This is a genomic window from Methylomonas sp. Kb3 (assembly GCF_002834115.1).
Lineage (GTDB): Bacteria > Pseudomonadota > Gammaproteobacteria > Methylococcales > Methylomonadaceae > Methylomonas > Methylomonas defluvii.
Window position 1 is genome coordinate 230,685 of sequence record NZ_PIZT01000010.1, and the last position, 115,343, is coordinate 346,027.

General features: G+C 52.6%; 107 protein-coding genes, 1 tRNA gene and 1 pseudogene (2 of these 109 cut by a window edge). 70 read left to right on the top strand and 39 right to left on the bottom strand.

Features of this window, described 5'->3' with window-relative positions; all coding sequences use genetic code 11:
- The 3 genes in view from rlmD to truA are tightly spaced (at most 12 nt apart) and all read left to right on the top strand, a layout consistent with a single transcriptional unit that may run on beyond the window.
- A protein-coding gene (gene rlmD, locus CWO84_RS08320) for a 23S rRNA (uracil(1939)-C(5))-methyltransferase RlmD (protein WP_033156279.1) crosses the window boundary here: on the top strand, window positions 1-635 show its 3' end. It extends 688 nt beyond the left edge of the window; the window shows 635 of its 1,323 coding nt (coding positions 689-1,323); the start codon falls outside the window, past its left edge; it ends in the stop codon at window positions 633-635.
- Complete coding sequence (locus CWO84_RS08325) at window positions 632-1,153, top strand: L,D-transpeptidase (protein WP_051669876.1); 522 nt, start codon at window positions 632-634, stop codon at window positions 1,151-1,153. The genes rlmD and CWO84_RS08325 overlap by 4 nt, the downstream gene beginning before the upstream one ends.
- A 12-nt stretch (window positions 1,154-1,165) precedes the next feature.
- Window positions 1,166-1,969 (top strand): tRNA pseudouridine(38-40) synthase TruA, encoded by an 804-nt coding sequence (gene truA / locus CWO84_RS08330; protein ID WP_033156278.1) that lies wholly within the window; start codon window positions 1,166-1,168, stop codon window positions 1,967-1,969.
- 31 nt (window positions 1,970-2,000) lie between these two features.
- Here truA and CWO84_RS08335 read toward each other — a convergent pair whose 3' ends face one another.
- Window positions 2,001-3,320: an AMP-binding protein gene (locus tag CWO84_RS08335; RefSeq protein WP_033156277.1), complete on the bottom strand. Its 1,320-nt coding sequence runs from the start codon at window positions 3,318-3,320 to the stop codon at window positions 2,001-2,003.
- A 235-nt stretch (window positions 3,321-3,555) separates the two neighbouring features.
- Here CWO84_RS08335 and CWO84_RS08340 point away from each other — a divergent pair, with 235 nt between their 5' ends.
- From CWO84_RS08340 to CWO84_RS08400, 13 genes are all read left to right on the top strand, one after another.
- Window positions 3,556-4,782, top strand: coding sequence for an NAD(P)/FAD-dependent oxidoreductase (locus tag CWO84_RS08340; protein WP_033156276.1), 1,227 nt, complete (start codon window positions 3,556-3,558; stop codon window positions 4,780-4,782).
- 10 nt (window positions 4,783-4,792) lie between these two features.
- A complete protein-coding gene (locus tag CWO84_RS08345; protein ID WP_101052292.1) occupies window positions 4,793-5,962 on the top strand; it encodes a beta-ketoacyl-ACP synthase in 1,170 nt (389 codons plus the stop codon).
- On the top strand, window positions 5,934-6,425 hold the full coding sequence (locus tag CWO84_RS08350; RefSeq protein WP_225893097.1) for a 3-hydroxylacyl-ACP dehydratase: 492 nt from the start codon (window positions 5,934-5,936) through the stop codon (window positions 6,423-6,425). The genes CWO84_RS08345 and CWO84_RS08350 overlap by 29 nt, the downstream gene beginning before the upstream one ends.
- Window positions 6,422-7,150, top strand: a complete 729-nt coding sequence (gene fabG / locus CWO84_RS08355; protein WP_033156274.1) for a 3-oxoacyl-ACP reductase FabG — start codon at window positions 6,422-6,424, stop codon at window positions 7,148-7,150. The genes CWO84_RS08350 and fabG overlap by 4 nt, the downstream gene beginning before the upstream one ends.
- Window positions 7,144-8,379, top strand: coding sequence for a beta-ketoacyl-ACP synthase (locus CWO84_RS08360; RefSeq protein ID WP_033156273.1), 1,236 nt, complete (start codon window positions 7,144-7,146; stop codon window positions 8,377-8,379). The genes fabG and CWO84_RS08360 overlap by 7 nt, the downstream gene beginning before the upstream one ends.
- A gap of 1 nt (window position 8,380) precedes the next feature.
- Window positions 8,381-9,169 (top strand): beta-ketoacyl synthase chain length factor, encoded by a 789-nt coding sequence (locus CWO84_RS08365; RefSeq protein WP_051669872.1) that lies wholly within the window; start codon window positions 8,381-8,383, stop codon window positions 9,167-9,169.
- A gap of 172 nt (window positions 9,170-9,341) precedes the next feature.
- Window positions 9,342-9,590, top strand: a complete 249-nt coding sequence (locus CWO84_RS08370; protein WP_101052293.1) for an acyl carrier protein — start codon at window positions 9,342-9,344, stop codon at window positions 9,588-9,590.
- A gap of 6 nt (window positions 9,591-9,596) precedes the next feature.
- Window positions 9,597-10,244 carry a hypothetical protein gene (locus CWO84_RS08375; RefSeq protein ID WP_101052294.1) on the top strand — a complete coding sequence of 216 codons (648 nt, stop codon included), beginning with the start codon at window positions 9,597-9,599 and terminating at the stop codon, window positions 10,242-10,244.
- A gap of 2 nt (window positions 10,245-10,246) precedes the next feature.
- Window positions 10,247-10,624 (top strand): AMP-dependent synthetase, encoded by a 378-nt coding sequence (locus CWO84_RS08380; RefSeq protein ID WP_101052295.1) that lies wholly within the window; start codon window positions 10,247-10,249, stop codon window positions 10,622-10,624.
- Window positions 10,608-11,351 (top strand): glycosyltransferase family 2 protein, encoded by a 744-nt coding sequence (locus CWO84_RS08385; RefSeq protein ID WP_101052296.1) that lies wholly within the window; start codon window positions 10,608-10,610, stop codon window positions 11,349-11,351. Before CWO84_RS08380 ends, CWO84_RS08385 begins: the two co-directional genes overlap by 17 nt.
- Window positions 11,348-12,316: a lipid A biosynthesis acyltransferase gene (locus tag CWO84_RS08390; RefSeq protein WP_101052297.1), complete on the top strand. Its 969-nt coding sequence runs from the start codon at window positions 11,348-11,350 to the stop codon at window positions 12,314-12,316. Before CWO84_RS08385 ends, CWO84_RS08390 begins: the two co-directional genes overlap by 4 nt.
- Window position 12,317: 1 nt before the next feature.
- Entirely contained in the window at window positions 12,318-12,734 is a 417-nt protein-coding gene (locus CWO84_RS08395) for an acyl-CoA thioesterase (RefSeq protein WP_101052298.1), read from the top strand.
- Window positions 12,735-12,881: 147 nt separating this feature from the next.
- Window positions 12,882-13,448: a hypothetical protein gene (locus tag CWO84_RS08400; protein ID WP_101052299.1), complete on the top strand. Its 567-nt coding sequence runs from the start codon at window positions 12,882-12,884 to the stop codon at window positions 13,446-13,448.
- Window positions 13,449-13,513: 65 nt separating this feature from the next.
- Here the strand turns inward: CWO84_RS08400 and CWO84_RS08405 are convergent, their stop codons facing one another.
- Genes CWO84_RS08405 through CWO84_RS08415 form a run of 3 tightly spaced genes read right to left on the bottom strand, consistent with a single transcriptional unit; the run spans window position 13,514 to window position 15,883 of the window.
- Window positions 13,514-13,891 (bottom strand): rhodanese-like domain-containing protein, encoded by a 378-nt coding sequence (locus CWO84_RS08405; RefSeq protein ID WP_101052300.1) that lies wholly within the window; start codon window positions 13,889-13,891, stop codon window positions 13,514-13,516.
- Window positions 13,892-13,943: 52 nt separating this feature from the next.
- Window positions 13,944-14,768, bottom strand: coding sequence for a polysaccharide deacetylase family protein (locus tag CWO84_RS08410; protein ID WP_240618001.1), 825 nt, complete (start codon window positions 14,766-14,768; stop codon window positions 13,944-13,946).
- Complete coding sequence (locus tag CWO84_RS08415; RefSeq protein WP_101052302.1) at window positions 14,765-15,883, bottom strand: acyl-CoA dehydrogenase family protein; 1,119 nt, start codon at window positions 15,881-15,883, stop codon at window positions 14,765-14,767. Before CWO84_RS08415 ends, CWO84_RS08410 begins: the two co-directional genes overlap by 4 nt.
- Window positions 15,884-16,112: 229 nt before the next feature.
- Here CWO84_RS08415 and CWO84_RS08420 point away from each other — a divergent pair, with 229 nt between their 5' ends.
- Window positions 16,113-16,856 carry a YkgJ family cysteine cluster protein gene (locus CWO84_RS08420; protein WP_101052303.1) on the top strand — a complete coding sequence of 248 codons (744 nt, stop codon included), beginning with the start codon at window positions 16,113-16,115 and terminating at the stop codon, window positions 16,854-16,856.
- A 110-nt stretch (window positions 16,857-16,966) separates the two neighbouring features.
- Here the strand turns inward: CWO84_RS08420 and CWO84_RS08425 are convergent, their stop codons facing one another.
- From CWO84_RS08425 to CWO84_RS08455, 7 genes are all read right to left on the bottom strand, one after another.
- A complete protein-coding gene (locus tag CWO84_RS08425) occupies window positions 16,967-17,401 on the bottom strand; it encodes a GNAT family N-acetyltransferase (RefSeq protein ID WP_101052304.1) in 435 nt (144 codons plus the stop codon).
- Window positions 17,402-17,491: 90 nt separating this feature from the next.
- Entirely contained in the window at window positions 17,492-18,022 is a 531-nt protein-coding gene (locus tag CWO84_RS08430) for a transposase (protein WP_101052305.1), read from the bottom strand.
- Window positions 18,023-18,095: 73 nt separating this feature from the next.
- Window positions 18,096-18,689, bottom strand: coding sequence for a hypothetical protein (locus CWO84_RS08435; RefSeq protein WP_101052306.1), 594 nt, complete (start codon window positions 18,687-18,689; stop codon window positions 18,096-18,098).
- 85 nt (window positions 18,690-18,774) lie between these two features.
- The gene (locus tag CWO84_RS08440) at window positions 18,775-20,208 is read right to left on the bottom strand and encodes an AMP-binding protein (protein ID WP_101052307.1); all 1,434 of its coding nucleotides are present in this window, start codon (window positions 20,206-20,208) and stop codon (window positions 18,775-18,777) included.
- Between the two features lie 81 nt (window positions 20,209-20,289).
- Entirely contained in the window at window positions 20,290-21,576 is a 1,287-nt protein-coding gene (locus CWO84_RS08445) for a hypothetical protein (RefSeq protein ID WP_101052308.1), read from the bottom strand.
- On the bottom strand, window positions 21,573-21,815 hold the full coding sequence (locus CWO84_RS08450) for an acyl carrier protein (protein ID WP_101052309.1): 243 nt from the start codon (window positions 21,813-21,815) through the stop codon (window positions 21,573-21,575). Before CWO84_RS08450 ends, CWO84_RS08445 begins: the two co-directional genes overlap by 4 nt.
- 56 nt (window positions 21,816-21,871) lie before the next feature.
- On the bottom strand, window positions 21,872-22,378 hold the full coding sequence (locus CWO84_RS08455; RefSeq protein ID WP_240618002.1) for a methyltransferase: 507 nt from the start codon (window positions 22,376-22,378) through the stop codon (window positions 21,872-21,874).
- A gap of 142 nt (window positions 22,379-22,520) precedes the next feature.
- Here CWO84_RS08455 and CWO84_RS08460 point away from each other — a divergent pair, with 142 nt between their 5' ends.
- The 12 genes from CWO84_RS08460 (at window position 22,521) to CWO84_RS08515 (ending at window position 34,738) form a co-directional block, all read left to right on the top strand.
- Complete coding sequence (locus CWO84_RS08460; protein WP_101052310.1) at window positions 22,521-22,784, top strand: phosphopantetheine-binding protein; 264 nt, start codon at window positions 22,521-22,523, stop codon at window positions 22,782-22,784.
- A 2-nt stretch (window positions 22,785-22,786) separates the two neighbouring features.
- Window positions 22,787-23,398: a hypothetical protein gene (locus CWO84_RS08465; protein ID WP_101052311.1), complete on the top strand. Its 612-nt coding sequence runs from the start codon at window positions 22,787-22,789 to the stop codon at window positions 23,396-23,398.
- The gene (locus tag CWO84_RS08470) at window positions 23,395-24,027 is read left to right on the top strand and encodes an outer membrane lipoprotein carrier protein LolA (RefSeq protein WP_240618003.1); all 633 of its coding nucleotides are present in this window, start codon (window positions 23,395-23,397) and stop codon (window positions 24,025-24,027) included. Before CWO84_RS08465 ends, CWO84_RS08470 begins: the two co-directional genes overlap by 4 nt.
- 3 nt (window positions 24,028-24,030) lie before the next feature.
- Window positions 24,031-26,361: a hypothetical protein gene (locus tag CWO84_RS08475; protein ID WP_101052312.1), complete on the top strand. Its 2,331-nt coding sequence runs from the start codon at window positions 24,031-24,033 to the stop codon at window positions 26,359-26,361.
- Window positions 26,361-27,563, top strand: coding sequence for a beta-ketoacyl-ACP synthase (locus CWO84_RS08480; protein WP_101052313.1), 1,203 nt, complete (start codon window positions 26,361-26,363; stop codon window positions 27,561-27,563). The genes CWO84_RS08475 and CWO84_RS08480 overlap by 1 nt, the downstream gene beginning before the upstream one ends.
- Window positions 27,563-28,348 (top strand): beta-ketoacyl synthase chain length factor, encoded by a 786-nt coding sequence (locus CWO84_RS08485; RefSeq protein WP_101052314.1) that lies wholly within the window; start codon window positions 27,563-27,565, stop codon window positions 28,346-28,348. The genes CWO84_RS08480 and CWO84_RS08485 overlap by 1 nt, the downstream gene beginning before the upstream one ends.
- A 46-nt stretch (window positions 28,349-28,394) precedes the next feature.
- Window positions 28,395-28,805 (top strand): outer membrane protein assembly factor BamE, encoded by a 411-nt coding sequence (gene bamE, locus CWO84_RS08490; protein ID WP_101052315.1) that lies wholly within the window; start codon window positions 28,395-28,397, stop codon window positions 28,803-28,805.
- A gap of 17 nt (window positions 28,806-28,822) precedes the next feature.
- On the top strand, window positions 28,823-30,028 hold the full coding sequence (locus CWO84_RS08495; protein WP_101052316.1) for an NAD(P)/FAD-dependent oxidoreductase: 1,206 nt from the start codon (window positions 28,823-28,825) through the stop codon (window positions 30,026-30,028).
- A gap of 218 nt (window positions 30,029-30,246) precedes the next feature.
- A complete protein-coding gene (locus CWO84_RS08500; RefSeq protein ID WP_101052317.1) occupies window positions 30,247-31,092 on the top strand; it encodes a S26 family signal peptidase in 846 nt (281 codons plus the stop codon).
- 91 nt (window positions 31,093-31,183) lie between these two features.
- Window positions 31,184-32,101 carry a MoxR family ATPase gene (locus CWO84_RS08505; protein ID WP_240618004.1) on the top strand — a complete coding sequence of 306 codons (918 nt, stop codon included), beginning with the start codon at window positions 31,184-31,186 and terminating at the stop codon, window positions 32,099-32,101.
- 13 nt (window positions 32,102-32,114) lie between these two features.
- Window positions 32,115-33,371, top strand: coding sequence for a DUF58 domain-containing protein (locus CWO84_RS08510; protein WP_101052319.1), 1,257 nt, complete (start codon window positions 32,115-32,117; stop codon window positions 33,369-33,371).
- Window positions 33,368-34,738, top strand: coding sequence for a DUF4129 domain-containing protein (locus CWO84_RS08515; RefSeq protein ID WP_101052320.1), 1,371 nt, complete (start codon window positions 33,368-33,370; stop codon window positions 34,736-34,738). The genes CWO84_RS08510 and CWO84_RS08515 overlap by 4 nt, the downstream gene beginning before the upstream one ends.
- Here CWO84_RS08515 and CWO84_RS08520 read toward each other — a convergent pair.
- A pseudogene (locus CWO84_RS08520) lies at window positions 34,735-37,128 on the bottom strand (phosphoketolase family protein). The gene CWO84_RS08515 and the pseudogene CWO84_RS08520 overlap by 4 nt on opposite strands.
- Before the next feature lie 331 nt (window positions 37,129-37,459).
- On the opposite strand from CWO84_RS08520, the gene CWO84_RS08525 reads away from it, so the two are divergent.
- Genes CWO84_RS08525 through CWO84_RS08535 form a run of 3 tightly spaced genes read left to right on the top strand, consistent with a single transcriptional unit; the run spans window position 37,460 to window position 40,223 of the window.
- Window positions 37,460-37,693: a FeoA family protein gene (locus tag CWO84_RS08525; RefSeq protein ID WP_033156249.1), complete on the top strand. Its 234-nt coding sequence runs from the start codon at window positions 37,460-37,462 to the stop codon at window positions 37,691-37,693.
- Window positions 37,690-40,005: a Fe(2+) transporter permease subunit FeoB gene (feoB, locus tag CWO84_RS08530; RefSeq protein WP_101052321.1), complete on the top strand. Its 2,316-nt coding sequence runs from the start codon at window positions 37,690-37,692 to the stop codon at window positions 40,003-40,005. The genes CWO84_RS08525 and feoB overlap by 4 nt, the downstream gene beginning before the upstream one ends.
- Entirely contained in the window at window positions 40,002-40,223 is a 222-nt protein-coding gene (locus tag CWO84_RS08535) for a FeoC-like transcriptional regulator (protein ID WP_033156247.1), read from the top strand. The genes feoB and CWO84_RS08535 overlap by 4 nt, the downstream gene beginning before the upstream one ends.
- 45 nt (window positions 40,224-40,268) lie before the next feature.
- Here CWO84_RS08535 and CWO84_RS08540 read toward each other — a convergent pair whose 3' ends face one another.
- The 3 genes from CWO84_RS08540 to CWO84_RS08550 all read right to left on the bottom strand — a co-directional run bounded on the left by CWO84_RS08540 (window position 40,269) and on the right by CWO84_RS08550 (window position 42,246).
- Window positions 40,269-40,559 carry a hypothetical protein gene (locus tag CWO84_RS08540; RefSeq protein WP_101052361.1) on the bottom strand — a complete coding sequence of 97 codons (291 nt, stop codon included), beginning with the start codon at window positions 40,557-40,559 and terminating at the stop codon, window positions 40,269-40,271.
- Between the two features lie 71 nt (window positions 40,560-40,630).
- A complete protein-coding gene (locus tag CWO84_RS08545; RefSeq protein ID WP_101052322.1) occupies window positions 40,631-41,584 on the bottom strand; it encodes a beta-propeller fold lactonase family protein in 954 nt (317 codons plus the stop codon).
- A 68-nt stretch (window positions 41,585-41,652) separates the two neighbouring features.
- Window positions 41,653-42,246, bottom strand: coding sequence for an SRPBCC family protein (locus tag CWO84_RS08550; RefSeq protein WP_033156245.1), 594 nt, complete (start codon window positions 42,244-42,246; stop codon window positions 41,653-41,655).
- A 127-nt stretch (window positions 42,247-42,373) separates the two neighbouring features.
- Here CWO84_RS08550 and sbcB point away from each other — a divergent pair, with 127 nt between their 5' ends.
- The 3 genes from sbcB (at window position 42,374) to CWO84_RS08565 (ending at window position 45,303) form a co-directional block, all read left to right on the top strand.
- Window positions 42,374-43,792, top strand: a complete 1,419-nt coding sequence (sbcB, locus tag CWO84_RS08555; RefSeq protein WP_101052323.1) for an exodeoxyribonuclease I — start codon at window positions 42,374-42,376, stop codon at window positions 43,790-43,792.
- A gap of 125 nt (window positions 43,793-43,917) precedes the next feature.
- Window positions 43,918-45,099 (top strand): pyridoxal phosphate-dependent aminotransferase, encoded by a 1,182-nt coding sequence (locus CWO84_RS08560; RefSeq protein WP_101052324.1) that lies wholly within the window; start codon window positions 43,918-43,920, stop codon window positions 45,097-45,099.
- Between the two features lie 117 nt (window positions 45,100-45,216).
- A tRNA-Leu gene (locus CWO84_RS08565) sits at window positions 45,217-45,303 on the top strand.
- 419 nt (window positions 45,304-45,722) lie between these two features.
- Here the strand turns inward: CWO84_RS08565 and CWO84_RS08575 are convergent.
- A complete protein-coding gene (locus CWO84_RS08575) occupies window positions 45,723-46,985 on the bottom strand; it encodes a type II toxin-antitoxin system HipA family toxin (RefSeq protein ID WP_033156242.1) in 1,263 nt (420 codons plus the stop codon).
- Window positions 46,982-47,215: a helix-turn-helix transcriptional regulator gene (locus CWO84_RS08580; protein WP_033156241.1), complete on the bottom strand. Its 234-nt coding sequence runs from the start codon at window positions 47,213-47,215 to the stop codon at window positions 46,982-46,984. The genes CWO84_RS08575 and CWO84_RS08580 overlap by 4 nt, the downstream gene beginning before the upstream one ends.
- Before the next feature lie 241 nt (window positions 47,216-47,456).
- Between CWO84_RS08580 and CWO84_RS24605 the strand changes: the two genes are divergently transcribed.
- A complete protein-coding gene (locus CWO84_RS24605) occupies window positions 47,457-48,008 on the top strand; it encodes a hypothetical protein (protein ID WP_033156240.1) in 552 nt (183 codons plus the stop codon).
- Between the two features lie 234 nt (window positions 48,009-48,242).
- On the opposite strand, the gene CWO84_RS24345 is transcribed toward CWO84_RS24605, so the two are convergent.
- The gene (locus CWO84_RS24345; RefSeq protein WP_165385953.1) at window positions 48,243-48,416 is read right to left on the bottom strand and encodes a hypothetical protein; all 174 of its coding nucleotides are present in this window, start codon (window positions 48,414-48,416) and stop codon (window positions 48,243-48,245) included.
- Window positions 48,417-48,724: 308 nt separating this feature from the next.
- Here CWO84_RS24345 and CWO84_RS08595 point away from each other — a divergent pair, with 308 nt between their 5' ends.
- The 5 genes from CWO84_RS08595 to CWO84_RS08615 all read left to right on the top strand — a co-directional run bounded on the left by CWO84_RS08595 (window position 48,725) and on the right by CWO84_RS08615 (window position 55,016).
- Window positions 48,725-51,661 (top strand): UvrD-helicase domain-containing protein, encoded by a 2,937-nt coding sequence (locus CWO84_RS08595; RefSeq protein ID WP_101052326.1) that lies wholly within the window; start codon window positions 48,725-48,727, stop codon window positions 51,659-51,661.
- A 55-nt stretch (window positions 51,662-51,716) separates the two neighbouring features.
- On the top strand, window positions 51,717-52,592 hold the full coding sequence (locus tag CWO84_RS08600; protein WP_101052327.1) for a glycerol kinase: 876 nt from the start codon (window positions 51,717-51,719) through the stop codon (window positions 52,590-52,592).
- Window positions 52,593-53,276: 684 nt separating this feature from the next.
- On the top strand, window positions 53,277-54,032 hold the full coding sequence (locus tag CWO84_RS08605) for a hypothetical protein (RefSeq protein ID WP_129871391.1): 756 nt from the start codon (window positions 53,277-53,279) through the stop codon (window positions 54,030-54,032).
- Entirely contained in the window at window positions 54,032-54,544 is a 513-nt protein-coding gene (locus CWO84_RS08610) for a hypothetical protein (protein WP_033156236.1), read from the top strand. Before CWO84_RS08605 ends, CWO84_RS08610 begins: the two co-directional genes overlap by 1 nt.
- Before the next feature lie 25 nt (window positions 54,545-54,569).
- A complete protein-coding gene (locus CWO84_RS08615) occupies window positions 54,570-55,016 on the top strand; it encodes a hypothetical protein (protein ID WP_033156235.1) in 447 nt (148 codons plus the stop codon).
- Window positions 55,017-55,316: 300 nt separating this feature from the next.
- Here CWO84_RS08615 and CWO84_RS08620 read toward each other — a convergent pair whose 3' ends face one another.
- Window positions 55,317-55,685 (bottom strand): type II toxin-antitoxin system VapC family toxin, encoded by a 369-nt coding sequence (locus CWO84_RS08620; RefSeq protein WP_033156234.1) that lies wholly within the window; start codon window positions 55,683-55,685, stop codon window positions 55,317-55,319.
- A complete protein-coding gene (locus CWO84_RS08625; RefSeq protein ID WP_033156233.1) occupies window positions 55,682-55,891 on the bottom strand; it encodes a type II toxin-antitoxin system VapB family antitoxin in 210 nt (69 codons plus the stop codon). The genes CWO84_RS08620 and CWO84_RS08625 overlap by 4 nt, the downstream gene beginning before the upstream one ends.
- Window positions 55,892-56,360: 469 nt before the next feature.
- Here CWO84_RS08625 and dbpA point away from each other — a divergent pair, with 469 nt between their 5' ends.
- The 5 genes from dbpA (at window position 56,361) to CWO84_RS08650 (ending at window position 61,273) form a co-directional block, all read left to right on the top strand.
- Complete coding sequence (dbpA, locus tag CWO84_RS08630; RefSeq protein ID WP_101052362.1) at window positions 56,361-57,749, top strand: ATP-dependent RNA helicase DbpA; 1,389 nt, start codon at window positions 56,361-56,363, stop codon at window positions 57,747-57,749.
- Between the two features lie 214 nt (window positions 57,750-57,963).
- Window positions 57,964-59,100 (top strand): acyltransferase, encoded by a 1,137-nt coding sequence (locus CWO84_RS08635; protein WP_165786290.1) that lies wholly within the window; start codon window positions 57,964-57,966, stop codon window positions 59,098-59,100.
- A gap of 36 nt (window positions 59,101-59,136) precedes the next feature.
- Window positions 59,137-59,994, top strand: coding sequence for a penicillin-insensitive murein endopeptidase (gene mepA, locus CWO84_RS08640; protein WP_033156230.1), 858 nt, complete (start codon window positions 59,137-59,139; stop codon window positions 59,992-59,994).
- A gap of 69 nt (window positions 59,995-60,063) precedes the next feature.
- Window positions 60,064-60,486 (top strand): HIT domain-containing protein, encoded by a 423-nt coding sequence (locus CWO84_RS08645; RefSeq protein ID WP_033156229.1) that lies wholly within the window; start codon window positions 60,064-60,066, stop codon window positions 60,484-60,486.
- Window positions 60,487-60,898: 412 nt separating this feature from the next.
- Window positions 60,899-61,273, top strand: coding sequence for a hypothetical protein (locus tag CWO84_RS08650; protein WP_225893101.1), 375 nt, complete (start codon window positions 60,899-60,901; stop codon window positions 61,271-61,273).
- 110 nt (window positions 61,274-61,383) lie between these two features.
- Here the strand turns inward: CWO84_RS08650 and acnB are convergent, their stop codons facing one another.
- Genes acnB through CWO84_RS08665 form a run of 3 tightly spaced genes read right to left on the bottom strand, consistent with a single transcriptional unit; the run spans window position 61,384 to window position 65,608 of the window.
- On the bottom strand, window positions 61,384-63,942 hold the full coding sequence (gene acnB, locus CWO84_RS08655) for a bifunctional aconitate hydratase 2/2-methylisocitrate dehydratase (RefSeq protein WP_101052329.1): 2,559 nt from the start codon (window positions 63,940-63,942) through the stop codon (window positions 61,384-61,386).
- Between the two features lie 18 nt (window positions 63,943-63,960).
- Entirely contained in the window at window positions 63,961-64,575 is a 615-nt protein-coding gene (locus tag CWO84_RS08660) for a Uma2 family endonuclease (protein ID WP_101052330.1), read from the bottom strand.
- Between the two features lie 22 nt (window positions 64,576-64,597).
- Window positions 64,598-65,608 (bottom strand): isocitrate/isopropylmalate family dehydrogenase, encoded by a 1,011-nt coding sequence (locus CWO84_RS08665; RefSeq protein WP_101052331.1) that lies wholly within the window; start codon window positions 65,606-65,608, stop codon window positions 64,598-64,600.
- Window positions 65,609-65,931: 323 nt separating this feature from the next.
- On the opposite strand from CWO84_RS08665, the gene CWO84_RS08670 reads away from it, so the two are divergent.
- From CWO84_RS08670 to CWO84_RS08680, 3 genes are all read left to right on the top strand, one after another.
- Entirely contained in the window at window positions 65,932-66,846 is a 915-nt protein-coding gene (locus CWO84_RS08670) for an ABC transporter ATP-binding protein (RefSeq protein ID WP_101052332.1), read from the top strand.
- The gene (locus tag CWO84_RS08675; RefSeq protein WP_101052333.1) at window positions 66,843-68,138 is read left to right on the top strand and encodes an ABC transporter permease; all 1,296 of its coding nucleotides are present in this window, start codon (window positions 66,843-66,845) and stop codon (window positions 68,136-68,138) included. The genes CWO84_RS08670 and CWO84_RS08675 overlap by 4 nt, the downstream gene beginning before the upstream one ends.
- Before the next feature lie 141 nt (window positions 68,139-68,279).
- Window positions 68,280-70,139: a hybrid sensor histidine kinase/response regulator gene (locus CWO84_RS08680; RefSeq protein WP_101052334.1), complete on the top strand. Its 1,860-nt coding sequence runs from the start codon at window positions 68,280-68,282 to the stop codon at window positions 70,137-70,139.
- 130 nt (window positions 70,140-70,269) lie between these two features.
- Here the strand turns inward: CWO84_RS08680 and CWO84_RS08685 are convergent, their stop codons facing one another.
- Window positions 70,270-70,944 (bottom strand): response regulator transcription factor, encoded by a 675-nt coding sequence (locus CWO84_RS08685; protein ID WP_033156222.1) that lies wholly within the window; start codon window positions 70,942-70,944, stop codon window positions 70,270-70,272.
- A 147-nt stretch (window positions 70,945-71,091) separates the two neighbouring features.
- Here CWO84_RS08685 and CWO84_RS08690 point away from each other — a divergent pair, with 147 nt between their 5' ends.
- The 4 genes from CWO84_RS08690 to CWO84_RS08705 all read left to right on the top strand — a co-directional run bounded on the left by CWO84_RS08690 (window position 71,092) and on the right by CWO84_RS08705 (window position 75,882).
- On the top strand, window positions 71,092-72,378 hold the full coding sequence (locus CWO84_RS08690; protein ID WP_033156221.1) for a hypothetical protein: 1,287 nt from the start codon (window positions 71,092-71,094) through the stop codon (window positions 72,376-72,378).
- Window positions 72,379-72,744: 366 nt separating this feature from the next.
- Window positions 72,745-73,629 carry a hypothetical protein gene (locus CWO84_RS08695; RefSeq protein WP_033156220.1) on the top strand — a complete coding sequence of 295 codons (885 nt, stop codon included), beginning with the start codon at window positions 72,745-72,747 and terminating at the stop codon, window positions 73,627-73,629.
- Window positions 73,630-73,631: 2 nt separating this feature from the next.
- Entirely contained in the window at window positions 73,632-75,077 is a 1,446-nt protein-coding gene (locus tag CWO84_RS08700) for an alkaline phosphatase D family protein (RefSeq protein ID WP_033156219.1), read from the top strand.
- Window positions 75,078-75,129: 52 nt separating this feature from the next.
- Complete coding sequence (locus CWO84_RS08705; protein ID WP_033156218.1) at window positions 75,130-75,882, top strand: hypothetical protein; 753 nt, start codon at window positions 75,130-75,132, stop codon at window positions 75,880-75,882.
- Between the two features lie 50 nt (window positions 75,883-75,932).
- Here the strand turns inward: CWO84_RS08705 and ftsH are convergent, their stop codons facing one another.
- Window positions 75,933-77,864, bottom strand: coding sequence for an ATP-dependent zinc metalloprotease FtsH (gene ftsH, locus CWO84_RS08710; protein ID WP_033156217.1), 1,932 nt, complete (start codon window positions 77,862-77,864; stop codon window positions 75,933-75,935).
- Window positions 77,865-78,328: 464 nt separating this feature from the next.
- Here ftsH and CWO84_RS08715 point away from each other — a divergent pair, with 464 nt between their 5' ends.
- From CWO84_RS08715 to CWO84_RS24350, 7 genes are all read left to right on the top strand, one after another.
- Window positions 78,329-79,030 (top strand): hypothetical protein, encoded by a 702-nt coding sequence (locus tag CWO84_RS08715; RefSeq protein ID WP_033156216.1) that lies wholly within the window; start codon window positions 78,329-78,331, stop codon window positions 79,028-79,030.
- A gap of 146 nt (window positions 79,031-79,176) precedes the next feature.
- Window positions 79,177-80,523 (top strand): hypothetical protein, encoded by a 1,347-nt coding sequence (locus CWO84_RS08720; protein WP_033156215.1) that lies wholly within the window; start codon window positions 79,177-79,179, stop codon window positions 80,521-80,523.
- Window positions 80,520-81,188: a hypothetical protein gene (locus CWO84_RS08725; protein ID WP_033156214.1), complete on the top strand. Its 669-nt coding sequence runs from the start codon at window positions 80,520-80,522 to the stop codon at window positions 81,186-81,188. The genes CWO84_RS08720 and CWO84_RS08725 overlap by 4 nt, the downstream gene beginning before the upstream one ends.
- 24 nt (window positions 81,189-81,212) lie before the next feature.
- A complete protein-coding gene (locus CWO84_RS08730) occupies window positions 81,213-82,151 on the top strand; it encodes a peptidoglycan-binding protein (protein WP_084153255.1) in 939 nt (312 codons plus the stop codon).
- A 281-nt stretch (window positions 82,152-82,432) separates the two neighbouring features.
- On the top strand, window positions 82,433-86,110 hold the full coding sequence (locus CWO84_RS08735) for a PAS domain S-box protein (RefSeq protein WP_051669856.1): 3,678 nt from the start codon (window positions 82,433-82,435) through the stop codon (window positions 86,108-86,110).
- A gap of 3 nt (window positions 86,111-86,113) precedes the next feature.
- The gene (locus CWO84_RS08740; RefSeq protein ID WP_033156213.1) at window positions 86,114-87,094 is read left to right on the top strand and encodes an HD domain-containing phosphohydrolase; all 981 of its coding nucleotides are present in this window, start codon (window positions 86,114-86,116) and stop codon (window positions 87,092-87,094) included.
- 207 nt (window positions 87,095-87,301) lie between these two features.
- Window positions 87,302-87,478, top strand: coding sequence for a hypothetical protein (locus tag CWO84_RS24350; protein WP_165385954.1), 177 nt, complete (start codon window positions 87,302-87,304; stop codon window positions 87,476-87,478).
- Window positions 87,479-87,805: 327 nt separating this feature from the next.
- Here the strand turns inward: CWO84_RS24350 and CWO84_RS08745 are convergent, their stop codons facing one another.
- Entirely contained in the window at window positions 87,806-88,348 is a 543-nt protein-coding gene (locus tag CWO84_RS08745; RefSeq protein WP_033156212.1) for a hypothetical protein, read from the bottom strand.
- A gap of 621 nt (window positions 88,349-88,969) precedes the next feature.
- Here CWO84_RS08745 and CWO84_RS08750 point away from each other — a divergent pair.
- From CWO84_RS08750 to CWO84_RS08780, 8 genes are all read left to right on the top strand, one after another.
- Window positions 88,970-90,364 (top strand): CmpA/NrtA family ABC transporter substrate-binding protein, encoded by a 1,395-nt coding sequence (locus CWO84_RS08750; RefSeq protein WP_033156211.1) that lies wholly within the window; start codon window positions 88,970-88,972, stop codon window positions 90,362-90,364.
- Between the two features lie 91 nt (window positions 90,365-90,455).
- The gene (locus tag CWO84_RS08755; RefSeq protein WP_033156210.1) at window positions 90,456-91,469 is read left to right on the top strand and encodes an ABC transporter permease; all 1,014 of its coding nucleotides are present in this window, start codon (window positions 90,456-90,458) and stop codon (window positions 91,467-91,469) included.
- Between the two features lie 46 nt (window positions 91,470-91,515).
- Complete coding sequence (locus CWO84_RS08760; RefSeq protein ID WP_084153264.1) at window positions 91,516-93,240, top strand: nitrate ABC transporter ATP-binding protein; 1,725 nt, start codon at window positions 91,516-91,518, stop codon at window positions 93,238-93,240.
- 31 nt (window positions 93,241-93,271) lie between these two features.
- The gene (locus tag CWO84_RS08765) at window positions 93,272-94,564 is read left to right on the top strand and encodes an alginate export family protein (RefSeq protein WP_101052335.1); all 1,293 of its coding nucleotides are present in this window, start codon (window positions 93,272-93,274) and stop codon (window positions 94,562-94,564) included.
- 77 nt (window positions 94,565-94,641) lie between these two features.
- Window positions 94,642-95,565 (top strand): FAD-dependent oxidoreductase, encoded by a 924-nt coding sequence (locus tag CWO84_RS08770; RefSeq protein ID WP_240618005.1) that lies wholly within the window; start codon window positions 94,642-94,644, stop codon window positions 95,563-95,565.
- A 37-nt stretch (window positions 95,566-95,602) separates the two neighbouring features.
- Window positions 95,603-95,866, top strand: coding sequence for a hypothetical protein (locus CWO84_RS24895; protein ID WP_240618006.1), 264 nt, complete (start codon window positions 95,603-95,605; stop codon window positions 95,864-95,866).
- A 12-nt stretch (window positions 95,867-95,878) separates the two neighbouring features.
- Window positions 95,879-98,557 carry a nitrate reductase gene (locus tag CWO84_RS08775; RefSeq protein ID WP_101052336.1) on the top strand — a complete coding sequence of 893 codons (2,679 nt, stop codon included), beginning with the start codon at window positions 95,879-95,881 and terminating at the stop codon, window positions 98,555-98,557.
- A 19-nt stretch (window positions 98,558-98,576) separates the two neighbouring features.
- Window positions 98,577-99,749: an EAL domain-containing protein gene (locus CWO84_RS08780; protein ID WP_101052337.1), complete on the top strand. Its 1,173-nt coding sequence runs from the start codon at window positions 98,577-98,579 to the stop codon at window positions 99,747-99,749.
- A gap of 1 nt (window position 99,750) precedes the next feature.
- On the opposite strand, the gene CWO84_RS08785 is transcribed toward CWO84_RS08780, so the two are convergent.
- From CWO84_RS08785 to CWO84_RS08840, 11 genes are all read right to left on the bottom strand, one after another.
- On the bottom strand, window positions 99,751-100,683 hold the full coding sequence (locus CWO84_RS08785; RefSeq protein WP_101052338.1) for a vWA domain-containing protein: 933 nt from the start codon (window positions 100,681-100,683) through the stop codon (window positions 99,751-99,753).
- A gap of 36 nt (window positions 100,684-100,719) precedes the next feature.
- Window positions 100,720-101,283: an MxaK protein gene (locus CWO84_RS08790; RefSeq protein ID WP_101052339.1), complete on the bottom strand. Its 564-nt coding sequence runs from the start codon at window positions 101,281-101,283 to the stop codon at window positions 100,720-100,722.
- Window positions 101,280-102,263: a vWA domain-containing protein gene (locus CWO84_RS08795; RefSeq protein WP_101052340.1), complete on the bottom strand. Its 984-nt coding sequence runs from the start codon at window positions 102,261-102,263 to the stop codon at window positions 101,280-101,282. The genes CWO84_RS08790 and CWO84_RS08795 overlap by 4 nt, the downstream gene beginning before the upstream one ends.
- Entirely contained in the window at window positions 102,260-103,177 is a 918-nt protein-coding gene (locus tag CWO84_RS08800; protein ID WP_101052341.1) for a nonribosomal peptide synthetase MxaA, read from the bottom strand. The genes CWO84_RS08795 and CWO84_RS08800 overlap by 4 nt, the downstream gene beginning before the upstream one ends.
- Window positions 103,174-104,028: an MxaS protein gene (locus CWO84_RS08805; protein ID WP_165786291.1), complete on the bottom strand. Its 855-nt coding sequence runs from the start codon at window positions 104,026-104,028 to the stop codon at window positions 103,174-103,176. The genes CWO84_RS08800 and CWO84_RS08805 overlap by 4 nt, the downstream gene beginning before the upstream one ends.
- Window positions 104,029-104,044: 16 nt before the next feature.
- Window positions 104,045-104,671 carry an MxaP protein gene (locus CWO84_RS08810; protein ID WP_101052343.1) on the bottom strand — a complete coding sequence of 209 codons (627 nt, stop codon included), beginning with the start codon at window positions 104,669-104,671 and terminating at the stop codon, window positions 104,045-104,047.
- A gap of 5 nt (window positions 104,672-104,676) precedes the next feature.
- Window positions 104,677-105,696 (bottom strand): MoxR family ATPase, encoded by a 1,020-nt coding sequence (locus CWO84_RS08815; RefSeq protein ID WP_101052364.1) that lies wholly within the window; start codon window positions 105,694-105,696, stop codon window positions 104,677-104,679.
- 371 nt (window positions 105,697-106,067) lie between these two features.
- Window positions 106,068-106,349 carry a methanol dehydrogenase [cytochrome c] subunit gene (locus CWO84_RS08825; protein ID WP_101052345.1) on the bottom strand — a complete coding sequence of 94 codons (282 nt, stop codon included), beginning with the start codon at window positions 106,347-106,349 and terminating at the stop codon, window positions 106,068-106,070.
- Between the two features lie 129 nt (window positions 106,350-106,478).
- Window positions 106,479-106,955 (bottom strand): cytochrome c(L), periplasmic, encoded by a 477-nt coding sequence (gene moxG, locus CWO84_RS08830; RefSeq protein ID WP_101052346.1) that lies wholly within the window; start codon window positions 106,953-106,955, stop codon window positions 106,479-106,481.
- Window positions 106,956-106,969: 14 nt separating this feature from the next.
- On the bottom strand, window positions 106,970-107,812 hold the full coding sequence (gene moxJ, locus CWO84_RS08835; protein WP_101052347.1) for a methanol oxidation system protein MoxJ: 843 nt from the start codon (window positions 107,810-107,812) through the stop codon (window positions 106,970-106,972).
- Window positions 107,813-107,958: 146 nt separating this feature from the next.
- Entirely contained in the window at window positions 107,959-109,767 is a 1,809-nt protein-coding gene (locus tag CWO84_RS08840; RefSeq protein ID WP_033156197.1) for a methanol/ethanol family PQQ-dependent dehydrogenase, read from the bottom strand.
- A gap of 506 nt (window positions 109,768-110,273) precedes the next feature.
- Between CWO84_RS08840 and CWO84_RS08845 the strand changes: the two genes are divergently transcribed.
- Both CWO84_RS08845 and CWO84_RS08850 read left to right on the top strand, forming a co-directional pair.
- Entirely contained in the window at window positions 110,274-110,945 is a 672-nt protein-coding gene (locus CWO84_RS08845) for a response regulator transcription factor (protein ID WP_033156196.1), read from the top strand.
- 426 nt (window positions 110,946-111,371) lie between these two features.
- Complete coding sequence (locus CWO84_RS08850) at window positions 111,372-113,573, top strand: hypothetical protein (protein WP_101052348.1); 2,202 nt, start codon at window positions 111,372-111,374, stop codon at window positions 113,571-113,573.
- 139 nt (window positions 113,574-113,712) lie between these two features.
- Here the strand turns inward: CWO84_RS08850 and CWO84_RS08855 are convergent, their stop codons facing one another.
- Entirely contained in the window at window positions 113,713-114,240 is a 528-nt protein-coding gene (locus tag CWO84_RS08855; RefSeq protein WP_033156194.1) for an SRPBCC family protein, read from the bottom strand.
- A gap of 211 nt (window positions 114,241-114,451) precedes the next feature.
- Window positions 114,452-115,343: part of a YDG domain-containing protein coding region (locus tag CWO84_RS24355; RefSeq protein ID WP_205800358.1), annotated on the bottom strand (this coding region is incomplete at its 5' end). Its footprint extends 1,815 nt past the window's final position; the window shows 892 of its 2,707 annotated nt.

Here is a 115,343-nt window from a genome sequence, read left to right on the forward strand (position 1 = left end):
TCAGCATTTGTCTGCAGCCGAAAGGTCCGGATACCATCGTGCCTTTGGACGGCGAGCCGGAAGTCATTCCGAGTTACGCCCTAGCCGAACAAGGCGTTAAGTTCAATTTCCGCCCGGCGATGTTTACCCAAGTCAATTATCAGATCAATCAAAAGATGGTGACGCGGGCCTTGGCAGCGCTGGAATTAAGCAAAGACGACAGGGTGCTGGATTTATTCTGCGGCTTGGGTAATTTCACCCTACCACTGGCGACCCAGGCGGGTCAGGTCGTCGGTGTGGAAGGCGACTTGCCGCTGGTCAAGCACGCTCGGGAAAATGCCAAGTTGAATAACCTGGATAATGTTGAATTTCATGTCGCCGATCTGACTAAGGATTTGAAAGACCAACCCTGGTCCAAGCAAAAATTTACCAAGGTGTTGCTGGACCCATCGCGGGCCGGCGCATCGGAAGTGTTACACAACTTGAAACACTGGCAACCGGAGCGGATTGTTTACGTATCTTGCAACCCATCCACCTTGGCCCGCGATGCCGGAATTTTGGTGAACGAGCTGGGTTACAAGTTGGTTAAGGCCGGGGTGATGGACATGTTCCCGCAAACCGCGCATGTCGAATCGATAGCCTTGTTTGTAAAATGATTCAGGGTTCTGCGGCAACGCAGCACTATCACTTTGCAGCGCCTTATTTGGACATCGCCATTGCCGAGCAGCGCCTGCACTTAGTACACGGCAGCGAGGTGTTGGCCCAATTTCCGGTCTCTACCGCTAAAAACGGCCCCGGCGAAAAAAAAGGCAGCTACTGCACGCCGACCGGCTGGCATAAGATCCGCGCCAAAATCGGTGCCGGCCTGCCGATCAACAGCGTACTGGCAGGCCGGCGGCCAACCGGCGAAATCTACACGCCAGAGCTGGCTGCGCAGCATCCGCAACGCGACTGGATTCTCAGCCGCATCCTGTGGCTGGGCGGCTTGGAACCGGGCAAAAACCGCTACGGCGATGTGGACACCACATGGCGTTATATCTATATCCACGGCACACCAGACGAATTGATGCAAGGTAAACCGGAGTCGCACGGCTGTATTCGCATGCTCAACGCCGATCTGATCAACTTATTCGAGCAGATTGCCGTGGGTTGCCGGGTGTGGATTCATGAATAAACAGCAACCGATATGCCGCGCATCGTTTTAGGCGTCGAATACGACGGCAGTGCTTACGCCGGCTGGCAATGGCAGGACGGTAAAGCGACCGTGCAAGGCCAGTTGGAAAAAGCCTTGAGTAAAATCGCCAATCAACCGATTACCGTACTTTGCGCGGGCCGCACCGATGCTGGCGTGCATGCGCTGGAACAAGTGGTGCATTTTGATTGCGACACAGAGCGCGATATGCGCGGCTGGTTGATGGGCGGCAACAGCCATTTGCCGGATGACATCCGTATTATCTGGGCACAAACGGCGCTGGGCGACTTTCATGCTCGCTACAGCGCCATCGCCCGCGCTTATCGGTATGTGATTTTGAATCGGCCGATGAAGTCGGCTTTGCTAAGAACTCAGGCTACCTGGTGTTACCAGCCGCTGGACGAGCAAGCCATGCATCAAGCCGCGCAGGTGCTACTGGGTGAACACGATTTTTCCTCGTTTCGCGCGCAGAGTTGTCAATCGGTCAGTCCCAACCGCTTGATGCATTTTATTGATGTATACCGCGACGATCAGCGGGTGATCATCGATCTCTGCGCCAATGCCTTTTTGCATCATATGGTCAGAAATATCGCCGGGGTATTGATGGAAATCGGTATGGGCCGGCGGCCGGTGGATTGGACTGCCGAACTTTTGGAGACTAAAGACCGCTCCCAAGCTGCGATGACCGCCCCCCCGCATGGTTTACATCTCGCGGCTGTGTATTACCCGGAGCATTATGCGATCGCCAAAAACCCCTTGTTCGATAAGCTGCCGGCAGACGCAAAGCGGCATGATTAATCTGGCCTGCGCATCGCGCCTGGCAAGTCGTCTAACTTAAACTTTCTAACAGATTTTCCAGTTCGGTTTTTGCCAGCTTACCTGTCCCGTTTCTCGGAATCTTAGTAACAAAATGAATTTTTCGCGGCAGAAACACCTCATCCAGATAGGGCTGTAGACCCCGCCGAATGGCTTGGCTGTCTAGTTTGCTGACCACGACAGCGGCCAGTCGGCCATTATCCTGGATGAAACAAACACCGTCGTCTACGCCGTCTATGTCCAGCAAGCGACGATTCAGTTCGGTCAGGGACGCGCGCTTGCCGCCGATTTTCACCATGTCTTGATCCCGGCCCAATACGGTAAAACAGCCGTCGGCTTGGATCTGCACAGTGTCTTGCAAAGGCACTGCTATCGGCAAATGCGCAGCTTGCAGACAGCTTTGCCCGCTTTCATATTGATGCAAGCGGCAACCGTCGTAAGGTCGCCACGGGTTCTCAAGTAAGGTCTCGCGGCTGGCAAACGACAGGGTTTCGGTGCTGCCATAGATTTCGCGGGGGGATTGCCCTAAAATTGCCGCGGTTTCACCGGCCAGCTTTGCGGATAAAGTGTCGGTGGCAGAAATTATGCCGGCCAGATTGTCCCAAGCGCCGGTGGTTTTGATTAAGGAACGCAAATGGGTCGGTGTTGACGCCAGCACAACGGGCCAAGGCGCGGTATTCATCGTTTGCCGGATGTCTTCGGCGAAAAACGGCCGGCCGTCGTGCAGCACCAGTTGGGAAAACAGCGGCCAAAATACCGAGGTTTCCAGGCCGTACATATGTTGCGGCGGGGTGGTGGAGAGCATCAATAGTTGCTGCTTGGCTAATCCCAGGCTGCTGACCGCCATTTCGGCGGAGGTTTTAAAGGTATGCAGGCTATGCGGGCAGGGCTTGGGTTTGCCGGTGCTGCCGGAGGTGAAGGCAATCACGGCGGTGCGCTGCCAGTCGAAATCGGGTGGCGATGCTGCGCTTGCAGCGTTTGGCGCGATGACTTCGAACCAATCCAAACCCTTTTGCTGAGGCGCGTGTTCTCTGGCGATATACGCGCCTGGATAGTCGCGCAGAATTTCCAGAATAACCGCCATTTGCCCGGCGGGTGGCAGCAGGCAAATCTGCCCGCGTACCGCCGCCGCTAACAGGCACAGGCAAAACAGGTAGCGGTTTTCGCATAAATTAAATTGATAGGGCTGGTCCGGCAATTGCGCGGCCAGGGCCGCCACGTCCGCCCATAAATTGCCGCGGCTTACCACATGGTCGTTGTAGAGGGCAAACGGCGCTGTGTGGTTAGAATATAGTGGTGTCGGTGGGGCGGGGATTTTGTGGGATTCCTGCATGGAATGGGCTTTATTCTATTCGGTGCAATGCCGTTAAGTTATGCTTTGGCGTTGTTAATTCCCCTCTTTGAAAAAGAGGGGCAGGGGAGATTTCATAAATAAATCCCCCTCGAGCCCCTTCATGCCCATATGGGTACTTTTCCAACGGGGGAAGAACGTTAACTTAGCGGCATTGCCGCTGTTTCTGAATTTTGTACTGGAAGTATTTTAACCGGATAAGAGGGTTGGTAAGTAAATGGATGCAGATGTATTGATTATCGGGGCCGGCCCCTCCGGCAGCGTGGCTGCCAAGATGCTGAAACAACTCGGTCACCAAGTGGTGATTCTGGAAAAGGAACAGTTTCCGCGCTTTTCGATTGGCGAAAGCCTGCTACCGCAGTGCATGGCTTTCATGGAAGCCGCTGACATGCTGCCGGCCGTGACGGCGGAAGGTTTTCAATTCAAAAACGGCGCGGCATTTTCCAGAGCCGGCAAACTCACCGAATTCGATTTCACCCAGAAATTTAGCCCAGGCTGGGGCACCACCTTTCAAGTACCGCGCGCCCATTTCGATAAGGTGTTGGCCGATAGCGCCGAAGCGGCCGGCGTGCCTATTCATTATCAACAAACCATCCAGTCTGCCGATTTTAGTAATCCTGAGCAAGCCAGCCTGACCAGCGTGGATGCCAACGGTGTGCACAAGCAATGGCGGGCAAAGATGGTATTGGATGCCAGCGGTTTTGGCAGGGTCTTGCCAAGATTATTGGATCTGGAAACGCCTTCGTCATTGTCGCCGCGCCGCGCGCTGTTCACGCATATCGAGGATCGGATTACTGTATCCGATTACGACCGCAATAAAATTTTAATTGCCATTCATCCGAAATTTCATGAAATCTGGTACTGGCTGATTCCGTTCAGTAACGGCAGAAGCTCGCTCGGTGTGGTGACGCCCGCGGGTTTTCTGGACCAGCGCAGCGGAGAGCCGCTGGAAGTGTTAAAGGACATTGCCTTCGAAGAGCCACGTCTCGCCGAGCTGTTGACCAACGCCCGTTTCGATACCCCGGCTAACACCATCGGCGGCTACTCGGCCAACGTCAAGCAACTCTATGGACAGGGCTTTGCGTTACTCGGCAATGCCGGCGAATTTTTGGATCCGGTGTTTTCATCCGGCGTGACGATTGCGATGAAATCCGCCGCGTTGGCCGTACCCTTGGTTGACCGGCAATTACGCGGTGAGCCGGTAAACTGGTCTATCGAATACGAGCGGGCTTTGCGCAAGGGCATAGAGGTATTTCGGGCTTATGTGGAGGCTTGGTACGATGGCCGTTTTCAGCAAATTATTTTCGAGGAAAATCAGTTGGCCAGCGTCAAGGCCATGATTTGTTCCATTCTTGCTGGCTATGCCTGGGACGAGGAAAACCCCATGACGCAGCGCAGTGCTAAGAAAATCGAGGCCATCTTGGCAACTTATCAAACTGCCTGAGCGGTGTCATTTGTATTTACATGATTTAGGTCTGGTCTGTGCGCTGGGCGGCAGCAAGGCTGACATCTTAGCCGCATGGCTTGCCGGAGGTTCTGTTCAGCCTGTTCCACCGACCTGGCTGGATTCGGCTATTCCCGCATTCGGCGTGCTAACGGAATTACCGGCCATTCCCGCCAAACTTAAACAATACGATTGCCGCAATAACCGTTTGCTGTTGTCGGCGCTTTGCCAGATCGAGTCCGCTATCAGCACCGCCATAGTTCGTTACGGCGCAGATCGCGTTGGCATAGTGGTAGGCACTAGTACCTCGGGGATTGCCGAGGGTGAAAGTGCGGTGCAAGTGTTGCGGGCAAGCGGGAGCATGCCTGGTCACTATCACTACAAGCAGCAGGAATTGGGTGGCGTAGCGGAGTTTTTGGCGGCGTACCTGGACGTTCGCGGCCCGGCCTACACCGTCTCCACCACGTGTTCATCCAGTGCCAATGCCTTGGCTTCCGCGCGCCGCCTGCTGCGCTTGGGCGTCTGCGATGCGGTCGTAGTGGGCGGTGCCGACAGTTTATGCCACACCACGCTGGAAGGCTTTTTTGCATTGGGTGCCCTTAGCAAAACCACTTGCAATCCGTTCAGTAAAAACCGCGACGGCACGACGATAGGCGAAGGTGCGGCTTTATTTTTGATGACGCGCGAGCCTGGAGACATCGCGTTGCTGGGTGTTGGGGCCAGTGCCGATGCCTATCATATTTCTGCGCCGCGCCCTGACGGTAGCTGCGCGTTACTGGCAATGCAGGCGGCATTGGCCGATGCACAGCTAAAGCCTGAGCAAATCGATTACATCAACCTGCACGGCACGGCCACCTGGCAAAACGATGCGATGGAAAATCGGGCGGTTGCGCAGTTGTTCGGTAGCGATACGGCATGCAGCTCCAGCAAACCGTCCACCGGCCATTGTTTGGGTGCGGCCGGTGCGCTGGAAGCAGGTTTATGCTGGTTGCTACTGTCTGATTTACATCAAGAAAGGTGTTTACCTGCGCATCTTTGGGATGGCGAACCTGACCCGGACATGACTCGACTAAACTTGGTCGGGCTGGAAAACCAGCAGCCAAAGCCGCTACAATACTGCCTTAGCAACTCTTTTTCATTCGGCGGAAACAATGTGTCCCTGCTCATTGGACATCCCTGACAGTCCAGCGGCTTTTCCCTATGCCATCGAATCCCTAGTACCTCAGTCCGGGCGTATGGTGCTGTTGGACCGGGTCCTGGAAGTAAGTGACAGCCATATCGTGGTCGAATTGCAGGTGCGCGACGACGGCCTGTTTTCGTGTGGCGATCACAGCGTGCCGGCCTGGGTAGGTTTGGAATACATGGCGCAAACTATTGCCGCCTACTCCGGTTATCACCGCAAGTGCCGAGGCGAAGCGATTGGTTTGGGGTTTTTATTAGGCACTCGCTACTTCGAATGTTCAGTCGGCAGTTTTCCCTGTGGTGCCAAACTGACCGTCAGTGCGGAAAAAATTATCGAGGCCGCCAATGATATGTCCGTGTTTGACTGCACGATAACCGGGAAAAATATTAAGGCCCGCTCGAAGTTGAATGTGTTGCTGCCACAGGATTCGCAAAAATTTCTCGCCGGAAAAGGAATATGAACCAACCCACCATCCTGGTCACGGGATCCAGCCGAGGCATCGGCAAAGCCATCGCCCTGCGCCTTGCTCGCGAGGGCTACGATATTGTGCTGCATTGCCGTAGTCGGCTGAATGAAGCCGAGCAAGTGAAACAACAGATTGTCGAGATGGGCCGCCAGGCGCGCGTACTGAGCTTTGATTTAGCCGACCGCCATGCGGCCAAAGACAGTTTGGAAAACGATATTCAAGCCCATGGCGCCTACTATGGTGTGGTGTGCAATGCCGGCCTTTCCCGAGACAATGCCTTTCCAGCGCTGAGCGGCGAGGATTGGGACCAGGTGTTGCGCAGTAATCTGGATGGTTTTTACAACGTGCTTTATCCGCTGGTTATGCCGATGATACAACGCCGTAAACCGGGACGCATCGTCACGCTGTCTTCCGTGTCCGGTTTAGTCGGCAACCGCGGCCAAGTCAATTACAGCGCGGCCAAAGCCGGCATTATCGGCGCCACCAAAGCGCTGGCGGTGGAGTTGGCGAAACGCAAAATCACCGTCAATTGTGTGGCCCCCGGTTTAATCGAAACCGAGATGCTGGAAGGCTTGCCCCTTGAAGAAGCCCTTGCCGCCGTACCTGCCAAACGCTTAGGCACGCCGGAAGAAGTCGCGGCCTTGGTGGCGTTTTTGATGTCCGAAGATGCCGCTTACATTACCCGGCAAGTGATTTCGGTGAATGGAGGTTTGTGTTGACCCGCCGCGTCGTCGTGACCGGCATGGCCGGTTTTTCGCCAATTGGCAACGATTGGCAGGAAATACGCGGCAGCCTTTTAGCCAAGCAATCCGGCATTCGTTACATTCCGGAATGGGAAATTTATAACGGCCTGCTGACCCGTTTAGCGGGGGCAGTGGAAAATTTCACGCTGCCGGGCCATTACACCCGCAAAAACACCCGCAGCATGGGCCGAGTCTCGTTAATGGCAACTCGGGCTACGGAACTGGCTATGCTTGATGCCGGTTTGCTGGGTGATCCGATTATCAGCAGCGGCCGCACCGGTGTAGCCTACGGTTCGTCAGTCGGATCGACGCCGGCTATCGCCGATTTCGGCAGAATGCTGATTAATCACGACATTGGCAATCTGAATGCCACCACCTATTTAAAGATGATGGGCCACACCACCTGCGCCAACGTGGCCTTGTTTTTTCAGGTGCGCGGCCGGGTCATACCTTCTGTCAGTGCGTGTACCTCAGGCAGTCAGGGCATCGGTTACGCCTACGAAGCGATCAAATATGGTTTGCAGGACGTGATGCTGGCGGGCGGCGCGGAAGAGCTTTGCCCGACCGAAGCGGCGTTATTCGATGCGCTCTACGCCACCAGCACCCGTAACAGCGAACCAAATCTGACTCCGCGGCCTTTCGACCGCGACCGCGACGGTTTGGTGATAGGGGAGGGTGCTTGTACCTTGGTATTGGAGGAACGGGAACGCGCTGTGGCGCGCGGCGCGCGGATCTACGCCGAAGTTGCCGGGTTTGCCACCAATGCCGACGGTGTGCACGCCACGCAGCCCAATGCCGACACAATGCAGGTGGTGATGCGTCTGGCCTTACGGGATGCACAGCTTGAGCCGCAGCAAATTGCTTATATCAGTGCTCACGGCACTGCCACTGAGCAGGGCGACATTGCCGAAAGTCATGCAACGGCCGCAGTGTTTGGCGGCAACACCCCGATTAGCAGTTTGAAAAGTTTCACTGGTCATACCTTGGGTGCTTGTGGGGCCTTGGAAGCCATGGTGGCAATTCAGATGCTGAGGGAAGGCTGGTTTCATCCCAATTTGAACCTGGATAATCTCGATCCGCGTTGTGCCGAGCTGGATTATCTGACCAGCGACGGCCGTCATATCCACGCCGACTACATCGTTAGTAATAATTTTGCGTTTGGCGGCATCAACACATCTTTGGTTTTACAGCGCTGGGATAGCTGAGTTGACCGAGAACATGGCCGAGTCAGGCAGGGAAAGCCGTTTGGCTTTCACAGTAAAGCACTGGTGTTTCTGGCAATCCGCGCCGGAGCCCCAAACCACTAGCTGGCCCAACGGTGAAATATTGCCGTATAACCAAGGTAAGGCCGATGTGGGGTTTTTACCGGCGATGCAAAGGCGCAGATTATCACCTTTAGCCAGAGCGGCCTGCGCTGTGGCCTGGCGCAGTCGTAGCGAAAACGGCGATATGCCCTCGGTATTTTTCTCAAGCCATGGCGAAAGCCAGTATTATTTCGAGATGCTTGAAGAGTTGGCAGAGGGCGAACATGTTTCGCCCAGCCGCTTCAGCCAGTGCGTGCATAATGCCATCGCCGGCTTGTCCAGTTTCCATAGTACAAGCTATTTACCGTATGTAGCCTTGGCCGGCGGTACGGAAGGGCTGTATGCGGCTTTTATGGAAGCAGGCGGCATGTTGCTGGATGTTCCCCAGGTTTTGCTCGTCTGTTATGAACAGCCTTTGCCGGAGGCTTATTTGTCTTATCTGCCCGGCAGTCAAACGACCTGGGCTTTGGCAATGACGCTGGGGCGATCAGCCAGTGCCGGGCCGCAATTGCAGCTGACGCGCGAGCCGGCAAATGGCACGGCAATGCCGGAAAAGGGCTTGCCCAATTTCGTGCAAGCAGTCATATCCGGCCGGCAAAGCGGATCATGTCGGCAGGACAGGGCAATCTGGCATTGGCGTTTGGACGAGTTTCATAACTCGATTGCCAGCGGCCTAAGCGATCTGCCGTAACCCAGGGTATAATCCCTGTTTGGCGTAGTAATTTATCGCGCGGTTGGCACAGATACTTTGGCGCTTGGAGTGGTGCCAGAGGACAATACAATATCAACCGATACTCGCTAAATCGAGGCTTTAGAGCGATTGTCAGGCCGAGTCGAGTATCGCAATAGGAAACAACACCCGTATGAAGACCCAAGAAGACGTATTCGCCACCTTAAGAGAATTGATGTCGGAAATGTTCGAGTTAACGCCCGAGGACATCACCTTGGAGGCTAACTTGCGGCAGGATTTGGACATCGACAGCATCGATGCGGTGGATTTGATGGTCAGGCTGCGCGAGATTACCGGCAAACGCATCAATCCCGAGGATTTCAAAAATGCCCGCACCATCCAGGACGTGGTGGATACTGTTTACCGGATCAGTGCTGAATAAGCCTGGATGTTTAAAGATTTTTTCACCAATCGGGTCCTGACCAAGATTCAGGCAAATCCAGACACCCGCATTTGCCCAAAACCTCCAGCAGAGTCTCGGCAAATCATCCTGAATGTGATTATCGGGGCCGCGACGGTCAGCTATCCCTTTCTGATTTGGTTTTCCGCAGATTACTTTCAACCCCGTTCCATGGCTTTAGGGCTAGCTGGATTGTTCTTGCTGCGTTACTGGCTGCAAAAACAGCGTAAATCGGTGGCTGTAGCCGAGTCTAGGTTGATATTGGCCTGCGCGCTGTTTCTATTGCTGAGCGCACTGGTTAACGATGCCGACTGGCTGCTGGCTTATCCGGTGTTTGTTAGTCTGCTGTTTTTTGCGGTATTTGCCTTCAGTTTGATCCATCCGCCGACGGTAGTGGAACGCCTGGCCAGGCTGGAATTTCCGGATCTGCCCGCCCACGGCGTGCTGTATACCCGGAAAGTGACGCTGGTGTGGAGCGTTTTTTTTCTGGGCAACGCGGCAATTTCCTTGCTGACTATTTGGTATGGCGACCGCTGGTTGTGGAGCCTTTACAATGGTTGTATCTCGTATGTGCTGATGGGTTTGTTAATGGCAGCAGAAATGGCGGTACGCCGCAAAGTGAAGGCCAGCTTTTGAGTATGAAAAATCAGGGAAGCGCACCAGGCGTTTTGTTTCCGGAAACGCTAGGCGAACACATTCAGGCTGATGGTAGGGTGTTGGCTTTGCGCATTCCCAAAGATCTGACTTATTTCAACGGTCATTTCGACGAAATTGCGGTGGTGCCCGGAGTCGTGCAAATCCAATGGGCGGCGCATTATGCCCGGCAATACCTGGGTTTAACCCGCGACTTCAGTCATATGGAATCGGTAAAATTCAAAGAGCTATTGTTACCTGGACAGGAGCTGGAATTGGCATTGCACTATCTGCAACAAGCCGGCAAATTGACATTTTGTTACCGTTCGGCGACCTGCGAATACAGCTCGGGTAGAATTTACTTTCATGACCACCACCTTTAATCCCTGCATCTTGATTCCGGTTTATAACCACGAAAAGCCGCTCCTAGGCATTGTTGAGCGCTTGGCTACGCATCAACTGCCGTGCCTATTGGTGGATGACGGTAGCGATGCGGCCTGCGCCGAGGTGATTCGCGGCTTAGCCGAGCAATATGCCTGGGTGCAAAGTATCAGGCTGGAGGTTAACCAAGGCAAGGGTGCGGCGGTCAAGGCCGGCATTCTGGCGGCTCAAGCCCAAGGGTTTTCGCACGCGCTGCAAATCGATGCCGACGGCCAGCACGATTTAAACGATGTGAATAAATTTCTAAGCGCCGCCAAACAAGCGCCGGAAGCGGCAGTTATCGGTCGAGCGCTATTCGACGCATCGATTCCTAAACTGCGCTACTACGCCCGCTACCTGACCCATATTTGGGTACATATCAACACGCTGTCTTTCGCCATCCCCGACTCGATGTGCGGCTACCGGGTTTACCCGCTGGCGTCTTGCGCAAAGTTGATTCAAAGCCAAGCCATGGAAAATCGCATGGGTTTTGATACGGAGATTTTGGTGCGGCTTTATTGGCAAGGCGTGACAGTCATCTCCATTCCCACTCAGGTGCGCTACCCGCTGGACGGCTTATCGCATTTCCGGGCTTTGGAGGACAATCTGCTGCTCAGTCAGACTCATGCCTGTTTATTTTTCGGTATGTTGTTACGCTGGCCCAAACTGCTGCTGAGGCATTTTCGATGAAGCCCGCGAACACCGCCGCCCGGCATTGGGCAGCCGTGGAGGAAAACAGCCTGCTTTTGGGTATACAGGCTCTGGTGTGGGTGTATCGGCTGTTCGGCCGCTGGGTATTTCGTCTGTTTTTGCGGCCGGTGGTCAGTTACTACTTTCTGGCCGGGCGTCTTGCCCGCGAGTCTTCCAGGGAATATTTGCGCCATTTGGCCGATTTTTACCCGGCGTTGGGTTTGGGCAGCGGACTCTGGCAGAGTTACCTGCATTTTTTGAGCTTCGGCGAAACCTTGCTGGATAAAATCGTAGTGTGGACCGGTAACATCACGCCTGAGCAAGTAGACTTTCCTAATCGTCAGCTCCTGTTGGATTTGATCGAACAAAAGCGCGGGGCCATGCTACTGTCCGGACACATCGGTAACCTGGAAATTTGCCAGGCCATCGCCACGATGCGCGGCCACATTCATCTCAACATCTTGGTGCATACCAAACATGCCGAGAAATTCAACCGGCTGCTCGGCAGCCGCGGCAGCGCCACCATCCAACTAATTCAAGTGACGGAGTTAAGTCCCGCCATTGCAATTACCTTGCAGGAAAAGATCGAGCGCGGCGAATTTCTGGTGATGGTCGGTGACCGAATTCCGGTGCAAGGCGGCCGCACGGTGTCGGCCAGCTTTCTGGGAGAGGACGCCGAATTTCCGCAAGGCCCGTATCTGCTGGCTTCGCTGTTGCGTTGCCCGGTATATACCTTGTTTTGCTTTCCGGTGAACGGTCGATTCAAAATCCATCTGGAACACTTTGCGGAATCTATCCGCATCCCGCGCGGTGAACCCAAAAGGCAAGACATGCTGAAAAAACTGGCGCGACAATATGCCGAACGACTGGAAGCCTACTGCCGGATAGCGCCGCTACAATGGTTTAATTTTTATCCGTATTGGAGCAAGACAGCTGCGGGCGATGCAGCTGCCGAGGACAAATAATATGCTGCGCGCCGAAGTCGAATTGACCGTGCCTTTTCATGACATCGATCTATTGAATATTGCCTGGCACGGCCATTATTGCAAGTACATCGAGATTGCCCGCTGCGCGATGCTGGACAAAATCGGCTACGGTTATATGGCCATGAAAGAAACCGGTTACGTCTGGCCGATTGTGGATTTGCAATTGCGTTACGTGCGTCCCGCGCAGTTCGAGCAGCGGATTCGGGTATCGGCCGAGTTGGTGGAATGGGAATACCGGATGAAGATTAAATATCGGGTTGCCGATGCCGAAACCGGCGAAGTATTAGCCAAGGGCCATACCATCCAGGCCGCCGTTGATGCGGTCAGCCGCGAAATGTGTTTCGCTTCGCCGGCGGTGTTTCTGGAAAAACTCGGAATTAAAATCGAAGCGCCATAGCCCAGCTAGACCGCACACCATTTTTTGTGCTTAATACGATTGCTTGTTTTTTGGATTTTCCAGGCTGTACTATCTGGTCTGCCCTCGCGGCGCTATATTTAGACCGGCGCCAGCTTTTTCTTAACCTTTTACTCGGGGATTTTGGAGATGTTCAGAAAAAACTACATTTTGATGCTGCTGTGTCTGGCTGTTTTGGCGGTAGGTTGTAAAAAAGAGCTTAAACCCGGCGAAGGCGCGGCGGCGACTGTCCAGCCCGCTCAGGTTTACTATACGCAGTTCAGCCTGTTCCAAGAGCAGAACCGGTTCCGCACCACCAATTACCGTAAAGGCCAATTGATTCCGATCAATACGCCAGTAGCGCTGCTGAAGCTGACCTCCGACGAGGCGGTGCTTAGGGTGGAGTCCAGTGGTCAACTGATTACGGTCGAAAACGTGCAGAAATTTACCAAGGACGATATGCCGATTGCCTTCAGTAAAATCGCCGGCACCGGCAAGGTAGACCTAAATCAATTTACCCCCACCGAGCGCGAAAGTATTTTGGCAGGGCAGGTGAAGACAGGCATGAGCAAAAAAGCCGTACTGGCCGCTATTGGTTATCCGCCGCAGCACGTCACACCCTCGCTGGACGGCGACGACTGGACTTACTGGTCCAACCTGTTCAACCGCTTTGTAGTGAAATTTAAAAACGGCAAGGTCGATAGTATTGTCGAATAAGCACAGGGGCTTTTGATTTACTGGCGCCGGCCGTTGCAGTGCCGGCTCCAGTAGCGATCATTGACCTATTCAAACCCAAATCCGGCTTTAGCCCAGGCTTTGCTTCCACCGTCAAGATTGCTTAAGTGGGTGTAACCCAATTCGTGCAGCGCTTTGGCAGCGGCATTTCCCATCGGCCCGCCTTCGCAATACAGATAAATCGGGGTATTTTTATCCTTGGGTAGTTTGTCCAAATACTGCTCAACATTGTTGTAAGGAATAAAAACGTCGGTGCCTTTGATATGCCGCTGCTCTGGCGTATGCACATCCACCAGAAAAATATCCTGGTTTTGCATCAGTTGGTTTAATTCGGGTGCAGCTATAACTTGCAAATAGTCTGGAGCATGATGTGCGCAAGCGCTCAGAAAGAACGCCAGAGCTGTAATGGAATAATATTTTTTCATGGCTTAAATCTCCGCAAACGGATGCATTAAATTGACAGGACTTTCCCTAAATTTACCGGGAACCATCCAAGCTTTCACCCAGCGTTACCGAGCGTAAATTCGCGGCGGCAATGGCCTCCAGCAAGGGCGGCAATACTTCCAGAATCACCGGATGGCCGCTGTTGGTCCGCGCAGCGTTACTGTCGTGCAACAACAGAATGTCGCCAGCTTTCAGGTCTTTCAACAATTTCGCCAAGACGACTTGCGGATTGCCTTCAATCGTATCGAAGCCGCGCTTGGTCCAACTAGCCAATTGCAAACCCAGGCGGCTGAGCACCGGATCAAGCAAAGGATTGCGCAAACCGACCGGCGGCCGAAAAAACCGGGGGCGAATGCCGGTCACCTCAGTCAGAGCATCCTGGGCCGCGTTTAGTTCGGCCAACCAGCCTTTTAGCAACAAAAACGGTAAATGGTATTGGTGGTGCATGCTGTGATTTTCCACCGCGTGGCCGCGTTTGACGATGTCCCGACACAAATCCGGGTAGCGTTGGGCTTTATCGGCGATGCAGAAAAACGTGGCTTTGGCGCCGAAACGATCCAGCATGTCCAGCACGGCGGGGGTGATTTCGGGATCGGGGCCATCGTCGATGGTAATGGCAATGTCGCCCCGCGCGGCGGCGGCAGGCGGCAGGGAGGTCCAGTTCGAGCCTACCCAAGAGCAGCGCGGCCAAAGCCCGGCAAAGGTTAAAACCAACTGATCGGCAATAAAAATAATCAAGGCCCAAGGCCAAATGCTTGGTTGAATAACTATCGCCAGCGGAGCGGCTATTGTTATTGCCAATGAAACCTTCATTAGCGGCGTAGGCTGCCAATTGCGGTAAGCGGAAAAATTCATCATGAATGGGGTTGCGTGTTTAACCGGTAAGCGTCGCCGGTACCGAGCAGGGCGGCGATCAGGTTTTTCTGCACTTCCGAACTGCCGGAAAACAAGCGGCCGGCCATTGCATCCTGCACCAATTCCGCCATAGCGCCCCCCGATTCCAAGCCGGCCGCGCCCATGATCTGCACTGCATCCATGCTGGATTGCAGGAAAGCCTCGGCCGCATAAAGCTTGGTTTGCGCCGACGCCATCGTCAGGCGTTGGCCGGCGTCGCATAATCGCGCGCATTTCCCCAGCCATAAATTGACGGTGTCCAGCCGTAATTTCATCTCGGCGATGCGATGGCTGACGGCCTGATGCTTACCCAAATGCACGCCGCCGGAGCGCCGCTCCCGGCTATAACGAACCACTTCCGCCAGTTGCCAATCCATGATCCCGGCGATGCCGGCGAACACGAAGGCCCGTTCGTATTCCAAAGCCTTTTGGATCATCTGGGTGCCGGCGCCGATTTTTCCCAACAGGCGATCGGCATCGATTCGACAATCTTGCAAACTCACGCTACCGGTGGCGCTGCCCCTGCAGGCATCCAATGTACTTTCATTGCTGAAATGGCAGCCGTCATCTTCACGGGACACCAGGAAAGCGGAAATCTTGCCGTCCAGCTTGGCGTAAATCACCAACCAGTCGGCCAATGGCACGTTAGTGATATAACGCTTTTCGCCGTTTAGTAGATAACCGTCGCCCGTTTGTTTGGCATGAGTAGTCATCGCTTGCACATCGGAGCCGCAAGACGGCTCGGTGATGGCATGCCCACCCAGCCAGTCTCCGCTTAACAAAAGCGGCAGAAATTTTTCTTTTTGCGCCTCGCTACCGTACAACAGGATAGGGTAAACCGAACCCCACAGATGGGCGTTGATCGCCAGCATCAGACCGGGATCGCGACAGGTTTCGCCAAGGCGGCGATGGGTTTTGACTAACGAGGCAAAGTTATCGCCAAAACCGCCGACGGCAGAGGGCAGGGCATGTCGAAACACACCAAGTTCGGCGATGGCGCGCAAACGGACTTTGATTTGGGCTTCGTTCGGTCGGCCTGCGTAAGCAAGGATCTCGGAAAAGTCAGTGGCTATAGTCATGGTTTAGGATTTAAGCAAACTCAATGAATTTGCGTTGTATTGTATCGTTCCCAAGCTCCTGCGTGGGAACGAAGGCATGCAACGTCGAGGTAAGCTTGCAAAGACAAAGTTTCTGTTTTTTCGCAAAAGCTTCTATGCTGGTTAGGCTTGGAACGCCAGGTCCCGCCGATTGCGATTGGTCGACCAGAGTAAGACTGGCTAGACAATTATCAATAACTTAAAAGCACGCATGAGCAAAACCACGCCAGCCAACGTCAAACTAACGCTTTACGGTAAGCCTATCGAGCTGAAATTCAGTGCGCCAACGGAAAAAGTGACGCCGGTGGCGATGCTGCCGGCACTGCATCGCATCAACAACACATTTGTCGAAACCGCAGTGGCTGTCTTTGTTGCGGACCAGGAGACCATCTCGTGCCAAGCCGGCTGCGGCGCGTGCTGCCGACAAGTCGTGCCGTTGGCGGAATTCGAAGCCTATCAAATCGCCGGTGTGGTCGAACAATTGCCCGAGCCAAGACGCTCGGCGGTCAAGCAACGCTTTGCCGACGCTTGCGAAAAACTGGACGCAATCCAGTGGCTGAGCCGGCTCGAACAGATGCTGGCTGAAGGCACCAGCCACGAAGCGGTAGAGCAACACGCGCTGAGCTATTTTCAGCAAGGGGTGCCCTGTCCGTTTTTGGAAGCGGAAAGTTGCTCCATCCATCAGGTCCGGCCATTGGCTTGCCGAGAATATCTGGTGACATCCCCGGCCGAACATTGCCAAAACCCGACACCGGAACACGTCAGGCACATCGAGTTAAAATTTCAGGTGTCCAAAATTGTCCGCAAACTTTGGCGCACCAGCCACATCAAAGACCTGGATTCGGTGCCGATGATTTACGCCTTGCAATGGGTCAAGAAACACCCCAATCAATTTCCAAAAAAGCGTGGCGAGGACTGGCTGCGGGAATTTTTTAACTATATGGCGAATCCGTGACGGCCAGTTTTTCTTATCGTTCCCACGCTCCAGCGTGGGAACGAAGCCCCGGACGCTCCAGCGTCACGGCTACCAAAGTGCAACCATCCAGATCGACACAATTACAAGTATCAGCCTAATTCCATGTGAAATAGCGCCCGGTCTTCACCAATAACTCTGAAGCCCATCCGGTCGTAGAGACGTTTTGCCGGGTTGATCTTTATCACGTCCAGTACCAATTTCTTATTCAGGTTTTTGGCCCGCAAAGCTTCTTGTGCCAGCAAAGTGGAGCCTATTCCCAGTCTTTGAAATTCAGGTAGCAGAAACAGGGTGCGAACCCAATGACTTTGCTCGCTCTCCTGCACATAGATAGCGCCGGCAGGTTCTTTGCCGATGCAAATCAGTTTGAAGTTTTGCACCTGTAGGTTTCTCCAGAAACCGGTATGTTGAAACTCGTCGTCCCAGCCCCATGCCCAATCGATGTAATCGCGCATCGATAGCTTGAACGCATTAAATATGAAATGTTTGTCATGCTCTGCTGCGTCGATCAGGCTAAAGGAGGTCATAAAGTAAGCCAAATGTTGTGTATCGTATGTATCTCTATCTTTCCCACGCTCCAGCGTGGGAATGCCGCCCCAGACGCTCCAGCGTCACGGCTACCACATGTCAATATCAAGCAAGCCACCCAATCCCGCATAGTTCGACGCACTGGAGTAACGCCAATGCTCGGGCAAATTCACATAACCCCGCTTCACCGGATTGGCATGAATATAATCCAACTTCTCCCGCATCATCGCTTCATTAAGAATCAGCTCAGCATGCACGCCTTCCTGCCAAAACTGAAACTCCCGGTCATGTTTATGCGCGCATTTGGCAAAGCGCAATCTCTGCAATAACTGTTCGGCTCGTTTCGCTTGCAGATGATCGATGATCCGCCGCGCGGTAAAGGCTTTGAAGCTGGCAACGCATTTATCCAGCGAGGTACTCTGAGCGATGAAATGCAGATGGTTCTCCAGAATCACGTAGCCATACAGTTTTAGGCCGACTTGTTGCCGTTGATATTGCCAGCAGTCGAGCAGGATTTGCACAGTTTCCGGCCGGGTAACGACCGGCAGCCATTCTACGACCGTGCAGGTCATGAAATGCGCTTGCAGGGGTTCAGTGATGGTGTAACGACTTCGGCGCATCGGCTGTTGGTTGGTTTAGGACGCTGGAGCGTCCGGGGCGGCGTTTCCACGCGGAGCGTAGGAACGATGGAAGTTAGTCGACAGCCTGATCATAGAGCAACTTTAGTTTTCGCATATTAACGGTGAAACTCTCATGTGACTCAAGCAACTGATTTCGGGCGGCTTGTGTGTGCCAGAAGACATTTGTAGTTTCGAAGGCCAGGAACGATATGAGTCGCGCAACTGATAAACAGATTCTTGGTAGACCTTGGACCTCCAGGCTCCAACCTTTAGGAGTGAAATGGATGAATTCGTTCCGAAGGGAATTTAGACGTTTGATGTCTCCTCCTTCAGAGCCAACGGGCATAAAGATCTTATTGCCGCCGAGCTTTCCAAGCTCCCGGTGTTTCACCTTTTTGTATAGATTTAGATAGGTGTCGAGTTGTTCTTGTGGGGGTGTTTCATTCTTCTCATAGGCAGCCATCCAATCGGTGTAACTTTTTTCTTTGAGGGCTAGCAGGCCATTTCCATGACGAAGCGACAAGACCATAACTCCTTGAGCTGAGTTGTGGAGTGAAATGATTACCCAACGCCAAAGATGTGGGTCGGTTTCAATGCCGCTAGCAAACTGCGCTGCCATCTTCATGGCATGCGCTGCCTCAAGCTCCTCGTCGGTACGTAAGTACATGATGTAGGCTAGCAAGTAATTATAAAGTTTCTGTATATCATCCCTGATTGCCGGTCTCCAAACAAAATTCGTAACAATTCGATGTTCATCCTTGAGCTTCTAGTAAGGTCCGTAAACGCTGATAATCCATCTTCCCATTAGCCAATCGCGGCAATTCCTCCACAACCAGATAACGACAAGGCTGCATGTAAGCCGGTAATTGTCGGCTCAACGTCTTGCGGACTTCGCCGATAGTCAGCTCCGCGTCCAAAACCACAGCCAAGGCCGGGCGCTGGCCGGCGGTGGGGTCGTCTATGCCGATCACGGCACAACCTTTGACACCAGCGATGGCATTAACGACTACCTCAATTTCCGCCGGTTCGACCCGGTAGCCAGAACATTTCAGCATGCGTCCCAAGCGGCCGTGAAAGCGGTATTCGCTTTGCTCCAGGCTGGCGCGGTCGCCGGTGGGATACCAATCGTCAGGGTTTAGAAAGGACTGCACACGGCCGTCGCGCCAGTAGCCGCTGGCTAGTGTCGGTCCACGCACCCATAACTCACCAGTGTCGGCGGCTATGTGCAGCTCGCAGCCGGCAGCGGGGAGGCCGATGGGGATGGTTTGCTCGGCGACTAAACGTTCGCGTTGTACCGGCCAATAACAGCAGACATTGGTTTCGGTGGGGCCGAAAAAATTGTACAAGGTCGTCCGCGGCAAACTGGTGGTCAAATCGATCAGGGCTGGGGTGGGGAACACCTCGCCGGCGAAAATAATGAAGCGCAAAGCCGCCAACGGGGTTTGCGCCAAGTTGCCTTTGTAGGTGAGGAAGGCCAGCAAGGAGGGCACGGTGTACCAGCCGCTGATGGCGTGTTCGCTCAGCCACGCGCTCAACCTAGCGGGGGCCATGCTCAAGCCGGCCGGGATGAAATGCAGGCTGGCGCCGCTGCCTAATACGGCGTAAAGATCGAAGGTGGATAGATCGAAGAAAAACGGCGCGCTGCTGGCGATGCGGTCGGCAGGCGTTAATGCCAGTAAGTCGGCGGCCCAGGATGTGAACGCCAAGATCGCCCGATGACTAAGCGCCACGCCACGCGGTTGGCCTGTGGAGCCGGAGGTATACAAAATCGCCGCCAGCGCTTCGGCGGGAATTTCAACTGGAGCTGGAACACCGTCGTTACAGCTGGCGATGTCCAGCCACAAATTTTCATCTAGCCAGTCAGGCGCCGAATCCGATCCTACTGCTGCGCAAACCCGAGCATCGGCGACGATAAAGCTCAGTCTGGGTGCCGGATTCTTCAGATCTAAAGGCACATAGCAGGCTCCCGCCAACAAGACACCGAACAGCGCGCAGGCGGCATCGATACCGCGATCCAGATGCACCGCGACCGGCTGGCCGGGGCGGACGCCTCTTGCTTGCAAGGCAGCGGCAATGGTTTGGGCCTGTTGCAGTAATTGCCGATAGCTGACTTGCCGGTCTTGCTCTTGCAAAGCCGGGGCGTCGGGCTGGAGTTGGCATTGGTGTAGAAAAGGCGCTAGCAACATCGGTTTAGGTTTCGCTAAAAAATGACGATTTTATGGTTCCCACGCTGGAGCGTGGGAACCATAGGTGAAGATGAGCGAGTATCATGGGCTATCCAATAACTCGACATTCATCCGCGCGATCACCGCATCCAGCCAGGCTTCGTCGATTGCCGGCGACAAGTAGCTATAGGAAAAAACCAGCTTGCCATCGACTTGGCAGGCCAGTAGCGCCAAACCGGGCGGGAGGGTCATCCAGCACATCAACGAGATATTCGTAACCGGGACGCCCAGAAAACCTTGCTTGCTCCAGGACAAGTCACCGATGTCGGAAAACCACAAGGAGCTCAACTCGCCGCCGCTGTGTTGTTTACGCAAGACTTTGGCGTATTTGTCGGGCGATAGCCATTGGCCCAGCCACATCAATGGTAAATAGGCCAGATCCAGCTCATCGCGGACCACTTGTTTATGCTCGCTAAGCAGATGCGCAAACAAACCTGTTCTATCTCGCACTTGCTCGCGGGTGGCGCGGGCAAACAGGCAGCCGATATGGTTGCCAAACACCGGCGTCGGCGCGTTCTGCCTGCGTAAATTAAACGCATAGGGAATGCAATAACCGTCTTTTGCCGCCGGTGGACCGCCCCATTCCATCGCCCGCATGAAGCAGCCCAGATAGTACAAGGTGCGGCCGGTCAGGCCGGTGGTTTGTTGCGCCAGTTTGGCGATGCGTTGCGACTGGTCGGCATCGAAACGCTGTACTTTTAAGTGCAGGCGCTGCGGGCCTTGTTCAATTTGTGTGGGCAGGCAACTATCCAGGCTATTGGCGGCGGTATTGTGGCGTTTGGCTTTGAAAAACAACTGTAGTTTTTTCCAGAAGCTCCATTGCGCCAGTTTGGCTTCGATTAAGGACGAAGATTCCTTGAAGCTTTCCGGCCGCTCGGACGACAGAAAGTCCAGCAATATCTTGCAACCGCGCGCGTCCAGCAAGGGATGCAGCCAGATCAGCAGCAAAGTGCCACCATCTGCGCCGGCTATCCAGTGCACGGTCAGCGGCCGGGATTCGGGGCGATTGAAAATGTCCAACAGCAAACGCTGCGATTCGTCCGCCTCATCCGCACCGGCTTGGCACTGATGAAGTTCCAGCGGTATCGGGTTGCCGGTGGCGACCCACGCAAAACGCTTGCCGCGCGACTGGATCGTGGCGGATGCTTGAGGAAAACGCTCCACCAGCAAATCCAGGCGCTTTTGCAGATCGGATAAATCCGGCGTTTCCGCCAACTGCAAGGCAAAGCCGCAATATCCGCCGGGCATCCCGGCGTTGCGAATTTCTTGATCGAGTACGTAGGTAAAATAATCGCCGGGATTGAACAGCTGTTCCTGAGCGTTTGTCATCCGACGTAACCGCTACGGCGGATCCAGCTTTCCAGCGAGTTCAGACTGCCGACGTTATCCGGTTCGATTTCGGTGTCTGGCAGAGTCACGCCGAATTCTTTTTCGGCGAACATGATCAGGCGCATGATGCCCATGCTATCCAGGCCGGCATCCAACAGGTTGTCGTCGTCGCCGAATGCGGCCGGATCTTCGTGGTAAATCAGTTCGGTAAAGATGAAATGCTTGAGTATTTCCTTCATGGCAGCAAAAGGTGGGTGAGTTAAAAACAAATCCTAGTCAAAGCGCAGCACGCGCATTAAATCGGCTCCGGGGAAAAGGCTTTTAACGCAAAACCCCAGCGCGGCACCTGCCGACAATAGTGGCTGTAAGACACGCCAAACCGGCTGGTCAAATCCGGTTCTTCGCGAAATACCACGGTAATATGGAAAAACAGCGCAATCGAGCCGGCATAGACTATCAGGCCCGGATCGGCATATAGCAAACATTCCGCTAGCAGCACCAACAATATGCCTTGAAACATTGGATTGCGGGTCCGGCGATACAGGCCGCTCACCACCAGTTTCTTCGGTGGATCGATAGGCGCTGGCGTACCCAAACCGGTGATAGCAAAATCCCAAGCGCAGCGCAGATAACTAGCCAAACCCAGGATAATACAAAAGCCGGCGGGCGGAGCCCAGGCTAGGTTGGCCGGCTGCAAGTTACCGGCTGATTCGGAAAGTACCCAGTAAGGCATGTAAACCAACACCGCGCCGGGAACGAGCAGTGTGAATAGCAGGATTTTGAAGGCCAGGAAAGGACGCACGTATCGGTCTGTCGGGTTTGGAAGTTCGGATGGGCTAAGCTTGCGGCAATTTTGGCATTACCCGTGCCGCAATCCAAGTGATTTTGAACCGCTGCGGGAATTTGTGTAGAATCCGGCGTTTGTTAATGGAACTTGAACAGCCATGTCAGAAGACTTGATCAGCCAATTGAAAACCATGCTTATCGAGGGCTTGCTCCTGGAAGACATCGTCCCGGATGACCTGTCACCGGATGATGCTTTGTTCGGCGGTGGATTGGGCTTGGACTCTATCGACGCGCTGGAAATCGGCGTGATGCTGGATCGCCAATACGGCATCAAGATCACCTCCGGCGACGAACGCAATAATCAGATCTTTCTCTCTCTCCGCTCGCTCGCAGACTTCGTCGCCGCTAATCGCACCCGTTAACCATGGGGCAGGTCGTTAAACCGCTGATTATCGCCGGTATCGTCGTTGCTTATCCTTTTTTGAGTGCCTACCTGGCTGGTCTCGGTTTTGCCAGCTTCGAACTCATCGTCTTCGCTGCGCTGACCTTGTGGCGCGGTTTTACCTCGTCCGGGTTAGTCGCGCGTTTAATTAGTTTTTTACTGGCAGCGGTGTTGCTGGCCGGTGCCTATTTTGCCACGACCTATTTTGTCTGGCTGGTGCCGTCGTTTGCCTATTTGTGGCTGACATTTTTGTTCGGGCATACCTTGTGGTCGCCGCCTTCTTTTATCGAACGCTTGGTGCGTTTGCAGTTTCCCGAATTGGTGCCGGGCATCGCCGACTATTGCCGGCAACTGACCTGGATTTGGACCGGTTTTTTTGCTGCCAATATTGTTATTTGCGCTGCACTGCCGGCGCTTGCCGGACAAACCGCTTGGGCGCTTTACACCGGTGTGGTGGTGTATCTATTGATGGGCCTACTGGGAACCGGAGAATGGTTTTACCGGCATCGGCGCTTTCCCAATTTGGAAATTCCACCGGCTCTGGAAACCTTCAAATGCATCGCCATGAACGGCCATAAGGTATTCAAGGGATGACGATTAAACGCACGCTGTTTTTGCTTTTGGCCGTGTTGCCCATGTTTGGATGGGCTGATGACGCAGTGCTGAGCGAGTTATTGACTCGAATCCGCCAAACAGGTCAGGCGCAGTTTCAGTATGAGGAAACCCGCGTGCTGGAACTGGCAGACGCGCCATGGCACGGACAAGGTGTCATGCTGTCCGGCACCGACGGCAGCCTCGTCAAATTGCAACTGCAACCGGCGCGGGTGATTATGGCGATCACCGAACAGCGCATGCTTTACTGGGACCCGCAGCAAAACCAGCGCCACAGCGCGGCTTTGGATTCGGCGGGGCCGGCGGGCGAGCAAATCAAAGTGTTTCGCAGCATCCTGCAAGGCCGCACCGAAGACTTGCAGCTTAACTATGCCATCACCGCCGCCAAGCAAGGTCAGCAATGGAGTTTGCTGTTGACGCCAAAAACCGAGTTGAGCGGTGATGATCTCCCGTCTATTGAAATAGCCGGCGATGACCAAGACCAGCAACGGCGCATTTCAATCAAACAGCCGGACGGCGAATCCACCGAATACCGCATGCACAAAGCCACGGCAGCACAACAACAGGGCTATTCGCTCCCCAGTTTGTTGCGGGAAGCCAGCGGAGAGTAGGGCGTGTCTTTTGTATGGCGAAAACGCTGGTTCGTGCTGCTGTTTCCTTTATTCCTGGCCATCACGTTCTGGCACATCAAGGTCGAGACAGACCTGAATGCTTTTTTTACCGCGACCGACGATGAAGACTCCCGACTGTTGGCCGGCTTGTTGAAGTCAGGCGAACTGTCGCGGCGCTATTTGCTGGTGGTCGAAAAGTCCGATCACCCCCCAGTGACAGAAGCCACGAATGGCGCTGAAACCCCGATGTCCGTGGCCGCATTCACTGCGAGCTTGCTTAGTCAGTTAGCTAAACTCGATGACGTGGAGCAAGTGTGGCCGGCCGATCAGCCGCCCCGCGATTGGGTCGAAGCGGTGGCTTCGTATGCGCCTTACCACGCCCGGCTGTTCAGTCTAAACCCCGAACAAGACGCGCCTGCATTGTTCGATCCCACCCAATTGCCGGCCAAAGCCGCAGGATTGAAGCAGGCCTTGCTGTCGCCGCAAGGCAGCTTTGTGAAAACCATTGCCAAGCAAGATCCGTTGTTGCTGTCACTAAATGGCTTCAAGGCGTTACAGGGACAATTTCAGCAGCAAGCCAAACGCAGTCAGGGTGGCGCGTTAATCTTGCAAAGCCGGCCGGCGGCGCTGGATTCGGCAGCGCAGACGCGCCTGCAAGCGGCGATCCAAGCCAATTTTGCGGCGTTAAACGCTGCAGCGGGGGAGAGTTTCAAGTTGTCGATGGCCGGGGTGCCGGTGTTCAGCGTCGCCGCGCAAAGTGAGATCAGCCAGGATGTGACGCTGGTGTCGGTGGTGTCCAGCCTGGCGGTGGCCTTAGTATTTTTATTTCTGTTTCACTCGTTCTCGGCTTTGCATTGGGTGATGATGGTGCAGGGCGCGTCGTTTGTAATCGGCACCCTGGCAACGGCTTTAGTCTTCCCGCAAGTCCACAGTTTGACGTTGGCCTTGGGCGCCAGTTTGATCGGCATCTCCTCGGATTACCCGATTCATGTGATGGTGCATTGCGCCAAACATCGCAACACCCCGCTAGCGGCGGCCAAGCTGCTGTGGCCCAGTCTGTTGATGGGCGGCTTAACCACGGTGATCGGCTACGGCGCCTTGGGCTTTACCGGCTTTCCAGGCTTTGAGCAAATTGCCGTGTTTGCCTTGGCCAGTGTCGTCGGCTCGCTGAGCTTGACCCGTTGGGTATTGCCGGCTTTGCTGGTCAATTCATCGCTACACGCCGCGCATTTGCCCGGCATCGGCGCTTGGGTGGATTTTTGCGGCCGGCACCGGAAAATCTTGCTGGGTCTGTTCGCCGCCAGCGTGGTCATGGCTGTGCTGTGTCTGCCGCAAATTCGTTGGATGAGCGATATGCAGCAACTAGCGGTCAATATGGATAGCTTAAAACAGCAGGATGCGGCAGTGCGCGCGCATTTTTCCAGTATCGAACCGGGCCGTTTTGTGTTGATACAAGCCGACGACTGGGAAACTGCGCTGCAACGGTCCGAAGCCGCCGAGCGCCGGTTACAGTCTTTAAAGCAAGCGGGAGTCATTAGCGAATATCACGGTCTGTTTCCCTGGTTGGTATCCAAGCAGTTGCAAACAGAGAACAGCCAGGTTTACCAACGTGGCCTGACGCCGGAATTTCAGCAAGCTTGGCAAACCGGCTTAGCCGAGGCGGGCTTGTCGGTCGAGAAGTTAGGGACGTTAGCGCCTGCGTCACCCGATGCACTGCAAGCTGAGTCGGTGATGGATTCGCCTGTCAGACATATTCTGTCCGGGCAAATAGTCAGCGGGCAATCCGGGGTGATGTTATCGCTGTGGTTGGGCGAGCACGATCCCGCCAAATTGACAGCCGGTTTGGCCGGCTTGGAAGGCACGCGGTACTTCAGCCAAAAAGATCAGCTGGATCAGTTGGCGGGGAAATATCGGGATCGGTCTTTAATGATGCTGGGCATAGGCATAATCGTGATGGCCTGGTTTATTTGGCTGCAACAACGCGACCTGCGCAAAGTGTGTTTGACCTTGCTGCCTTCGCTGGCTGGCGTGCTGTTCATTTTTGCCACGTGGGCGCTGATGGGCGAGGAAGTCAGTTTTCTGCATGTGATCGGCTTGTTGTTATCGGTGTCGCTGTGCTTGGATTACGGCATCTTTTTTATCGACAACCGCGGCCAAGATGCCGATGTGACTTACCACGCGATTGCCTCATCCACTCTGACTACGATTGCGTCCTTCGGTGCCATGGGCTTGGGCAAGACGCCCACCTTGCCAATTCTCGCACTGTCGGTAAGCTTGGGCGTGAGCTTGGGTTTTCTGCTTTGTCCCTTACTGATCCAAAAGCCAAAGAATTGATGCGTATTTCCCCACTGATTTCTCCAGTCGCCGTCACGGCCTACCAATGCGTCAGCGCCGGCGGTGACGATGTGGACGCTTTGTACGCCAGTCTGCTAGCCAATCGTCCTTGCCTGAAACCGCTAAACTTGTTCGATATTCCTTTTGATACCGTGGTGGGTGAGGTGACCTCAGCTTTACCGGACATTCGGCGTGATTTGCAAACCTACAATTCCCGCAATGCCCGCTTGGCACTAAAAGCTTTGGAGCAGGGCGGTTTTCGCGCCGAGGTGGAGAGGGCGGTCGCCCTTTACGGTGCAACCCGCGTCGGTTTAATACTCGGCACCAGTACCTCCGGTATCTACGACTCAGAGAACGCCTATGCGCGCTTGCAGCAAGACGGCGTGATGCCAGACAACTTTTATTTCACCAAAGTGCAAACCGCCCAAGCCACAGCCGAATTTTTGCAGCTGGAACTGGGTTTGCAAGGACCGTGCTACGCGATCTCCACCGCGTGCTCGTCCAGCGCCAAAGCCTTGGCCGCTGCGCAAAGATTAATCGTCACAGAGTGCTGTGACGCGGTATTAGTCGCCGGGGTGGACAGTTTGTGCCGCCTGACCCTGCGCGGTTTCAACAGTTTGCAACTGATCTCGGCGGACGCTTGCCGACCGATGGATGCCGGGCGCCAAGGGATTAACATAGGCGAGGGTGCGGCTTTACTGTTGTTGGAAAAACCCAGCACTGACAATACGGATCGGCCACGACTGTTGGCGGTGGGGGAATCGTCGGATGCCCATCACATGAGTGCGCCGCACCCGGACGGGCTTGGGGCTGCTTCGGCAATGGCGCAGGCTTTACGTTTGGCAGGACGCGATGTCAGCGAAGTCGATTACATTAATTTGCATGCCACCGCCAGCACTTTAAACGATCTCGCCGAGGCCAGAGCGGTAGCCAGCGTGTTTGCCAATCCGCCGTCCTGTAGCGGCGTGAAAGGCTTGCTGGGTCATACCTTAGGTGCGGCCGGTGCCGTGGAGGTTGTGGTGAGTCTACTCGCCTTGGAGCGCGGGTTTTTACCCGGCACCTGCGGTTTGCAAGTACCCGACCCCGAATGCCGGTTTCCGCTGGTAACGGCGCCGGAACTGAACGTCAACGCCCGACTGATATTGAGCAATGCGTTTGGCTTCGGTGGCAACAATGCCAGTGTCCTGCTGGAGGCTGCATAATGGAATGCATGAGCCTGCTTGGCGTCGGCGTTTGTGCGCCGGACGCCGCATTTCGGGCCAACCTGCCGTTTCCGGCTTTTGCTATCAATCGCGAGACCATTCCGCCGCTGTTGCGCCGGCGTAGCAGCCAGGCGATGCAGATGGCCTTCAGCGCGGCAAGCGCTGCCTGCGAGCAAGCCCAGCGTTCGCCATCCAGCTTACCGGCGATATTTGCCAGCGTGGCCGGAGAAATAAACACCACCGACCAGATTTGTAACCAACTGGTGAAAGCGGACGGGGTGATGTCGCCCAGCGCTTTTCATAATTCCGTGCAAAATACCGTGGCGGGTTATTGGAGTATCGCTCAGCAATGTACCCAGCCAGCCACGGCTCTGGCGGCAGGATCAGATACCTTGGCAATGGCTTTATTGGAAGCCTGGTGCCAATTGGCTTGCCAGGGAGGTGAACTGCTATTGGTTTGTTACGATGAGGGATGGCCGGGCTATCTGGCTCCCGGTTCCGGTAATCCGGCTTTTGCCTATGCCCTGCTATTGGCAGTCGGAACAGTCGATGGACGTCTGATGCAGATTAGCAGACCGCAAGTTGGCGAAAGCATTTTCCCGGCGGCCTGGATTGATTCGGTAAATAGCATGCCGATTTTGGCCGCCATTCCTTTGCTTGAAGCGGCTTTAACCGGAAGAGTGCCGCAAGCTATAGCGTTAAGCCCGCATATGCCGGGTTGGCAAGTTCATGCAGGATTGGCCTCTGCTTATCCGAAAACGGGCGATGGTGAAAAATGGCGGTAACTGAACTACTATTGACCGCTGACAAAACTAACCGGAAGGTATCTCTGTGAAGCACTATAAAACATTAGCATTCTTCGCCACTTTAGCGCTGGCCGCCGGCTGCGCATCCAGCAATAAGGCGCCCGCGCAAGCAGGCACGCCGGCGGCTCAATCAAGCACCGCCCCGGAATCGCGGATTGACGGTAATTTTCCGGCCAATAGCCCATTCGCCAAACTCAAGCTGGGCATGACTCAGGGCCAAGTCCATGAAATTCTCGGCCAACCCACAGATACCAAGTCTTACCAAACCGGCAAAGCCTGGATTCCGTTTTATTTCGGTCCGGACGTGATGCGCACCGATGAGTTTTACAAAGGTGTGGGCATCATTACTTACACCGGTGCCGGCATCGGCGGCGTGCATTGGACTGTGTTTCGGGCCATTTACAATGCAGCCGAAGACGGTTATCCAAACGACTAATCCATCGATCTTTAAAGATGATAAACAACAAGCAAAACCCTTTTGACCATGATGTGGTCGTCGTCGGCGGCGGCCCGGCCGGCTCGACGGCCGCGACCTTGCTGGCGCAATATGGTCATAAGGTTTTGCTGTTGGAAAGCGGTAGGCATCCACGCTTTCACATTGGTGAATCGATGCTGCCGTTCAGTGAGCCCATTATTCAGCGTTTGGGCGTAGATTGGAGTGCCGGCAACCTATCGAAAAGCGGAGCGGTGTTCATCGACGAAGCCACCGAACAGCGCATGTATTTTCCGTTGGCAATCAATCGCAAGACCTACCAGATCGAACGCGCCCCGTTCGATCAGATGCTGTTTAAAAACGCCGGCAAACACGGCGTCGTTACGCATCAGGACGAAAAAGTACTGGACGTTGCCTGCCAACCGGCAGGGGTGGACATTGTGTCCGATAAAGGCCAATACCACTGCCGCTATTTGATCGATGCTACGGGCCGCAGCGCTTTAATGGGCAGGAAAGACAAAGCTATCAGACGTATCGATAATTTAGGCAAATTTGCGGTGTATACCCACTTCGAGGGTATTCAACCGGGCGAGGAGGCTGACGAACTGTTCAGTTCCGGCAATATATACGTGCCGGTCGTCGACATAGGCTGGATCTGGATCATTCCGTTGGCTGGACGCCGCTTGAGCGTGGGCTTGGTGGTACAGAAAGAGGGCCCTAAGGACTGCGATGCGGAAGAATTGTTGCGCCGTTATCTGGCGGCATCGCCGCTCCTGAGTCGTTTGATAGCAGGGGCGGCGCAATTCGCGCCCGTGCGAGTTGAAGCGGATTTCAGTTACACCAACCAAAGCCGTTACGGCGTCCGCTATGCCTGCTGCGGTGATGCGGCCGGCTTCCTCGATCCGGTGTTTTCGTCCGGCGTATTTTTAGCCTTCACCAGCGCCGCCCGCGTTGCCGACCGTGTCCATTTTGGGCTAAGCGACGGGCGGGAAGCCGATCCGGAGCTGCATACCGAGGACGATAACCAGTACTTGCTGGGTTTTAATACGATGCGATTATTCGTCGAACGTTTTTATCAATCCAATATTGTCCATAACTTGTTTTTCGAAGCCGACCGCGATCCCGACTTGAAAGCCCAGATCGCGCAACTGTTGGCCGGCGATTTATGGGTAGACGACAACAAACTGCAACAAAGCCTGCTGGCTGGTCGCCGCAGTGTAAGTTAGTTTTTCCGGAAATTTCCAGCCTTTGCCAGCTAAGCAGCATTTTTACCTCCCCAAACCCTCTAAACCCATCGGTAAAACATCAAATTTTACTCGGCGCTGTTGGCGCAATGCCAAAGATTGGGCACATCCCAACCCGATCATCCATCTATCCGCGTCGCCAACATGCACGGTTTTCAGGCTGTGCTAGTCTTTAGGGCTTTTGACTGGGACGAATCACTATGCGCGTTAATCGATCTTCATTGGTGCCAACGCTGCTCAGCCTGCTGGCGGTGGTCGTTTTCGGCTGTCCGATTATTTACACTGTTATGTACCACCCGATCAGCCGCATGGCATCGGCCAATCCCTTGTACAAGGAGTTGTCCAAGAACGCTTTTATGGTAATGTCCGCTAAAGTGGATTTGGCAGCCGGACGCTTGATCAGCTTTGACGATGCGGCCGGCAAACTACAGATCAGCAGAATTGTCGGTATGCCCGGCGATGAAGTCGGTTTTGCGGCGGGCATATTGTCGGTTAACGGCAAACCGGCCGGTAAATATCCGCAGAGTGCATTGCCCAACTCGACGTTAATCGTGCCGCAACAAGCCGTTTTCTATTTCCCGGATTTTATTCCCGACACTGCGGAGTCCGCGAATCCCGGGACATTGGCAAACCATCTACTGGCGCAGAGCAACATAAATGCAAGCGTGCTTTATGTATTCGATCAAGCGACGTCGGCGGCCCAGCACCCGGAACTGTTCGTTTACGGATCGGCTTTGATCGTGCTCTATGGCTTGGTATTTTTCGGACTGGGCAAGCGTAAGGAGCGTATCGTTAAACCGGTTTATTACTTGGCGCGAATTAGCGTTGGTTTGAATTTTGCGATCTGGTTATTGCTGGGAGTCATAGGCCTATCGCTTGGTTATAACGCCGTCATGCCGGCCATTTATTATGCGTTTGTTTCCTGGTTGACGTTTTTTGGCTTATCTGTCGCCGCAGCGGGCACGACACTGGTGGCGATTGTGATATTCGCGGTGTTAGCGCTATTTTCCGATACCGAATTCGCAGCCAAGCGCCTTAACTCGTAGTCCGAATGACAAACGGCTAAGCTCTGCTAAGCTTGGCTCTCCCATTTCCCGCTCACATCTTTAACAGGACAATCCTCAACTAATGGATGCCATGCTTTCTTTAATTGAAAACGTCGAAAAAGTCATTATCGGCAAACGGCCGGTCATCGAATTGGCCGTGGTCGCGATGCTGTGCCGCGGCCATGTGTTGCTTGAGGATGTGCCGGGGACCGGCAAGACCATGTTGGCCAGGGCATTGGCCCGTTCGGTGGCGGTGGACATGAAACGCCTGCAATGCACCTCGGATTTATTACCGTCCGACATTACCGGCGTCGCTATCTACAATCAAAAAACCGCCGATTTCGAATTCCGGCCAGGGCCGGTATTTACCCATCTGCTGCTAGCCGACGAAATCAACCGAGCCACACCGCGCGCGCAATCGGCGTTGTTGGAATGCATGGAAGAATTTCATGTCAGCGTGGACGGGTATACACATGAACTGCCCAAGCTGTTTATGGTGCTGGCCACCCAAAACCCAATCGATATGGCCGGCACCCACGCCTTGCCGGAAGCACAGCTGGACCGGTTTTTCATGCGCTTGCGGATGGAGTACCCCAATATCGAACAGGAAATGCGGATACTGGCGGCGCAAACCCAGACTCATCCTATCGACAGCTTGCCGGCCGTCACGTCCGAAGCCGATATTCTAGCGGCGCGGGCTCAGGTCAAGGCGGTGCATATCAGTATGGACGTGGCTAAGTATATGGTCGGTATCAGCGCTGCCAGCCGCCAGCATAGCGATTTGCGCTTGGGTATCAGTCCGCGCGGTACCTTGGCCTTGGCACGCGGTGCACAAGGCTTGGCTTATTTACGCGGTCGGGATTTCGTGTCGCCGGATTTGGTGAAAAGCATCGCGCCGGCCATTTTGGAACACCGCCTGATCGTCAAACCGCAGGCCGCGGTGCTGGGGCGCAACGCTGGCGAAATTCTCGCGGAAATTCTCGACCGGCTGCCACCGCCGGTAGTTTGATCGCTAGACCACAATGGCGCTCAGGCTGAAATTTTTAATCTTGTGCGGCTTTACGCTGGCCGCGTATCTGGCGGCGATCAGCCGCGAACAGAGTCTGCCTTGGCTGCTCGCTGCATTGCTCAGTGCCGCCTTATTGACCGGCATGCTCTGGCCGCGTTGGTTGCTTCAACGTTTATCGGTGCGGCGGGTCGGGCCGCAACGGGCGTTGGAAGGCGAAACCATCGTGTTTCGGGTCGACCTACAAAATCGCGGCTGGCTGCCGCGCTTCATGGTGGAGTTGGTCGACCGCTTGCCTTTCGTCAATGCCGCCGAACAGGGCGCCAACGACGGTGACAAATTGCTGGGCAGCGTCGCTTACGTGCCGGGCCGCGGCGCGCGTAGTTTCGATGTACCCTTGCTGTGCGAAAAGCGCGGCTTTTATAAACTGGGGCCAATGGGCTTGGCGTCCAGTTTTCCGTTGGGCTTAGCAGAGGCGCGCAGCCGCGCCGATCGTTCCCGGCAAACCCTGACCATTTATCCGAAGGTCTTTCCGATTCTATCACTGCCGCTGTTCGGCGCACCCAGCCAAATTCACCGCGGTGGTTATTGTCTGCCGGAAGGCGCCGGTGCGGCGGAATTCTCCGGGCTGCGCGAATACCGGCGCGGCGACAACCCTCGGCATATCCATTGGCCGACTACGGCGCGCTTGAATGAGTTGATGGTCAAGGAGTTCGAACCTTTGGCGTCGGCCTGCATCTGCATCGCCCTGGATTTGGCCAAGGACGCCAATATCGGCCGCGGCAAGCACAGTACCCTGGAATACGCGATACGCATCGCCGCCTCCGTGGCGGCTTATGCCTGTGGCCAGAATATGCACAGCCGCGTGTTGGCTGATGCCGCGCAGCCTTTACGGATTCTATCCGGCAAGGGCGATTTTCATTACCAAGCCATCCTGGATGCGCTGGCAATTGCGGAGGCCGACGGCGACACGCCGTATGCCAAATTGCTGACCGAGATTGCGTTGAATTGCGTGCGCGGCGAAACGGTCGTGCTGTTATTGGCGGAGCCGCCGCATCGCAATGCCGAAACCCTGCAGGCGCTGGCTTTGCTGCGGGCCAAGGGCGTGTATTTGTTCGCGGTATTGTTTGAACGTGACAGCTTTCTAAACGCAGCCAGTTGGACCCGTCGCGACACCAGCGACCGGACATTGAACGCCGGTTTACTGGAATTGGGTGCGCATTACGTCACGGTTCGGCGAGGCGACGACTTAACGGCGCTGTTTAACCGATGACCGCATCGCCGTTGAGTTTTCCAGTCTATGTGGGATTGTTTCTAGCGCAATGGCTGGCCGTTGCCTGCAATGCATTTTTGGATATCCAATACGGCAGCTTTGCGCGGGAAATGCTGTTCTGGGCTATCGTCTTCGGCGGCACGTCCATTGTCGGCTGGCGACAAAACCACTGGCTTTCGGGAGCGGGCAAGGTGTGGCAAAAGGCGGTGTTGTTTATCGGTTTCTTGCTGTTCGTATTGGTATTTATGCCGATTTGGGGTATGCCGCGCGCCGGGTTGTATCTATTGGCGATGTTGCAGGCTTCCTACAATTGCGTCACCGCCGGCCGGCGCGAGATGAATCTGGGGTTGTTGGTGTCGCTGGCGATAGTATTGTTCGCCGCCTCGCATTACCGCGCCGACTGGACCATGTTGTTTTATCTAGCGCCTTATATCGTGACGGTGGTGTTTTGTCTGGTTGCCGAACAAGTCCAGCGGCGCGGCGCGGACTTGCAGCGTTTGAGTCTGGGTCGGCCCAGCAGCCAAGGGCAGGGCGCGGCCATTTTGGCGGCCACCGCCGCCATCGTGCTGATCGGTGGCGGGCTTTATCTGATAACGCCGCAAATCAACTGGCCTTATCTGGAGTGGCGTTTCGGCCAGGACAGCTTGCAAAATCCCGGCGGTGATATCGAACAAGCCGGCAGCGGCGGCCAAACCGGTTCCGGTCAGCCAGCCGAAAAAGCGGGTGGCGAGCAACAACAAGCTGCGGGAGGAGGAGAGGGCACGGGCCAATGGCAGGCCGGCAGTCGTTGGCCGAGCCCGGCGGAAATGCGTGCCGCCGCTAAGCGAGTCAATATGCCGGCCTGGCAGGCGGCGGCGATCAACGGTATTGCCGACCTTAGCGAATCGGCGCAACAAGCTTTGGCACCGGCTGTTGCGGTGATTTTCGACTGGTGGGAGTGGTTGAAACAATGGCTGCGCGAGCACTGGCTGGCGGCGTTATTGGGTTTGCTGGCTTTGATTTTACTGGTCATTTTACTGGCGTTCGGGGCTTTGTTGCGGGAAATCCCTTGGGTAATTTGGCTAATAACCCAATGGGACTATCTGCGTTTGGGTGTGATCGGTCGCCATGCCGGCGGCGAAACCGCCGCCCGCCAGTATTACCGAGCGATGTCGCGCTTGTTTGCATTGCACGACGTGCCACGCGCCGATACCGCCAACACCCGCGAATATCTGGCGCAAATCAATCGTCGGCATCGCGATGCGCGGCGCAGTGCGGCGGAAATCACCGGTTTGTTCGAAGCGGCCCGTTACGGCGATAAACCGTTAGCGGACGCGCATATTAGGCGCATGCGGCAGTTGTACCGCACAATTTATCGTCAACTTTAATACGGCCAGTGCCATCGATCGTCTTCCGGCCGGTCTATGCCGTGCTCGTAAGCGTAGTTGCGGCAATCGATTTGCCGGTCACGCAGTTTTTCCTTGACGTGGGCGCCGGATACTTGCAAAGCCGGAATCCGATCTATCGCATCGATTGCCAGGCTGAAACGGTCGGTTTCGTTTTGAATGGCTAGTTCCAGCGGGGTGTTAATACTGCCTTTTTCCTTGTAGCCGCGCACATGCAGATTACTATGGTTATGGCGCCGATAGGCCAGTCTATGGATCAGCCAGGGATAACCGTGGAAGTTGAAGATCACCGGTTTATCGACGGTAAACAAACTGTCGAAATCCCGATCCGACAGACCGTGCGGATGCTCACTGGCCGGCACTAGCTTGTACAAATCCACCACGTTGATGAAACGAATTTTCAATTGTGGAAAGTGCTCTCGCAACAAAACCACCGCAGCCAAGGCTTCCTTGGTGGGAATGTCGCCGGCGCTGGCCATCACCAGATCGGGCTCGGCACCATCGTCATTACTGGCCCATTCCCAAATACCGATGCCCTTGGTGCAATGTTTGATCGCCGCGTCCATATCCAGGTATTGCAGATGTTTTTGTTTGTCGCAAACTATCACGTTAATGTAGTCGGTACTTTGCAAACAATGGTTGGCAACAGACAGCAGGCAGTTAACATCGGGCGGCAAATAGATGCGCGTTACCGACGGGCTTTTGTTGACGACCAAGTCCAAAAAGCCGGGGTCCTGATGCGTAAAGCCATTGTGATCCTGCCGCCAGACCGTCGAGGTTATCAACAAGTTTAGCGAGGAGACCGGCGCCCGCCAGGATACAGCCTTGGACATGGCCAGCCATTTGGCGTGTTGATTGAACATGGAGTCGATCACATGTACAAAGGCTTCGTACGACGAAAAAAAGCCGTGGCGGCCGGTCAATAAATAGCCTTCCAGCCAACCTTCCAGCGTGTGTTCGGAGAGCATTTCCATCACCCGGCCATCGGTCGCCAGTTCGCCGCCGTCGGCATCTTCCGGCAGATAATCCGCCAGCCAGGTTTTCTTACTGGCTTTGTAAACATCATCCAGTTTGTTGGAGCTGTTTTCGTCGGGACCGAATACCCGAAAGTTGTGCATATTGGCACTCATGATGTCGCGCAAAAACTTGCCCAGCGGCCGGGTATTTTCCGCCGACACTTTGCCGTGGCCATCCAACGCCAAGGCATAATCTTGAAAATCCGGCATCCGCAAAGCCTTACGCAACAGACCACCGTTGGCATGCGGGTTCGCGCTCATCCGGCGGCTGCCTTGTGGGGCCAGGGCTTTTAGTTCAGGAATCAGCTTGCCATTCTCATCGAACAATTCTTCCGGTTTGTAACTGTGCAGCCAGTCAGACAAGAGTTGCATATGCGCCGGATTGTCTTTCACGCCGGCCAACGGCACCTGGTGAGAACGCCAAAAGGCTTCCACTTTATGCCCATCCACGTCTTTCGGCCCGGTCCAGCCTTTCGGGCTGCGTAAGATAATCATCGGCCAATGCGGCCGGGTAGGGATGCCACTAGCACGGGCTTCTTGCTGGATCCGCCGAATTTCCAGGACGCAAGTTTCCAGTACGCCAGCCATCAGTTGATGCATGGTGTCCGGATCGCTGCCTTCCACGAAATACGGGGTGTAGCCGTAGCCGCGAAACAGTTGTTCCAGCTCTTCATGAGGGATCCGTGATAATAAGGTCGGATTGTTGATCTTGTAGCCGTTTAGATGCAGGATGGGCAGCACCGCGCCGTCGCGGATCGGATTCAGGAATTTATTCGAATGCCAGGATGTAGCGAGCGGCCCGGTTTCGGCTTCGCCGTCGCCGACCACCACCGCCACCAGCAAATCCGGATTGTCGTAAGCGGCGCCGTAAGCATGGGAAATGCTATAACCCAACTCGCCGCCTTCATGGATCGAGCCCGGCGTCTCTGGGGTGCAGTGGCTGCCAATGCCACCAGGGAACGAAAATTCTTTAAAAAACTGCAGTAGGCCTTCTTCGTCTTCGCCTTTGTTCGGGTAGATTTCCGCGTAAGTGCCTTCCAAATACACTGGCGCCAACACCCCCGGCGCACCGTGACCAGGGCCAGCCAGAAATATCGCGTTAAGGTCGTATTGTTTGATCAGCCGGTTGAGATGGATTTAGATAAAGCTCAAGCCGGGACTGGAACCCCAGTGGCCGAGCAGCCGGTTTTTGATGTGGTCCGGTTTCAGCGATTCTTTTAATAAAGGGTTATCGCGTAGATAAATCATGCCGGCCGCTAAATAATTGCAGGCTCGCCAATAGGCGTTGATGCCTTTTAGTTCTTCTTGGCTCAGTGGTGAGATAACCGCTGGTAAAGCTGTTTCCAGTGTCGTCATGCGCTAACTCCTTTGTTGACCAAAACGTGTTTCCGCGCTACCAGAACGGCGTGGAAATTCCTGGATTAGTGTAGTGTATGCTTGTGCAATTCAAAAATAGCGAATTACCGATAAAATTTGGCATTGCAGCATTGGTCGGATACAGCACTTAAACCGGAACAATGTTCGCCAATGATCGAAAAAGCGTGTTTTCGCAATCCATATTATTTAACATAATATACATTATGCGAATTTACTGAAATCTGTAGTTATTCGGTAAACTAATATTGTGATCCCTTTGGGATGATGTGCTATATTGCAACTTAATGAGAACAATTATTAATTAGTTTGCATGTCGACATATCTTAAAGCGCTGGCGACTGGCGATACAGGCCGTATAGTTGGATTTGATCAATCGGGTGGCGTTTATCGCAAGAAGTTGTTGGCCATGGGTTTAACGCCAGGCACTGAATTTACAATTACGCGATTTGCACCGATGGGCGATCCGGTTGAAATCAAAATTCGCGGCTTTTCGTTGTCGCTGCGTAAAAACGAGGCTTCCGTCTTACTTATAGAAAAAATATGAGTATGGATTTTACTGTTGGCGTGGTTGGTAACCCAAATTGCGGAAAAACCACACTGTTCAATGCACTGACCGGCTCCAGGCAACACGTCGGCAACTGGCCTGGTGTGACTGTTGAACAAAAAACCGGCGAATACGTGCACCAAGGCAAACAGATAAGCCTGGTCGATCTACCCGGCACTTATTCACTAGAAGCCGACGACGACAGTATCTCCCTTGACGAAAAAGTTGCGCGCGATTACGTCGCCTCCCGCCAAGCTGATTTAATCATTAACATCGTCGATGCCTCCAATATAGAACGAAACCTATATCTAACCTCGCAATTGATAGAAATGCGAGTGCCGATGATTTTGGTATTGAACATGATGGATGCGGTAAAAAAACGCGGCATCAAGATCGACAACGAACTGCTTGCCAAGCAAATGGCTTGCCCGGTTGTGCCGGTCACCGCGGCAACTGGTGCCGGTATTAAGGAATTACGCGACCTTATCAATAAAGCCTGCCTCAGCAAGCCAATTCCCGCATTACAAGTCAATTACCATCCAGCTATAGAACAAGCCGTCAGTCAATTACAGCCTCTATTGGCTCAGCAATCTGTCGATTTAGTTTGTGACAGCCGCTGGCTTGCCTTGCGCTTACTTGAAAATGATACCTTGGCAAAACAACTTGCCGGCCCTGAACTACAAAAAATTGCCGAACAATTGCGCGCGGATATCGAAGCGCAAACTCAAGATGAAATCGACATACTCGCGGCCGACGCGCGCTACGGTTTGGTTAATCAACTGGTACAAACCAGCGTCTGCAAACTTAACGAGGTTTCCCGCAGCACCACCGATAAAATCGACAGCGTGGTGTTAAATCGATTTTTGGGGATTCCGATTTTCTTGTTGGTCATGTATGCCATGTTCATGTTTACCATCAACATCGGCAGTGCTTTCGTTGACTTTTTCGACAAAGCGGTCGGTGCGTTACTGGTGGACGGTTTAAGCGAACTATTAACTGGCATGAATTGGCCTGCTTGGCTGGTGGTGTTGATCAGCAGCGGCATCGGCGGCGGTATTCAAGTGGTGTCTACCTTTATCCCCATTGTCGGCTTTTTATTCATATTTTTATCGATGCTGGAAGATTCCGGCTACATGTCCAGAGCTGCATTTGTAATGGACCGGTTCATGTGCATCATCGGCCTGCCCGGCAAATCGTTTGTGCCGATGATCGTCGGTTTTGGCTGCAATGTACCGGCCATTATCGCGACCCGCACGCTGGATAATCAGCGTGACCGGGTATTGACCAATTTGATGAATCCGTTCATGTCCTGCGGTGCCCGCCTGCCCGTTTATGCCTTGTTTGCTGCCGCCTTTTTCCCGGTAGGCGGCCAGAACCTGGTGTTTGGTTTATATTTATTCGGCATTGTGGTGGCAGTATTGACCGGTTTAATCATGCGTCACACCTTGTTGCGCGGCTCCCCTACTCCTTTTTTGATGGAACTACCCGCATACCATTTGCCCACTTTGCAAGGTGTCTACACCAAAACTTGGGAGCGCTTGAAAACCTTTATCTTCAACGCCGGCAAAGTCATCGTGCCTATGGTGCTGGTGTTAAATGTATTAAATTCTTTGGGTACGGACGGTAGTTTCGGACAGGAAAATAGCGATAAATCAGTACTAAGCGAAATCGGCCGTGCTTTGACGCCGGTATTCCAGCCCATGGGTATCGCCCACGATAACTGGCCGGCGACCGTCGGCATCTTTACCGGCGTGTTGGCTAAGGAAGCCGTAGTCGGAACGTTGGATGCGTTGTACAGTCAAATGGCCGTTTCCGATCATGCCGAAGAAGAAAAAAGCTTTGATTTACGGCAAGCCTTGTTAGAGGCTTGTCAAACGGTACCGGACAACCTGACGGCCATTGCCGACAAGCTGCTGGACCCATTGGGATTGGGTATCGCCAATATCTCCGATCAGGCTGCGGCAGCGGAACAGCAGCAAGTCAAACTCGATACCTTCGGCGTCATGCAGGCGCATTTCGACGGCCAAATCGGCGCGTTTGCCTACTTATTGTTCATTTTACTGTATGCGCCCTGCGTAGCCGCCACTGCGGCAATATACAAAGAAACCAACGGCAGCTGGGCTTTATTCGTGGTGTGCTGGACGACTTTTGTGGCTTACTTGACCGCCACCCTCTTCTATCAAGGCATGACCTATGCACAACATCCGCATTCCGCTATTGGCTGGATATTGGCTTTAACGCTGATCTTTGCTGGCGTTCTGTTCACACTGCGTTTTTATGGCGTGCGCCAAACCAGCGGAGTCCCGCAATGATATTGTCCGATTTGCGCAGTTATTTGCAGGAAAAACGCCGGGTAACCTTGAGCGATCTTGTGTTGCATTTTCATATGGATGCAGACGCCTTGCGCGGCATGCTTGGCAAGTGGATCAACAAAGGCAAAGTACGATTAAGTCCTGTCGGCGCTTCCTGCGGCACCAGCTGCTGCAAATGTGATCCGGCTTTGACAGAGATCTATGAATGGGTGGATTAGTATAGCGAGGCTTATTAAACAAACGCCTCGCTAAACTGAAGCGGTTTATTTGGCTTCCGCCAACCAACCCTGTAGCGCGTCGATTAACTCTTGCGCTTGTTTTTCGCTGGAAATATTGAATTTGGATTTTTGCTGATATTCGCCGTTACGTTTTTGATAGCGGCGAATACTAAATCTATCTTGGCTATATTGATTTTTAGCCGGTTCCCAATCCTGATAACGGTAAATAACCGTCGCCCAAGCGCCCTTGCTCAGGATTTTTTTGTCCAGTTCCTTGACAGTTTCAACGCCGCCGTCTTCGTAACTAATGGTTAAATCTTCAACGGTTTCAGCCATATATTTCTCAATGAGGTTAACAACGGCGCGCAGTCTACCATACATGCGCGGCCATCAAAATGCCGAATCGCCTAGCGTGCAATGAACTCGCCAAAAGCACGACTGCCCTCCCCCGTTTTAATCGTGTTTACTACTTTTAAAGTTTTGGCGTCGATGACGGACACATTATTGTCAAACCAGTTGGCAACATAGACGTTCTGGTCGTCCGGATGCGTGCTGATGCCTTCCGGCTTATCGCCGACTGCGACCACGTCAATTTGCTTATATGTGGTGGTATCAACGACCGATACGGTGCTATCGTCCTGATTAGTAACAAACAGCAGGCTATCGTTCAACGCCAGTGCAACCGCATACGGCCTGGCGCCAACCTTGATGGTAGCCAAACGCTTTAGACTGCGGGCGTCCAAAACGGTCACATTGTCACTTTCCACGTTAGCGGAATACAAACGCTTACCCTGGCTATCCACCGCTATGCCAAACGGATGCGCGCCGACTTTGGTGGTATTACGGATAGTCAGTTTGCTTAAATCGATTTGCGAAATCGAATCGTCGATACGATTAGCAACATACAGCCAACGATTATCCGGACTAACGGTCATGCCGGACGGCGATTTGCCGACCGTAAGCGTTTTAATTTTCGCGAAGTTTTTGGTATCAAAAACCGTCACAGAATTTTCATACCAATCAGCGACAAATACCTGCTCGCCCTTTCTGTCCGCGGTGATCCCTAGCGAAGCGCCGCCGACCTTAACATTGGTTAATTTAGTGAGTTTTTCGCTATCCAAAACCGCAAATCCGCCGCCTTCCGGGGTGCTGATATATACCTGTTTCTTCGGTTGATTCAGCGCAACGCCAGCCGGCTTACCTTCCACTTTGATCGTTTCAACGACCTGTTGGCTTTTGGTATCGATAACAGATACCGAATTGTCCAACTGATTGGTAATAAAAGCGCGCGAATCAGCGCTAACGCCGGATGCGAATGCACCGAGCAATGAAAAAGCCAACAACGAATATCTGATGCGCATGGTGAGAATGACAGGAATGGGGGGCGAGGGTTCTCGGCGCGAATGACCGAGAACCGAATAACAAAAGCTTAGCGTTTAATATCGATCTCAACTGCGGCGGAACCTGAGCCTACTTTTTTGGCAATCGCTTCCAGACCGGTTTTCAAAACATTGCTAACCGCTTTATCGGCAGTTTCTTCGTTCAATTCGGCTGGTGGGTTGTTGTTGACATAGGCACGGTAGTAAGTGGCCACCCACTCGATTTCGGCTTTTCCGCCTTTGTCGTTCACGGACAATTCTGCCGCATAGTTACCCACTGGCAATACTGGCAGCGGCTCGTCTTGACCGGCGTGTTTAATGGTGCCGGTTGAGCTCATATCGGTGATTTTGTATTTGTAAGAGAATTTCGCTGCGTCATAGGCCTTTAATTCTTCTGTGATGGTACCGTTCGCCAAAGTCAACACGCGGATAGCGCCTTTGTTATTGGTGCCGTCGCCTTTCACGCTTTTAATGCCTGGGTGCCAAGACATATCATCGTAGTTCTTGATCAAATCCCACACTTTGGCCGCTGGGGCATCAACAGTGATGGTGGCTGTCATTTTTGCTCTAACCGGACCATGAGCATGGGCAAAACCGGCGAACAAAAATAAAACGGTTGAAACGAGCAACGAGGTTTTTTTCATAACACTTTCCTATGATGGACACATAAAATGGAGCGGGCGATTATAAAATAAAATCCGTCCGCAAGTATTCGCAAAAGCATGTTTGCGGAAATTTTCCCGACTCTGCCATCCTACCCGCACGTATTTAATGACTACAGCTACTTTTTTCTGGCACGATTACGAAACCTTCGGCATCGATCCGCAACGCGACCGGCCTTGTCAGTTTGCCGGCATCCGCACGGATGTGGATTTCAACATCATCGGCCAGCCCGTCATGGCCTACTGCCAGCCCGCCGACGATTACTTGCCACACCCGGAAGCCTGCCTGATAACCGGTATTACCCCGCAATTGGCGGCCGAAAAAGGCGTTTGCGAAGCTGCGTTTGCCGCCATTATTAACCGGCAACTCGCTGAACCCAGCACCTGCGGCGTCGGTTACAACAGCATCCGTTTCGACGATGAAGTGACTCGCAACCTGCTTTACCGGAATTTTTACGATCCCTATGCGCGCGAATGGCAAAACGGCAACTCGCGCTGGGATATTATCGATGTAGTGCGCGCCGCCAAAGCCTTAAGGCCTGAAGGCATCGAGTGGCCGGTTAATGCCGACGGTGTTGCCAGCTTTAAATTGGAAGAACTCACCAAGGCTAACGGTATCGCCCATGAAGCTGCCCATGATGCGTTATCGGATGTGTATGCAACCATCGCAATGGCTAAATTAATCAGGGAGCGGCAGCCAAAACTATTCAACTATTTACTGAACAATCGCTATAAAAACACCGCACTAAACCTGTTGCAACTCGGCAGCTTTAAGCCCTTAATTCATGTCTCCGGCCGTTTTTCGGCCCGGAATAATAGTCTTGCGGTGATTTTGCCCTTAGTGCAGCATCCAAGCAATAACAACGAAGTCATCGTTTACGATCTTTCCGTCGATCCGGCACCTTTGCTTGAGTTAAGTGCGGAAGAGATTCAACAGCGGCTGTTTGTTGCCGCCGAAGCACTACCGGAAGGCATTGCCAGAATTCCCTTAAAAACCGTACATATCAACAAATCGCCGGTGTTGGCGCCATTGTCGGTGATACGCCCGGCCGATGCCGAACGCTTGCAACTCGACTTGGACTTGTGTCTATCCCATTTGCAGCGGATTCAGACTGCGCCATCTCTAGCGGAAAAGCTGTCGCAAGTCTTTACCCGGCAATATCAAGACTCACCTACCGATCCTGATTTGATGATTTACAGTGGCGGTTTTTTCAGCAACAAAGACAAGGCGGCCATCGCCCGGATCAGGCAAGCCAAACCCAGCGAGCTATCCGAATTTGACACCGATTTCGACGATGTCCGTTTGCCGGAAATGCTGTTTCGCTATCGCGCCCGGAATTATCCGCATACCCTATCCATGGAAGACGTCCAACTCTGGAAGCAATATTGCCGGGACAAGCTAAACGGCACACTGGCGACCGGGGGACTGACGCTGGAGCAGTTCAACGCCAAAATTAAACTACTGCGGGACGAGCCAAATGTAAATCAATCGATACTGAACGATTTGGCAGCCTATGCGGAAGAGTGACGCTTAAAATTTTCGAATTGATGTTTTTAACGATTTAAAAGCCAGCAGATCGTTTCAGGAATAAGGCGCTTTTAGCGTTATGCCGTATAATGACGACCATTTGAGTGAATTTCGACCGAGGCATCATGAGCATTAACCTGTCTAACCGCGTAAAAGCGGTCAAACCCTCCCCTACCCTGGCCATTACCGCCCGTGCCGCTGCGATGCGCGCCGCCGGCAAAGACATTATCGGCCTGGGCGCCGGCGAGCCGGATTTCGATACGCCGGAGCATATTAAAGCCGCCGCCATTAAAGCCATCAACTCCGGATTTACCAAATACACCGCCGTTGACGGTACGGCCGGCTTAAAAAAAGCCATCATTGCCAAGTTCAAGCGCGATAACGGTTTGGATTACCAAGCTAATCAAATCCTGGTGTCCTGCGGCGGCAAACAAAGTTTTTTCAACCTGGCGCAAGCGCTGCTCAATCCCGGCGACGAAGTCATCATCCCTGCCCCTTACTGGGTGTCCTACCCGGATATGGTGCTGCTGGCCGATGGCGTCCCGGTGATTTTAGAAGCCGGACAAGCGCAAAACTTTAAAATCACCCCGGCACAACTGCGCGCCGCGATTACCCCCAAAACCCGCCTATTGGTCATTAACAGTCCTTCCAACCCAACGGGCGCTGCGTATAGCCTGGAAGAATTAAAAGCACTGGGCGACGTGTTATTGGATTTTCCTGAGGTGTTGATCGCAACCGACGACATGTACGAATTGATCCTCTGGAACAAAGGCAAATTCGTCAATATCCTGAATGCCCACCCCGGCTTTTATGACCGCACTATCGTCTTAAACGGTGTATCCAAAGCTTATTCGATGACCGGTTGGCGGATCGGCTATGCTGCCGGCCCGGCACCGTTGATCGAAGCCATGTGCATCATCCAATCGCAAAGCACTTCTAACCCTACATCGATTTCCCAAGTGGCAGCGGAAGAAGCGCTGAACGGCGACCAAGGTTGCATCGACACGATGATGGTGGAATTTAAAAAGCGCCACGATTACGTGGTTGCCGAACTGAACAGCATTGATGGCATTGAATGCTTACCTACCGACGGCACCTTCTACGTTTTCCCGAATGTGGAAAAACTGTTAAGTCGACTGGATGGTATCAACGACGATCTAGAGTTTGCCGAATACCTAATCGAAAAAGCCGGCGTGGCCTTGGTGCCGGGTTCGGCATTTGGCTGTCCGGGCCATATCAGAATATCCATCGCCACCAGCATGACCAATCTGGAAAACGCTTTGGTTAGAATTAAACAAGCGGTTTAAGGCCTATTAGGGTTTGCCGTCGCGAACGGATAAACTGACATTAATTTGCCATTTTTCAATTGACAAATTTAATCAATGCTATAGAATTCGCGGCCTTCGCACTTCATCAGTAAGAAGGCCTCGGTGGCGAAATAGGTAGACGCACGAGACTTAAAATCTCGCGACCGAAAGGTCGTACCGGTTCGATTCCGGTCTGAGGCACCATAAAAATAAAGGACTTTGGTTACACCTGGTCCTTTTTTTATGCCTAATGATTGCCACGTTCCCTTTGAATAACGCCTCGGTAAAACTGGTTGAGCATGAAGAAAATATTTCACTTTAAACGCAGAAATCCGCCGCTGCTATGGCGCCTCAAGTGGTTTCTAGTTTTAGTCACTATCGGCTGCTTAGAAATACTCCCGGTCCCGGTCACCGACTCAATCCTGATATTTGTCTTAATCTACAGACCACTGTGGTTCAAAAATGTGGTCAACAAGCTCTATTCTCATCTGCCCTCTGCATCACCAGAAGAAACCGAGCTATCCTATTTTTCCAAATATCAATTAGATCACCCCAAGCATTTCAATAAGTGACAGTCACCGGCGTCCCTCTAGTCTGTGTCGAGTATCCAACAGCTTTAGAGTTTAATCAAACCCGGCGAACCGCCTGACCGTCAGCGCCGCGCGTTGCTCGATCAGCTGTACGAGTTGTTCAATCACTGGGTTTCCAGCAAATTCATGATCCGCCGATGTCTGCAACCTGCGAGCAACCACCGGTAGCCGTTGGCACAAACCAAGAATGCGTTTTCGGGTTTGCGCTACCGACAAGCCCGCCGCTTGGGCAAAGCGGTCCCAGTGTCTTGCCTGCACTTCGCTAAATTTATATTTGCCACCCAACTGCATTGCCATCTTGGGCGTCAGACTGGGATAAACGGCGGTTGACAGGACGTCATAAAGTGGCGCCAGAACGGCACCCTTGTCGGCATACAAGATAGAAAAGTTCTTGGCATGGGCGTCGTGGTTGCCAATCAAGGCATTGAAAATGACCGCATCCAGCAGTCGCAACACCTGCGTCGCACTCGGTCGGGTCACGCGGCGGACCAAATCGAAGCACCGTTCCAAACCCGGCCCACCCTCGTTCTGATATTTCAGTTCCGGTACCACGCCTAGTGCCTGGCAGAAATCTTCCTGATGCAGACGCACGCATTGGCCAATTGCAGTTTGAGTTCTGTCATAACGCTCAACCAGCAAAAATGAGCGGTCGCGAATGGCACAAATCCTCGACTGTGCGGTCTGGAATTGCATTGCACCTGCCAATGCCAGACAGAAACCTTCGTTGATTACACTGTCTTCCACGGCAGCGATGGCCGGTTTGAGAATATGGCTACTGGGCGTGCCATTGCGGGGCAGACCGATTCGTTGACCATCAAATACCACCGGCAACTTATCCTGAGCGCCCGCCAAGGACAGGCGCAAGCCATCTCGACCAGCCAGCATCGGCCGCTGTGGCAATTCATCCAGCAAGGCCACTACGTCAGAGTCGGATAACCAGTCGATCTCGTTCGCTGGTTCAGATACAGCGGGTAATCGGTCTGGCGGCAATAGCGAAACCGCACCAGCGCATTCGCCGCCGATATGATCGAGCAAGGCAAAGTCGTTCTGCTTCGAGACCTGAAACTGGCGAGCAATCAGTTGGCGTAATTTGCCTTCCGGTAACAATCCAGCAAAGAAAGGCCGCGTCTGTTGGTCGTTGAAAACCTCTACTTGCAACGGTAACGAGCAGGACAGCGGGACAGCGTCGGCATGTTGCAGCCAGTCGGCGCAGTAGCTAAATTGCAGTCTGCCTTCAACCAGGGCCAAATCCCCCACTCGACGATCAAATAAATAGACAGCAAGCAAATGGCTCATGGTGCTTCGGTTATGTCCGGCAGGCCATCGAGCATGACCTGCCCACCCAGTGCTTCAATCACGCGCATCACCGTTTCCAGACGCACGGTCGGCTTGCCTGCTTCGAGGTCGACGATAAAGCGAACGCCCACGCCTGCCGCCAACGCTAGTTCGGATTGAGTTAATTCGAGTTGTTTGCGGGCAGAGCGTAGCGCTTGGCCAAGTTGTTGGGTAGATTGGATGTTGATCATGAGGTTTTTCCCGTTCGGGAAATTATTAGGCGAAAACAACCAATATACAAGTTTAATTTCCCGAACGGGAAATTTAATGTAGAATTTACGATAGACAAGCATTGAAGTTCCCGTTCGGGAAAAATAACCCCTTTCAGTGTCAGCTCTATTCAGCTCAGTCTGACTGTGATGGTTAGCGTTGTATGCTGATGATATAACTTAGGCTAACTGCAAGTACGAACCAAACAATAACCGACAGCAAATGACTAGCAAACAGAAAAAAACCAAAGCAACCTGGAGCGACGTTAAATCCAAATTGGCTGACGTCGATCGAGTTGGTCTGATCGGGCTGATACAAGACCTATACTCAGCCAATAAAGATAATCAAACGTTTCTGCATGCCCGATTCGGGTTGGGTGAGGATATTCTCAAACCCTATAAGGACACGATTTCCCGCTGGATTTGCCCGGATGTGATGCGTAATCAACCTATTTCAGTGGCCAAAGCGAAGAAAGCGATTACCGATTACAAAAAAGCGGTCGGTCAACCTGAAGGACTGGCCGAACTGTCAATTTTCTATTGCGAAGAAGTATTTGTTTTCCTGGGCTACTGCGGCATGGACGATGAAGGGTATTTTGATGCCTTGGTGCGAATGTTCGAACAAGCGTTGAAATATGTCATGGCATTGCCGGAAGCCAAACGCTCGCCGTTTATAGACAGACTCGAGCAAGTTGCGCTGCAAGGCCGGAACGTCGGCTGGGGTGTTGGCGAGGATATGGCAATATTGTTATCCGGATATGACATTGATGACTAGTAATGCGCTTTTAGCCGATCTTCAAACTAAAAACGCAAGGCTGATTGCTTTACTCGAAGCACATAACACCGCGTGGAGGTTACCGCCAAGGCTTCCACCAAAAATAGATCCGATACCTGCTCCCGCACTTGGCAATTGAAACTGACTTCGTACGATCGCTTGTTTCCCAACACAACTCAACATTAGCCTGGACGCCTCTGAAGTATTAGATCAACACGCCCGCAGCATCCTGTCTCACGAGCGTCTGGAGGTGGTGCGTGTCAACACATCCAGGCCCTGGCCCACCAGTAAGCCCGCCAAGACGCCAAAGCCCATCGCCGCTTGCAGGTCGGCCGGATGATCAAGTTCGTCGAATTCATCAAGCAGACCGAACGACCGCACAACCTGCACGAAATCGGTAAACCTCATGTCATGACCTTCTGGAAGGCTCACCGCGACCTGGCGCCAAAAACCGCCCATGCCTATTGATTGGCATTATGCGTAATTTGGGAATGGACGGACAAACCAGGGCAGCCACCCAAACCGATGTGAATAGTCAAAACAATTTCAGATGGCACAGATGACTAAAACCACTATCAACAAAGTTCGGCAAAATCCGTTCTTGATGGCTTTTACTTTGCTTGCTCCGGCCTAAAAATGTTAATTTCCATGTTTTGGCCACTCGATTTACTTGGTAGTCCTGATTCGACATTGGGAATTTGATTTAGTAAGGACATATGCAGACACCAACCCCCACGCCGCTACCACGTTATCAACTCAGTCGTTGGGCCAAGTGGTTTGCAAAAGATCGCCGCTTTCACGCCTTTGTTCTCGAGCCAGAAACGCTGGTGTTAATCGATGAGCGCCAAAAGCAACTCAAGCTCCAAATCTTGAACCTTCAGCCTGGAATTGGCATCGACCCCGGTTGGTTTTGGGATACTTTGTTGTTTACGTTAAATGATGGCCAAACGCTACGCTTTGGCGGCGTCGACAAAAAGCAGTCGGCGTTGTTGCTGGCCACGATTAAACGCTATGTTAATCAACGCATTCAAAGGTTTTACCAGCAGTTAGTACCTGCACTGATACAAGCATCCCAAGAAGCCAGATTGCTGCTTTCCAATAAAAAATACATTCGCCGATCCATAGCTGAACAGTGGATAGGCAATCATTTGTGGTTGGCGGCGGGACTTAAAAGAACGGATTGTCTGCAGCGTTTGCCAGCCGAGCTTCATCAGGATTATCTCGCTATTCGGCCTCTATTGGACGACGCACACCAGCAGGTTGCCAAACTCAATCAAACCTTTATCGCTCGACAGGCTCAGCAATTCAAAGACTTCTTTGATCAGGTCGAAACCAATCCGCTGACCGAAGCGCAACGTAACGCTTGCATCATCGACGAGCAGCATAACTTGGTGCTGGCCGGCGCGGGTACCGGCAAGACCAGCACCATGATTGGCCGCGCGGGTTACCTGATCAACGCCGGTCTGGCAAAACCCGAACAGATTTTGATGCTGGCGTATGCCCGCAAAGCGGCGCAAGAAATGGAAGAGCGCATCCAGTCCAAACTGGGGATTCAAAACCTGACGGTTAAAACCTTTCATGGCCTGGGTTTAGACATCATTAGCCAGGTTGAAGGTACCAGGCCGGCCATCGACAAAATGGCCGAAGACGATACCTTGCGCGCCGCGTTTGTCGATAGCCACATTCAAAGCTTGCTGGAGGATGAACGTTATCGCTCGCGGCTGCTGACCTATTTTCTGCGCTTTGCCTACCCCTATAAAAGTCAATTCAATTTCAAGAGTTTGGGCGCCTACAATGCCTACATCCTTGAAAACGATATTCGTACGCTACAGGGTGAGCTCGTCAAAAGCTACGAGGAATGCGAGATTGCCAATTTCTTGTATCGACAAGGCATTGCCTACCAATACGAAGCCAATTATCAGGTCAACACCTCAGGCCCGGACTACCGCGTCTACCAACCGGATTTCTTCCTGCCGGGTTACGGCATTTACATTGAACACTTTGCCGTTAACGAACACAATCAAACACCGTCCTTTATCGAACAAACCAACTACCTGGCCGGCATGGCCTGGAAAAGGGAGTTACACGCGAAATATCAAACCCCGTTGATCGAAACCTACAGTTACCTGAAACAACAAGGGCGATTGACCGAAGTACTCAGCGAAAAATTGCAGGCTGCCGGGGTTCAGTTCCAACCTTTGCCGCAAAATGAGTTACTCGACCAACTCAATCAGCTAGGCCGGGTATCCGAGTTCAGCAAACTGATGGCGCAAATCCTCAGCTTGTTCAAAGCCGCTTACCTCAGTATCAAACAGCTGGTCGAAAAGGCGGGCAAGCATGAAGACCAGGAACGCATGCGCGCCGCCGCATATTTATTCGAACCGATCTACCAAGCCTACCAGCAACAGTTGCGCGACAACGCCACCATCGATTTTGACGACATGATCGGCAGAGCCATCGAGTACGTCGAATCCGGACGCTTTCAGTCTCCGTACCAATACTTATTGGTGGACGAATTTCAGGATATTTCGGCCAGCCGGGCGCGCTTACTGAAAGCCTTGATGTCCCAGCAACCGGAAGCCAGCCTGTTCAGCGTGGGTGATGATTGGCAATCCATCTACCGTTTTACCGGTAGCGATGTCGCACTGACCAAAGACTTTCAAACCCACTTCGGCGATACGGCAACCAGCGTGCTGGATCAAACCTTTCGCTTCAATAACAAAATCGGCGAAGTGGCGTCGCGCTTCGTCATCCAAAACCCCAGCCAGATCGACAAACAGATCCGCAGTCTACGTCTTGTCGAGCAGGCTGCCGTGTCGCTAATCAAAACCGATCAGGATTTAACCGGCATACAGGCGGCACTCGACGCCATCGCTGATAAGGCCAAGCCATCCGCGAGTGTTCTGCTGTTAGCGCGCTTCAACTTCAAACGGCCCGATGTCGCCGCCTTAAAGCGCCGTTATCCGCAGCTGTCACTGCAATTCATGACGGTACATGCCTCCAAGGGCAAAGAAGCCGATTACGTGATCGTGTTCGGTTTGGAAAAGGGCGAACACGGCTTTCCATCGGAAAAAGCCACCCATCCCTTGCTAGAGCTATTGCTGCCTCAGGCCGAGGCCTTTGCATACGCCGAAGAGCGACGCCTGTTCTACGTGGCACTGACGCGGGCGCGGCATAATGTCTATTTGGTCACCAATGGCCTTAACCCGTCGCCTTTCGTCAGAGAATTAATTGACGGTGAATACGCCGTTACTGTCGACGAATTTGCCGGACCCGGCTTTCAAGACCAAATTGCCGATATTCCCTGTCCAGCCTGCAAAACCGGATGGATGGTACCCAGAGATAGCCAGTACGGCAGCTTTTTCGGCTGTAACCAATATCCACTGTGCAATCACACGCAACGAGCTTGCCAATGGTGTGGCGGTGGCTTGAAAACCCAAGGCCGCTTTCGTGTTTGTGAAAATCGCCGTTGCGACTTCGTCGAACCGATCTGCCCACGTTGCCAAGGCGCGATGGTGCTGCGCAAAGGACCGCATGGCCAATTCTGGGGCTGCTCGCATTACCGAAAAAACGCAGCGTTTTCCTGTTCGCATACAGAGCAATTTATCGATCTACAGGCCGGCGAGGTTAAATCAACCGTCAACGTCGCTTAAGAGCGGCTCAGAACATGGTCTAAACTTGGTCCGGTCTAACTAGAGAACTACAGAGATGAGTGACGAGAAACGCCTATCCACCACCCAACTGGCCAAATTACGCGGGGTGTCCCAAGAGCAAATGTTTGGGCAGTTGACTGCACTGGGCCTAATCGAAAAACAAGAAGACAAATGGCAGTTAACTGAAGCAGGCAGTGCCGCCGGCGGTGTCTATCTAACCGGTAAATACGGCCAATACGTCGCCTGGCCTGAGGATTTCCAAGTGCCAACCGCCGCGGCCAAACCGGATGCGCCCAAACTACTTACCGCCACTGTGCTGGGGCAACAATTCGAACTGCCGGCCAACAAAATGAACTACATCCTGTCTGAACTAGGCTGGATCAAAAAAGGCTTGAAAGGCTGGCTGGTCACCGAGCAAGGCTTGGCGATGGGCGCCGAACAAGGCGAAGACAGCCGTTCCGGCATCCCTTACGTGCGCTGGCCGGAAAAGATCACCCGCAACCGCGCGCTGAAAGACAATGTCGATAACATGAAAGGCGTCGATAAGCCCAAAACCGACACTGACAAGATGGACAGCTTCCGCCACAAATTCGAAGCCACCCACCGCACCACCGACGGCCACTTCGTGCGCTCCAAAGCAGAAATGTTGATCGACAATTGGCTGTACATGGCGGAAATCGTCCACGCCTACGAACGAAAACTGCCGATCGAAGAAGAAATGTACTGCGACTTCTACATCCCCACCGGCAAGGTCTATATCGAATTCTGGGGCTACGACAACGATGCTAAATACCAAGCCAGAAAACAGGAAAAACTCGCTATTTACCAGAAATACAATTTCAACTTGATTGAATTGACGGATAAGGACGTGTTGAATTTAGATGATATTTTGCCGAGGTTGTTGTTGAGGTTTGGGGTGCAGGCGTATTGATTTTAACTCAGTCGCTTAAAAAATAATTGGACGCGTAGGCTGGGTTGAGCGTTAGCGATACCCAGCATAAAATATCGTCAATGCTGGGTTTCATTGTATTCAACCCAGCCTACGGCCCTGCACAACCGCCGGATTTACGCCACTTCGCTTTGATCACGAGAGCTTCGCGGAATTATGACCGCTCGCCCTGCTACGCAGCGACCGCCTTCTATCCGATTCTTGTCCATCGGCTCGCAGCTTCGCTACGCGCTTCCTCCCCACAATCAGTCACCCTCATGCAGTTGCGCTTCGCTTCGTTCGCTGTGATCAACTTACGGTAGGACTTTCACCTACAACAGCCCGCCCGTGCGGTCGCACATAAAAAAACCGCTTGCGCGGCTATATGCCGGTAGATAATGAGTCCGCCAAGACCCTTGCCACCATGTGGGCGACGAATGCAGAATAAGGCCACTATCCTAAGTTGTCAAATGGGTTATATAATGCTGCTGAAAAAGGCGCTACATGTGTGTGCTGAATGAGATTTTTATTGCAATTCAGTTGTTTAAAAGTCTTTTGCCTCCACAATACAAATTTCATAGCTAGACTAGCTAGACAGAAGTCAGCTATCGTCTTTGCGAAACTTTCAATGTCTTCAAGCGTCCAATTGAGCTCTTTGAGCATTGATACAAAATAATGGATAAGGCTATGTTAAAACTGGAAAATAAATCGATTGCACAAGCCATTTTTGTGGCTGGCTATAAAAGAGATTTAGAAATAAGGACCAAACAATTTGAGATTGAAAAGGCTTTTAAATCTATCATTCCTGCCGTTTCTGTTAATACCAATATTGATGACAATGCTAATCCTCAAGCAGCTCGCGTAATACTATCAAATGGACTGATTTCTGCGCATTTTACTCAAGTATCCGCTCAGCTTAATTTAGACATAAACGATAAAGATTGGCCCGGCTTGGATGATATTAAAAAATATATTATTCATAATGTGACAATATTTCAGGAATGTTTGTGCAGCGTAGTTCCGCTAGCTTCTCAACTGGAGCGCGGGCTTGTTGTTGCTGTGAAGTATCCTGTAGATATTGAAAAATATAGTGATGTCGATATTTTCGGTTATATACAAGATAAATTTATTTCTTTACCGTCTTTTGGATTACCCGCTAGTGCTAGTTTAAATGTTGGCTATAAAACGGATGACAATTATTATATAAGCCTTGGGATATCACAGTATAAGATGGCATCAAGTGAGATTCCTATTGGATCAAGCGGTTTAATATTAGACTTTTCATCTCTTCCTATATCTGAAACAGGTATTGAGTTGAAGGTTGATATCAATAGCAGACCTTTACTGAATACTTCTAACACGAAAGATGTAACAGGTACTATTTTAAATAAAGTATTCGATTTTATATACGGCGATGCTGATAAAATAATGGGGATAAAGTAATGAAGCCAATGCGTGTTGAGAATGATTTTCGAACTACGTCAGATATTGGCAGCGGTATTCTTTCCGGTGGCTATCCTTCAGGAGATGTTCTTTTTCGAGTTGTAAGCACTGATGGCGCTCGATGGGAGCATGTAGCAGTAACACAGACACAATTCGTGAGGGATGGCCTCAATCAGTTATGTGATGATCATCAGAAAGACATTGCGATTCTATCGTCGGTAATCGTGTGGCAGAAAAGGACGATTGACTTTCAAGCACTGCATACTGCATATCTCTTAAATTCAATATCAGAAGAAGAGTTTGACACTGAGTCGGATAAATTTACGTTTCGACAACGTTCTGTTGATCCAGAGAAAATAGCATTTGTGGTTGAAAGAATGCACGAATTACTAGGTTTTAGCTTCGACACATCCGACTATGCCGATTATTTTAAATGCACGCAGAAAAATGTCATGGAAGGTTTAAGACTATTGCCCGGAAAACAATTTACCGAATTACTACCCTCCGAATAACATCTGGCGAAAAGGGATTGTTTTAATGGCAAAGAAGTCAAACATTTGTGCTTCGATTGAAGGGAAAAGAATTTCTTTCAACACACGACAGTTTTATCAATATACACCATATGTGCATGAACACCTCGGAGTTAAAGTATTCCCGTTTAAATTGGGTATTAATGGATATGCAGAGATAGAGTCTTCGCTGGAAGATTTATCAAAAGTAGTTTTCGAGACATCAATGCTTGAAGTAGGCGACAGTATCCAAGGCGGTTCTGTAGAAGGGTGGGCAACTAAGGCAATTGGAAAGACTGAAGTAATAAATCGTACGGCCACGCACAAAGCTGAAGCCGGTAATTTACGGGGCCATGCTTATGCTCATGTTCAATCCCCTCATAGAGATCATTTGCAAAGCGAAGATATAATGGCTAGACATCCCGAATTGCCGCAAGTTTTGAATCCAATTTACAAAACTGAACCTGGTGATTAGCCCGCGTAGGGTGTATTAGCGATAGCGTAATACGCCGGATGTGAAACCGTTTCATTCGGCGCAATACGGCTTCGCCTATTGTCGCCCTACCGGTTATCTCGCGCCTTGAAGGCAAATAATGTATTGAGGATTTTTCATCGTTCCCACGCTCCTTGTGGGAACGCCGCCCTAGACGCTCCAGGACAGCACCAAAGCTGGGTTTCATTGTATTCAACCCAGCCTACATTTGGTTTGGAAGCATTCTCTAATACCAAGCATCCCGTAGCGTGCGCTTAGGCAACGGAACGCGCAATAATCAATTTACGACCAGCAATCCACCCCAAACCGCTCGGCAAGTTTCGCCAACCGCTTGTCCAACGTCCACAGCTTGGCGCCGGGCGTAATCAAAACCGAGGCTAGCAACTGCAAATCGATTAGTCCGCAACCCAAGCCATATAGTGCTTCACGTTCGATAAAGTCTTCCACTTCCTGCAAACCGGCTTGATTGCAATACCTTAGCTGACGCAGGTTGTTCAGGGTTTGGGTTCTCGGCGCGGGCGGCGTACCGCAAGCCAATTCGGCAACGATCAGCGGGTGAATCAACGCCGAATCGGAAACAAGCAAACGCACCAGGTCTTCGTTGCACTTTTTGAAATGGTCAACCCAAACCGAGGTATCGACCAATATCATGCAGACGGTTCGGTTTGGCCGCGTTCTCGGGGAATATCGGCCATCTCCGGTAGGGTTCCGCCCAAGGCAGCCAAGCGTTTGGCGGCCTGGATTCGGACGAAGGTTTTCATCGCTTCCCGGAAAATTTCGGTCTTATCCATACCTGGATCAGCCATTTCCAGGGCCTTTTGGTACAACGCATCGTCTATGGTTACAGTGGTTCTCATAGGGTTTTCCAGGCATCACTTGATGATGTACTGTATCAAAAAATGAGGCCAATGGATTGTGCTAGAACATGCACCAAACGCCAATCTAATAGTCAACAAAAACCGGTCATTTGTTTAGCCAGCGCCTCTCGAAATTCCCGCTCGAATGTGACCGGGTGGTGAACGGTTCTCATCTCCTAGTCAAACAACCTTCGCCTCCCCCGCCTTTGCCACATCAATTCAATCGTGTTTTTCATCGTCGTTTGGATCCAAGCTTTCACTGAGATTGTCTGCCTCCGGCTTAAAGCGAATGATCGATATTTTTAATGTTTGAAAGGCGGACGATTTTGTTTATCAGCCGATAAGTGAAAAATCGACCGCGAATGGCAAGCTAGCAGCCCGTTGATTCGGCAAGGACCCAATGTGCAACTCTGGTATCATGGCCTCCCGCATGTCGGCAAGCGCGCCGCATTTATCAATTAGAGCCTTTGTGAATACACCCGAATTTTCGTCCCTGCCGTTAAAACCCGCCCTGCTGGAAAACATCGAATCGCTGGGTTACACCCACCTGACACCAATCCAGGCCGAAAGTCTGCCGCATATTCTGGAGGGCAAGGATGTGATCGCCCAAGCCAAGACCGGCAGCGGCAAGACGGCGGCGTTTGGCATTGGTTTGTTGTCGCGGCTGGATTTGAGCAGCTTTAAAGTGCAAGCCATGGTGATCTGCCCTACCCGCGAACTAGCCGATCAGGTTTGCAAAGAAATCCGCCAATTAGCCCGCTTCACGCAAAATATTAAAGTGCTGGCCTTGTGCGGCGGCACGCCGTTCGCGCCGCAGCGCAGTTCGCTGGAGCACGGCGTGCATGTAGTAGTGGGGACGCCGGGCCGCTTGCAGGAGCATCTGCAAAAAGCCAGCTTGCGCCTGGATCATTTAAAAGTATTGGTACTGGACGAGGCCGACCGCATGCTGGACATGGGCTTTGCGGACATCATCACCGACGTGATTGCCTACGCGCCGACACATCGGCAAACGCTGCTGTTCTCCGCGACTTACGCCGAGCCGATTCGCGCCTTGAGCCAGAAATTTCAATTCAAACCGGTCTCGGTCAGCGTCGAAACCAGCCATCTGGACAACCCTATCGAACAACGTTTTCATCAGGTAGACAAAGCCAAACGCCTGAATGCGCTAGGTTATTTACTGGCTTATCATCGCCCGGAATCGACGGTGGTGTTTTGCAATACCAAGCGCGAATGCCAGGACGTGGCAGATACATTGACCAATTGCGGCTTTTCCGTGCAGGCCTTGCATGGCGATTTGGAACAAAAAGACCGCGATCAAGTATTGGTGCGCTTTGCCAATAAAAGCTGTTCGATTCTGGTCGCCACCGATGTTGCCGCTCGGGGGCTGGACATCAAAGACATGCAAGCGGTGATCAATTACGAACTGCCTTGGGACCCGGAAGTGTATGTGCACAGAATTGGTCGTACCGGCCGTGCCGGTGCGAAAGGCCTGGCGCTGAGTTTGGTCAGCGAAGCGGAGTTGAACAGAGTCAAAGCCATCGAAGACTATATGGCAGGTTCCGTGAAATGGGACGAAATCGCCCCGTTTAAACTGAGCAGCGAACACCGCTTCGAGCCGCCGATGGTCACGCTATGGATAGACGGCGGCCGCAAAGACAAGATGCGGCCGGGCGATATTTTGGGCGCACTCACCGGCGCTAACGGCATAGCCGGCGGCGAAGTGGGCAAAATCGACATCTTCGATAAACACGCCTATGTTGCGGTGAAACGCAGCAGTGCGGATAAGGCTTTGACCTGCTTGCGGGCCGGCAAAATCAAGGGCCGCAATTTCAACGTGCGCAAATCGCAATGGAATTAGTTTAAAGCCTTGCGCAGCGGTTTTGCTTGGTTTTTCTGACGGCATTCCCGCATCCCTGCCGACACGGGGATGACGGCTGAAGACGGATGATCAGCAACTTAACAGCGTCTGCTTTCGCAACCCAGCAAATATAACAGCGCTCGATAGCCGAATCGCCAAAGCCTGCTATACCTATGCCAGCCGACACTGACTACTCCAAAATAAGATTCTGCCCGTGGCACCTAAAACACATATCAGTTACCTGGACACCATTCGCGGCCTGGCGGCCCTGGCCGTTATCAGCGAACATTTCGTCATCGCCTATGGCCTACCCTGCGAAACGCCACTTTGCCAGCAATGGTTGGATTTCTCGCCGCTACACATTTGGTGGGACGGCTCGGCGGCGGTATCGATGTTTTTCGTGCTCAGTGGCGTGGTACTGTCTTTACGCTATTTTCGCGCCGGACACATGCCCGATCTGAGCGAATTTCATTTGGCGCGTTTTTTGATTAATCGGATGTTTCGGATCTGGTTGCCGTACTTGTTGGTTTTACTGATCAGCGCCGGCCTGTTTGTGAACACCTTCGACAGCGCGATACTGAAGACCAGTCTGCCGGCAACTGACTGGATAACCGGCATGTGGCATAAATTTCCGTTAACGCCCGCCGACATGCTGCGTGAGAGTTTTTTATTGAAATTGCCCGCCTTGATCGTACTACTGCCGCAAGCTTGGACTTTAAGTATCGAATTGGTCTTGTCTTTGCTGCTGCCGGTAGGCTTATTGCTGGCGGGACGCGGCAGTTCTTGGCTGGTATTTTTTGGCTTGCTGGCGACCAGCCTATTGGGTGTGTCGATTTTCTTGCTGCATTTTCTATTGGGCATGACCATTGCCAGACACTACACCGATCTGACCCATTACCTGTCCGGCCGACGCTGGCAACGGCGTTTGTTGCTATTGACCGGCTTAGCGTTTTATACCTGCGGCACTTTTGTGCCGTCCGACATATTTGGGGATACCGCAGTCTGGCTGGGTTCCGGTTTGGGAGCCGGCTTGATTTTGATGTTCGTGCTAGGTTCTAAAGATGCACAGCAGGTGCTATCGCAACCGATGTTACGGCAAATCGGCAAAGTGTCTTACAGCGCCTATCTCAGCCACATGGCGATTCTGATTTGTCTAACGCCGCTGGTTTTAAAATTTTTGGAAGGGTTTACCGAAAATCGGCTGGCACTTTGGTTTGGCGGCTGGCTTATCACTATCGGCTGCGTACAAGGGGTTTCTTTGTTGTTTTATCATTGGCTGGAAATCCCCAGCATGAGTTTGGGGCGGCGAGTGACCGATGCGATAGCCGCTATCGGCAAGCCAACGGTATAATCGCGGCCCGTTATTCCATTTCCTTGCCAATTGACCATGCGCCTAGCTAGCATTTCATCCATTTTAGTAAGCGTTGCCGCGTTGGGCGTTAACATCGACGCTACGGCCGGCTCGACCGCTCAAGACTGGGCCAAAATCACCACACCGACCCAGGAACCCAGCGAAAGCATCGGCACTTACACCAGCGGCTGCATCAGCGGCGCGGCCACCCTCCCCCTGGACGGCCAAGGCTATCAAGTCATGCGCTTATCGCGCCACCGCTATTATGGGCATCCTAACTTAATCGGCTTTATCCAGCATCTGGGCCAGTTCAGCGCCGAGCATAAATTGGGCTCGTTGTTGATCGGCGATTTGGGCCAACCGCGCGGCGGCCCGACCTTGAGCGGACATCGCAGCCATCAGTCGGGCTTGGATGTGGATATATGGTTTTTGTTATCCGAACCAGCCAGTAACCGGCAATTGACGGCCAACGAACGCGAAACTTGGAGCGCACCGTCAGTCGTGAATATGCAAAACGATAGTATGGATTACCGGCATTGGTCGCCGGACCTGGCAAAGGTACTGGAAGCCGCCGCACGCCAACCGGAGGTCGACAGGATTTTTGTAAACCCCAGCATCAAACAAGAATTGTGCACCACTAAAAGTCCCGGAGCCGGCGAATGGTTGCGCAAGATTCGCCCATGGTGGAAACATGACGATCATTTTCATGTGCGCTTGAAATGCCCCGCGCACAGCCCGCATTGCGACTCGCAAGAGCCATTGCCTGCCGGTGACGGTTGCGACGCCAGTTTGGCCTGGTGGTTTTCCGCGGAAGCCAAAGCACCGTCGAAAAGCGTGCCGCTACCACCGCCACCGTTACCGGCATTGTGCGAGCAGTTGTTGCGTCGTCCCTGATGGTTTTGGCACATCGGCTTTTACAGAACCACAGTCAGCTAAATATTTTATTCGTCATTTGAGATAACCATGCCCGATTTCGTACTTCATCAACAACTGGCGCAAGATTGTTTTAACGTAGGAAGCTTTGCGCTATCGGAATTGTTAATGATGAACGATAGCCAATACCCGTGGTTCATCCTGGTGCCCAGGCGCCACAATATCAGAGAAATTTATCAGCTTGGACAGGCGGATAGACAGGCTCTGCAAAGCGAGTCCTGTCTGCTTGCCGAGGCACTGGCGAGTATTTATCGCCCCGACAAACTCAATATTGCCGCAATCGGCAATCTCGTCCCGCAATTGCATCTGCACCATGTGGTGCGCTATCAAACCGATAAAGCCTGGCCGGCGCCGGTATGGGGAAAGTTCGCCAGCCTGCCGTATGCGGGTGATCAGGCCGAACAAAGGATCACCCAACTCCGTTCCGCTTTGCAGATGCATTTAATCAATTGAAAATTGAGTGAATCTTTAGCCAGGGATAGCAAGCGAGAATATGCAATAACTGAAATAACCCAATTATTGTGTGATTGACGCTCGGTGCAAAAGCACGTCACAATCAAAAAGGTCGCAACGTAAGGACAGGCGCTTGCAAATATCGTGACTCCAGTTTGAGCCCGCATCAGAAGCTCAGGAAATTTCGAGCCAGGTAAGCCGCTTATATCGATTGCTCAAATCCGTCGAGCTTATGGCAGACTGTGTAAAACTTAAAAAAGCCATTGTTACTACCATGCCTATTTTCATCGTCTGCTGTCTAATCTTAACTCCCCTAACCTTAACCCAAAATGCATTTTTACCCTTACTGAATATAGAGGCCGTATGGGGTGCGGGAGCGTGCCTTGCGGTGCTTTTTCTATTGAGTGGTTGTTTGAAATTAGTACCCAGCAAAATATGGCACGATGGTTTTGCCTCCACAGGCTTATGGACTTGGTACGGTTACTGGAGCCCGCAATTCAGCGACGGCTCACCGCAATTCAGCGTGTTTCCAGTTTATTTTGCTTTGCTTAGCAGTTGGATGCTACTGGCTTTAATCAACAAAAGTCCGCAGTTTGATTGGGAATCCCAAGAATCCTTGCGCTATATGCAAAAATATTTGGCCCGCTTCGATTCCTGCGCCGTTGCGGTATTGGTGCTGATTTGTCTGGCACTACCTGAGCACTATCTATCCTACCCGCTTGCAATGACCTTTTTCATCGTCCGTAGTGCTTTTCAGCGCTGCCTGGAGATTATTGATAGCCTGTAATTTTTTTTGCAAGTGGAAGACGTAAATATTTTCCCACTGGGTGCGCGCGGTAGCCCAGCTAAAACCGGGTTACCGCGCCTGCTACGGCACGATGCCTAAAATCCGCCGGGCTAAGCGACTTCCTTGGCCTTATCCTGATAACTATCAATTTGATCGAAGTTAAGATAACGATAGGTATCCGCGCTGGTTTGTTCGATGCTGGCGGCATATTGCATATACTCAGCAACCGTCGGAATCTTGCCCAATAGCGAGCACACCGCTGCCAATTCCGCTGAGGACAAATAGACGTTCGCACCATTGCCCAAACGGTTGGGGAAGTTGCGGGTCGATGTCGATACCACGGTCGAACCTTCCGCCACTCGCGCCTGGTTGCCCATGCACAAGGAGCAGCCGGGCATTTCGGTGCGTGCTCCGACCTTGCCGAAGGTGCCGTAATAGCCTTCTTCCACCAACTGGTTTTGATCCATTTTGGTCGGCGGTGCTACCCACAAACGTGTCGGCAAGGCCCCGGCTTTTTCCAGCAACTTGCCGGCGGCGCGGAAGTGGCCGATGTTGGTCATGCAGGAACCGATGAACACCTCGTCTATCTTGGTGCCCGCCACTTCCGACAGCGGTTTGATGTCATCCGGGTCGTTCGGGCAAGCTAGCAATGGCTCGGTGATTTCATTTAGGTCAATTTCAATGATCTCCGCATATTCCGCGTCTTTATCCGCTTCCATCAATACCGGGTTCGCCAACCAATCCTGCATGGCTTTGATTCGGCGCTGAATAGTTCTGGCATCGCCGTAACCTTCGGCGATCATCCATTTCAGCAAGGTGATGTTGGAATTCAAATACTCGCGAATCGGCGCTTCGTTGAGCTTGATCGTGCAGCCGCCTGCGGATCGCTCGGCCGAGGCGTCGGATAATTCGAACGCTTGCTCGACTTTCAAATCCGGCAAACCTTCGATTTCCAAAATCCGGCCGGAAAACACGTTCTTCTTACCTTGCTTGGCGACGGTCAATGAGCCGCTTTTCAATGCCGCATAAGGAATAGCGTTGACTAAATCGCGCAACGTAATGCCAGGTTGCATCTGGCCCTTGAAGCGCACCAATACCGATTCCGGCATATCCAAGGGCATAACGCCGGTCGCCGCAGCGAAGGCCACCAGGCCGGAACCGGCCGGGAAGGAAATACCGATGGGAAAACGGGTGTGCGAGTCTCCGCCGGTGCCGACGGTATCCGGCAACAACATGCGGTTCAACCAAGAGTGAATCACGCCGTCGCCGGGACGTAGAGATACCCCACCGCGGGTCATGATGAAGTCCGGCAATGTATGCTGCATCTGCACGTCCACCGGTTTCGGATAAGCGGCAGTGTGGCAGAACGATTGCATCACCAAGTCGGCTGAGAAGCCCAGGCAAGCCAAGTCTTTCAACTCGTCTCTGGTCATCGGGCCGGTAGTGTCTTGCGAACCGACCGTGGTCATTTTAGGCTCGCAATAACTACCCGGCCGCACGCCGGCCACGCCGCAAGCCTTGCCGACGATTTTTTGCGCCAGGGTAAAACCTTTGCCGGTGTCGGCGGCTTCGCACAAGCGGCGAAATACCGTGGAGGCAGGCAAGCCCAAGAATTGCCGGGCACGGTCGGTCAAGCCGCGGCCGATGATCAACGGAATCCGGCCACCGGCGCGGACTTCGTCGAAGATTACTTCGGTTTTTAATGCAAACTCGCAGATCACTTCATCGGTACCGTGCCGCTTGACGACACCTTGATAGGGATAAATGTCGATCACATCGCCCATTGCCATAGCGGTGACGTCGCATTCGAGCGGCAGCGCGCCGGAATCTTCCATGGTATTGAAGAAAATCGGCGCGATCTTACCGCCGATACAAACACCGCCGCCGCGTTTGTTCGGAATGTACGGAATATCGTCGCCCATGAACCACAACACCGAGTTGGTGGCGGATTTGCGCGAGGAACCGGTACCCACCACGTCGCCGACATAGGCCACCGGAAAACCTTTGGCTTTGAGTTCGGTAATTTGCTGCTCAGCATTCGTAATGCCGTCGCGCGGCATCTTCAGCATGGCCTTAGCGTGCAACGGGATGTCCGGCCTGGACCAGGCGTCCGGCGCCGGCGACAGATCGTCGGTATTGGTTTCGCCGGTAACTTTGAAAACAGTGACCGTCAGTTTTTCCGGCACTTCCGGCTTGGCGGTAAACCATTCGGCATCAGCCCAGGATTGCAGCACCTGTTTGGCGTAAGCGTTGCCGGCTTCGGCTTTTTCCTGCACATCGTGGAAAGCGTCGAATATCAGCAGAATTTGCGACAGCGCTTTCGCGGCAATCGGCGCCAATGAGGCGCTTTCCAGCAATTCGATCAACGGCGCGACGTTGTAACCACCCAGCATCGTGCCGAGCAATTCGGTGGCTTTTTCAGCTGTTAATAGTGGCGATGTCGCCTCGCCTTTGGCAACGGCAGTCAAGAAACCGGCTTTGACATATGCAGCTTCGTCTACCCCAGCTGGAATACGGTTAGCCAGCAAATCCAGCAGAAACGCTTCTTCGCCGGCAGGCGGCTGTTTCAATAATTCAACCAACGCGGCGACTTGTTCGGCGTCCAGTGGTTTGGGAACGATGCCTTCGGCAGCGCGTTCGGCGACATGTTTTCGGTATTGTTCTAGCATGATGATTTCCGGTAAAAATTATTGGACTTGGGACGCTTGGTCTGCGGCGGCCTGTTCGGCGATAAAAGTACGCATGTCGTCGTTATCAACCCGCTGATAAATCTCGGCAACGTCCAGCGTTAAATCCACTGACTCGAAGCGGGCTTGATCGCCGAGAAAGTAATGATTGGACACCCAGCCTTCGCTACGCCGGCAGACTTCGACATCGACGATGTCCTGCTCGATCAGCACATATTCCAGCAAGCTGGGAATGGTTTGGTACAGGCGGCGTTTGATGGTTTCGTCGCGGCGGCGGGTGGATTTGGACAGCACTTCGACGATCAAGACTGGCGCCTCGGCATAATAGTCGTGGGTCGAGGTATCCTCGCAAACCACCATCGCATCGGGGTAGAACAGATATTGGCCGATCTTGACTTTGACATCGGAACTGAAGGGTTCACAAGGCTTGCCTTGTAAATGATTACCCAACAGTCGAGCCAAACTCATCTTGATGCGCTCATGATTCTTGCTGGCACCCGACATGGCCACCAGTTCGCCGGCGTCATACTCATGCTTTATGTCGCTGAGCAATTCCGCTGCCAGATAATCCTCAACAGACATCCAGGGCTTATCGAATTTAGGTTGCGCACTCATAACCGCCTCCGCCGCAGGTTAATCACTCCATCGCATCGACGATGGCTTGACCCATTTCCTGGGTGCCGTATTTGGTGTCCGGGTTCAAATCCGGGGTGACATAGACACCGCCGTTCACGACTTTTTCAATCGCGTTCAGCATCCGGGTAGCCGCTTCGTGTTCGCCCAAATGGTTCAGCATCATCACGCCCCCCATCATCACCGCCGTAGGGTTGGCGATATTTTTGCCGACGATGTCCGGCGCACTGCCGTGTACCGCTTCGAATAGCGCTGCATCGGCACCTATGTTCGCACCAGGGATCAAGCCCAAGCCACCTACCAAACCGGCAGTCAAATCCGACAAAATATCGCCAAACATATTGGTAGTAACGACAACGTCAAATTGTTCCGGCTTCATCACCATGTGCATGCAGGCGGCATCGACGATTTTTTCGTCGAATTCGATGCCCGGATATTTGGCCGCCACTTCCCGTGCCGCTCTCAGGAACAAGCCCTGGGTGTATTTCAAAATATTGGCTTTATGACAAACCGTCACTTTCTTACGATTGTTATCGATAGCATATTTAAATGCATATTCCACGATGCGTTCGGAACCGGCCTTGGTAACCACCGCCAAACTTTCGGCGATGTCCTTAGCCGGGGTTAGATAATGTTCCAAACCGACATAGAGGCCTTCGGTGTTCTCACGCACGATGACAATATCGACGTCGTCGTAACGGGTTTTTACGCCTTTCCAGCTTTTCGCCGGCCGCACGTTGGCATAAAGATCGTATTGTTTGCGCAGTTCTACGTTGATGCTTCTAAAACCCTCGCCCACCATCGTGGTCAATGGTCCTTTAAACGCCACCCGAGTCTGGGCGATAGATTCCATCGTCGCATCCGGCAGCGGCGTGCCGGTTCTTTCATAAGCCGACATGCCGGCGTCCGCCTCATGCCAATGAATTTTCGCACCCGAAGCGTTGATCACCGCCACGGCGGCGTCCATGATCGAAGGGCCAATACCATCACCTTTAATCAACGTGACGTTATGCATTCATTTCTCCTACTTGATGTTTAAAAATAACCAGTCTTTGCGTGCACTCATCTGTATCGCGATTGAGCCGTTACTCATTCGCGCAATAAAGCACCGTTATTGCGAGTAATAATACACAGTTTCGCGCCCCGCCGCATGGTCAAGCGGGATTGGTGTAGGCCTTAATTTCGGGCGTACTCGGAGTTTATCAGCCAAACTCACCCCAGAAATGCAGCAAAATTCATACCCAAGCAGCCTAAGCCGATAATCGGCGTCCGGCAAACCAAAAAGCGGTATCATCGAACCCGCATCATTTTTTACCCAAGCCTTCATTAAAGCTAAACATGATCTCTGTCGATAAGCTGATTTTCGAATACCCAGGCCTGCGCGCATTGGATGATGTGTCGTTCGACATCGCTGCCGGCAGCATCACCGCGCTGGTCGGCCCCAATGGCGCCGGCAAAACCACGCTGCTGCGCTGCATGGCGGCGCTGGATCAACCGGTCAGCGGTGCGATCAATATCGCCGGCATCGACGTATTGGAACAACCGCGCGAGTGCCATCGCATCATCGGCTACTTATCGGATTTTTTTGGGCTTTATCAACGCTTGACGGTGCGGCAATGCCTGCATTACGTGGCCCGCGCCCAAGGCATTTTTGCAGCTGATTGCCCGGCCGCTATCGAAGCTGTCAGCAGGCGTTTGCATATTCAAGATAGATTGGAAAACAGCCCGGCCGAGCTATCGCGCGGCTTACGTCAACGGGTAGCCATCGCCCAAGCCATCATCCACAAACCGCCGGTGGTGTTGCTGGACGAACCGGCATCCGGCTTGGACCCGGAAGCCCGCCATGAACTGGCCGAGCTATTTTTAGACCTGCAAGCCCAAGGCATGACGCTGCTGGTGTCCTCGCATATCCTCGCCGAGCTGGAGGCCTATTGCACCGATATGCTGGTGCTGCGTCACGGCAAAATCGTCGAACAGGTTGCGGTGAAAGCGCCGTCCTTGCTAAAACCCTTCAAGTTGCTGCTGGCACATCCAGTAGAAAACCTGTTGCAACGCCTGCAATCGCTACCTGATGTTAAGGTATTGAATAGCGACGATAAACAACAAGCCTTACTGCAGCTGAACGGCGACGCGGCTCAACAACACCAAGTGTTGAAAGCCCTCATCGCACTGGATTTACCGGTCTGCGAATTCGCCCCGGTCGCCAGCAATCTGCAAGACGCTTACCTACAAACCATCCGCCACAGCTCATGAATCTAAATCCCGAATTTGAACGCCAACTGATTTTGGAATGCTCGCCGGCCCGGCTGATAGGCGCGCCTGTGGTGTTGGGCGCGGTGTTTACCTTAACCTATTTCCTAGATGACTACCGGCTGGGCAGCATCACCGCGCAAGCCGCTTTGACGCTATTCATGCTGATCACGCTGCTATGGGGCACCCGGCAAAGCCTGGACAGCATTGTTGAAGAATACCGCGATCGCACCTGGGATACGCAACGCCTGTCGGCTCTCGGGCCGTGGCAAATGACCTGGGGCAAACTGCTGGGCAGTACCAGCATGGCCTGGTACTGCGCCGGCATTTGTTTACTGGTCCATGCGCTGGCTACCGACAATCCGGCCGCCCTACCCTTATTGTTTTTTTACGCCATTGGCACTGCATTACTGGTACAAAGCGCCGGGCTTTTGTTGGGTTTGCTGGCAGTGCAACGCGGCCAGCTAAAAACCGGTTCGATACTCATTTTGGTATTGGTGGGTTTCCTCGTTTTCATGCCGTCTTTGACTGATTTAACCGAAACGGCCAATTATTTGCCCGGTCATTTTCAAAGCAACACCTGGTATAACCTGACTGTTAACCCACAGACTTTGCACCAAATAAGCCTGCTTTGCGCCTTATTCTGGTGCGTCATGGGCAATTATCGCTTGCTGGCGCAAGACTTGAGTTTGCGCAATTTGCCCTCGGCCTGGCTGGGTTTTACGCTGTTTTTGATTATCTATTTGGGCGGCTTTATTCCCAATACCCACTATTCCTTTTCGCTGGCTGCTTTAGCCGTTTGCAGCGCTTTAACTTACATTGGCGTCATCGTCGAACGGCACGAGCCAATGCGCATCAAACGCTTACTGGATTATTGGCGACAAGCGAATTGGCGCCGAGTGGGTGAGGAACTACCCTTGAGCGCATTGAGTTTTGCGCTAAGCCTGCCGTTTGCGATATTTCTGAGCTTCCAAGAGCAACGCTTTGCCTGGCTGGACATCTCCCTGCATGCCTACCCACTGGCTGTCGCACTATTAGTATTACGCGATTGCGCCGTTTACCTGTTTTTTTGCTACGGCAAAAATCCGCAACGCGCTTTTAGCCTGAGTTTACTGTCCGCAGCGCTGCTGTACGGCATTCTCCCCGGCCTGTTCGGCGCAGTCGGCATGACCAGCGTTTCAGCGTTATTCTTTCCACTATGGGCGGATTCCGCATTCTCGGCGTTAGCTTTTGCCGCGCTGCAATGTGCGCTGATTTTACGCCTACTTTATCAACGCTGGCGGCAAAGTGTTTAAGGCCAATAGAATTTGTTGGTGCGTTAGCTAACTTTTCTTGCTTAGGCCTACCGGAATAGAGAAAATAAAGCCCAGCTACAAAAACAACAATAACTTGGCTATCGGAAAAACTGATGCGCTCTTTGCGCCGCATCGAGTACGATGGTTGCGACCAAGACCGGCGGCATGCGCGTACCAAATCCATTCATCGAACATCTTGCCGGCAAGGCTTTTTTTCGCGCCCCCACCCACCGTCCGCTCGGACTTTTTCTCGATACCAAACTATCGCTCAGCCTCACCAAACTGTTTGCCATCCCGCAGTTCGATGAAGATAGCGAACGGCAGTTTTGGGAAGAACGTTACCTAGTATTACTAAGCCCCCTCAAATGGGCGTTAGGCTTGGGAGCCGTCGCATTCCTGGTCTATATCCTGCTGGATCTGCATACAGGTAATACCTCAACCGCAGAAGCCATCTTAAGACTTCCCATAGTCCTGGTACTTTTGGGCTTATTCAGATACCTAAATGTCTGCGTAGAAGCAGCGGCAAAAATCAACACCATCGCCAAACTCAGCGCCGGACTGTCCGCAGCCAATTTAATCGCCATCTTGCTGTACGACGGTAATCCCCGCTACTACGCTGAAACCTGGCCGGCCCTATTGCCCATGTATTTTTTCAGTTACGGGCAAATGTTCATGTCGTTGCGGGCGACAATGAGTTTTGGCTGGAGTACTGCGCTGACCATGCCGCTGGCCGGCTATTGGCTTGGGCTGACTATGATTGACTTGATCCCGTCTATTCTGAACCTTTGCATCGTCAATATCTTCGGCGTCTGCACTCGTTGTCAATTGGAAGCTTACGCCCGCAAATCCTTCCGCGAAAAACGCAAAGCCCAGGTCAATGCGGAAGACAAAACCCGCTTTTTACAGCAAATGGGCCACAATCTGCGCCAACCACTTCAAGCGTTGGCCTGCTACGCCGCCGTATTGGACGCCGCGCAAACAAAGCCGGCCGGTAATAACGCGGCATTTATGCTCAACCGCATGGGCCTGGTGATAGACGAATTGAACGCCGCCTTTAACCATGTATTGGACATCGCCAACCTGGAAACCGGCCGGCAAATTCCGCAACCGGCCAATATCGATCTCAATACGCTGCTGACCAGCCTGGAAAATCAATATGCCCCGCAAGCCGCCAAGCGCGGCATCCGGCTTAAAGTAGTTTTACGCCGCCAGGAGCCTTACAACCTATGCAGCGACAGCAACATCCTGCGGCAAATTCTCGGCAATTTGCTGGATAACGCCATCAAATATACCGAGAGTGGCTGGATATTGGTCTCTGCTGTAAAAACCGGTAAGCACCGTCTGACGCTACATATCTGTGACAGCGGCCCCGGGATCGCCGAGGAAATGCGCGAAGAGGTATTCAAGGAATTTGTTCGTAACCAGCGTCGCCAGAACGACAACATAGTACCGGGCTTGGGCATAGGCTTGGCTTACGTGGCCGCAGCCGTTAAATGTTTACCCGAACACAGTCTGAGCTTGGTATGCGGTTCGCGTTTTGGCTGCGACTTTAAAATCCAACTACCGGTTGCCGAGCCGATGCTGGCTATATACATCGGATTAGATCAAAACGGCGACTTCTCCGGCTACTTTGTGATGGTGGTGGACGACGACGCCGAGGTATTGCAAGCCATCGCCAAGCAACTCAGAGCTTGGGGCTGCCTGGTACAGGAAGCAGCATCGCTCACGGAAACCGCAGCACTACTAGCCGAAAACGATAGAGATCCGGATTTATTGATCACCGACTTTTACCTGGGCAACCGCGAAACCGCCCACGACATTATCGCCGCAGTCCACAGCGCTTGTGGGCCGGTACCGACCATGATCCTCTCCGCCCGCGCCATCTCGGACCACGAAAAAGCCCTGTTGCCGGCACACACCGCCGTTCTGCGCAAACCTGCCGGCGCCAAAGCCCTGAGGGAAACCATGGTTAAAACGTTGCAGATAACCAAATCCGTGTGAAGGATAGTCAACAAAGAAAATCCGTTTATTAACCATTGGCGTTAAGTTAAGCTTTGGCGCTATTAATTCCCCTCTTAGAAAAAGAGGGGCTAGGGGAGATTCTATATAAATCCCCTCAACTTCAAAGCCGTCAATTCCCCACCCCCGGCTTCCCAAACACAATCCCCCGCTCAAAAATCTTCACCAACAACTCGGTACGTTTAGCGACACCGAATTTTTGGTAAATCGGCCGCAGATGATTGCGCACCGTTTGTTCTTCTATACCCAACTGCCGAGCAATCTGCTTATTGCCTATCCCCTGTGCTAACCAAGTCAGCACTTCGAACTCGCGCGCTGTCAGGCCTAAACTGGCCGAATCGGATACCTTAGGTATTTCTGTAACATGGCCGGCATATGAATCGACAGTTCGTTGCGGGCCCACCGCGGATGCCGGCAAATAAACCTTCCCGGCCAACACGTCCCGCAACGCATCGACAAACGCCTGCCGAGATACAGTTTTGACGATAAATCCCATAGCTCCCGCCCTTAGCGCCTTAAATACCAACTCCCTATCGTCCAGCCCGGAAAACATCACCACGCACAAATCCGGAAATGCCGCCTTCAATTCCACCAGCCCCGCCAACCCATCCTTGCCGGGCAACTGCACATCCAACATAACCAGATTCAACGGCGTTTGCTGAGCCAAGGTCAACCCCTCGTCGAAGCTCTCCGCTTCAAACACCTGTAATTCCGGAATGATTTGTTTCAACAAACAAGCCACACCCTCGCGGGCGCAGAAATGGTCGTCGATCAGGAGAATATTCATGGATAGAGCCGTCCAAATGTAATTTCATCCGATTGTAAATGTTGGTTAGCTTTAATGTCGCGCAGTACATTTGTACTAGTACAAATACACCGTAGACAATATCTAAAAAAAAACAGATTATTACTGAAAATATCCCAGGCCAATAAAATGAAAATAAAAATATTCCTATTTAGCCTTATATTCATAACAAATGGGTGCGCTTTTATTGATAAACACATATTTGATCCAGCAGCATCTCATGCGAGAGTAGCACCGCTATTTCGCAGTCCGGAATGTAAAAACTATAGTGCGCCAGATGGCAAACATTGGTTAAGCACTTTAAGCGAAGACACGTCAACAAAAAATTTTGGTAGCTTTATTGTTAAAGATGAATGTGAATATCAGACAATTTCTATAAACGACTCAAACAATAAAAATACAAATGCAGATAGATTATATTTTGAGCAATGCGAAAATAAAAATCCTAATGAAAACGCATTGAAATACAAAGAAAATATTATAGAAGATAAAAAAATAATTGAAACATTAAAGAAAGATTTAGAGAAATCAAACAAAATTGCACAAGAGCATGAGAAGGAAGCTTTAAGTGTTGAAAAACAGGCTAAAAAACAGATAAGTCTAGTGCCTATAGCTAACGAAAGTAGGATTTTAGCCAATGAATGGAAAGAAACAGCCGAAAACAAAAAATCCGAACTCGATTTGGCTATTGAAAAGTTAAAAATTAGCGAAGCACAACTCGCAAGCATTAATGCCTATTCATTGGGATGTCTTACTTATTTAATAAGTAGATCAGATGAAATTTGTGAAATACACAAATCACATATATACGGTAATAGAACCGCAATGAATACCATATTTCAAGTCATGGCAACTGGCGCAGGTATTGCTGGTAGTATGTCTGGCGTCGGCGCGGCACAAGCTCTTGCGGGTTCTGCTAGTTTCCTGACCGGCAGTCAGGCCATAATGAATGAAGAGGTTTTTCAAAATGTTGTTACACCAGCAATACTAATGGAAATCAATACTAACCGACAAAATTTTTTGAACGATAAACTAACAAGTTATAAAAACGCATCCCAAGCAATAGGACTCGGAGAAATACGTTTCGACGCAATGAATTATCACAATAAGTGCTCATTTTACGATGGACTCAGTTCACTCTTGGATAAAGCTGGAAAAAATCAGATAAAGCTAGAGACCTCCAATAAAGCAATAGAAAACCTGTTAAACCAGAAGAAGGCATTGGAAAATAAAATTAGCACACTACGCGAAACCTTAGATAACGAAAGAAAGGCATCAAATCGCGATGAGTCAAAAATTAAAGATATTGAAAAAGAACTGAAATATTTAGAAGCAAAACTAAATTCCACAGACGCGGCCATACTACAAATCAGTGTCGCAACTATTCCAGAAGAAAATTCAAAAGATAAGAAATAGCAACATATAAATATTAACTCGTAAGTTAATGATCGCCATGGACTATAATTCAAATTATTTATTCAATCTTATACCAAATAAACATTTCTACGATAATAATCTTAACCCTTAACCTAACTAAATAGGTTTAACGCCACATAAATTCAAATCACTAAATTAACACATATATAGTATAACGATGATGAAAACCCTATAAAACTTAACGGGAATACTTACCCAATAAATTCCGACTCAATAAAAAAATGACACGGGAGTGCTAACATGCTGTCTTTGGCAAGCATCAAAAACCAAATTACAATGAGTTTGAATAATGACGAGCACAATCTTAAATATACAATTAATTGAATTTATTCAATAGAGGTTGTCATGGCAATAAACTTCAACGAAATATACAGTGTAATTGAACTGACAGTGACATTTATTCCATTTCATCAAGGCATCATCGAGTTGTGGAAGCTATTTGGATCCAGAACCAGAAGATATTGGGAAGCATTAAACTATATAGTGTATGGCACAGAAAACGGATTAGACGATAAAGAAGAACTGAAACGCTCTGCATCAGATATTCTTAAAGGATTTGTGGTTGGAATACCGACAACTTTCCCTAAAAGAATTCGTGATCATTATAAGAAATCTGGCAAGCAAGTGCGGCTAATTCAGAGCTTTTTATTACGCTCAGTTGGAGACAGCCCAATTACAGAGGTGTCAGATGCCGATATTCGCAATGTTTCGGATATATCCAAATTAATGGCACCCTTGGGAGTCCAACAGACAGCTACGGCATTAGATGAACTGATTCGTTTGAATATACGCAATCCTAATGATGCACAAAATATATTAGATGCAGTTCTAACCAACTTAGACGACCATAAGGATCAAATCTTAAAAAATACCTTACGGAACTGGATTAATATCTTAAATACTGAAGGACAAGATGTAAGCCCTGCTCTATTTTATGTATGGAGGGTTCAGTTTATCGAATCTTTCCTACCTGGAGTAATCCGAGCCGAACGTGAACTCGCAAATGCGCTGAAGTCGGCTGAATTCCGCTATCACAGGCAACTTCGTTCCTTTTCGGCATTTCTTGCAATTACCGAGGCTTTTGCAATTAATTTTATTTTTATTAAATCAGATTCTCACATCCAAATTATTGGTTTTCTATTCGGATTTGGAGCTCTCACACTTGGGTCTGAAGCAGGTAAAAGTCTACTTCAAACTATAGTAGGAATTGGCGCCAGATTTAGGAGATAAATATGGCAGATCTGAAGTTGTATCCCGGAGCAATTAACGCTGAAGGCAATACATATTCGCTACGATTAAGAGTTGATGGCTGGCCTTCCCACTTACCATGCAAAGCAAGTAATCACCTAGAAATCACTCCAAATAGCAATAATGAAAATATAATTGGTCTTGACCCAATACCTGGTGCATTGGGATTAGATAGCCACATCGCTCTCATCACCGGTCTTAAGCCAAATGAGAAATATGTGATAAAGCCAAAATTTCAAGCTACCAATGATGATGAAACTATACTAATAAGAACCCCGCCAGTCTCTTTAGAGCATCCGGAAGACGAGTTAGTTATCGCTCTATCATCATGCTACTTTCCTTCTGACCAATTTGTTGAATATCCAATCAGGATGGAAAATTTCATAAAAAATAATATCCCTCATCTGAAAATATTTTCTGGTGACCAGATATATGCGGATGTTCCAGCAGCATTCAATTCTATTTCACCAAAAATGTTATACCAAGACCGCTACCAGAAGGCTTTTCAAGCGGACAGACTTGGAGGCCTTCTAAAAAAGGGAGCGAATGTGTTTACATGCGATGATCATGAATATTGGAACGGATATCCCGAATCAATGCCTTATTTAACAAGGAGTTGGAGTGAGAATAAATCAAATTGGGCAAAATGTGGACAAGAAGCGTTTTGGAGAAATCAAGGTGTAATGAATATGATAGGAGATTCTCCGCTTGAATTTGAGCGTTGCTGGGCTTCCTACAAATTAGCAGGTATAGACTTATTTATTTCAGATACCCGCACTGACCGTACGAATAGAGATGCCAACAAACCTCACACATTATCTGCGCCGCAAAAGTCCGCATTAATATCGTGGATTAACACAGTTGAACGAATTGGCTTGTTGGTCATTGGTCAACCATTGATGCAGGGACCAATTAAGCTCGTTAACACACTATTTGATAACGCACTAGAAGACTATAAGCGAGAATATCAAGAGCTACTTAGCAATCTCGTAAATAATATTAACGAGCGGGGCGTAAGCTTTATTATTCTCACAGGGGACATTCACTGGGGACGCTTAGTTTACTGGGTCCCGCCGAAAAATAGTCAAGCCAAGCTGATTGAATTTGTAGCATCCCCGCTAGCAAGAGTAGGTGGAATTAACAGCTTACTAAGCACCGAATATAATGTTGGGGTACCAGAAGATGTCTCATTGAGCTCAAGTGAATTCTATAAATTCACACAAAAACTACCTGGTTTCATGGGCGTAAAAGCATTTTCCACAAACGCCAATAATTTTGGAATATTAAAATTAAAAAAGCCTTATACAGATTTTATAACAGCTGGATTTGAGTTATTGAACCTTGCCTTTCCCGAGCCGGAAACCGCAATTGACAATTGGTGTATATCAAAAAACCAAAATAGATGCAAAATTGAAGATCTACCGGTTTAAAAATCACATAGAAAGAGTTTTATTTTACCAGTTTTTACCAGGATAGCCCCAGATGAAAACAACATTCCAATGCATTGCAACAGCTTTAAATATTAGATCCACGCCACGCGGTAGTATTATTGGTGAACTGAGGCTAGGAGATCTGTTTGAAATAGATGCTCAGAAATCGGATTTAACATGGGTTTCTGGAAACGTTTTGAGCGGGATTAACACGGGAAAATCCGGAGTAGTTAGACGCAAGTGGTTGATACAGTATTTTCAAAACTCTCCTGTCCTTTCCTCAGTTAATAGAGATAAAGCAGCCCAGATAATCGCGGATCGTACTCTTGAGTTCGATACCATTAAATATTCATTAGGGGACAAAGCAAAAACATGGAAAGATTTGCAGCAAAAAGAATATGTTGACTGTTCTGGTTGGATTTACCTTTTATCTAAAGAAATATTAAATGCCTATAGTCTTTCCACTAAGCCTAGTCAATTATTTACTTATTCAGACGAGCAGATTACTAACGTAGGCAAGATCACTAGTCAAATTATTTCAGCAAATTGGTTGACTGAGGATATGTTTAAACCGGGTTGTCTGGTAGGAATCGATTTTGCTGAATATTCATGGGATCGTGATCGCGCGTTGGACATTGATCATATTGTAATTGTTGGTGAAGATGCCAATGAACGGTTCATATCTCAAAGCTCGAGCAGCGGTGGCGGCGTAAATCGTGTTGCGCTTTCAAAATGGCTCGCTAGCAATAATGGATTGATAGCGCTTGGGCGAATGCACTTAGTTGACCTCCTGGCACTACCCTAGCTTGTCTTTACTCCCACCAGCTATTGTGGATTTTCCACAATAGCTGCCTCTTACTTACCGCCGCCAATCAACGCCACCATCTCCTCCCGCTGAATCACCTCTTTCTCCTGCAACAGCTCGGCCAACTTATCCAAATAACCGCGTTTCTCGCTTAATATCTTTTGCGCGCGGCGTTCTGCGTCTTCGATCAAGGCTTTGATTTCAGCATCGACGACTCGGGCAGTTTCCTCGCTGAAGTTGCGTTGCTCGTTGACGTCGCCGGGCAGGAATTGCAGTTGCTGGCGTTGTCCGTAGATTAGCGGCCCGAGTTTTTTACTCATGCCCAGGTAGCAAACCATGTTGCGGGCGATTTCGCTGGCTTTTTCCAGATCGTTTTGGGCACCGGTGGAAATGCTTTGTAGCGCCAATTGTTCAGCCACTCGGCCGCCAAGCAGGATGGCTAATTGGTCTTTCAGTTCGTTTTCGGTGGAAAGATATTTTTCCTCGACCGGCAACTGCAACGTAAAACCCAGCGCTGAGACACCGCGCGGGATGATGGAGATTTTATGTACCGGCTGGCCGGTGGGCACGTTTTCTGCGACGAGCGCGTGACCGGCTTCGTGATAAGCCACTCGGCGCTTTTCGTCCGGGCCGAGAATGCGGTTTTTCTTTTCCGGGCCGGCCATCACTCTATCTATGGCTGCTTCGAAATCTGCCATATTGACGGTGTCGCGGCCGCCGCGCGCAGCCAATATCGCCGCTTCGTTGGCGATGTTGGACAGATCGGCGCCGACGAAACCGGGTGTGCGTTTAGCAACCGTGTTTAAGTCGATATCTTTGTCCAATTGCATGGCTTTGCTGTGCAATTTCAGGATAGCCACCCGGTCGATCAGGTCGGGTTTATCCACCACAATTTGCCTGTCGAAGCGGCCGGCACGCAGCAAAGCTCTATCCAGGATTTCCGGCCTGTTGGTGGCTGCCATCACCACGACGCCGGAGGTGGCGTCGAAGCCGTCCATTTCGGTCAATAACTGGTTCAGGGTTTGCTCGCGTTCGTCGTTGCCACCCAGCATAGCCGGGCCGCCACGGGAACGGCCAATCGCGTCCAGTTCGTCTATAAAGATGATGCAAGGGGATTTTTGCCGGGCTTGTTCGAACAAGTCCCGCACCCGCGCCGCGCCGATACCGACAAACATTTCGATAAACTCGGAGGCGCTGATGTTAAAAAACGGCACCCCGGCTTCACCGGACACCGCGCGGGCCAACAGGGTTTTGCCGGTACCCGGCGAGCCGACCAACAACACGCCTTTGGGCATGCGGCCGCCCAACTTTTGCAGTTTTTCCGGGGATTTTAAAAACTCAATGGTTTCTTTTAATTCCTGCTTCGCGCTTTCCGCGCCGGCCACGTCATCAAAAGTGGTTTTAGAGGTTTCCTGCTGGATCCGGATTTTATTGCCCAAGTTCAAAAAGCCGCGCCCTGCTCCGCCGGTCATTTTCGGCAATAGCCACATCCATATGCCGGCAAAAATCGCCAGCGGAATTACCCAGTTAAACAGCAAATTGCTCAACCAGTTGTCACCGCTTCTGACCACATATTCCACTTTATGCTCTTGCAGATTTTTAACCAGCGACTCGTCCCATAGCGGCACGGTGAAGAAATGCTTGCCGATTTTCTTATCTTCTTCTTTTAATGTGCCGTTGATGAATCGCTGGGTAACCACGGCGTTTTCGACTTTATTGTCGTTAACCAGGGTTAAGAACTGGCTAAAGGGAATTTCCTGGCCCTGGATGCGTTCGCCGCCGGCGAATAGCGACATTACAAAAATCCCCAACAGCACGTATAACCATACCGGTGAACGCTTAGGCTCACTGCCGTCGGGCTGGTCGGTACCCGGTTTAGGTTTGGATAGGCTTTGCCACGTCGATTTGAGCCACGCCCAAAACACGCATAACCATTTAACAAAAGTCTGATAAAGCTCGGTTAGTCTTTGCTGGTCTATCATGACGCACTCCCCTCTTGTAGTTATCGAGGCCATTGCAGGGTCCCTAATCCGCCATTCCAGCCAAAATGGGGAACCTGTTTAGGCCTCTTTGTTCGTTCACTGTACTCCAGTTTTACCGGTTTTTAGCGAGTAAGCAAATGCACTGAGCCGGAAATATTTTCTTGAATATACGGAAATCCAGTTTTTAACTATCTCCAGGCGCCTATCTTCGTGCGAACGACGCCATTTGAGGCGCGGGTTAATGATCTAAAGTCGGACGCACTATTTTTTGTCGCTAGGAAAGTGAAAAATGCATCCAAAGCTTGGGTATTTTCGTACATCCTCATACACGCCAGCGTCGGCATAATCGCTTTATCAATTGAGTTGCTGTTTCGTCGCGTTTGCTATCTAATGACCAACGGTCAAAGCAACCGGGCGCACCGCGTCCCGCAACTCATTTTTCCCAACTTAGAAGGAGGGACAAAATGTCAAACCCGCTTAGCACGCTGATCGGCAAACTATTCACAGACCCGATCGAACAAGTCGGCATCGCTCTGCCGTCCGCTACTTTGGTAGCAGTATTCTTTAATTATCGAGAACAGATTCACCCCGCATTGCAGCGTTTGCCTGACCCGTTTGCCGCCAGCACGGCAGGTGCATTGATTTTTCTGCTGCTGACACTGGCGATCTCCCTTATTGTCAAACGCTTGTCGCACGACATACTCAATACCACTTACGATTATTTATATCGGAACCGTAAACGCCTGAAAACGGATAGTTGGTACCGGCGCGCGCAAAATCTGGCTTTAACCACCAACGACCCGTTGTTGAGTCAATATCACGAAGCCTTGGATAGGCTTAGGGACAACGACAACCCCGTGGTGGCCAAGGTGGAGGCGTTGCAATTGCAATCCAAATTAGCGCGCAGCCTGACTTTGATATTGGCCATTTTTACTGTGGTCTTGTTTATTGAGAAGTTGCTATTACTGGGATGGGTATGCGGCGGGGTTTCAGGATTAATGCTTTCCAGTTTTTGCAAGGAACGTTGGGCCGCGTCCGAAATGGTTTATCAAGCGCTTTACGAAACCTATTACCGCCAGGAGCGCCGTCACCCCATATGGACTTCCCCGGTCACTCGTATCAAAAAACCGGCGCAGCAATTACCCGAGACCGAGTCTATAGAATAAAAAATCGTCATTGACACATCAAAAGACGGCAAGAGGCGCATAGAACGAATCCTAGACCGGCGGATAGAGCGGGTATATCATCCGCGCGGCAAGCCTAATTAGAGACCTTAATCGATCAACGAGATCGTTACCCAAAAGGCGGACTTATGCATAAACCGACATATCGACTTAAAACCCTGGGTTACGCCGCGCTGAGCCTGCTCCCGCTCTCCGTTGCCGCGCAAACTGCGGCCGTTAACGGCGAGGAAAAACCCATCGCCCTATCGATTCATTTTTTGATTACGTTGGGCATCTTGGCGTTGGTTGTGCTCGCTTTTTTACTGTATTTGCGGCATCTGCAAAAAACCTTTCTGGAAACCTGCACCCGCGAAAAACAACTGGCGCTGTTTTTTCAAAGTCCGGCCGGCCTGCCGGAGGGCACGATACGCGGTGTGATCGCGATGCTGATCGTCACGGCCTCAATGTTGTTTTTGGCCTTGCCGAACAATCAGTTTCCGGACGTATTGGGCGGCATCCTCGGCACCATCATCGGCTTTTACTTCGGCGCACGCGGCCAGAATCGAGATTCGGAAAGCGCCGCATTGCAGCAAGCCCATGAAGCAACCACGCAACGCGACGCAGCGGTCAGCCAACAACAGCAATCCAAAACCGGCTCCATGCTGGAAACCGTCAGCAGCGGCATCGACATGGCGCGCACGGTGGCCGGTTTGCTGCCCAAGGAAATTGGCGGCAAATACGTCGATCTGGCGAACAAAGTCGAAAAAGGCGTAAATGTCGCCAAGGGCCTGATGGGCGAAGGTAAAATCGAAGATGCGCTGCACGCGGTCACCGACACGCAAACCGCGCTGGACCAGGATGGGCCGTTGACAGACATCCTCGGCAGCGCGGTAAAAACCTTCGGCGCCACGCTGGGGACCTTCATGCCGCCTGCTGCGTTGATCGCCGCCGTGGTGGCCGGCACCGTGAAACTGACTGGTATTTATTATCAAAAATGGAAAGCCCGGATTTTACACATGCCCTTCTCACCGGCGGCCGGTTTGACGCTGGAGCCGGTCGATGACAACACCGGCTTTATGTTGCTGCGACAAAGCCCGTTATTTCGTGCCGCGTTTCAGGCGCAGATGGAAAATCCCAAGTTTATGAAAGACGCGGTCAACGACTTTATCGGCAATGCCGATTCGGCGGCATTATTCGAAAAATATGCCGAACTGGGCGGCTTTACGACGTTGCAGCAATTTGAAGAAGGCCTGGACGAATTCCATCGCACCGCTGCCGACCGGGAATTGAAGTCTTTGATCCTAGCCCGCGACCCGGCGATGTTCGGCAGCACCGGCGGTTACGAATCGGTGTTGCAAGCCGTGGACAAACTGCACCAAAACCCCGATGCATTAAAGGACCTGGATAGCTTGATTGTGGTGACCGAGAAGCTGCAAGCGGAGGACAAACCGGTCTCCGGCATGATTAACAAAATCCTCGAGGGCCAAGCGTCATGAGGCCGAATCTGAAAATAGTCATACCGCTATTAGCAACGGTTTTGTTAGCCTCCGGCTGCGCGACCCGGCAATTGAAAAACTTCAAAGAAGCCGCTGATGAAAATAATTGGCACGAAATAGCGGGGGCGGAAGTCGATTGCAAAGCCGACGACGAGACCTGTAACCAATTGCATCTGCTGAAAGGCGACGCCTGTTACCGGCTAGCTAAACAAAACACCGACAGCATCAAAAATTATCAATGCGCAGCAGAGCAACTCGAACAAGGCATACATTTGACAACGGATTGGGCTGCGGCCGAGGCTATCGTCGGGCAACGCGCCCAGTATTTCGAAAACTGGTGCGAGTCGTTGCGCTCACTGCGTAGCGAACAGACCAGCACAGCCGCTGCTAAGCCTTACAACCAAAAGTTACACGCTTGTGCCCGCGAATTTCTGCAAGCGCCCGGCGACTTAAAACCCGCCGCCACCTTTTTTCTGCATAACGCCGAGTTGGCAGCGATTCGTTTTCAAATCAACGATACCGGCAGTTGCCAAGCGCTGAAACAATTACAACAAAACGAGAACCAAGCTGCCGCGCAGGCTGGCCAAAGCCGCTACGCCGATTATCACCGGCGCTTGTTAAACGACATCGCCGGAATCAAAGCTTCGATTCCCGGCTGCCCATAAGCCTTTAGCGGATAGGAGCCGGTCATGGCATTCAGTCGCCCACTTAAATTTCAACTGCCTATGCTGCGCGGCCGCGATGTGTTGGAAGTACAGACGCGCTTAAAAAGCCTGCAAATAAACGGTGTCGGCCAGCCCGACGGATTATTCGGTGCCAAAACCTCCGCAGCCGTGGTGGCGTATCAAAGCAGCCACGGCTTGGACAGCGACGGCATCGTCGGCCCGCTAACCTGGAGCAGTTTATTCCAGGACGACAGTTCTCCGAATATGCAACGTCCCGCCGCTAACGATGCCGGCAGCACGGTTATCGGCCAAGATTTACTCGACGAGTTAAAAACCCGGCATGCTTATCAGGACAGCGTGACCTGGCAATTGACCGATCAAGGGTTATTGGTAGGCAGCGACGATACCCCAATAGGCACTGGCGGCGAGCCGAAAACGGTAGGCAAAGTCTGGAACCAGTTCGGCAGTGCCTTGACGCATTGGTCTACCGAGTTGAAAGTGCCGGTGGAGCTGATCATCGCCACCATTTGCACCGAGTCGTCAGGCAATCAAAACGCGGTGCGCGAAGAACCGGGCTTTATCGACGAAGTGCGCACACCGCATAAAATTTCGCCAGGCCTGATGCAGACTTTGATTTCCACCGCCCGCGCGGCTTTAAACAAAGATGACATCGATAAAGCCTGGCTATTAGTCCCCAGCAATTCGATTCAGGCCGGCACCGCCTACATCGCCGGACAATGGAAGCAAACCCATTTCGATCCTCCCAAGGTCGCATGCGCTTACAACGCCGGCGGCATCTATCGTAACGACTCGGCCCGCAATCGTTGGAAAATGCGTCAATACCCGATCGGCAGCGCCGAACACGCCGACCGTTTTGTGAAATGGTTTAACGATTGTTTTGTGTTTTTCGAGAGTAACGGCGGCGCGCCCGAGTGTAGTTTTTTTAATGCCCTGCGCAAATAAGCTGCGCAGCTTTCTCCGCAAAAGTTGGGGCCGGTAGGCGGCTAAGCAAATCCATTGCAAGCACTGAGCTCCCGCCTGCGCGGGAGCGGCGATTTTTAAGTTTAGATCAATCACTAGACAGACTCTGCGATTCCGAGACGTCCCTCCCACCGCAGTTTGACAATTACCTACCCCGAGGAATCTTAGCGGTATGAAGATGTCGATTGGCAGAAGGTATTGCCGCATCGCCACCATCCATGGCATAACGTCGGCTGACCTGCTTGCCGACATTGAGGCCCAACATGCTGCAAAAACGCCTGATTGCTCTGCTGTTGCTGCTGATCCTGTTGCCGACTTTATCGGTCGGTTACATGGCCTATCGGTTTGCCATCGACAATATCCGCACGGACCGCTTTAATATTGTCAGCCGCGTCGCGGATAACCGCCATGAACAACTCAAACTGGTACTGGCACGTGCCGACACGCGCGCCCACGCCTTCCTGGCCGAGGTGCTAATGAAATGCGTGGCGGCGGAGCAATTGAACCGCGCCTGTGCCACTGATTTCATAAACGACTATTTACTCACCGAAGGCGCTGCCGGCGCGGTGTTTTTCCGGCTCGACTCCGAATCGGGCACGGTCAGCGTCGGCGAGCAGCCGGTGGCACTTTCTGATCTAAAAAATTTTCAAGCCGGACAACTGGCCGACTTCAGCAAACCGGTTCCGGACCAGCCACGTTTTTATTATGTGATTGCCAAAGATGCCAAACTGCCCTGGCAATTGTTGATCAGCTATCCGGTTAGCCTGATTCAAAGTATTTTTACGGCTCACTCCGATTTGGGCAAATCCGGCGAATCTTTCCTGGCCGACAGCAGCGGCTTTTTCGTTACCCAGCCGCGCTATGCCAATAGCCACCCTATCGCTACGCAACCCATGCAAAGCTGCCTGGCCCGGCAAAACGCGGAAATGATGGCCAGCGATTACCGGGAGCGTGCCGTCATTCATGGTTTCCGCACGATTCCGGAAATCGGCGGCGGCTGCATCATGGCGCATATCGAACAGGCCGAGGCGCTGGCCCCCATTCAGCGCCTGGAAAAACAAATGCTGCTCATCGTGCTGGTCTTTGTCGGCTTGACGACGATAATCGCCAACGCCCTGGCCCGGCGTATCGTCCGGCCCATCTCGCGCCTGACCTGCACCGCCCGACGCATTCGCGACGGCGACTTGTCGGTGCGAGCCGAAGTCCGAGGTCTGGATGAAATCGCCGAATTGGCCAACTCCTTCAATCACATGACCGATGCACTGGCGGATGCCCAACATAATCTGGAAGCGAAAATCGCCGAACGCACCCACGCCCTGCGTACCAGCGAGGAACGCTATATGCTTGCCGAACGGGCCGTTAACGACGGTATCTGGGACTGGGACATCGTGCATCACGAATACTACTTATCACCGCGCTGGAACAAGATTCTGGGTTATGCCGACGGCGAATTGCCGAACGTGGAATCGATTTTCTTCGAATTAATCCACCCCGATGACAAAGCCCGCGCCAGTGAAGCGTTTCGCAAACACTTGGAACATAACGAGCGTTACACTACCGAACTGCGTCTTCGGCACAAGGACGGCAGCTACCGTTGGGTGCTGGATCGGGGGGATGCGTTGCGCGACGCCGAGGGCCGGCCGGTGCGGATGGTCGGTTCCATCACCGACATTACCGAACGCAAGGCGGCGGAAGCCGAATTGCTGAAATACCGCGAGCACTTGGAAGAACTGGTGGCGATGGCCACCACCGAGGTCAAAGCCATCGTGCAAACCGCCGTAAACGGTGTGATTTCCATCGACAGCAGCGGTCTGATTCGGATGTTCAATCCCGCCGCCGAAAAACTGTTCGGCTGGAGCAGCGCCGAGATCGTCGGTAAGAATGTCTCGCTACTGATGCCGGAACCGGATGCCTCTGCGCACGACAGTTACATTCAGCATTTTTTAGCCACCCATCAAGCCAAAATTCTCGGCATAGAGCGGGAAGTCATCGCCCAACGCAAAGACGGCAGCCGCTTTCCGGCCAATTTGGCGGTGGGTCACGGCATTATCTCGGAGGGCCGGCATCTATTTGTCGGCTTTATTTCTGACATCAGCTTGCAGAAACAAGCCGAGCAGGAATTGAGACTGGCTAAGGAAGCAGCCGAGGCCGCCGCCAAAGCCAAGGCCAATTTTCTGGCCAATATGAGCCACGAAATCCGTACGCCCATGAATACCGTGATTGGCTTTGCCGAAGTGGCCTTGCAAGATCAAAACCTGGCCGCCGATACGCGCGGCCACATCAAAACCATCCTCAGCTCCGGCCGGCATCTGCTGGGTGTGATTAACGATATTCTGGATTTTTCCAAAATCGAAGCCGGCAAAGTAGAGTTGGAATCGGTGTGCTTCAACCTGCCGTTTGCGGTGCAAGAAGCCTTGCAAATTATGGGACTGCGCGCCGCCGAAAAAGGCTTGCGCATCGATTTGGCTATAGAAGCCGGCTTGCCCACCCATTTCGTCGGCGACCCGAACCGTTTACGGCAAGTGATTTTGAATCTGGTCGGCAACTCGGTAAAGTTTACCGATACCGGCAGCATAGGCGTCACCATCACCCGCGCGGAAGGTGTGGAGATGTTGCATTTTGCCATCAGCGACACCGGCATCGGCATGACCCAGGAACAAACCGAACACATCTTCGAATCATTTTCGCAAGCGGATACCACCACCAGCCGTCGCTTCGGCGGCACCGGTCTGGGCACCACCATCAGCAAACAAATTGTCGAGTTGATGGGGGGCCGGATTTGGGTGGAAAGCCAGGTTGGCGTCGGCTCGGTGTTTCATTTTACTGTGCATATGCCGGAATCAGCCAGCGCGGAAAACTGCCTGTACGATGTGAGCTCGGTGCATAGCGTGGCTTATTTTTCGCCGCGCCGCTTCAAGGTATTGCTGGCGGAAGACATAGAAGCCAACGCCACTTTGGCGCGCTTGCGCCTGGAGCAGCAGGGCCATCAAGTCAGCTGGGTTAAAAACGGCCAGGAAGCGGTGGACGCCTTTCGAAGCGGTGACTACGACTTGATTCTGATGGACTTGCAAATGCCGGTGCTGGATGGCATAGCCGCCACCCGACAAATCCGCGAACTGGAACAAGCCGGCAGCAGCCACATCCCAATTCTGGCCCTGACCGCCAGCGTGTTGAGCCACGAACGCCGCGAGTCGCTGGATGCCGGTATAGACACCATCGTCGGCAAACCCATTGATGTCGACGATTTATTAACGCAGATGGAACGGCTGGTGCCCAAGGGGCATGGCATTGCCAACACCGGCGTAAACATTGCCGAGCCGGCGAAAATCGCCGTCGACTTTACGCCTTTGGCCGGCGTCGCCGATTACGAGAAAGGTTTGGCAACCTGGCTGGACCCGCTGATTTACGCCGATGCCTTACTAAATTTTGCCGAACAACACGGCGCGGACGGCAGCAAATTACTGCGCAATCTGCAGGAGCACCCGGAGAATCCGGAAGCGGTCCGGCGCATCGCTCATGCTTTAAAAGGTGTGGCCGGCAATCTGGCCTTACCCGTTATCGCCGGTCTGGCAACCGAGGTTGACGCGCAATTCAAAAGCGGCGACCTGCAAAATATCCAGGAATTGATCAAGACGCTCGACGCCGCGCTAAACACCGCTGTTGCAGCCATACACCAACTAAAACTGCCGAGCAAACCGCCAGCGGTTGCCGCAACAGCCTTCGATGCGGAACGGGTCAGCGATCTTTTACTGGAATTAAACACCGCGCTGGACAGTTTGAATCCTGACCACGTCGAACCGGTTTTACAAAGGCTTGGCGCGTTTCTCGGCGAAACCGAGCTGAAAGCCATCCGCTTTGAAGTGGATAGTTTCGATTTCGACGCCGCGAAAATCCAAGTTAACCGCTTGGCGGATAAATTAGCGATCACGTTTAAGGAATAAGCCATGAAAGACAGCTACAAAGTATTGCTGGTCGACGACGAACCGAACAATTTGAAAGTGTTACAGCAAATACTCAAGGACCACTTTCAACTGCTGTTTGCCATCAACGGCGAAAAAGCCCTGGCGGCCGCCCGGGAACATCAACCTGACATCATTCTGCTGGACATCATGATGCCGAATATGGACGGCTACCAAGTGTGTACGCAGTTAAAAGCCGATCCGTTGACTGAGAAAATCCCGGTAATTTTCGTCACGGCGATGGGCGAAATGGAAAACGAAGCGCGCGGTTTCGATGTCGGTGCGGTCGATTACATCCAAAAACCGGTCTCAGGCCCTATCGTGCTGCGCCGGGTACAAACCCATCTATCGCTGGTGCGGGTGGACGAGTTGGATCAACTCGCCCGCGCCGCCATCGAAATGCTCGGCGATGCCGGCCACTATAACGATCCGTACACCGGCGACCACATCTGGCGCATGGCAGCTTATTCTGCGGCGCTGGCTCGCGCCGCCGGTTGGACGCCATCGCAAGTGGCGATGATGGAATTGGCCGCGCCCACCCACGACACCGGCAAAATCGGCATTCCACATGCCATTTTAAAAGCGGCACGGGCGCTTAATGAAGAAGAATGGCCGATCATGCAGTCGCATTCGCAAATCGGCTACGACATCTTGAATAAAAGCGACAATCCGGTCTTCAAAATGGCTGCGGAAATCGCCCGCCATCACCACGAACAATGGGACGGCAGCGGCTATCCGATGGGTTTGGCCGGTGAGGCAATTCCGGAATCCGCCAGAATCGTGGCGATAGCCGATGTATTCGATGCCTTGACCACTAAACGTCCTTACAAAGAACCGTGGCAGCTGGAAGAGACTTTAAAATCGATGCAAAGCATGGCCGGCAGCCATTTCGATCCGCGCCTGCTGGCCTTGTTTATGGAAATAATGCCGGAAATCTTACGCCTGAAAGCGGCATGGGGCCAATAAGCTACTAAATATCGTATCGGTGACGATTTTCCGTAACGATTGCAGGCGGGAAGCCGGCTTTTCTGTATCAGGCCCTATCAGGCTCTTCGCACCCAGGCCACAGCCGGCAAGGCTTGGACGCCCACTACCCCAAACCCCGTTTAATTCGATAGTTTTGGCATTTTTTATGCTGCGTACTGCTTGTCATTAAATAACCAGGGGCGCGTCATGAAAACCTACGAAAAAATACAAATCGGCGATGTCATCCACAGTAACTGGTATGGCGATGGCACCGTCGCCGATCTGAATGAATCCGGGACAGGCAAAATCAAATTCGGCAGATTCTTCGTGCTGTTCCGGGAGTTTGAGATTTTTTATGCAAACGGCTGGATGTTGTCGGTGTAAAGGCAGAGCATACTAGCCAAACAGAACACTCGAACCGGTGAGGACAAGGCCACGCACAGTCAGCGGGTTGGCTGTTCCTCTCTGGTTTGATGGGGGTATTGGGTACTCCAAAGCGCAAAGCACTTGCTTAAACACGTTTCAATGGTGGCATTAACCCAGCTGCGGATCCCTCTCTAATCAATGCATCCGCAGTGAGTTTGTCTGGCGTTTTCAAAATACCGTTTTGGTCTTGTCAGCCGGAAATTGGCTTAGCAGTGTGATATGGCAGCTAAGCGCTGCCCCGTGAATGTCGGACTGCGTGGGAGCGACGATATTTAAAGGCCGGGCTTAGGATTTAGCCGCGCTTTTACTGCCCAGTAAAATCGTATGCCTTTGATAGCCGTCGTCCGCCGCCGCAGCCGCAGCCTCGGCTTTCCGCAATTGCTCGGCCCGGTCGTGTTCTAGCGCTTCTCTCAGTACATCGCGGTAAGACCGATTGATGCTGCTGGCATATTGCGTGTCTTTTTTCTCTTGGGTTTCGGCGATGGTCTTCGTGGGTTCCGGGTCGTAACGCTCTTCAAGTTCCTCAGCCAGTTTTTTTAGCTGTTGGCTGATTGCCAGGGCTGATTGAGATGAATGGGTTTTGTTGTCGTCCAAACTAAAAATTCGGATCATTTCATCCCGCAAATTAAACCCATACACCACAGGGTCGCCGTGCTTTTGCTGAAAATCGTAGGCAATAAAAAAATCCAGCGGATTGGTGGGATTTTTATCAAAGAAGATCGTAGCGCTTTCCATGGTGTAATTCAGCGCCTCGACAAACTGCTTCCTGGCCTGCTCCATTTCTTCAAAGATAAAATCATCGGCAATTTGTTTTACGATGTATTTCATAATCCGCCCCAGCTTAAATTCGATTGACTCGTCTACCTAAAACTCGCTGCATCCTATTCTGTTTCATAGACGGCGAGCATCATTGCTACGAATTGTATCAATTTGCTTCGCTGGTGCACCTAAATGAAATATTGCCATTATCCGGCAGGTTTACACCTGGCAAAATGCCTATCCAGCCACCGGGAAGCTCATATCGGCCCGGCCAATCCTACATCGCAGACCCGCGACCTTAGCAATACCGCTAATTCTTCCGCATGTCTCGGCGAGCCTCCCCATTCCGGTGCGCACCACGCATGTGCAAAAAAAGCACTTCCGAATCAATAGAGTGCATGATTTTTCTGCATGCCAAGATGCACCCGCAAATTTCTCTAAAAACAGACTCACCAAAAATAGGTGTAACACACTGTTTATAATGGTTTTTTACATATAGTTATCACAAGAGTCATTAAACTGGCATCAGCATTGCTTAGTAAGCAGCAATACTCCAGTGTAGGAGTGGTAAACCCAAACCCCGCTCACTGTTGAGCACTAAAGACAAAGGCGTCTACTGTCAGGCTTGCAAACAAGTCGGACATAGACGCCTTTTTTTTGGCCCGTTTTTCTCAATTGACAGGAACCGACATGAAACAGAACCGCATTTTCACCCCGAAGACACTTGCCGCCGCTTTCAGCTCGGTGGTTGCGCTGGGCATATTAGGCTTTTCCAACCACAGCTTCGCCGCCGGGAAACTGGAAAAAGAAGATTTGAAGTTCGGTTTTATCAAATTGACCGACATGGCCCCGCTGGCGGTGGCTGCGGAAAAAGGTTTTTTTGAAGAGGAAGGCCTGTTTGTGCAACTGGAAGCACAAGCCAATTGGAAAGTGGTGATGGACCGGGTTGTGAACGGCGAGCTGGACGGTTCGCACATGCTGGCGCCGGCACCGTTAGCGGCCAGCATCGGCTTCGGCACCAAGGCCGACATCGTGACTGCCTTCAGCATGGGCTTCAACGGCAATGCCATCACCGTATCCAACGACATCTGGAAACAAATGAAAGCCAATGTGCCAATGGAGGGCGGCAAACCGGTGCATCCGATTAAGGCTGATTATCTGAAACCGGTAGTGGACAAATATAAAGCCGAAGGCAAGCCATTCAATATGGCGATGACTTTTCCGGCCGGTTCCCACAACCTGAAACTGCGCTATTGGCTGGCGGCTGGCGGCATTAATCCCGGCTACTATGCGCCACCGCAAGACATTTCCGGCCAGATCAGCGCCGATGCTTTGTTGTCGGTCACGCCGCCGCCGCAAATGCCGGCGACGCTGGAATCCGGCACCATCTTCGGCTATTGCGTCGGCGAGCCGTGGAACCAGCAAGCGGTATTTAAAGGCATCGGTGTGCCGGTGATCACCGACGAGGAATTGTGGAAAGACACTCCGGAAAAAGTGTTCGGCGTGACCAGCTCTTGGGCCGAGAAATATCCCAACACCTATCTGGCAGTCACTAAAGCCTTGATCCGCGCTTCGATCTGGCTGGATGCCGAGAGCAACAAAAACCGTAAGGAAGCGATTGAAATGTTGTCGCAAAAACAATATGTGGGCGCCGACGTTGAAGTACTGGCGGCCAGCATGAACGGCACCTTTGAATACGAAAAAGGCGACAAACGCTCCCTGCCCGACTTCAACACCTTCTTCCGTCACGGCGCCAGCTATCCCTCTTACAGCAGTGCGGTTTGGTACCTGACGCAATTACGGCGCTGGGGCATGATCGCCGAGCAAAAACCGGATAACTGGTATCTCGACACCGCGAAAAAAGTTTATCGCCCCGATATCTATTTGGCTGCGGCGAAAGAATTGGTGGCCGAGGGTAAAGCCAAAGCGGAAGATTTTCCGGCCGACACCGGCATCAAGCCTTCACAAAACTTTTTCATCGACAAAATTCCGTTCGATGCCAACAAACCTAACGATTATCTAGCCAAATTTCCGATTGGCTTGAAAGGCAAACAAACCGTCTCCGGCGGCAAGATTGTCGACTAAGAAACTCTGGTGGGTGCTCTACACAAGGATCGTATGTTGATGCATGGACGCATCCTTTTTACCGACACCATTAAGACAAGCGAGCAAAGACATGACTAATACATTGATCAAATTTTTCAACATCACCGGCCTGACTTGGTTCGTACCCTTGGTCAAAATCGCCGCTGGCGAAAACCCTGCCCAACAAATGCGTCAATTATGGCTGGTCATGGGCGTCCCCATCATCGCTTTCATCTTGTTTTTAGGATTTTGGAGCGTCACTGCCGCACGCATCAACACCAGTTTGGGCGCCATTCCCGGCCCGGTCGCGGTATGGTCGGAAGTCAGCGGCTTGGTGACCGAACACTATGCGGAAAAAACCAAAATGGCCGAGTTTTACGAACGCCAGGAATTACGGAATAAAGAAAAACTGGCCGAAGACCCCAAAGCGGAAATCAAGCCCCGCCCCTACACCGGCAAACCGACTTATCTGGACCAAATATTTACCAGCCTGCGCACCGTATTCGCCGGCTTTATCATCGCTACGCTGATTGCCGTGCCTCTAGGTATCATCTGCGGCATGAGTCCGGTGTTGAATACCGCGTTTAACCCTTTGATTCAAATCTTCAAACCGGTATCGCCGCTAGCCTGGTTGCCCATCGTCACCTTGGTGGTGAGCGCCATCTATGTCACTGACGACGATTCCTGGTTCGCCAAATCGTTCGTCACCTCGGCCATCACCGTGACTTTATGCTCTTTATGGCCAACGCTGATCAACACCGCCGTGGGTGTGTCATCGATAGACCGCGACCTGGTCAACGTCGGCAAAGTGTTAAGACTGGATTGGGCCACGCAGATCAAACGCATCATTCTGCCTTCGGCATTGCCTTATATCTTTACCGGGATGCGCCTATCCTTGGGCGTGGGCTGGATGGTTTTGATCGCCGCCGAGATGCTGGCGCAAAACCCAGGACTGGGCAAATTCGTCTGGGATGAATTCCAAAACGGCAGTTCCAATTCCTTGAGCAGGATCATGGTGGCGGTATTTACCATCGGTATTATCGGCTTCATTCTCGACCGGGTAATGCACTCGTTACAAAACCTGTTCTCGTTCCAAAAAATCTGAGGATGCCGTCATGAGCGCCGCCCAAGCCAAAATCATCGAACTTTCCATGCACAAACAATCCGCTATGTCTTCCGTTCCCGCCAACGATGCGTATAAGCCGCTAGTAGAGTTAAAAAATGTCTGTAAATCCTACGGAGAAGGCAAAGACAAAACCTCCATCCTCAGAGACATTAATCTGGATATTCGCGAAGGCGAGTTTATCGCCATTGTCGGTTTTTCCGGCAGCGGCAAAACGACCTTGGTATCGATGATTGCGGGTTTAATCCATGCCGACAGCGGCGAACTATTGAAACAAGGCCAGCCCATCACCGAACCCGGCCCGGATCGCGGCGTGGTGTTTCAAAACTATTCCTTGATGCCCTGGCTAACCGTTTACGAAAACGTGGCGCTGGCGGTAGATGCGATCTTTAAGGACTGGACGCCGGAACAACGCCGCGCGCATACCGAGAAGTACGTCAAAATGGTGAACCTCGGCCGGGCGATGGACAAAAAACCCGCCGAGTTGTCAGGCGGTATGCGCCAGCGTGTTAACGTGGCCCGGGCGCTGGCCGCCAACCCGGATATTTTGCTGCTGGACGAACCGCTCAGCGCCCTGGATGCGTTGACCCGCGGCAACTTGCAAGACGAAATTCTGCAAATTTGGGAACAGGATAAAAAGACTGTCATCTTGATTACCAACGACGTCGATGAAGCCATTTACATGGCCGACCGGGTCATTCCACTCAATCCCGGCCCGGATGCCAGCTTTGGCCCGTCCTTTACGGTCAACCTGGAGCGGCCGCGCGACCGCACCGCTTTAAACCATAACGATGAATTCAAACGCCTGCGCGCGGAAATCACCCGCTATTTGATGAATATCGGCATGGAAAAAGCCCAAGCCGACGCTGGCGACAAGCTCAAGCTACCGGATGTCCGCCCCAATACCAGTAACGACTGGAAGCTGGATACCTCGGCGCTAAAACCCAGCGCCCGCGATCTGGGCAAGGCCCGCTATCTGGAATTCTCCAATCTGTCCAAAATCTACCCTACCCCGGACGGCAACAGTACCGTGAAAGTGGTGGACGGCTTCGATTTAAAAATGAAGAAAGGCGAATTCATTTCCATCATCGGCCACTCCGGTTGCGGGAAATCCACGGTGTTGTCGATGACCGCCGGCCTGAACGAAATATCCGAAGGCGGCATTATTTTGGATAACCGGGAAATCAGCGGCGCCGGTCCGGATCGCGGCGTGGTGTTTCAGGCTCCTAGCCTGTTTCCCTGGCTGACCGCCTTCGAAAACGTGATGCTGGGCGTGGATAAAGTCTACCCACATGCCTCGCAAGACGAACGCGAGGACATCGTCGAATACTACCTGACCCGGGTCGGTCTGGCCGATGCGATGTTTAAAAAAGCCGGGGACATGTCCAACGGCATGCGCCAGCGCGTCGGTATTGCCCGCGCCTTTGCCTTGTCGCCCAAATTACTGCTACTGGACGAACCGTTCGGTATGCTGGATTCGTTGACCCGCTGGGAATTGCAGGAAGTATTGATGGAAGTCTGGGAACGCACCCACGTCACCGCGATCGTCGTGACGCACGATGTCGACGAAGCCATTCTATTGGCTGACAGAGTGGTGATGATGACCAACGGCCCGCACGCCAAAATCGGCAAAATTCAAGAAATCGACCTGCCTCGGCCGCGTACTCGCAAGGCCCTGCTGGAGCATCCGGATTACTACAAGTACCGGGAGAGCTTGCTGACCTTCCTGTCCGAATGCGATCACACCCATTAATTTATAACCGCTTGTTTTCCTAGGGGGCCTTATGCCGCAAACACTCAAACGTCCAACCGGCACGTTACCGGCGACACTATTATCACTCACCTTCTTCAGCCTGCCGGCCGCCGCCGACATTACCAAAGAGGTGGAAGACGCCTTGAATTTCTACCATTACGGCAGCAACGGCGCAGTAAAAATGGATTTGAATTACCGCTGGGAGAATGTCGATAAAGACAACTCTGTTCGTAAACCCGCCAATATGGGCGGCCAGCCGGTGGAAACCGCCAACGCCAATACGGTGCGCCTGCGGCTGGGTTTCCTGACGCCGGTTTTTCACGATTTCCAAGGTTACGCGGAAAAGGAAGGCCTCTACGCGGCGCAAGCCGACTACGACCGCGGCGGTACTACCTCGAACCGTGACCGCAACTATGCCGTCATTGCCGATCCGGCCCGCAACGAGCTGAATCAATTCTGGATCAGCTACAAAGGCATCGCCGACACCCTGATCAAAGTCGGCCGGCAACGCATCAAATTGGACGACGACCGCTTCATCGGTAACGTCGGCTGGCGGCAGATGGAAATGACCTATGATTCGATTCTGATCACCCACAATAATCAGACCTTGTTCGGGCTGACAGCAAACGTCGGCTATATCGACCACATCCAAAACATATTCGGCGAAACGCATTCGATAAACGCGCCGTTTTTAAACCTGAATTACAAGATTAATGACTGGGGCAACCTGATCGGTTATGGATACTGGCTGGATTACCGCGAACGCGCTAACTACGCTAACTCCTCGCAAACCTACGGCTTGCGCTTCGACGGCAAATCGCCGCAGTTTTTTGACACTGTCAATGCCATCTACACGGCCGAATGGAGCAAACAATCGGACTACGGCGACAACCCCAACCACTACCAGGCCGACCGCTTCAATCTGATGGCGGGGGCCAGTGCTTACAACCTGACCGTATCAGGTGCCGTGGAGCAGCTAAACGGCTACGGAGCCGGCAAATCTTTCCAAACCCCGCTGGGCACCAATCACGCTTTCCAGGGGTGGGCGGATTTATTTTTGACTACACCGGCTAATGGTATCCGCGACGTCTTCGCCACCGCCAGCTACAAAGCGATGAACGACAGCTTGATCATTACCGGCGTCTATCACGACTTTAAAGACGATACCGGCAAAATTGAATACGGTAAGGAATGGGATTTTCAGGCCCTGAAAAAGTTTGGCAAACATTACTCGCTGTTAGCCAAGTACGCGAACTTTAACAGTGATAACCCGGCGTTCCCGGACACCCAAGTGATTTGGATGCAAGGCAACGTCAGCTTCTAGGCAACAGCGGCGCAAACTGTTTTGCACAGTTTGCGTCCGATTTCCCAACGATCTTCGCAAATAGTACCGACAACATCATGAAACTCAAATTGGTAGTGATAGGCAATGGCATGGCCGGCATGCGCACCGTTGACGAATTGATTCAAACCGTACCGGATCGCTACGACATTACCGTGTTCGGCGCCGAGCCGCACGGCAACTACAATCGCATCATGCTGACACCGGTGTTGTTCGGCGCCAAAAGCGTTGCCGACATCATGATTCACGATTTCGATTGGTATCTAAAAAACCGCGTGACCTTGTATTGCGGACCGGACAAAGCGGTTGTCGATGTGGATCGCGAACGCCGCTGTGTCATCGCCCACGACGGCACCTGTGCGTTTTACGACAAACTGTTGATCGCCACCGGTTCCTTGCCGCTGATGCTGGACATACCGGGCCGCGACGTCGAAGGCGTATTGGGCTTTAGAGACATCGCCGACGTGGAAACCATGATCGAAAAATCCGCCAGCAAACGCCATGCGGTCATTCTGGGCGGCGGTTTACTGGGTCTGGAAGCCGCCAACGGCTTATTGCAACGCGGTATGCAAGTCAGCGTCATCAACCGTGCCGACCATTTGTTGAACCGGCAATTGGATGGTAAAGCTGCGGCGTTTTTACAACGGCAATTGGCGGATAAAGGCATTCAATTTCATCTGGGTACCACCATCCAACGCATAGACAGTCAGGACGGGCATATCAGCGCGGTGACTTTAAGTAACGGCAGTGTTTTACCGGCCGACATGCTGATCATGTCCACCGGTATCAAACCCAATATCAGTCTGGCGAAACGCATTGGCCTGGCGTGTCAGCACGGCATCGTAGTCGACGACGGCATGCAGACTAGCGACCCGGCGATATTCTCGGTCGGCGAATGCGTGCAGCATCGGGGCGAACTGTTCGGTTTGGTCGCGCCGGTCTACGAACAAGCCAAAGTCTGCGCCCAACCAACTGGCGGGTAAAGTCGACAGCCAATTTAAAACCTTATCGTCCGCCACCATGCTGAAAGTCACAGGCATCGATTTATTCTCGGTAGGCGATTTCGAAGGCGACAGCGAATGCCAGATTTTGCAGTTGATTGACCACGGCCTGGGCATCTATAAAAAAATCGTCCTGCGCGGCGACGTCGTCGTCGGCGTTATTTTGTACGGGGATACCAGCGACAGTGCCTGGTATCTGAATTTGGTTAAAGAAAGCACGCCGATTGCCGCGATCCGCGACCGCTTGATGTTCGGCAGAATCCCGCTCGCGCGCGCGGCTTAAATTCCTTTACCCATGAACACCATCAAAACCACTTGTCCTTATTGCGGCGTCGGCTGCGGCATCGAAGCCACGATAGAAGACCACGCGACACACCGGGTCAGCATCAAAGGCGACAGTAAGCACCCAGCCAATTTCGGCAGACTTTGCTCCAAAGGCGCGACGCTGGGCGATACCGTGTCGCTGGAAAACCGCCTGCTTTATCCCAGCATTCAAGGGAAACAAGTCGATTGGGCGTCAGCTTTAGATCATGTCGCAGAACGCTTTAACACCATTATTGCGCAGCACGGCCCCGAAGCGGTGGCGTTTTATGTCTCAGGCCAATTGCTGACCGAGGATTACTACGTCGCCAACAAATTGATGAAAGGCTTCATCGGCACCGCTAATATCGATACCAATTCCCGTTTGTGCATGTCCTCGGCGGTAGTGGGCTACAAACGCGCATTCGGCGCCGATACCGTGCCTTGCAATTACGAAGACCTGGAACTGGCCGAATTGATTTTACTGGTCGGCTCCAATGCCGCCTGGTGCCACCCGATTGCCTTTCAACGCATTCGCAAGGCTAAGGAAACCAATCCCCATTTAAAAATCGTGGTGATCGATCCGCGCAGCACGGCCAGTTGCGACATCGCCGATTTGCATCTGCCCGTTAAACCGGGCATGGATGCGCTATTGTTCAACGGCATTTTGGCTTATTTAGCGCAAAACGGCCGGATCGATCAGACTTATATAGACACGCATACCGAAGGTTTCGAGGCCGCATTGCAAGAAGCTGTGAAAACCGCCGGCAGTATCGAGCAGGTCGCCGCAGGCTGTGGCTTGCCTAGCGAAGCAGTCGCCACACTGTTCGACTGGTTTGCCGGCACCGAGAAAACCGTCACGGTCTATTCGCAAGGCATCAACCAATCCAGCTCAGGTTCGGATAAATGCAACGCCATCATCAACTGCCACCTCGCCAGCGGCCGCATCGGCAAGCCGGGTATGGGACCGTTCTCGTTTACCGGCCAACCCAACGCGATGGGCGGCCGTGAAGTGGGCGGTTTAGCCAACACCTTGGCTGCGCATATGGACCTGGAAAACCCGGAACACGTCGATAGAGTCGGCCGCTTTTGGGGCAGTGACAAAGTCGCCGACAAACAAGGTTTGAAGGCCGTGGCCATGTTCGACGCCATTGCCGCCGGTCAAATCAAGGCCGTATGGATCATGGCGACCAATCCGGTCGTATCGATGCCCGACGCCGACAAAGTGAAACGTGCTCTGCAGCAATGCGAATTGGTGGTGGTTTCCGATTGCATCGCCAACACCGATACCGCCAAGTTAGCCCATGTGCTGCTGCCGGCCACCGGCTGGAGCGAGAAAGACGGCACCGTCACCAATCTGGAGCGGCGCATCTCTCGACAACGGCCCTTGTTTCCGGCCTCCGGCGAAGCCAAACACGACTGGTGGATCATCAGCCAAGTCGCGCAACGCATGGGTTTTAGCGATGCGTTTAATTACCAATCCAGCGCCGATATTTTTCGTGAACACGCCGCGCTGTCGGCCTTCGAAAACGATGACGAGCATCAGTTACGCGATTTTAATTTATCGGCCTTTGTCCACTTGGATGGGCAAGGTTATGACGCGCTGCAACCGGTGCAATGGCCGGTCACCAACGAGCAAACCGCAGGCATAGCCAGAATGTTTACTGACGGCCAGTACTACACAAGCAATCGTAAAGCCCGCTTCATCCCGATTACCCCGCGTCCGCCGGTTAATGCGCCGGATAGCGATTATCCGTTTACGCTGAATACCGGCCGCCTGCGCGACCAATGGCACACGATGACCCGCACCAGTCTGGCCGCCAAATTAAACGCGCACCGCCCGGAACCTTTCGTCGAGATAAACCCCGCCGACGCTGAACGCCTCGGCTTAAGCGCGCGCAGTCTGGCGCAGATAGAAAGCCGTTGGGGCAGTATGCTGGCCCGCGTCGATCTCAATCCGGGGCAACAAATCGGCAGTCTGTTCGTACCTATGCACTGGACCGAACAACTCAGCAGCCACGGCCGCATGGGCGCCGTGGTCAATCCGGTGGTCGATCCCTATTCCGGGCAACCGGAAAGCAAGCAAACACCGGCCAAAATCTATGCCTGCCCGGCACGTTGGTATGCCACTATTTTGTCGCGCCGTCCCTTGCAAATTGGCGGGGCCGAGTATCAAGTCAGTGTGCGCGGCGACCGCTATTTTCGTTACGAGTTAGCGTCTACCGAACCCGCCAAGGACTGGCGGGCCTGGAGCCGCGCGCTGCTCGCTGACACAAGACATATTGATGATGATAACTGCTGGCTGGAATACAGCGACCAACAAGCCGGCTATTACCGCACCGCTTATTTACCGGATCGCGAATTACAAGCCTGTTTGTTCGTCGGACCGGATTGCGAACTGCCCGAGCCTGGCTGGCTGGGCAGTTTATTCGCTAAAAATGAGTTGAGCCGAGCAGAGCGCCTGAGCTTGCTGAGCGGACTGCCACCAAAAGGTGAAGCCGATATTGGCCGAATCGTCTGTTCGTGTTTCAATGTGGGCGAAAAAACTATCCGACACGCGGTGCAAACCCAGCAACTGCAAAGCGTCGCCGACATCAGCGCCTGTTTGAGCGCCGGTAGCGGTTGCGGTTCCTGCGTCGCGGAGTTGAAGGAGTTTTTACCCAAACCCAGTTAAATTGATAGCCCAAGGGACGATGCAAGCTAAAACACAGTTATTTCCGTATTTCCAACCCATTATTTCGGTGGCCAGCGGCAAAATCGTCGGCTACGAAGCCCTGGCCCGCCAATACGACGACAAAGGCAAAGTGGTTTCCGCCGGTGCCCTGTTCTCTTCCGCCGAGGTCGATGCCAAAACCCGTATCGAGCTGGACAGGCAGGTACGCTGGCAAGCCCTGGAAAAGTTCTCGGAATTGGCCGATACGCAAAGCTATCTGGCGCTGAATATTTCCGCGGCCTGGATAGAAAATCTGCGCCAATTAAACACGCTGCCCACGCTACGGATGTTGGACGAGTTGAATATCGACCGGCGACGCATCATCGTGGAAATTTCCAATGCGCATGTCGATCCGCAAAAGTTAAAACAAATCGTACAGCGCTACCGCAAACACGGCTTGAGTGTGGCTATCGGCGATTTCGGCGCCGGCGCCTCGCAGCTGGAACGGGTGATCGCCATTCAACCCGACATCATCAAAATCGACATGCGGCTGTTCAAACTGGCCACCAAGGGCGGCATCGCCGGCGACATCATTCATATGATCTCGCGGCTGGGTAAACGCACCGGCTGCCGGATTATTTGCGAAGGCGTGGAATCTGACGAAGCGTTTTTATTTAGTTTGGACTGCGGCGCGCAATTCATGCAGGGGTTTTTGTTTGCCAAAGCCGAAGCCGATTTTCAGCATGCCGAGCTTTACGAACAACACATCGCCTCATTGCGCACTAAGTTTTTGAAAAACACGCTGGTTAAGGTGCAAAAGAAAGTCAGCGCCATCAACACCACCAAAACCTTGATTTACAAGCTGGCCGAAACCTTGCAGGACGACTTTAACTTGAATGAACTGGTCAGCTGGAACTTTACCGATAGCGGCGTGATTCGTTTTTATTTGTGCAACAACCAGGGCGACCAGATTTCGCCGGATTTTAATTTCAAGGAAAACCAATGGTTCACCGATCCGCGCAAAATCGGTTTTAACTGGTCCTGGCGCCCTTATTTCTTTCAATTGCTGGCATTGGAAAACTGCGGCGACCGCAATCGGGTCGTCACTTCCGAGCGCTACATGGATTTTGAAACCAGCTTGCTGTGTAAAACCCTGTCTTTACGCCTAGATAGCGAGCGGATTTTGTTGGTGGATACCGTGGCGGGCGATTGAGCTACTTTAGATACACCATCACCAGAAACAACAAAGCCAGACCGGCATAGCGCCAGCTGCTATCGACGGTGTGCGTGCCAGGCTTGGCAAACTCGGCTTGTTGCAGCGCTTGATCCAGACTGTCGGTATCGCTCAGGCGTCGATACTGTAAACCACTCTCAGCAGCCAGCTGGCGGAGATAGCTTTCGTGCAGCCGGCTCATATGCTCGTCGCCGGTTGCCGCCTCGCTGCCGAAAGGTGCGTTACGGGCGTTGTAGCCCTGGATCTTCTCGGGATTTAGATCCGATTCACCAAAGGACGAACGATGCGGCACGTCTTCGGGTTTGTAAAAGCCCTGGCGTTGGCCTTTGGCGTCGAACTTTGGGATGGGGGCAAGTTGATCGCCGCCGACGCCGACGATCACACCTTTTACCTTATCTTTAACTGGCGACAGATCGGGTTTGTAACGCCGATTGGGCGGGGGTGCCTCCTGGCCGTCGCTGAGAAACACCAGGGTTTGGTCTTTGTCTTTTAACAGCTCCAGCGTACTCAGCAAGCCACTGGCGATGCGGCTGTCGGCGGCCCAGGCCATGCGCCAATCCAGCGCCGCAATCGCCGCGTCTATCTCGGCAAATCCCGAACACACGTCTATCGGTTCGAACAGCAGCGTCGAGCGCCGTTCGGTAAACACGCCCAAACCGACTTGCGAACCGCAAGGCAGTTTCAACAACTCCTGGCGCAACGCCTGTTTGACAAACTGCAAGCGGCTGACCGGCTGTTTATCCAGCTGATAGTCTTCGGTGTTCATGCTGCGGGTAATGTCGACAACAAACACCAGTCGGTACAGTGACACTTGCGCGCTGGTTTGCGGATGGAAAAACACTACCGACAAGGACAGCAAGGCCGCGGTCAGCAGCCAGAAACGGTAATCCCTAAGATTGGGGGCGATAGTCATATAGCGAAATTATCGGTCGGGAAGATAAGCGCCAAGTTAGGGCAAGCCACGCGGAAAGCCCGGCAAGGTGGTCCATAGTTGGGTCTGTTGATTAAGATCGTCCTGCTCGTCGCCGCTGCTGATTCTGTCCATCTCCGGCAACAGCCGCATCGCCACTTCCAGATTGTACTTGGCATCCCAAAAGCCGCTGTCTAACGTTAATGCTTCCCGATAGGCTTGCTTGGCCAGACCCAGCAAGGGCATCGCCTCGTTGACATTGCCGGCCTGGGCTTTCTCCATGGCTTGGCGCAGATACAGATTGCCCAAGTTATAACGGGTTTGCGCTTGCGCTTCGGCATCGGCTTGCTGCAATAACAGGTTCAGCGTCGCCAAGGCTTCGTCGTAGCGTTGGTGCCGGCTGAGATACACCGCTCTGGCCATGCGTACTTCCGGCGCCGAAGTTACCAATTCGTCTGCGCCGACATCCTGATCGGCCAGTAATTGGCCGATCAGCCGATTTTGGCCGGCTAGGCCATATAGTTGCAGCAATTGCGTCAGAGTTACTAATAAAGCTGCTGCCAATATGGCCCACAGCGCCCAGTGTTTTAACTTACGGATCACAGTCTGGCCTCGCAGAGTTTCACGCCTAGCAAACCCAGCAACATTGCTGCCGCCCAGGCATAACAGCGCGTGGATAAATCCTGCTTCGGAATCCGCTCGAAATAATGCAGGGGCCGATTCTCCAAGCGGTTGATGTCGTCAATGGCCTGCTGCAATGCACCGGGCGTTTCGGCTTCATAGGCTTGATACGGAATATGCAGACTGTTAAAGAACAGATGCAGATACCGTTCCGGCATGGCCTGAGCATTATCGTCGCGCGGGTCGTCGGGCACTTCAAACAAGCCAGGGCTGTTGGCGGTGCGCAAGAATACCCAATACAAGCTGACTTGGCGTTGTTTGAACAACTCGCGCAAGGCCACCTCGCTGTCCGGATCGATCACCGCCGCGCCGTCCGACACCAATAACACGATGCGCGAGCCGGTCACCGGCCGGCTATCGAAGAACTCCAAAGCCATGCTCAAGCCCTTGCTGACGTTCGTATAAGCCAAGGCCGGCAAGGCGGTGGCGTCTATCGCGGCATGAATGGCGGCTTTGTTTTCAGTGAGCGGCAGCACGAATAGCGGCGAAGTGCTGTATTCGGCGATGCCGATCAAATCGTGCGCTCGCTGATCGACAAACTGATTCAACAAGCGGCGGGCGGCGTTGGCTTTGGATTCCTCGCCTTGGGTTTCCGGCGTCTTGCCGGCGAAGGTGTTGTCCATGCTGTTACTGCGATCCAACAGCATGACGATGTGTGCGCCGTGGCCGATGCGCTCCACTTGCTGTTCTTGCTGATAGGCACCGGCCAAGCCCAGAATCAACCCGCCTATCGCCAGCACGCCCAGCAAGCGGATCAAGGCGCTGATAGCCAGCGATAGTGGGTCGACAGGCAATATCGCCAGCCAGGGATAGGGGTTGGCGACCACTCCCATTCTCCACATCGGCAACAGGCATAAGCCCAAACCGAGCAAGACCCAAGGATACTCAAAGCCCAAATTCATCGGCTGCCTCGCTCGATTTCCCGGCAATGCAGGCACAGGGTTTTGAGTTTTTGCAGATCGTGTTCTTGCGGCATTATCGAAGCGTCACCGAAAAAGTAACGATTGGAATAATCGAAAAACCAAGTCAATTCGTCAGCGATGCTGCGATATTCCGGGTGGCCCTGATAAAACTCGGCCAATTTGTGCAAAAACACCGGCTTACCGTGAAGACCGTTAAACGCCGTATGCACTGCGGCAAGTGCTTGCGGTAATTGTTGAAGGCCAAGGTTTTGCAACTGACGCTGCGCGCGCTTGAATACGCTGCGTTTCGGTAGTCCCGGTAAATAACCGTAAAGCCAAGCCAAACGCAAAGCGATGCCCAGCGCCACCGTCAGCGACACGCATAAGCGCCGGACAATTGCCGCGTCATCCAACAAGCTCGGCGCTTGGTCCGGGCGCATGTATTCGCCGTGTTCATCCTGCCTGACCACCAACTCCCGCAATGGCGCGGTCGTGAAGGTCCAGGCCGCGACCGGCTGTTCCAGAGTTTGCCCGTGCTGCTGAAAGCGCAAGGTAAAACCGGGTATGCTCAAGGCTTTCACTTCCAGCGGTGCGTAAAATTGCTGATATTGCAGGTCGATTTGATAGCGCTTGCCGTCATTGCCGGCCGTTTCCTGCACAGTCACCGCGTTCAGTTGCAGCCAGCGATTCAAGCGGCCCGGCGCCGGCAGACTGTTGCGCTCCAAGAGCATGCCGGCGCGCGTTTCCAGCACAATCCGCTGCAGGATGGTATCGCCGATCACATAGCCGAACGGCCGCGGCGTTTGCAGTTGAAAGTCGCGGAGTGCTTGGTTAGACGTGCCGGAGCACGCCGCCAGCAGCGTGACGCATACCCATACCCAAGCACAACCAAGCCGCTTTGCCGCCAACGTCACCCTGCTCTCCTTAAAAAATATTGCCCCAGCTGCTCGGCGCGGTAGCCGTTGTCGATAAACAGCGGCTCACAGCCCGAGGCCCGAAACTGCTGTTGCAATTGCTCCCGGCGCTGGGCAAATGCCTGTTCTATCTTGCGCTTCAAACCGGGACGCAGCCACAGCGTGCGGCGCTTGCCGGTTTCCAGATCCTGGAGTTGAAACAACCCCCAATCCGGTAAGCGGCTGTATTCGGCTGGGTCCCACAGCACCAGCGGTATCAGGTCGTGGCGACGCAAGTTCTGTAAAATGGCTTGCAGCTGCGGCAACGGAAAATGAAAATCCGACGCCAGAAACACCAAGGCCCTATGCTTGGGTAAATAGCGTTGCGCTTGCTGCAAACCGGCCGAACCGGGTTGCAGGTCGAGTGTTTCCAGGCGTTTTGCCGTCGCTTGAATCCGGCCTAGGTGTTTACCGGCCGGCAAATAACAGTCGGTGAGCACCTGCTGGTTAGCCGCAATAAACCCGATGTTGTCGCCGTATTCCAAGGCCGATGCGGCAATCGATAACAGCATATCGGCCATTACACGGCGCTTGTCGTTATTGCCGCCGAAACGCATGGAAGCAGACAAATCGGCCAGCAAATACACGTCGATAGCACTGTGTTGTTGCTGCACCCGCACTTGATAATTTCCGAACGGGTCGAGCAGGCTGGCCCGCAGATCGATGCGTCTCGGGTCCGGACGGGCGATTAAGGTGTCATGACGCTTGAACAATTGGCCGTTGCCGACCATTTGTCCGGGGTGCGCGCCGGGAAACACACCGACTGCCGGGCGTGGCAGGCGGTATTGGAAAGGCTTTATCGTGGCCGACATCGTTTTAGCGATTACCTTATTGGCTGACAACCAAATTCGCCAGCACGGCCGTCACAACCAAGTAGCCGGGAATGGAAAATTTGAGCGGCACCCGCATCAATAAGGCCACCACGCCTGAGTAAGTTTGCGGATTGCGGCTATGGATGGCTTCGCCGAACAGCCATAGTAGGGAGTTAAGCAGACATAAAGCCAGGATCGTGAAAAAACCGACATCGCTGAACAAGAACGATTTGTTAGCCAGCAGCGAGATGCGCTCGCTGGTATCGATAAAATTGGCGGTCAAAATGCCTATCATCAATCCGCCCTCGTCGAAGGCCACCAAAAAAAACGTGTAGGTAAACCGCCGCAAGCGCCGGCTGAACTCCGTCAAGGCGGGAAAATGCAGCGATAGATATAACACCGGCAGGCTTAGGCAAAACAGTAAAGTGCCGACCACCGCCAATAAAATCCAGAACTTAAAGCCCACCGCGTCGTTCAAGGCGCTGGTGTAATACGCGGCGTAAGGGACGTCGGCATGTTTATCCAAGCTACTGGCGATAAACGAGCAAATAAAGCCGACGCCGGACCAGGTTAAATAGGTGTCTAATAAATGGCCAAGGCCGGCATGCGGCAGCATGGCGTGCAGAATCGATTTAATGTTCATGGCTGTTACGGTGCGGCGATTTGGTTGAGTATGCTGTCTATCAAGGTGGGAATAATGTCGTCTTGGCGATAGCTGTACATCGGGTTCAGGAATATCCGGTGCGACATGGTGACGGCGAACACCGCCTGCAAATCTTCCGGTAACAGGCTGTCGCGATTTTCCAGCCAGGCCCGGACTTTGGCGGCACGTATCATGTAGCTGATGCCGCGCGGACTGGCACCGGCCTGCAGCAGGTTGTCCATGTCCACATCGGCTAAACCGATGCCGAATGCGCCGGGATCGGCGGTGGCTTTCCATAAATCCAAGGCGTATTGGCGCAAAGCGGCGCTGGGCTGGATGCTGTCTTGAATCGCCGCCGCCCAGTCGTTGAGCTGGTAATAAGGTATTTGGCTGGCGGCCATTTCCCCGATCAAGGCATCGACATCGTGGTAACGCGGATTGAACAGCAAATCGTCCAACACCTTGTCGTCACCGGGTGCGGTAATGTTGATTTCCATGAAAAACCGGTCGCGAGCGGCCGCCGGCAATTCAAAGGTTTCTTCTTTTTCCACCCGATTGCGGTCGGCAAATACCTGAATGTGCGGCATCCGGTATTCGCGGTTGAACGCGCCGATACTGCGCTCGGCCATCACCCGCAACAGCAGCGAATGCACTTGCGGCCGGGCCCGGTTGATCTCGTTAAAAAAGAACACGGACAGCTCTTCGCCCTGCTTCAGCAAAGGGCCGGGATCGACGCAGGGCCGGCCTTCTTGATTTAAATAGGTGTAATAGATCAAGTCGGCCGGCATTAAGTCGATGGTGCCTTCGATACGCTGGTAGTGGCCACCGAGCCCTTGGGCGATGGCACGCAATAAGGTGGTTTTGCCGACGCCGACCTGGCCTTCCAGCAACACATGGCCGCGGGCGAATACGGCTATCAGCAGATTGCGTACCGCCGCCTGCTGGCCGACGACGACATGGTTGATTTGTTGTTCCAACTGCAAAGCACTGGCGCGCCAGTCGCTGAGGGTTTGCTTGCTTGTCATAGCTAATTGAGCGCTGTTGATTAAAGCCAATACCGCAAAAAGAACTCCGGTGCTGGGTTGCCATGCCGCCAATTGCAGACATACGCGCCGCTGAAAACGGGCTGTCCTGATCTAACCGGCATAGCAACGGCCCGGAGCCGTGAGGTTTCGTTTAGAAGCTGTTTAAAGGCTACTGCACTCGCGAAGTTCTTAAACAGCTTGCATGGGTTGAGCGCGCCGTTGCCTTGGGCATTCCCTGGTCTTCGCTTCGGCAGAATAATCTTCGATTCCCTCCGCATCATTAGTTACCGCCATCCCTGGCGGCGTCCTAAGGGTTCTATCCTCGTGGTCACTGTCGGGATGCGCACTGCGCATCCCGACCCACCCGTTGCTTATTGGCCTTCGACGTCGTAAACGAACTTGCCGGTTTTCGCCAGCAATTCAGTACGTTTGGCGTTGCGGGCTTCCATTTCCTTGATCGACTGGGCTTGTTTGTTCAGCTCGTTAGGATCGTGTTTCGGGTCGTATTTGCTACCCGCCACTTGCGCCGGATAACCCGGTTTCGGTTCCCAGCAGTTGCCGGCTTCTTTGCATTTGGTGCCGTCGTAGGCTTTTGCTGCGCCGGACAGGCCAAAAGCCAGCAGGACCGCGCCTAACATTACTAATTTGTTCATGTTGATCTCCTGATATATTAAATTTAAATTTGCTTTAGCTCTTACTCGTTCCCACGCGCTGCGGCAAAATCGCCATTACCATTTATGCCCTTGGGTACGCGACGCGCGAGAACGAGTCAAAACGTGGCTTCACTTCAACCACTCGGCTTTCTTCGGATCGCCTTTGTAAATGCTGCGTAAGAAAGACATGATGTGCAGCATGTCGTCGGTGCTGAAGTTGACGTATTGCGGGCCCATCATGCCATTGGCGCCGCCGAACAGGATTTCGAACAAGCCCTGGTCGGTCAGGCCGCGCGGATAAGTCCAGTAGTCGTCGGCCAGACCGGGGCCGAGTTTGCCTTCGGCTTCATGGCCGTGGCAGCCCGAGCAACCCGTCATGTAAAGACTCTCGCCTTTTTTTGCCGCTTCGGCATCGCCGTTGTAAGGGTTTTTGCCGGTTTGCATGAATTGCTTGAATTTGTCGGTGTTGCCGCCTTTTTTGGCAAAACTCAAATCCAGCGCTTCACCGGTCAAGGCATGGCGCAAGGTGATGTCGGCCTGGACAGTACTTGCCGCCACCGCTGACATCGACAGCACGGCGCCAGTCAAAAATGTTTTCAATTTCATTCAAGGTTTCCTGTTTAGTTCATGGACACGGCAGTTTCGGGTTGTTCCAGCAACGGAATGCCTTCCGCTTCCAGCAACTCTTCGATATTGTCCTGCCCGTCTTTGATGATTTTGTTCAATTGCGCCAGCAAAGCGCTGTCGTCCTTACGCACGCCGATGGAGGTGCTGTAGTGGAAACCTACCTTCTCGCCGTCGGCACGCTTAGCATTGTCCGGAATAACCGTCATCGTCAGCGGCGTGGCCGATGCCTTCACATAGCGGGCCGCCGCCGGCCCCCACAAGATGGCAATTTCCGCTTTGCCGGAAGCCACTTCGTTGACCAGCTTGTCGTTGTCGTACTTGACGTACTGGTTACGCTTGGACTTGAATCCGGCCAACTCTTGTTGGTAATTGAACATATCGTTGTAACGGCCGATGGCCCGCAGCATGGTTTCGGCCGGAGAGCCCGGTGCGAAAGCAATCCGCTGGGCTTGCTTTAAGGCCGGGCTATCCCAGTTCTGCAAGTCCAACCCGTCTTTTTCGCGGCTGATAAACACGTAGCCGGACCGGTAGTAAGGTGCCGTGGTCAACAAACGCGGGTCGCCGGCATCGACGCCCATTACCACGTCGCACAAGCCTTTATCCAGGTAATCGCGGATAAAGTAGCGCGGGTCGGTCCAGCTGACGGTTTCCAATTTGCGGCCCAGTTGTTCGGCCACATACTGCGCCAATTTGTTTTCAAAGCCTTCGCCGTTTTTATTGGAGTAAGGCATTTCGTTTTCAGCCGTGCAGACTTTTAAAACCGGCTGTTCGGCTTGAACTGTGGAAAAACCAAAGCCCAATGCCAACGCAGCCACAATGCGTGTGCTTGTTTTCATAGTGATTTAAGGAATTAAGTAGACTCGTTGCCTCGTTCCCACGCGCTGCGCGGGAACGCCTTAGTAGCCGCGCTGCGGCAGATCATCGCCACCGCAGCGCGGTTAACCTGAATTCCCGCGCAGCGCGTGGGAACCAGGAAAGCTTTCTACAACGCGAACACCATCACGCCGCCACCCATTTGGGTGTAGTGCGCCAACTCTTTAAACGCGCCCACTGCACCCAGACCGGCAGTCGGATCGGCCAAGTCGAATACCAGACCTACGCCAGGCCAGCCGCCGACACCGTAATAAATCGCCACATACTGCTTGTTGTTGTGTTTATAGGTAATCGGGTGGCCGATGACGCCTGAAGGCAGTTTGAACTTCCACAGCTCTTCGCCGGTTTTGGAATGACGGGCTTTGATATAGCCGTCCAAAGTGCCGTAGAACACCAAGTCGCCGGCTGTGGCTGTGGTACCGCCCCAGACCGCAAACTTCTCCTGAACTTCCCATTCCATTTTGCCGGTGACGGCATTCATGGCTTTGACTTGACCCAAAGTGCCTTTCGGACCCGGATACATGTTCAAGGTCGCGCCGACGAAGAACTGGCCGGCACGGTAAGGCAGCATGAACGGTTCCCAGTCCATGCAGATATGGTTGGTGCCCATGAAGAACAGCTTTTTGTTCGGATCGTAAGACTCGATACCTTGGTTGTGGTAACCCATGGCCGACGGGCAGATACCGGTGGCTTGGTGGTCCATGTGTGTCGAATATTCCGGATCGCGGATCGGTAGACCGGTTTTCAGATCGACTTTTTTCACCCAGTTGACGGTGTCGTCGATTTTGAAAGCATTGACCAAGCTGCCGTTTTCGCGGTTCAAGGTATACACCAAGCCGTTACGGTCCGGGTGCGTCAGCAGTTTGGTCATTTTGCCGTCGACCATTTGCTCGGACAGACCCATGTAGTTAACACCGGCGTAGTCCCATTCGTCATGCGGGGTTTTTTGGTAGCCGAATTTGGCTTCACCGGTATTGACGTCGCGGCCCCAGATGGTCATGGTCCATTTGTTGTCACCGGGACGCATGGTTTCATTCCACGGCGCCGGGTTGCCGGAACCGTAGTAGAGCATTTCCAGGTCGCTGTCATAGGCATACCAACCCCAGTTGGTGCCGCCGCCGATTTTCCAGGCATCGCCTTCCCAGGTTTTCAGACCCAAACCGAACTGACCGTAATGCGGATTGGCGCTGTTGAAGTCTTTGGATAATTTGATGTCTTCATCCGGACCGGTGGCGTAAACGCGCCAGGCTTGCTTACCATCTTTGATGTTGTAAGCGGTGGCGTAACCACGCACCCCCAACTCTGCACCGGAGGTGCCGACGATGACTTTATCCTTCACCACGAACGGTGCGACGGTCAACGTCGAACCCATGGCGATGTCGGAGTTTTCCATTTTCCACAGTACTTCGCCGGTCTTGGCGTTAATCGCCACCACATGGCCATCCAGCTGGTTCAAGAAAATGGTAGCCGGATAATCTTTGCCGGCCGGTGCATAGGCCAAGCCCCGATTAACCACGTCACAGCAGGCTACCGCGCGAGCCGCCGGATTTTGCTTGGGCTTGAACTGCCACAAAATTTTGTCCGGCTCGTCCAAGCTGATGGCAAATACGTTGTTAGGATACGGCGTGTGGACGTACATAATGCCATCAACAACCAGAGGTCCACCTTCGTGGCCGTTCAAGACACCGGTGGAAAACGACCACGCCACTTTCAGATTTTTGACGTTGTTGGCGTTGATGTCGATCATTTCGCTGAAATGCGTCGAACCGTAATCCTTGGTCTGCATCACCCAGTTGGTGTTTTGCTTGGCTAGTTGTTCCAGTTCTTTATTCGCTTGCGCCGATGACGACACGGCCAAGGCCGCAGCCGTGACTAAGGCCGTGGTCGATACCTGCTTGGCAAACCGTGAAATTTGCATGAATCCTCCTATGTTGTTTATTAGGTTGCATGGCCCGGCAAATCGGTTGGTTAGGGGAGCCTTCCGTTAAAAGCGGATAACGCCATCGGCATTTCCGGGCAAAATCAATCACACGCTGCGCTTAATTTTGGCGTCCATCCGTGACGCGAGATTTTGCTTTGCGGCAGAAATCTCCTTCACTTTTCACATCAGCAATCTCAATCAAGTCGCACACAATATTGACTTAGACCTACCGGGCCATGCTGGCGCAAATGGTAAAGAAGGCGGCCTATCGGGCGTTACGGAATAATCCATAAATAGCCTGGGAATTCCGCGAAAAAAGTCCTGGAAGTTTTCCCGGTCGCACGCAGCCGCACGCCGCGGCAAAACGGGAAAAGCTCCCATGGTTTCCCGGCATAAAAATCGGCATCATGGCGGGGCAAGAAGCGCCAGCTAGGGATAACACCGGTTTTGCCGCGGGCGTGTCTTGCTCATCCACACCAAAAACCAATCAGGACACGTAGTTAGTGGCGAATAAAATCAGCGTTTTATTAGTAGACGACCATGCAGTGGTCAGAGCCGGTTACAAGACTTATTTATCCTTGTCTGAACGAATAGGCGCCGTCTATGAAGCCGATAGGGGCGAGACCGCTTGCCAGGTATATGACAAGCAGACGCCTGATGTGGTAGTGATGGATTTATCCATGCCCGGTCTGGGCGGTTTGGAATCGGTGCGGCGCCTATTGGTCCGCTACCCCAGTTGCAAGATATTGGTATTTTCGATTCATAACGAACTGGTCTACGTCACCCGCGCGATCAAGGCCGGCGCCAAAGGTTACATCACCAAAAATAATGAGCCGGACACGCTGGTGACCGCAGTTTGCACGCTGGCGGAAGGCGGCACGTATATCGAACCCGCTTTGGCACAGCAATTGGCGGTGAATATGGCTATCGGCCAGGATGAGGCATATAAAGTTAAATCGCTGTCGCCGCGCGAATTCGACATTTTTTGCCTGCTGGCCAATGGTTTGAGTACCCGTCAAGCAGCGGAAAAATTATGTTTGAGCTACAAAACCGTCTGCAACCACAGTACGGCGATCAAAGAAAAATTAAACGTCAAAACCATGTCGGAATTGACACTGCTGGCTGGTCGCCAAGGTATTATCAATACCGGCAGCGAACTGTATGAGCACAGCTAGCGCGGAACACACCCTTCCCTATTAACCAGACCCTATTTATCCCTGGCATGCCGTTCGGACTGAGCGAGCGGTGTGCGCTTCGATAGACTCAGAGCTAACCAGGTTAACAACGCTGTTAATGGGCGCTTGCGACCGGAACTCCCGGTTGTAAGCCTGCAAATCCCTCTCCCAAGCAACTGGCTCAAGACGCCCGATTCAAGCCTTCCGGGTCTAAAAGCTGCGCCAGTCTTAATCATTACTTCATTATATTTTCATCTTCAATTCATGTTGAATGGTTATTGTGCCGACTGAATAACCTTATTAAAAAAAGTAATAAAGCATCATCGAGAAGCGACGCGGTATCGGATGTTGGCCGTTTGCTTCCATTCATATGGGCAATTCATTAACGATTACCCATCCGATCAAAACGTATTCATGGGAGATATTATGAATGCACGTCTATTTATATTTCAGTTTTTGCTGATTTTTCTGGGTGTATGCGAATTTAGTAGCGTCCAGGCGCTTGAACTCAAACCTAATTCCGTCGAAATCGTCGTGGATGAACTAGCCAAGATTGCGGTCACAAAATCATCCGGAAGCATCAGTGTAAAATCCAGTAATACCAGTGTGGCAACAGTCACTTACGCCAGCGGTATCGCTAGCATCAAGGGTGTAAAAGCCGGTTCGGCGACGGTCACGGTAAAAGATCGTAAGAGCTCGAAGCGTGTGGAAGTCAAAGTCATCAGCGCCCCTTCTCCCGTCTTGACGATTTCGCCGGCCGTATTGGCGGTCAACGTGGGCGGCACTGCCACCGTCACGGTCACTAACGCCTCCGGCACAGTAAACGTTCAATCGTCGGACAACTCAATTGCCAGCGTCGGCTATGCCAATAATATCGCTACCATAAAAGGTCTTAAAGCCGGCTCGGCCACGGTGACCATCCGCGACAGCAAGACGTCCAAAACGGTCGCGGTGACGGTCTTAAATACCACGGCTGTCGGCGAATACACCCTGCTCGCCTGGAACGACTTAGGCATGCATTGCATGGACGGCCTGGATTTTTCCGTGTTCGCCATCTTGCCGCCCTACAACACTTTGCATGCGCAATTGAAAGACAAAAACGGCAAGCTGGTCAGCAGCAACGTGTTGCTGACTTATGAAGCGGTCGTCGACAGTAGCGGCTCTATCAATACCAGCAGCGCCAACAAAACCAATTTCTGGTCTTGGGTCGGTGAGTTGGTAGGCTTGAATCCGGCACCGGATGTCGGGGTTAACCTGGATGGACTCGCCAGCGGAAACCCCATGCCCGGCAATAAAACGCCATCCCTAACACCCGCGCCGATGACCTACAACACAGCGTTCGGCTGGTTCGAGGCCGAGGGTATTCCGGTGACGCCCTTCGACGACAAAGGTAACAAGAACTTCTATCCCACCGTTAAGGTCGTGGCTAAGGATGCGCTGAGCGGTAAGGTTCTGGCTAGCGCCACCACCGTGTTGCCGGTCAGCGACGAGATGACTTGCAAAGGCTGCCACGCATCCACTGACACCAATAACAATGCCGCACAAACTGCCGCCAAACCGGTGACGGGCTGGGTGTTCGATGCCGACCCTGACAAAGACTGGAAGCGTAACATTCTGCGTCTGCATGATGAAAAACAGGCCGCCAATCCATTATTCAAGGATGCGCTGACCACATTGAATAGCAAAGGTTACAAATCAACAGGCTTACTGGCGACGGCCGATGCTGGGCAACCGGTTCTTTGCGTGGCGTGCCATGCCAGCAATGCCTATTTCGATAAGGAAAACAAGACCACGGTGATGGGCGGCATGACCGGCATTGCGCCATTCACCCAGTCCTTGCATTTAAAACATGCCGATGTAAAAGACCCTGCCACCCAGTTAACCCTGGATAGTCTGGACAACCGCAGCGCTTGTTACCAATGTCATCCGGGATCGGTAACGCAATGTCTGCGCGGAGCAATGTCCACCGCCACCGACGCCAGCGGCGACCCGTCTATCAGTTGCCAAAGCTGTCACGGCAATATGAAAGCGGTCGGTAGTGCCACTCGGCAAGGCTGGTTCAACGAGCCGACCTGCGAGTCTTGCCACAATAGCGCCGCGCCCGGCAAACGCGCGATTTCAGGCATCGACGCCACCGGTAAAGCGATTGTGCCAACAGATCATACCTTTGCCACCAATGCCAATACGCCGGTTCCCGGATTGAACTTGTACCGCTTCAGTAAAGGACACGGCGGCTTGCAATGCGAGGCTTGTCACGGTGCGACACACGCGGAGTATCCCTCCACACATGCTGACGAAAACCTGCAAAGCATCGCCGTGCAAGGACACGCCGGTACGGTAGCCGAATGTAAGGCTTGCCATACCACGGTGCCGAATACGGTAAACGGCGGCCCGCACGGCATGCATACCACCGGTGACGCCTGGGTTAAGCAACACGAAGACGCCAATAAAAACGGCACAGCCACTACGCCAAGCTGTAGCTATTGCCACGGTACGACCAGCGCCGGCACTCCCTTGAGTGCGGTAAAGGTTGCGAAAACCATTGATGCCGATGAGTTTGGTATTAAGAATTGGCCGGCGGGTTATCAAGTGAGTTGTTTTAGCTGCCACAACGGACCCAATCCGTAAAACCTCAGACAACAGATCGCCCCGCAAGGGGCGATTTTTTTGTGGGTTGACTCCGCTCACTACAGGAGACGATTGAAATTCACATACAAAGGTCCCTGGCTCTGTCACTCCCACGTAAGCAGGAATGACGACATAAAACTTACTTCTCCAGCTTGGCCTTCAAGCCGTTCAAGCCGTTCTTGAAAAACTGGGTCATCGCTTTAACCGCCGCTTCGTCACTCAAATTCTCCGGTGGCGTGTTGCCGGTATCACCGCGGTAGAAGCGGCTTTTGATGGTGACCACGCTGCTGTCGGCGGTCTCACCTGCCGCGACTTTCACATCCACCGTGTGCGAACTGGTTGGAAGCGCTTTGGTGTTTTCGGTTTTCAGCCGGTAGCTGTATTCGTGTTCGGCTTCGTTGTAATAATCCAATTCTTCAGTGAGGGTTTCGTCGTTTTGAAAGGTTAACGTGCGTAAACCACCGGACTGATTCTTGCGGTCACCCGCACTCTTTTTCAAGTCGCTATGCCAATTGGCAATGTCGTCGAAATTTTTCAGCTCTGCCCATACCTTGGCGATAGGCGCTTGGATGGTCACAGACTCCTTGGCTTTTTGCGGCGTCGGGCCGTGAGCGTGAACTTGCCAGGAAAGGAGCAAAAAGCTGAATGAAAGCATGATGTGTCGCATAAGCAATCCCGAAGGGTGGTGAAAAACCCGGTATTATCCGGGCGCACCGCCAGCGTTCATCGGGAATAAACCCCGAATTGATCCGGGGAAACTTCATTTAGCCTGCTGCCGGCAACTGTCGAAAGGAGCGAAAAGGTAAGTGCATCGCGAAGCCGACGCGGTTAAACAGAGCAAAGGTTCGCCCGGTCGATCAGCTTTTATCGCCGCAGATTCAGATTGCTTGGTCTTGTTTTTCGATAGTCACCACAATCGATTTTTGTTGGCCGCTCGCGCTGGTCTGAGTGATTACGACTTGCAGCGGTAACTGCGCCGCACCGGCGCTGTCGGTACTGAAGCTTAACGACTGACTATTAAAACTCAGCCAAGCCGGTAACGGCTCGCCGTTACCCATTTTCGCCGAGACCGTGCTGTCTCCGGCCGTTGCAGGCAGTGCTCCGGCAGGCAGCGCAAAACTGAAGCCACTTGAATAATCATTAACCTCAACGTTGGCAACGATCTGCATCTGCCCTCCCGCCACCAAGGTTTGGGACGCCAATAAATGCACGGTATTGCCTGATTGCGACGGCCCGGTACCACCCGTCGTCAAGCCGGTAGCGCTACTACCACCGCCATTGATCCCCGAGTCGGCGATATTAAATTGTACGGTCCGGTTGCTATCGGCACCGCGTAACGCAGAAAGCGCCAAGCCGCCGGTTTTGGCGCCGCTGTTGGAACCGTTGTTGCCCACGCCGCCGTTTCCGCCGCTGTCCGGTACTACGGTACCGGCGTCGACGGTATCGGTTGGCGTATTGCCGGCGGAGCTTTGTAGGATGGTGACGACTGGATTGCCGCCGGCTAGCGTGTAATTGCCGGCCAAGCCGCCATTTCCGCCGTCGCTCAAGGCCAAGGTTCCAAGATCGACCGGTTTATCGATACCGGCGCTACTATCTAACATTTGGCCAGCCCCGCTCAGCAGCAGAGTTTCATTGCCAACCAAAGTGCCTAAATTGAATACATTAGCATTCACAAGGTTACTGCCGTCGAATGCCCTCGAACCGGTTAAATGGATGACGTAAGGCAAAATTGTGCTGGTCGTGTTATCGCTGTAACTGATTGCGTAGTTG

Bases quoted from the DNA above. Each gene is read 5' to 3' on its own strand.
- CWO84_RS08325 (WP_051669876.1), top strand. From the start codon at position 632: ATGATTCAGGGTTCTGCGGCAACGCAGCACTATCACTTTGCAGCGCCT.
- truA (WP_033156278.1), top strand. From the start codon at position 1,166: ATGCCGCGCATCGTTTTAGGCGTCGAATACGACGGCAGTGCTTACGCC.
- CWO84_RS08335 (WP_033156277.1), bottom strand. From the start codon at position 3,320: ATGCAGGAATCCCACAAAATCCCCGCCCCACCGACACCACTATATTCT.
- CWO84_RS08340 (WP_033156276.1), top strand. From the start codon at position 3,556: ATGGATGCAGATGTATTGATTATCGGGGCCGGCCCCTCCGGCAGCGTG.
- CWO84_RS08350 (WP_225893097.1), top strand. From the start codon at position 5,934: ATGTGTCCCTGCTCATTGGACATCCCTGACAGTCCAGCGGCTTTTCCC.
- fabG (WP_033156274.1), top strand. From the start codon at position 6,422: ATGAACCAACCCACCATCCTGGTCACGGGATCCAGCCGAGGCATCGGC.
- CWO84_RS08370 (WP_101052293.1), top strand. From the start codon at position 9,342: ATGAAGACCCAAGAAGACGTATTCGCCACCTTAAGAGAATTGATGTCG.
- CWO84_RS08375 (WP_101052294.1), top strand. From the start codon at position 9,597: ATGTTTAAAGATTTTTTCACCAATCGGGTCCTGACCAAGATTCAGGCA.
- CWO84_RS08380 (WP_101052295.1), top strand. From the start codon at position 10,247: ATGAAAAATCAGGGAAGCGCACCAGGCGTTTTGTTTCCGGAAACGCTA.
- CWO84_RS08385 (WP_101052296.1), top strand. From the start codon at position 10,608: ATGACCACCACCTTTAATCCCTGCATCTTGATTCCGGTTTATAACCAC.
- CWO84_RS08390 (WP_101052297.1), top strand. From the start codon at position 11,348: ATGAAGCCCGCGAACACCGCCGCCCGGCATTGGGCAGCCGTGGAGGAA.
- CWO84_RS08395 (WP_101052298.1), top strand. From the start codon at position 12,318: ATGCTGCGCGCCGAAGTCGAATTGACCGTGCCTTTTCATGACATCGAT.
- CWO84_RS08400 (WP_101052299.1), top strand. From the start codon at position 12,882: ATGTTCAGAAAAAACTACATTTTGATGCTGCTGTGTCTGGCTGTTTTG.
- CWO84_RS08405 (WP_101052300.1), bottom strand. From the start codon at position 13,891: ATGAAAAAATATTATTCCATTACAGCTCTGGCGTTCTTTCTGAGCGCT.
- CWO84_RS08410 (WP_240618001.1), bottom strand. From the start codon at position 14,768: ATGATGAATTTTTCCGCTTACCGCAATTGGCAGCCTACGCCGCTAATG.
- CWO84_RS08415 (WP_101052302.1), bottom strand. From the start codon at position 15,883: ATGACTATAGCCACTGACTTTTCCGAGATCCTTGCTTACGCAGGCCGA.
- CWO84_RS08420 (WP_101052303.1), top strand. From the start codon at position 16,113: ATGAGCAAAACCACGCCAGCCAACGTCAAACTAACGCTTTACGGTAAG.
- CWO84_RS08425 (WP_101052304.1), bottom strand. From the start codon at position 17,401: ATGACCTCCTTTAGCCTGATCGACGCAGCAGAGCATGACAAACATTTC.
- CWO84_RS08430 (WP_101052305.1), bottom strand. From the start codon at position 18,022: ATGCGCCGAAGTCGTTACACCATCACTGAACCCCTGCAAGCGCATTTC.
- CWO84_RS08435 (WP_101052306.1), bottom strand. From the start codon at position 18,689: ATGTACTTACGTACCGACGAGGAGCTTGAGGCAGCGCATGCCATGAAG.
- CWO84_RS08440 (WP_101052307.1), bottom strand. From the start codon at position 20,208: ATGTTGCTAGCGCCTTTTCTACACCAATGCCAACTCCAGCCCGACGCC.
- CWO84_RS08445 (WP_101052308.1), bottom strand. From the start codon at position 21,576: ATGACAAACGCTCAGGAACAGCTGTTCAATCCCGGCGATTATTTTACC.
- CWO84_RS08450 (WP_101052309.1), bottom strand. From the start codon at position 21,815: ATGAAGGAAATACTCAAGCATTTCATCTTTACCGAACTGATTTACCAC.
- CWO84_RS08460 (WP_101052310.1), top strand. From the start codon at position 22,521: ATGTCAGAAGACTTGATCAGCCAATTGAAAACCATGCTTATCGAGGGC.
- CWO84_RS08465 (WP_101052311.1), top strand. From the start codon at position 22,787: ATGGGGCAGGTCGTTAAACCGCTGATTATCGCCGGTATCGTCGTTGCT.
- CWO84_RS08470 (WP_240618003.1), top strand. From the start codon at position 23,395: ATGACGATTAAACGCACGCTGTTTTTGCTTTTGGCCGTGTTGCCCATG.
- CWO84_RS08480 (WP_101052313.1), top strand. From the start codon at position 26,361: ATGCGTATTTCCCCACTGATTTCTCCAGTCGCCGTCACGGCCTACCAA.
- CWO84_RS08485 (WP_101052314.1), top strand. From the start codon at position 27,563: ATGGAATGCATGAGCCTGCTTGGCGTCGGCGTTTGTGCGCCGGACGCC.
- CWO84_RS08495 (WP_101052316.1), top strand. From the start codon at position 28,823: ATGATAAACAACAAGCAAAACCCTTTTGACCATGATGTGGTCGTCGTC.
- CWO84_RS08500 (WP_101052317.1), top strand. From the start codon at position 30,247: ATGCGCGTTAATCGATCTTCATTGGTGCCAACGCTGCTCAGCCTGCTG.
- CWO84_RS08505 (WP_240618004.1), top strand. From the start codon at position 31,184: ATGCTTTCTTTAATTGAAAACGTCGAAAAAGTCATTATCGGCAAACGG.
- CWO84_RS08510 (WP_101052319.1), top strand. From the start codon at position 32,115: ATGGCGCTCAGGCTGAAATTTTTAATCTTGTGCGGCTTTACGCTGGCC.
- CWO84_RS08515 (WP_101052320.1), top strand. From the start codon at position 33,368: ATGACCGCATCGCCGTTGAGTTTTCCAGTCTATGTGGGATTGTTTCTA.
- CWO84_RS08525 (WP_033156249.1), top strand. From the start codon at position 37,460: ATGTCGACATATCTTAAAGCGCTGGCGACTGGCGATACAGGCCGTATA.
- feoB (WP_101052321.1), top strand. From the start codon at position 37,690: ATGAGTATGGATTTTACTGTTGGCGTGGTTGGTAACCCAAATTGCGGA.
- CWO84_RS08535 (WP_033156247.1), top strand. From the start codon at position 40,002: ATGATATTGTCCGATTTGCGCAGTTATTTGCAGGAAAAACGCCGGGTA.
- CWO84_RS08540 (WP_101052361.1), bottom strand. From the start codon at position 40,559: ATGGCTGAAACCGTTGAAGATTTAACCATTAGTTACGAAGACGGCGGC.
- CWO84_RS08545 (WP_101052322.1), bottom strand. From the start codon at position 41,584: ATGCGCATCAGATATTCGTTGTTGGCTTTTTCATTGCTCGGTGCATTC.
- CWO84_RS08550 (WP_033156245.1), bottom strand. From the start codon at position 42,246: ATGAAAAAAACCTCGTTGCTCGTTTCAACCGTTTTATTTTTGTTCGCC.
- sbcB (WP_101052323.1), top strand. From the start codon at position 42,374: ATGACTACAGCTACTTTTTTCTGGCACGATTACGAAACCTTCGGCATC.
- CWO84_RS08560 (WP_101052324.1), top strand. From the start codon at position 43,918: ATGAGCATTAACCTGTCTAACCGCGTAAAAGCGGTCAAACCCTCCCCT.
- CWO84_RS08575 (WP_033156242.1), bottom strand. From the start codon at position 46,985: ATGAGCCATTTGCTTGCTGTCTATTTATTTGATCGTCGAGTGGGGGAT.
- CWO84_RS08580 (WP_033156241.1), bottom strand. From the start codon at position 47,215: ATGATCAACATCCAATCTACCCAACAACTTGGCCAAGCGCTACGCTCT.
- CWO84_RS24605 (WP_033156240.1), top strand. From the start codon at position 47,457: ATGACTAGCAAACAGAAAAAAACCAAAGCAACCTGGAGCGACGTTAAA.
- CWO84_RS24345 (WP_165385953.1), bottom strand. From the start codon at position 48,416: ATGAGGTTTACCGATTTCGTGCAGGTTGTGCGGTCGTTCGGTCTGCTT.
- CWO84_RS08595 (WP_101052326.1), top strand. From the start codon at position 48,725: ATGCAGACACCAACCCCCACGCCGCTACCACGTTATCAACTCAGTCGT.
- CWO84_RS08600 (WP_101052327.1), top strand. From the start codon at position 51,717: ATGAGTGACGAGAAACGCCTATCCACCACCCAACTGGCCAAATTACGC.
- CWO84_RS08605 (WP_129871391.1), top strand. From the start codon at position 53,277: ATGTTAAAACTGGAAAATAAATCGATTGCACAAGCCATTTTTGTGGCT.
- CWO84_RS08610 (WP_033156236.1), top strand. From the start codon at position 54,032: ATGAAGCCAATGCGTGTTGAGAATGATTTTCGAACTACGTCAGATATT.
- CWO84_RS08615 (WP_033156235.1), top strand. From the start codon at position 54,570: ATGGCAAAGAAGTCAAACATTTGTGCTTCGATTGAAGGGAAAAGAATT.
- CWO84_RS08620 (WP_033156234.1), bottom strand. From the start codon at position 55,685: ATGATATTGGTCGATACCTCGGTTTGGGTTGACCATTTCAAAAAGTGC.
- CWO84_RS08625 (WP_033156233.1), bottom strand. From the start codon at position 55,891: ATGAGAACCACTGTAACCATAGACGATGCGTTGTACCAAAAGGCCCTG.
- mepA (WP_033156230.1), top strand. From the start codon at position 59,137: ATGCGCCTAGCTAGCATTTCATCCATTTTAGTAAGCGTTGCCGCGTTG.
- CWO84_RS08645 (WP_033156229.1), top strand. From the start codon at position 60,064: ATGCCCGATTTCGTACTTCATCAACAACTGGCGCAAGATTGTTTTAAC.
- acnB (WP_101052329.1), bottom strand. From the start codon at position 63,942: ATGCTAGAACAATACCGAAAACATGTCGCCGAACGCGCTGCCGAAGGC.
- CWO84_RS08660 (WP_101052330.1), bottom strand. From the start codon at position 64,575: ATGAGTGCGCAACCTAAATTCGATAAGCCCTGGATGTCTGTTGAGGAT.
- CWO84_RS08665 (WP_101052331.1), bottom strand. From the start codon at position 65,608: ATGCATAACGTCACGTTGATTAAAGGTGATGGTATTGGCCCTTCGATC.
- CWO84_RS08670 (WP_101052332.1), top strand. From the start codon at position 65,932: ATGATCTCTGTCGATAAGCTGATTTTCGAATACCCAGGCCTGCGCGCA.
- CWO84_RS08675 (WP_101052333.1), top strand. From the start codon at position 66,843: ATGAATCTAAATCCCGAATTTGAACGCCAACTGATTTTGGAATGCTCG.
- CWO84_RS08680 (WP_101052334.1), top strand. From the start codon at position 68,280: ATGGTTGCGACCAAGACCGGCGGCATGCGCGTACCAAATCCATTCATC.
- CWO84_RS08685 (WP_033156222.1), bottom strand. From the start codon at position 70,944: ATGAATATTCTCCTGATCGACGACCATTTCTGCGCCCGCGAGGGTGTG.
- CWO84_RS08690 (WP_033156221.1), top strand. From the start codon at position 71,092: ATGAAAATAAAAATATTCCTATTTAGCCTTATATTCATAACAAATGGG.
- CWO84_RS08695 (WP_033156220.1), top strand. From the start codon at position 72,745: ATGGCAATAAACTTCAACGAAATATACAGTGTAATTGAACTGACAGTG.
- CWO84_RS08700 (WP_033156219.1), top strand. From the start codon at position 73,632: ATGGCAGATCTGAAGTTGTATCCCGGAGCAATTAACGCTGAAGGCAAT.
- CWO84_RS08705 (WP_033156218.1), top strand. From the start codon at position 75,130: ATGAAAACAACATTCCAATGCATTGCAACAGCTTTAAATATTAGATCC.
- ftsH (WP_033156217.1), bottom strand. From the start codon at position 77,864: ATGATAGACCAGCAAAGACTAACCGAGCTTTATCAGACTTTTGTTAAA.
- CWO84_RS08715 (WP_033156216.1), top strand. From the start codon at position 78,329: ATGTCAAACCCGCTTAGCACGCTGATCGGCAAACTATTCACAGACCCG.
- CWO84_RS08720 (WP_033156215.1), top strand. From the start codon at position 79,177: ATGCATAAACCGACATATCGACTTAAAACCCTGGGTTACGCCGCGCTG.
- CWO84_RS08725 (WP_033156214.1), top strand. From the start codon at position 80,520: ATGAGGCCGAATCTGAAAATAGTCATACCGCTATTAGCAACGGTTTTG.
- CWO84_RS08730 (WP_084153255.1), top strand. From the start codon at position 81,213: ATGGCATTCAGTCGCCCACTTAAATTTCAACTGCCTATGCTGCGCGGC.
- CWO84_RS08735 (WP_051669856.1), top strand. From the start codon at position 82,433: ATGCTGCAAAAACGCCTGATTGCTCTGCTGTTGCTGCTGATCCTGTTG.
- CWO84_RS08740 (WP_033156213.1), top strand. From the start codon at position 86,114: ATGAAAGACAGCTACAAAGTATTGCTGGTCGACGACGAACCGAACAAT.
- CWO84_RS24350 (WP_165385954.1), top strand. From the start codon at position 87,302: ATGAAAACCTACGAAAAAATACAAATCGGCGATGTCATCCACAGTAAC.
- CWO84_RS08745 (WP_033156212.1), bottom strand. From the start codon at position 88,348: ATGAAATACATCGTAAAACAAATTGCCGATGATTTTATCTTTGAAGAA.
- CWO84_RS08750 (WP_033156211.1), top strand. From the start codon at position 88,970: ATGAAACAGAACCGCATTTTCACCCCGAAGACACTTGCCGCCGCTTTC.
- CWO84_RS08755 (WP_033156210.1), top strand. From the start codon at position 90,456: ATGACTAATACATTGATCAAATTTTTCAACATCACCGGCCTGACTTGG.
- CWO84_RS08760 (WP_084153264.1), top strand. From the start codon at position 91,516: ATGCACAAACAATCCGCTATGTCTTCCGTTCCCGCCAACGATGCGTAT.
- CWO84_RS08765 (WP_101052335.1), top strand. From the start codon at position 93,272: ATGCCGCAAACACTCAAACGTCCAACCGGCACGTTACCGGCGACACTA.
- CWO84_RS08770 (WP_240618005.1), top strand. From the start codon at position 94,642: ATGAAACTCAAATTGGTAGTGATAGGCAATGGCATGGCCGGCATGCGC.
- CWO84_RS24895 (WP_240618006.1), top strand. From the start codon at position 95,603: ATGCTGAAAGTCACAGGCATCGATTTATTCTCGGTAGGCGATTTCGAA.
- CWO84_RS08775 (WP_101052336.1), top strand. From the start codon at position 95,879: ATGAACACCATCAAAACCACTTGTCCTTATTGCGGCGTCGGCTGCGGC.
- CWO84_RS08780 (WP_101052337.1), top strand. From the start codon at position 98,577: ATGCAAGCTAAAACACAGTTATTTCCGTATTTCCAACCCATTATTTCG.
- CWO84_RS08785 (WP_101052338.1), bottom strand. From the start codon at position 100,683: ATGACTATCGCCCCCAATCTTAGGGATTACCGTTTCTGGCTGCTGACC.
- CWO84_RS08795 (WP_101052340.1), bottom strand. From the start codon at position 102,263: ATGAATTTGGGCTTTGAGTATCCTTGGGTCTTGCTCGGTTTGGGCTTA.
- CWO84_RS08805 (WP_165786291.1), bottom strand. From the start codon at position 104,028: ATGTCGGCCACGATAAAGCCTTTCCAATACCGCCTGCCACGCCCGGCA.
- CWO84_RS08810 (WP_101052343.1), bottom strand. From the start codon at position 104,671: ATGAACATTAAATCGATTCTGCACGCCATGCTGCCGCATGCCGGCCTT.
- CWO84_RS08815 (WP_101052364.1), bottom strand. From the start codon at position 105,696: ATGACAAGCAAGCAAACCCTCAGCGACTGGCGCGCCAGTGCTTTGCAG.
- CWO84_RS08825 (WP_101052345.1), bottom strand. From the start codon at position 106,349: ATGAACAAATTAGTAATGTTAGGCGCGGTCCTGCTGGCTTTTGGCCTG.
- moxG (WP_101052346.1), bottom strand. From the start codon at position 106,955: ATGAAATTGAAAACATTTTTGACTGGCGCCGTGCTGTCGATGTCAGCG.
- moxJ (WP_101052347.1), bottom strand. From the start codon at position 107,812: ATGAAAACAAGCACACGCATTGTGGCTGCGTTGGCATTGGGCTTTGGT.
- CWO84_RS08840 (WP_033156197.1), bottom strand. From the start codon at position 109,767: ATGCAAATTTCACGGTTTGCCAAGCAGGTATCGACCACGGCCTTAGTC.
- CWO84_RS08850 (WP_101052348.1), top strand. From the start codon at position 111,372: ATGAATGCACGTCTATTTATATTTCAGTTTTTGCTGATTTTTCTGGGT.
- CWO84_RS08855 (WP_033156194.1), bottom strand. From the start codon at position 114,240: ATGCGACACATCATGCTTTCATTCAGCTTTTTGCTCCTTTCCTGGCAA.